Below are 98406 nucleotides of genomic sequence, written 5' to 3' on the forward strand. Positions count from 1 at the left end.
TTCAGGCGGCCCGCCGCCCGGTAGGCGTCGGCGAGGTTGTTGCAGGAGGTCAGCGTGTCGGGGTGGTTGGGGCCCAGGACCAGCGTCCACTCGGCCAGCGCCCGTTGGGACAGCGGGATCGCGAGTGCGAACTGCCCCTCCTGCCGGAGGTAGACCGCGGCGCGGTCACACAACCATGCCGAGTCGTCTCCCGCGCTGTCGCCGCCGCGGTCGAGAACGGTGCGAACATGCGGCAGCAGGGCACGCCACCTGGGCCAGACCTGCGGGTTGCGGGCGACATCGCCGGGCAGGCTGGCCCGGAACAGCCGAAGCAGGGTGGCCGTGTGCACCTTCTGCCGATCCGACGGCAGCCGGTGACGGGTGGTGGCCTGCACCAGCCGGTGTACGTCCACCGTGTCCTGATCCCGGCGGGCCAGGCTGTACCCGACCAGCGCCCCGACCGTGTGCGCCCACACCGCCCGACTGGCGGCCGCGTTCTTCAGCGGCCCGTCGTCGAACCCTGCCGGATCCCCGAACAGATCGAGGGGGATCGTCTCCGGGGCGCACAGCGCCCACAGTTCCAGCAGTTCCACCGCGGCCGGGCACTCATCGCGCAGCCGGCGCACGGACAGCTCCCACAGCACCGCGACGGTGACCCCCGGCCGATCGGCCACCTCCCCTTCCGCGAGCATGTCGCCGAGATGCTTGGCGAGGAGTTCGGCGTACTCCTCTGGTGGAGTGCCGGTCTGGTCGAGATAGCCGGCGGCCTGCTCGACCGCCAACGGCAGGTCCCCCAGCAGGTCGCAGATCTGATCCGCGACCGTCGGATCCAGCGCCGGGAACCGGTCGGTGAGGATGCACATCGCCTCGGCCCGTGGCAGCAGCGGCACGGTGACCGTTGCGCCGAGAGCGGTGAAGCCCCGCCGCCGAGAGGTCACCAGCAGCCGGCCCGCCCCTGGTGACGGGCGAAGCCCCTTGATCGTCTTGACCGTTTCGGGGTCGTCGGCGTTGTCGAACACCAGCAGCGACCGCGGCCGGCGTGCCCACGCCGCCACCACCGCGGCCGGTTCCGCATCCTGGGACAGGCCCACCATCGAGGCCAACCCCGCCAGATACCCGCCGACCAGCTCCGGCTGCTCGGCCGGTACCCAGCCCACCCGGTCGAAAGCGTCGGCATACCGGTGGATGTACTCGACCGCGAGCGCGGTCTTCCCGACCCCACCCATTCCCTCCAGCACGGTCACCGCCACCGACCCCGTCGCCGCCAGTCGGTCATGTATCTGAGTGAGCAGCGATTCACGGCCGACGAAGTTCGCCAGCCGGGCCGGTACGTTCCACATCGCCGGCAGATCCGGCGGGAACACCGGAGCGCCCACCGCCACCTCCGTACCGGCCGGGCCACCGGGGAAGTCCGGTTCTGTAGCCGGCTTTCCCCGCCTGCCCGCGGCAGCGGCGAGCACCGCGCGGCGTGCCACGTCCTTTCGGATACCGAACAGGTCAACCATGACCACCTGGGCGAGCAGACCCGGCCGCGGGCACTGCTCGATCCGGAACACCAACAGCTTCCGCGCCTGACCCGACGGGTCCGCCCGCCACGCCTCCTGCCACTCCGGCGCCGTGAACGCCGACTCCAGATAGGCCGCCGACAGCACCGCCACCGTCCGGGTGGCCCGCGCGGTCGCCTGCTGCACCTCTTCCACGAAGTGCGCTCCCGCGCGGAAATCCCAGGCCTGGATCACCACCCGGTAATCGGCGTCTTCCAACACCCAGGCGATCCACTCGGCCCACGCCCGGTCTCCCCCTGTATACGACACGAAGAAGTCCGGCTCGGTAGCCTCGTCGCCTCCCCTGGTCACCTCTCCAGCATGCCACTACCACCCACCGCACAAGCCGCGGGCTGTCGCCTGGCCGACCAGTCATCGACGCGGGCGGACGGACCACGGAAGATTTTCACAATCTGTCGGCCGTGGGTTCGGGTCCACCCGTCCCACCACTCTGCGTCGTTAACCGTATGGCCGTCGCGAATACGTTTGCTCTATTGGCTGGGGCGATCCGCGCGGTGAAGAACGGACAGGTTCCTGGCAGGAGTTTGTGAACCGGGCCCGTACGCCCGACAGCAGGCGATCATGTCAACCGTAAAAGTCCAGTTCACAGGCTGAAACCCGGATTTCGGAGTCCCGCACGTATCCCTGTCATGCCTGGCGTCCCCGCCATGCGGACTGACCTGGACCGCATCGACTTCGAGGTGTAGCGTCAACACGATCTTTGCCCGCCCGGAATGAGCGGCGGATGATGAGCGGCGGGTCAGTGTACGGGCGCTCGTGGTCGATCCGGGAGTAGCCGTGACCACAGGGGATTCGAGCCTGCGGCACCAGCGCAGCACGCTCGAGCGGGAGTGGGCGAGGTGGATCACCACGCGCCAGGACGGCGCCGTGCTGCGACCGCTCGTCGCGCAGTCCTGGGCTCGCTCGGTGCGCGTCGTGGACCCGGCGCGGGACAGCGCGCCCTCGGCTGAGGACCTGGATCCCGCGGCCATCTGGCGGGACTCCCCGCTGCGTGAACCGATACGTGAGCTCGGCGACGAACTGCGCGCCATCGCCGACGACGCCGGGTTCATCGTCGGGGTCACCGACGAGTCCGGCGGGATGTTGTGGACCTGCGGTGGGCGGGTGATGCGGCGGCGAGCCGAGCGGGTCAACTTCGCGCCGGGCAGCCGGTGGGACGAGCGGGCGATGGGCACCAACGCGATGTCACTCGTGCTTCACTACGGGCGGCCGGCCAGCGTGTTCTCCGCCGAGCATCTGGTTGAGGCGCTCCACGAATGGTCGTGCTGGTCGGCGCCGATCCGCGACCCCAACGGGCAGACGCTCGGCGTGCTGGATCTCTCCACCACCTGGAACCGTTCGCACCCACTTGCCATGTCCACCGTACGGACGCTGGTAACCGCGATCGAGTCGCGGCTGYGTCCCTCCGGGTCGGTCACGGCCGCCACGCCCGGGGTGCGGCTGAGTTGCCTCGGCAGCGGCACGGCGCTGTGCGACGGTGTGCCCCTGCGGTTGCCACCGCGCCAGCTGGAGATCCTCACGCTGCTCGCGCTGGAGGCGGACGGCTTCTCTCCGGAGGGGCTGCGCGCGGCCCTGTACGGTGATCGGCAGATCACCGCCACCACTCTCAAGGCCGAGGTGTCCCACCTGCGTCGGACCCTCGGCGGAGCGCTGACGAACCGCCGGTACGCGCTGACCGCGCCGATCTCCTGCGACGCTGCCGATGTACTCGACGCCCTTGCCGACAGGGACGCTCCTGCCGCTGTGCGCCGCTATACGGCGCCGCTGCTACCGCACTCGGAAGCACCGGGTATCACGATGTGGCGCGAGCACCTCGCGGTGGCCGTGCGGGATGCGGTGCTGGCTTCCGAGCAGGCGGAGCTCGCTCTGCTCTATGGCCAGCGTCATCCCTTCGACGCGCAGGTCCATGAGTACGCACACCGACTGCTGCCGCCGCACGACGCGCGCCGGGGCATCGTCGCTGCCCGGCTTCAGGCCGCGTTGCGCGAGTGAGCGACCGCTCCCACTGACACCGGTTCATCCCATCTGGCACCGGTCGGTTCATCCCAGCTGGGCGCGGTTTCCTGATCGGACGACGACTTCCGAAACATGCCAGGGCAGCCGGCCGTCGCCACCAACCTTTCGCCAACCTCACGTGTGCAGGGTGCTCTACATCACACATTGACCACCCGATGACGGTGGACGACATCGGCCAGGAGCGCACTCATGGCATACACCCCGCCAGGCGCCGAGGGCAGCATCGTTCAGTTCGCCCAGCGCTACGAGAACTTCATCGGTGGCACGTGGGTGCCCCCGACCGAGGGCCRCTACTTCGCCAATCCCTCGCYGGTCAACGGTCAGGTGTTCTGTGAGGTCGCCCGCTCCAGCGCCGCGGACATCGACCTCGCCCTGGACGCCGCGCACGCCGCCGCGGCGAAGTGGGGCCGGACATCGGTGACCGAACGCGCCAACATCCTCAACCGGATCGCGGATCGGATCGAGCAGAACCTGGAGAAGCTCGCGGTCGCCGAGACCTGGGACAACGGCAAGCCGGTCCGCGAGACGCTGGCCGCCGACCTGCCGCTCGCGGTGGACCACTTCCGGTACTTCGCGGGGGCGGTGCGAGCCCAGGAGGGCAGCATCGGAGAGATCGACGCGGACACGGTCGCCTATCACTTCCAGGAACCGCTTGGCGTGGTCGGTCAGATCATCCCGTGGAACTTCCCCATCCTGATGGCCGCGTGGAAGCTCGCGCCCGCGCTGGCGGCCGGCAACTGTGTGGTGATCAAGCCTGCCGAACAGACTCCGGCCAGCCTGCTGCTCGTGGTCGGGCTGATCGCCGACCTCCTGCCGCCGGGGGTRCTGAACGTGGTCAACGGCTTCGGCGTCGAGGCGGGCAAGCCGCTGGCCTCGAGCGGCCGGGTCGCCAAGATCGCTTTCACTGGTGAAACCACCACCGGGCGACTGATCATGCAGTACGCCAGCGAGAACATCATCCCGGTGACCCTTGAGCTGGGCGGCAAGAGCCCGAACATCTTCCTGCCGGACGTGCTGGCCGTCGACGACGACTTCCTGGACAAGGCCGTCGAGGGTTTCGTCCTGTTCGCGTTGAACCAGGGTGAAGTATGCACCTGCCCGTCCCGCGCGCTGATCGCCTCCTCGATCTACGACGAGTTCATCGGCCGCTGCATCGAGCGGACCAGGGCGATCGTGGGCGGCGACCCGCTCGATCCCGCCACCATGATCGGCGCTCAGGCCAGCAACGATCAGTACGAGAAGATCCTTTCCTATATCGACATCGGCATCAGGGAGGGCGCCGAGATCCTCACCGGCGGCAGCCCCCGCAAGGTCGACGGCCTCGAGGGCGGCTACTACGTCGAGCCGACAGTCTTCCGTGGCACCAACGACATGCGGATCTTCCAGGAGGAGATCTTCGGTCCGGTCGTGTCGGTGACCACGTACGACTCGCCGGACGAGGCGCTCAAGCTGGCCAACGACACGCTCTACGGTCTCGGTGCCGGGGTGTGGAGCCGGGACATCAACACCGCGTACCGGTTCGGCCGGGAAATCAGGGCCGGTCGGGTATGGGTGAACAACTATCACTCCTATCCCGCGCACGCGGCGTTCGGTGGGTACAAGAAGTCCGGGATCGGCCGGGAAACCCACCGGATGATGCTGGACCACTACCAGCAGACCAAGAACCTGCTGGTCAGTTATTCGCCGAAGAAGCTCGGCTTCTTCTGATGGACCTCGTCGACCAGGGAGTCGACCAGGGAGACGGCCAGGGAGACGGCCGGGGGAGGCGCACCGAGCGCGTGCGGCTCACCCCGGCCGCGGAGGAAGTCCTGCGCGTACTGGTCGACACACACGGCCCGGTGATGTTCCATCAGTCCGGGGGCTGCTGCGATGGCAGTGCCCCGATGTGCTACCCGCGCGGCGAGTTCCGCGTCGGCGGCGCCGACGTGCTGCTTGGCCGGGTTGCCTGTGACACGCCGTTCTGGATGAGCGCCGACCAGTACCGCTACTGGCAGCACACCCACCTCACGGTGGACGTGGTGCCTGGCAGGGGCAGCGGGTTCTCCCTCGAAGCGCCGCTGGGCGTGCGCTTCCTGCTGCGCTCGAGGCTGTTCACCGACGCCGAGTCCGAACAGGTCCGCGCCGAAGCGTCGCTGCCCACCGGCGCGGACGTGCCGGTGGGCGGGCAGTGAAACCGCCCGTGGTCCACTGACAGGGTGGACGGTCCGAATGGCGGCTTCCTGACCGCGGAAGATGTCTGTCAGGCACTGTGCGCAGCGCCCGTACCGGCGGGCAGCATTGCCGGCTCCGACCCGGGAACCGTCCCGGGAAAGCCCGGCCTGTACGCATGGTGGGCTGTTCCAGGGGCGCTTCCGGGAATACCGAGACCGGCTCATCCTTCCCTGCCCCTCGGATTGCTGTACGTCGGCATCGCGAAGGTCAGCCTCCGGCAACGCGTCGTGGGGCAGCATCTCGGCGCGAACACCGGTTCCTCCACCTTCCGTTTCACGCTCGCGGCACACCTTGTGACCRATGGTCAACTGACTCCGTACAGGATGGCGAAGAAGGTCCTGCTGCCGCCGRCACAGCTTGCCTGGCTTCTCCGCTGGCAGGTTTCGCACCTGTCCGTCTCCTGGATAACCAGGGACGAACCAGCCGCGGTCGAGACTGCTGTGATCGGCGCTATGAGACCGCCGCTCAACGGCGACGACAACGGAGACCACCCCTACCGGCAGCCGCTGCGCGACATCCGCGCCGCCTTCCGGCTCAGGGCGACGGATGGCCGCACCGTCGGCGAGTAGCTGTCGCTGGACATCCACATCTCGGGCGGCCGACGGTTACCGCTCACAGCAACGTGAACGGACGCCGGCGGACGACTACGAACAGACGGCAGGTCCGTCGGCTCGAGCTGACGAAAAACGGTGAATCTTCACGAACACCACAAATGTGACTGTTCGCTGAAGTCACCCCGGTTTCGTTCACGGGCAGGGTTGTGAACGGCTGCGGATCCCTAACGTAAGGAACCATGCCGATCATGGTCTCTTCTTGGCCGGGCCGGTTTCGACATGGATTCCCGTAAACCCTATCGAGATAGTAGACTTTGTCTACATCACACGCAGAGGGGGCCACGATGACCGCCACCCGTACCGCGCCTTACGAGGTCCGCCAGGCCAGCCCCGTTCTCGGCGCCGAGATCGTCGGTGTCGACCTGGCCAGCGGCGTCGACGACGCCACCGCCGAAGCCCTGCGCGACGACTTCTGGAAGTACAAGGTGCTGGTCCTTCGCGACCAGCACCTGTCGCCAGACGCGCATGTAGAGGCTGTACGGATCTTCGACGAGCCGTTCGACCACCCCAAGTGGCTGTACCGCCATGAGGACAACCGGCTGGTGTACGTCTTCAACCTCGAGAAGGCCGGCGGGGCCGCGAGGTGGCACGTCGGCGGTATCTGGCGGAATCCGCCGTTCACCATCGAGTCGCTGACCTATCAGGTGGTGCCGGAGATCGGCGGTCGCACACTGTGGGCCGATCTGCAGGCCGCGTACGACGGCCTGTCCGAGCCGTTCAGGCGACTGCTGGAATCGGTCAGCGCCGTGTACAGCGACTACCCCGGGGACGGGACCTACGACCGACCGCCGACGACCGGGGTCATCGAGCACCCGGTGGTGCGCACACACCGCCACACCGGCCGCAAGGGGCTCTTCCTCAGCTCGTCGGCCCTCCGTCTGACCGGCATCGGCCCGGCCGAGAGCGAAGCCCTCCTGCCGTTCCTCTTGGCGCATGCCTCCTCGCCCAACTACACCGTGGGCTTCGGCTGGAAGCCGGGGGACTTCGTGATCTGGGACAACCAGGCCACGTGGCACTACGCGGTGAACGACTACGACGGCCCGCGCGTGTATCGCAAGGTCATCGGAGGCTGACTCCCGGACGAGCGGCGCGCGGGACCCGGAACCCGGGTGCCGCGGCCATTCAGGCCCCGCTGGGAGGCGTATATCCGTTGAGGAACAGTTCCGCGAAGGTGCGCGCGATTTCTTCCGGGCCGCTGTGAAAGGTGGGCCGGTACCACCGGTACATCCAGTTGATCATTCCAAGCAGCGCCATTGCGGAGACGTCCAGAGGAAGGTCRTCGCGCCCCCTGGTGAGGATCGACAGGACCAGCGCCTCGTAGTCTCCCGGGTCTGCTGGATCACCTGCTTCGCCCACTCGCTGTCCTGGCGGGCGATGCGCCCGAGGTCCTCGATGTAGACGTGCATGTGGGGGTAGTTCTCGGCGTAGCCCGTGACCATCGACGTGATAAGCGCCCGGATCTTGTCCTCGGTGCCTGAGTCGCTGTTCCTGACCGCTTCCGCAACCTCGATGTCCCGCGCCAGCGCCTCGCGGACGATCTCCTGGAGCAGTTCGTCCTTGCTGCCGACGTAGTAGTAGAGGGAGGCGCGGTCAGCGCCCAGAGCCTCCGCGACGTCGCGGAGGGTGGCTGCGAACCCGCGCTCCTTGAAGACGTGGGCGGCCGTCTGGATGATCTCCTTGCGTCGCGCGACGTAGCTGGCGCTGCCGTCCTGGATGGCGGCCTTGCGCCGTGCTTCGATGCCGCTGTTGGCCATGCCTCCAGTAACCTCCGGCGGAACACTCCCTGGTAAGGACCGGCGGCGGTGTCGGCGCAACAGGGGTTGGCTCTGAACGAAGGTAGCACCGGCTGGTCATCGACGCCGCCGCGGCCTTTGGTACCCGGGCGATCGCCGTCCTGGCCGGGTACGGATGAATGCGGATGAACAAGGCCCGAGCGTCGGTCGCGACATCACGTCTCGAAGCATTTCTGGTCGCGGAACGGCAACGTGGTGGCTTTACTCCTCGTCCCAGCGACTCCTCGTCCCAGCGCTGCTGGTGGGGAATGACCTCGCGGGCGACGAACTCCCGGGCGACGGCTCGGAAGTCCTCGTGGTCCTGCTCGTAGAGTGTGCGCTCCACCGTGGAACTCCTCGATCGGGGTGTTCGATCGGAACGGAAAAATCTTGTTTACCGATCGCTAAGAAGACGGAAGTGGACGGTAGGACCGGCGGAGTGGAGGGTCAATCCCCTGCGGCCAGAAAACTTCCGCATGTTCATTTCGATCATGCCTTCTGGCTGTTCAATAGGCATATCGTGGCTACTGGTGCCGGGATCGCCGCAGCTTGACGAACGCGGTCGTCGGAGCCTAGCGTGCCTGTTTATCGATCGATAAATAAATGATCGTGGTTTGCGCGAGGGATCATGAAGGTCCAGGGGAGGGGCGACAGCGAACGGGTCGCCCCGACCGGTGAAAGGAGCGCAGGATGAGCGACGCTGTGATCGTCGATGTGGTACGGACCGCGTCCGGTAAGGGCAAGCCGGGCGGGGCGCTGTCCGCCGTTCACCCGGTGGACCTGCTCGCGGGCGTGCTCCAGGCGCTCATCGAACGCACCGGCCTCGACCCCGCCCTGGTCGACGACGTCATCGGCGGCTGCGTCTCGCAGGCCGGCGAGCAGGCGGCCAACATCACCCGTAGCGCGCTGCTCGCCGCCGGGCTGCCCGAGTCGGTACCCGGCACCACCGTCGACCGCCAGTGCGGCTCCAGTCAGCAGGCGGTGCACTTCGCCGCCCAGGGCGTGCTCGCGGGCGCCTACGACGTGGTCATCGCCTGCGGTGTGGAGTCGATGAGCCGGGTACCGATGGGCTACCCGGCGCAGGGGCAGGACACCACCGGGACGCTGCTGGGCCAGCGCTACCCCGAGGGCCTGGTCCCGCAGGGGGTGTCCGCCGAACTGATCGCCGCCCGCTGGAAGCTGGAACGCCAGGACCTGGACGCGTTCTCGGCCCGCTCCCACCAGTTGGCCGCGGCCACCGCCGCCGCCGGCGGCTTCGACCGGGAGATCGTGCCCGTGGGCGACCACCGGGTGGACGAGACCGTACGTCCCGGCACCACCGTGGAGGGGCTGGCCGGGCTGAAGCCGGCCTTCCTCGGCGTCCCCTCGGCGGCGCGCTTCCCGGAGATCGGCTGGCACGTCACCCCGGGCAACTCCTCCCCGCTCACCGACGCGGCCTCGGCCACCCTGATCGTCAGCGCCCGGGCCGCCGACCGGCTGGGCCTGCGTCCCCGGGCCCGGTTCCACGCCTTCGCCGTCACCGGTTCGGACCCGGTGCTGATGCTCACCGGCGTCATCCCGGCCACGCAGAAGATCCTCGCCCGCGCCGGGCTGTCCATCGACGACATCGACGCCTACGAGGTCAACGAGGCGTTCGCGCCCGTCCCGCTGGTGTGGCAGCGCGAACTGGCCGCCGACCCGGAGCGGCTGAACCCCCGCGGCGGCGCGATCGCGCTCGGCCACGCCCTGGGCGCCTCCGGCGTCCGGCTGCTCGCCACCCTGGTCAACCACCTCGAGGCGACCGGCGGCCGGTACGGTCTGCAGACCATGTGCGAAGGCGGTGGGATGGCCAACGCCACCATCATCGAACGCTTGTAAACGCCTGACGCCTGTAAACGCCTGTAAACGCCTGTAAGGCGAATGGAACGCCGCCGGGAGAAAGAAGGGCTACCGGGGGCGCGAGCGTCGCCATCATATTTCTTCCGTGTCGGTGGGTAGAAGGCCCACCGACACGCCAGGGAAAGACCGGACTCTGTGAGAGGAAAGCTTCCGTGAACATCGAAGGCAGTGTCGCGTTCATCACCGGCGGGGCCTCCGGTCTGGGCCTGGCCACCGCGCACCGGCTGCTGGACGCCGGCGCGTCCGTGGCCCTGGTGGACCTGCCGTCCTCCGACGGCGTGGCCGTGGCCGCCAAGCTCGGGGACCGCGCCGTCTTCACCCCCGCCGACGTCACCAGCGAACAGGACGTCACCGCCGCCCTCGACGCCGCCGGGCAGCTCGGCCCGATACGCGTCGCGGTCAACTGCGCCGGCATCGGTACCCCGGGCCGGGTGCTGGGCAAGGACGGCCCGCTCCCGCTGGAGCTGTTCGCCCGCGTCGTCCAGATCAACCTGATCGGCACCTTCAACGTCATCCGGCTGGCCGCCGCCCGCATCGCCGCCCACGACCCCGTCGACGGCGAACGCGGTGTCATCGTCAACACCGCGTCGGTGGCCGCCTACGACGGCCAGATCGGCCAGGCCGCCTACTCCGCGTCCAAGGGCGGCGTCGTCGGCCTCACCCTGCCCGTCGCCCGCGACCTCGCCAACCGGCAGATCCGGGTGGTCACCATCGCCCCCGGCCTGTTCGAGACCCCGATGCTGGCCACGCTGCCGGAGGAGGCCCGTAACTCCCTGGGTGCGCAGGTACCGCACCCCAGCCGGCTTGGCCGTCCCGAGGAGTACGCTGCCCTCGTCCAGCACATCGTGGACAATCCCATGCTCAACGGTGAGGTCATCCGCCTGGACGGCGCCATCCGCATGGCCCCCCGATGAATTCCCTGGTGATTCCTTGAGGAGTCCCGCGTGAACACGGCACCGGATGCGGCCGCCGGTGCCGCGAAGCGGTGGCGCGAATACCCGCCGCTGAACCTGCACCCGGTGCTCAGGCACGCCATGGAGGCGTTCAACGAGCACGGCTACCACGGCACGTCGGTACGCGACATCGCCCGCCGGGTCGGGGTGACCGTCCCGGCGCTGTACTACCACTACGAGAACAAGCAGGTCCTGCTGGTCACCCTGATCGAAACCTCCATCCGCGACGTTCTCGACCGCTGCCGGGCCGCGGTGGCCGAGGCCGGCGACGAACCGGTGGCCCGCTTCTCGGCCATGGTCGAGTGCGTCGTGCTCTACATGACCAACCGCCGTGGGCTGGCCTTCCTCGACACCGAGATCCGTAGCCTCGAGCCGGAGAACCGGGCCCGGTATGTCGCGCTGCGTGACTATCTGGAGCACATGTTGCTCGACACGGTCGAGGCGGGTGTCGCCCAGGGGGCCTTCGCCACCCCCATCCCGGCCGACGCCAGCCGGGCGGTCCTGACCATGTGCCAGAGCGTGGCCACCTGGTACTCCCCGGACGGGCCGCTGCCGCCGGAGGCGATCGCCGAACGCTACGTCCTGCTCTGCCTGAGCACGGTCGGCCACACCGGCGACCGCACCCTCGGGCCGGGCCCGCCGGCCGGCGCCCAGCGCGGCCGCCCGCGGGCGGTCACCGGCACCCGCAACACTTTCCGGTGACCGGGGAAACCCCAGCCACGGAGATCGACGTAAAATGCAACCCGCGTCGCCTGGTGGGGTCCTGGATGTTCGTCGGGGCTGCCTGCCGCCCCTTTGTTTTTCCCTCGCCTGGTGGAGGGAGTGCATCCTTCCAGGGGAGGCTTCGCTCCCGTGACGCCTCTTAACGTCCGGAGTGACGGTCGTCATATTTGTGATGGCCGTAACGGCTCCGACTAAGGAGGTCCTCGTTGGGACGCATGCCGCAGGACGTGGTGTCACACGAACTCGATCTGCTCTGGCAGTCGATCTTCACCTGGGTGAGCTGGGCCCTCGTACTCGGTATGATCGCGGTCGCGATCTATCTGTGGCGCAGGGAGCGGACGCCGTTCTATCTCTGCGCGCTGCTCGCGGCGGGCGTCGGGGYGTTCGCCGAGCCGCTGTACGACGTCGCCTTCGACCTGTGGTTCTTCGACGCGGACAGCGCCGGCAACCCCGGCGCGATGTGGTCGCACTTCAGCGCCTTCGGGGTCGTGCAGCCCAACTGGTCACACAGCGGCTACATCATCCTGTACGCCGCCGTCGCGCTGTACGCGGGGCGGCGGATGTACGAGGGCCGTCTGAGCCACAAGGGGCTGTTCGCGATCTGGGGGGCGGAGATCCTCACCTCGTGCGTCTTCGAGACGATCGGTACCGGCGTCGACGTCTACACCTACTACGGCCCCTACGAGCTGCGGATCTGGAACTACCCGGCCGTGATCGGCGTGCTCGAGGGCACCCAGACGGTCCTGTTCACGGTCCTGGCCGTGCAGATCTGGCGGCGCGTCTCCAGCCCGTGGGGCCTGACCTCGCTGTTCGCCGCCTTCCCGGTCACGATGTTCGGGGCGAACTTCGGCATCGGCAGCCCCGTCATCATCGCGCTGCACCTGGACGGCGAGGACTTCTCCCGCGGGCTCGTGTGGGCCGCGACCTTCCTCACTATCGGCCTCTGCGTGCTGGCCATCCACGGCGCGTCGAAGTTCCTTCCCCGGCCCCGCGGGATCGCCGAGCCCGACGGCCTGCCCGTCCCGCCACGCGAGCGCGCACTGCTGGTGTGACCTGACCGTGGTGTGACCGCGTCCACCGCCCGGAGGGGCCCGGCCCGGGCCAGCGCCCCTCCGGGCCTGACGAGACCGGGCACCGTCAGAGTTACAACTGATCTGCCCCGGCGGAGTCGCCTGTGTGACGAGTTTGCCACCTGCCGGAATTTCGGCCCCGCTCAAGGCGTACGCGTCCGGCGGGGCGTCGGCAGCCGTCCGTCCCGGAGCCCGGCCCCGATACCGACGGAGCGTTCCCCGTCCTGTCTGAATGGTTGATCCATCTCGCTGCTCGGACCGCTGTTGTCGTACTGGAATGACCTGCCGTGCTCGCGGCCTTTCTCCTCGGTATCGCGAATTCCCGGACGTTCCTGTAGCCGTCCCGGTTTCGTTCAACGGATGAACGGAAGACCGGTGGCGGGCGCTGGGACGGGCGAAGCCGGCAGCAGCTGACGAAAGCTGCTGGTGGCCTTCAGCGAAATGCTGGGAAAATCATGCGTCGCCATGACCGGCTGATTTCGCCGGCCGTATCAGCTTCGGCCTCGTGGAAAAGTGGCGCTGCCATCGAGTCCGGGTGATTCACCCCTTGTTGACGCCTACCTTCGGATTTGGGGTCTTCTGCTCGCCTGTGGCGGTCGCGTTGACGACAGGAACAGCTACGGGGTCACTGGCCGTGGTGTTATGCGCTCCGCTCCCACATGGCGTTCCGCTGCGGAGGGTTCCCATGACATCGGCTTACCCTGTGACTTGGTGGAACGTCGAGATCCCGCGCGACGGGGGGAACTCCCCGCGGCGCGGCGAGAAGCCCGTCCGGGCGCCCGGCGAATCGGTCGTGAGCCAGGCTCCCGCGCTACGTGACCGGGAGATCGGCCAGTTGGTGTCGGTGCCCGCACGGACGAACGGCGGCTCTGGCTCTGGCCCGCTGGTTATTTGTCCCGAATTACCGGATGCCCGTGCGGCGGAGAACGAGTTCGTCGGGCGGGGACTCCCCTCGGGGCCGATGCCGGTATGAGGTTCACCGACCGGACGCTGCTGCGTTTCCTCGACGCCGCCGAACTCGGCGCGCTCCTGCCGCCGAGGACAGGCCGGGCGCTCCTCGACGCGGCATACGACTTCGACGACCTCGCCGTCGGCGACGTTTCGGGGGTGAGCGCACGCCTCGTCGCGCTCGCCCCGGCACTCGCGCCGGAGCTGCCGGTCACCGTGACGGCCCGGCCCCTCGGCGGCGGACAGGAATGGCAGGTGACCGGCTCGTGGCAGTCCGCGGCCGCGCCGACGGTGCACGCCGTCCTCGACGTCACGGTGGCCGCGGCGACGCGCGGCGTCCGGACCGACGTCACGGCGGTCGAGGTCGAGCCGCTCACCGGGCTGCGGGCACAGATCGAGGCCGCGGTCGACCTCGACGCGGCGGTCGACGCGATCGCCGCGCACGTCACCGACGCTCCCCGGGACGCGGTGGCGCAGGTGCTCCGGCGCCGCGGCCTGACCACCCTCGACGCCGTCCGGGACGCCTTCGGCCCGGCCCGGCAGGCGAGCCGGCTCGTCCTCACGCTCGTCAGCGACGCGACCGGCGCCGACGTCGAGCGGCCCTACCGGCTCACCGTCCTCGCCCACGCCGTCGAGGACCTCGGCACCGGCCTGCTCGACGCGGTGGCGACGCTCGCGGCGGCCCGCCTCGGGCTCGACGCCGTCGCGGACCCGCCGGCCCGCCCGCCCGGTGTCACCGTCCGCGAGGGTCGCCCCGGCCTTGTGATCTTCCCCGCGGCCGCGCTCGACGACGCGGACCTGCCGGTCGTCGCGGGCGAGCAGCCCGCCGGCGACGCGGCCCGCCGCGCAAGCCGGCTGTCCGAGCTCACCTCCCGGCTGCGCAGCAGCGGGATCGTCCCGGTCGCGATCTGACCGCCGGCCTCGAAGGAGAACCATGAGCGTCCCCACCGCCGAGTACCCGTACGTCAAGGTCACGATCGACACCAGCGGCCTGCAGGCGACGGCGACCCGCGCCTTCGGCAACGTCGCCGTCGTCGGATCGGCCGGCGGCTTCGGCACCGCCGTGCCGAACACACCGGTCCTGGTCGGCAGCGAGGCCGAGGCCCGCACCCTCTTCGCGGACGTCGACCAGACCACCGGGGCGATCGCGAACAAGGGGCAGGCCGCCGGCCCGCTCTACCGGTCGATACGGGAGGTGCTCCTACAGCGCCCGGGCGCGTCCCGGGTGTACGCGGTCGCGACCGACGACTCGGGCGCTGGCCCGAACTGGGCGGCGGCACTTGCGACGATCGCGACCGCGCCGGTCCAGCTGGTCAGCCTCGCCCGGGTCACCGACCCGGCAACGCTCGCACTGCTGAAGACCCATGTCGAGAACGCCAGCGGCGCCGGCGCCAGGCGGATCGGCGTCGCGATGGTCGACCCCGACCTGGCGGTGGGCAACGGCCAGACGTTCGCGGACGCCGCGGACGCCGCGTACGGCGGGCTGAAGAACGGCGAGGGCCGGCTGGTGCTCGTCGCCGCGCGGGTGGCGACGGCCGGTGGCGTCCCGGCCAGCGACGTCGCGGCGTGCGCGATGGCGACGATCGCGGGGTACCAGCCGCACATCAGCGTGCTGCTCAAGCAGGTCGCCGGTGTCGAGATCCCGCTGCCGCGGCAGTTCACCGGCACCGAGGTCGCCCAGCTCGCCGAGAAGGCGATACTTCCGCTCCTCGACCCGGAGTACATCGCAGGCGAGGGGGTCTTCCTCGGCTCCGGGCGGTCGTACAACCCGATCGATCCGTCGCGCCTGTACGTCGACGTCGTCCGCGTCCTCGACGACCTCGAGTTCCGGCTCAGGGGCGGCCTCATCGGCGCGATCGGGAACGTCCGCATCGACCGGCTCGGCATGGAGGGCCTGCGCGGCAGGTTCGACGCGATCCTCGAGCCGCTGCGGTCGGCCCGGGTCATCGACGGCTACACCGTCGACATCCCGGTGCTGCCGATCCTCGAGACCGAGGAGGCGGACCGCTCACCCGGAGCGAAGACGGTGCTGACGTCGACCAGGACCAGCCGGGCGGTCGACGTCATCGTCACGGTGGCGTACGCCGGCTCCGTCCACTTCCTCGACATCAAGCTCGCGCTGACCGCCTGACCGCGTCCCTCCCGACGCATCGACCGAGCCCTCCCCGAGCCGGCGAGCCCGCCGGTGGGCTCACGACCGAAAGGCAGCACCGATGGCCACGTGGACCAAGACCCGGTTGGCGGTGGTCGTCGACGGCGACACCGCGCACCCGCTGACGCCGATCGACTCCTTCTCACCGACGTTCGCGCTCAACACCGAGGTCGTGCACTCGATCGAGGCGACCCACGTCGGCTGGATCGCCAACCCCGACAGCTTCACGTTCTCGTTGTCCGTCAAGGCGATCGGCGGGGCCTCGGCGAGGCTCACCCAGCTGGCCCTCGAGGGCAGGGAGTTCTCCATCGGTCTGTACAAGCAGACCGGCAGCGCCGACGAGTGGGACTTCTCGACGCTCGTGCTGACGAAGTGCCTCATCACGTCGGCGTCCCCGTCGAACGCGACCGTCAGCGGCGCCCCGGTGGCGACGTTCTCCGGTATCAGCCGGCACGTCGACGTCACCCCGAAGAACGGTCCGGCCATCGCCCGGCCGACGTTCACCGCCTGATGGAAGGGCACCCCCTGATGGAGAAGGGCACCGCCTGATGGAAGGGCACGTGGAGGGCTGGGGGCGGGTCGACCCGGACGCGCTCGCGCGGGACGACGCCGACGCCGACCCGCTCGGCGGCCGCGTGGAACGGACTGGCATCGCCCTCGTCCGCCGCGGCGAGACGGTGACCGCGGAGGGCGACGGCGCGGCCGTCGTGCGGCCCGGCCAGGGTGCCGCGCCGCCCGGCGTCGTGCTCGAGATCCCGGTGACGGTCGAGATCGGCCCGAGCGTCGAGGAGATCACCGAAGCGGCCGCGGAGCTCGCGCTCCGCCGGCTGCGGGAAGCGCTCGCCGCCAGGGCGCTGGGCTGACCGGGCAGCCGGCACCGTCCGGCCCAGCCGCACGGACGGCACGGACGGCACGGATGCGGGGACGCGGGGACTACGGGGACGCGGAAAGGAGGGGACGACGATGACGGCACCGACCGAACGGTCGAGGCGGCCTGCCACGGACGGGACGGCGAGCGCGTACGGCCCCCGGCTGCGCCTGCCGGTCAGCGTCCGGGTCACCCCGGACGCCGCGGGCGGGGTGTCCGCGGAGGCGGTCCGGGCCGGGGTCGCGGACGCCGTCGCCGCCGCCTGCGCGCGCTTCCCGCTGTCGGCGCTCGGGATCCGGCCGGGTGACGTGACGACCGTCGCCGTCGGCGCGGCCCCGTCCGAAGCCGGCCCGCGCGTCCCCGAAGCGCTGCTCACGGCGGCCGAGCGGGGCGCGACCGACGGCGCGGCCCGCGCCGGTTTCCGCTCCCGAGCCACGGCCCGCGGCCCGGCGCGGGTGGACGACCCGCCCGCCGAGCCGTTCGACCCGTCCCGGATCCGGTACACGCCGACCGGCACGACCTACGAGATCCCGTTCTTCGACGGCGGGACGGCCCGGGTGCCGCTGCGGGACGACGCGGACCGGCGGGAGCCGTGGCTGCCGGCGGCCGGGGTTGCCGTAAGCGTCGAGGAGGCCGTTCGGATCGCCTGGCGGTGGCACCTCTACCGGCACGGCGGGCCGGCGCTCGACCGGGAGCTTCCCGGATACCACGGCTTCATCCGGACGACGAGCGGGGCGTTCCTCCGCTTCCTGTTCCTCACCCGGGTCGACGCCGTCGGCGCCGACGGCATGCCGCTGCCCGGCCGCTACCGGCATGTCATGACGGTCGACAGCGGCGGCGGGTACGGCGGGATCATCTTCTTCGCGAACAGCCCCAGGACCGCGTTGCTGCCCTCCGGACTCGGCACCGGGCAGGGCGAGCTGTCCTTCGGTGAGGGGGCGGACACGATTCCCATCGTCTTCGCGCGCCAGCCGCTCCCCGAGGCCCTGCTGAAGGCCGGCGGCGGCGCGGGAGTCGGCTACATCGCCGCGCCGGACGAGCAGGGCAGCCCCACCGCGCGGGACGACGTCGTCCCGCCCGACGACGAGCCGTCGGCCCTCGACGTCGCCGACATCCCGCGGTCCGACACGGGGACCCAGCGTGCCTGGCCCGGGGCGCCGGAAGCGCTCAGGGCGCCGCTCGTCTGCCGTTCCTACCTCGTCGAGCCGAAGCTGTCCGACCTTGTCGACACCCGCAACCTCGTCGGCCGGATGCGCGCGCTCGCCGCCGCGCTCGCCATTCCCGAGTGCGGGTACGCCGGCATGTTCGCGCTGCACTGCGCCACCGCGATCAGCGGCCGGGCCAGGGGCGTCGCCGCCGCGAGCATCGCGTCCGGCGCGACGACCGAGGTGACCGTGCGCCCGGACGCCACCGGCAACAACGGCTTCGTCCACCTCACGCCGTCGCCGACGCCGGAGCTGCACTGGCTGCGCCGGCTCGCCGGCCTGGCCCGCGAGGTCGACATCTTCGCGGGGGATGTCGTCTCGACCTATCTCGACGCCGCCAACGCCCGGCTCGTCGGGATCGCCGACGGCGACCCGCCGAACGCCGCCGGCTGGGCGATCCGGTTCATCAGCGATCTCGCGGACGCGCTCCGCTTCGGCTACGAGAACGTCTTCGCCGAGACCTGCCGGTCGATCATGCTCCAGCAGCTGCGCAGCTCGCGCGCGGGCATCACCGCCCGGCAGCGGAAGCAGAACTTCGACGCCCTCGTCGAGGACATCGGCGGCAAGATCGAAAAACTCGGTGACCTCGTCCTGTGGCCGACGGTGCTGCTCCGGGCGATCGAGTACGCCGGGTCCGTCGGCCGGTCCRCCGGGACGGTCCGCGAGATCCTCTCGATCCACCGGGCCCGGYGCACCCGGGACGACTACTACGAGCTGCCCGCGCCGATCGAGACCACCCCGCGCCGCATCCTCGACCTCGTCGGCGACGACCGCGTCGAGGAACGCGGCGGCGAGCGGGTCGCCGTCCACGACGGCCGCGCCTGGACCGCCGACCAGCTACGGGAGACGATCAACCAGCGCCGGCGGCTGCTCAACATGAGCGACCCGCTCTTCTACCAGGTGCCGGACCTGCAGACGATCGTCTTCCGCCGCGAACTCGACCGCGGCTACCTCGAGCGGTACCTGCGCACGCTGCTCGCGGACATGCTCGCCGCGAACGAGCGGATGACCGGCGAGGCGACCGATCTCGATGACGGGGCCCACTTCGCGCTGGCGGCGTCGAAGTACGCCGAACGCGAGGGGGGCCGGGACTGGCGGGGGCTGCGGTACACGCTCCAGGGCATCCACCAGCTCGCGGACGACGTCCTCGCGCCCGAGGTCCACGGGCTGCGGCTCTACGCGGCCGGGGTCAACCAGGCCATCGACCACAAGGCGGCCAGGGACAAGCTCCTGGAGTTCRCGTCCACCTTCGGGATCATCCTCCTCGGCCTGTTGTGCGCACCGCTGGGAGCCGTCGCCGCCGCCGCGATCACGGGTGCGGTCAGCATCGGTTTCGCCGTCCACGACGTCCTCGACGCCGAACGGCAGACCGACCTCTACCACGCGCTGGAGGACCCCGAGCTCTTCCAGCACTGGCAGGACGTCCAGCTCGCCCAGCTGATGGCAGCGATCTMCGTCGCGTTCTCCGTCTTCGACGTCGTCGCGGTCGGCAAGGGCGCGCGGGCGCTGACCTCCGCCGCCCTCGAAGGGCTCAGGGTCGCGGAGAAGCAGGGCGCGCGGACCGTCGTCCGGCTCGCCGCGGCGGAGGTCCGCGAGCGCGTCCTCAGGGGCCTCACCGAGGAGATGATCCAGCGCGCCGTGCGCCAGGCCGTGCACGAGGCGGCCGTCGTCGCGGTGATGAACGAACTGCTGCCGCACGTCATCACACCCGTCCTCGTGCCGTGGATCCGCCGCCAGGCGCAGGAGCACGGCACCGCCGCCGAGGTCGACGCCGCACTCGGCCCGCTCGCCACCGGAGGCACACCATGACGATCAGCGCCGAGTCCCTGCGGCCCGGGCTCGCGCGGCTCGCCCGCGAGCAGGCGCCGACGATGACACGGCTGCGCGAGGCGCTCGAGATCCTCTACCGCGACCGCGGGGGCGGCCGTACCGCCGACGAGATTCTTGAGACCGTCCTGCTCTCCGTCGCCCGCGCCCACGAGCGTCGCACCCAGGGGGCGCTCGACAGCCTCAACCACGCCATCGGACGGATCCTGGGGGACGTCGAGGCCACCAGACGGGCCGGCGGGGCGCCGGTGACGCTGCGCGAACGCCCGCTGCGCGAGGCCGACCTGGCGGTCATCGCGGACGCCACGGAGGACCTGATGCGCTTCGAGGACGCGGTGAAGCGCCAGATCGCCGAGCACGACGAAGCGCTCAGCCACGCGGTCGCGGACGCGCTGCCGAGGACCGGGCCCGCTCCCGTGCTCCCGTTGCGCGGCGCGCTGTCGCTCGGCGAGGAGGTGCGGTCGCAGGCCCGCCAGACGCTCGCGGCCTGGGCGGCGGGGCGGACGGTTCCGGAACGCGGCGTCTCATACGTCGTCAGCGATCCGAAGGCGCTGGCCCCGGTGATGGAACGGCTGCTGCAAGCGCTCGAGACGTACCGCCGCAACCCCGGCCGGGACGCCGCCGCGGCCGCCGAGGCGGCCGCCCGGCTCCAGCGCGAGTGGGCGAGCGCGAACGAGGCGCTGCGGCGGGCGGCCGGCGACTTCGACGTCGTCGTCCACGGCGACGTCCTGCCCGGGCAGCCGCTGCCCCCGGGAGCGGCGCCGCGGGTCGGCGCCAACGCCGAGGCTGTGGCGCGGGCGGACAGCATCCGGACCCGGCTCACCGCCACCCCGTCCATCGCCGACCTGCCCCGCGCGCAGCTGCTCGACGAGCTGCGGCTCGGCGGCCTCGACGTCGTCGCCGAGGGCTCGCTGCGGGAGCCGATCGCCCGCGCCGGCCTGGAAAAGGCGCAGCTGCGCCCCGCGCAGATCGCCGGCCTGAAGACCGTGCCACCGCGGCTCGCCACCCGGCTCGCGAAGCTCCTCGAGCGGTGGCAGCGCGCGCACCTCGTCGGCCCGGGCTTCGGCACCGAACTCGTCGAGGGGATCATGCTCGCCCCCGATGGCGTCAACCAGCTCGTCCAGAACAGGGGATTCGAGGACGCGCTGCGCCGCGCGCACGGGCTCGGCGCGGACGTCCCGCTGACCGCGCGGGCGAAGGGCCGCCGCCTGGCCATCCCGTTGCGGGACGGGACCACCGAGGTGGTCGACGTCCTGGAGTCGGTGCACTACGAGATCCCGCGCGAGGGCCGGGAGCCGGTCCGCTTCGACATCACCGTCAGCCCCGACGGCAGATGGTCGGCCACCCACCACGGCAGCCTCGACGGGTACTGGCCCGCCGACGTCCCGCTGGCAGGYACCCGATGAGCGACCGGTCCTTCGTCGAGGAGTTCCTGCACCTGCCGTCGGCGACGCTGCTCGCGCTGCCGCTCGCCGTCCCGCTCTTCGCGGTGAGCCGGATGTCGCTCAGCGAGTCGTACGCGCTGCCCCCCGTGGGGGCCGCGGCGTTCCGGGCTGCGACGACGGCATCGACCGACACCGTCTCGCTGTCCGCGCTGCTCGTCGGGCCACAGCGGCTGCTCTGGAAGAAGAACCTCGAGACCATCGCCGCGGCGAGCCGGACAGGGGCGTCGCTCGGGTTCCTCCCGGACGGCATCACCCTGGTCAGCACCCTTGTCACCCGCACCCACATGCAGGTCACCGAGCTGTCCTTCACCGCCGCCGCGCAGCGGATCGACTGCGTCGAGGTGAACGTGACGCTGCGGCACGTCCCGAAGCCCGGCCCCCTCGACGCGCTCGTCGACCTCGGCGCGACCGCCGTGCTCTCCGCTGTGGAGTTCCTGACATGACTCTCCCCACGGGCTTCCTCGCCCTGCCGCTCGACGCTGCCGGCGGCCTGCCGGTCGCGGCGCCGCTACCGGTGCCGGACGGCGACCTGCGCGCCGTCGTCGTCGCCGTGGCCGGCGACCTCGCGGCCGTCCTCGGCGCCGCCCCGGGCCGCACCGTGTGGACGTCGGCCGCCTGCCTCGAACGCCGTCCGGGCCCCGGGCCCGTCGCGGCGCGGGACCTCCCGGAGCTCGCGCGGTCCGTCGCGGTCGCGGCGCTCACCGCGCCGCCCGGGCCGACCCTGTCCGGCGCCGAGGTGCGGGTCGTCGTCCTCGTCGTCGCCGGGCGCCGCGTGCTCGCCGCCATCCCGCCGCGCCCGGGGCGGCCGGTCGCCGTCCTCGACGACGGCCGGCTGCGCGGCCACCTGCTCGTCGACGAGGTGACCGTCACCGCCGGGGCACTCGTCGCCGCCGGGCCCACCGGCGCCCGGCTGTCCGTCGGCTGGCGCACCCTCGCCGCGGCGCCCGCCGCCGAGCGGTCCGTCGCAGGACAGCCCGGCGGCGGGCCGTCCGTCCGGGAGGAGGACCCCTATGCCGGGCTCGTCTGACGTCGGCTTCGACGCCGGCTGGCGGCTGGACTTCCGGGCCGCGCCGGCCGCGGCCGGCAGCAGGCCTCCGGTCAGCGTCGACCGCTCCGGGTACGACGCGGAGATCCAGGTCGCCTTCGAGAGCACGTGGAGCGCGCCCACGTTCACCGTGACAGTCGACGGGATGAGCCAGCAGGACGTCGACGCGATCCTCGGCGGCCCGTACCCCGAGGTCGAGATCGCGCTCGGCTGGCGGGACACCCCGGGCTCGTTCCTGTCCGCCGGCGCCAGCGTGCTCGCCGCCGTGGGCCTCGGCCCGGCCCGGACGTCGACCCTGACAACCGTCCTGGCGGGCCGGATCACCGCGCTCGAGCGGACCGCGGGCGACGTCCGCTACCGCACCCGGTTCAGCGGCGTCGACTCCACCTGGGCGCGGCTGCGGCGCTCCTTCGTCTCCGGCACCCCGCTGCCCGCCCAGGGGACCGTCGTGGACTGGCTGCGTGCCCTGCTCGGCTCGCTCACACCCGCGGTCACCGTCGTCGCGGAGGGGAACCACCCGACGATCGACGGCAGGACCGAGCTGCGCGCCGGAGACCGGATCGCGGACGCCGTCCAGGCGCTCGCCCGCGGCGCCTTCCCGGACGCCCCACACGGCCGGATCCCCGTCCTGCTGCGCGACGGGACGGTGCACGTCGGCACCTGGACCACCAGGCTCACCGGCGCGAACAGCCACCCCCTGGACACCGCGACCGGTCTCGTCGATGCGACCCCGGCACCCTACGAGCACGACGACCCGGCCAGGGACGACCCGTTCGCCACCTCCACCGCCGACGCCTGGGACGTCATGCTCCTCGGCCGCCCGGACATCAAGGTGGGGGACGCCGTCACGATCCGCCTCCCGGAGGTGGTGAAGAAGAAGGCGGCGGCGGGTCTCGCCGACTCCGTCGTCGGCGCCATCGGCGGCGCCGCCGCGCTCGCGGCCCCGATCGTCGGCCTGCTTGCCCCGCCCACCCAGGCGAAACCCCGCGACTTCCGGGTCGTCTCGGTGACGCACACCCTCGGCCGCACCACCGGCTTCACGACGAAACTGCGCGTCGAGGGCGTCGGCGCGGCCGCGAAGCAGCCCGGGCCCACCGCCGAGGCGCACCGGGTCGCCGAGACGATCGACGCCCGGATCGGCACGATGGCCCGGTCACGCCGCGCGGTGGACGCCGGCATCGTCACCGCGCAGTCCGTCGCGGCCTCGGAGCGGCGGCACGCCCAGCGGCTCGACCTCGACGACGGCCTCGCCCAGGCCGCCCCGCCGAACGTCGCCGTCCGCGGCAGGCTCGACTCGCCCGCGACCCGCCTCACGGACAAGCCCTACGTCACACCCTTCGCCTACGGCGGCACCGGGCTCGTCGTCCCGCACTACCCGGGCACCCGGGTCGTCCAGCTCAACCACGACGGCGACCCGCGCAACGCGGTCGTCGCGGGCTGCGTGTGGGACGAGGGCACCGAGCCGAGCAGCCAGGCCGGCGACTGGTGGCTCACCCTGCCGACGAACGTCGCCCCGGCAACGGACGGGGATGACGTCACACCGGCGCCGGACGGCAGGGTGGCGAGCGACCTCGTCGACGCCAGAGGCGCCCGCGTCGTCAATGTCCTCGGCTTCGAGCTCACCGTCGGCGAGGACTCGATGCCGAATGTCGGCAAACGCCCCGACACCCCCGCCGCCGGCGTCCTCACCGTGAAGACGAAGAAGGGCAACGCGTCGATCTCCATCGACGCCGATGGCAACATCACGATCTCCACCGACAAGGAGATCCGGCTCAACGGAGAGAAGGTCGTCATGACGGTGAAGAGCGGCGTCGAGGTGAACAAGGGGACGGCGTGAGCGCCGACCCGGGCGTGACCGCGCCGCCCGACAGCGCCCATGGTCAGGCCGTCCTCGGCCGGGCTGTTCTCGGCCGGGGCCTCGCGCTCGTCCCCGTCCCGGGTGGGCAGCCCGCGGTGGACCTCGCCTGGGGGGCCGGCGGGCCGCGGCTCGTCGAAGGCCCGGACAACCTCGCCCAGGACCTCGCGGTCGCCCTGCTCACCCCGGTCGGCAGCGACCTGTTCGACACCGGCTTCGGGTTCGACGGCCTGCGGGTGCTCGCACTCGCCCTCGGGCCGCTGCTGCGCGACGAGCTGCTCCGCGTCGCCGTCGTGCGGACCCTGCTCGCCGACGCGCGGGTCGTGGACGTCGTGGACGTCACCCTCGAACCGCTCGACGCCAGCCGGCGCCAGGTCGTGCGCGCCACGGTGCGGACCGTCCTCGGCACCGATGTACCCATGACCCTCGGAGAGGTGGACCTCGGATGACCGACCCGACGACCGGCGCGGACCTCGACGCGCTCGCCCGCAGCACCGCGAGCGGCCTCGACCACGGCGTGACCGCGGCCGGCTTCGTGCCCAAGCCGGTCGGGCGCATCCTCGACGAGAAGATCGCCCTCGCCCGGGCGCTCTTCGGCGCCGACGTCGACCTGACGTCCGGCAGCGTGCTGCGCACCCTGCTGGAGCTCGTCAGCGTCGAGGACGCCCGGATGTGGAGCCACCTCGGCCTCGTCTTCGACGACTCCTTCGTCTCGACGGCCACCGGGGAGGCGCTGTCCCGGCTCGGCGCCGAACTCGGCCTGACCCGCCCGTTCCACCGCGCGACCGGCACCGTCAGGCTCGCGCTGGCCGGTGACCTGCCGCCGGAGGTCCCACAGCTCACGCTGCCGCGCGGCAGCCGGCTGCGGTCCCGCGGCGGCACGTCGGTGTTCCTCGCCGACCCGGTCCGGCTCGACGGCGTGACCCGGAGCGTGACCGCAGCGGTCACCGCGTTCGAGCCCGGCCCGGGCGGCGACCTCGACCCGGCGGCACAGGTCGACGGYGACACCCCGGGCCGCATCGACGCCTTCGACCCGGCGGACGCCCGGACGTCGGGCGCGGCCGCGCTCGTCACCGCCGGGACGCTGACGATCACCCACGGTGAAAAGCTTGAGGGCGGCAGCCTCACCTGGTCCGACGAGACCTACCGGGACCTGCTGCTCGCCTACCCGCGCACGCTGTGGACGCCGGACGCCCTGCGGGTCGCGGTGTCGCTCGTCCCCGGGGTCCGGCAGGTCCTCGTCAGGGACCTCTACGGCGGCCTCGACGTCAACCAGTCGATCTACGGCAACTTCTCCTTCGCGGAGCGGCTCTTCAGCGAGCAGCGCAGCCTCGGGAACCCCTACTACGTCACGGTTCTCGTCGCCCCCGACGAGTCCGCCGTCTGGGACGGGCCCGGCCAGCTCGCCGACCGGGTGCGCCAGGCCGTCGACACGGTCCGGCCGATCGGCATCGCGCCGTCCATCGAGCAGGCACTCCAGGTCGGGGTCGGCCTGCGGGTCCGGCTCTCGCTGGACGGCCTCGCGGCGTCCGACACCGGGACGTCGGCCGGCACCACCGCGCTCGTCGGCCGGATCGTCGACCGGATCCGGCGCTACGTCGGCCGGCTGCGGATCGGCGAGCCGGTCCGGTACAGCGAGGCGATGTGGGCGGTGATGAACGAGCCGGGCGTCGCCGACGCCCGCGACCTGCGCCTGCTGCGCTACCCGCCCCGGCTCACCGACGCCGTCCTCGGCGCCGGCCAGCCGTACGGCGTCCAGGAGTTCGGCGTCGGCGAGGACGTGACGATCGGGCCCGCCGAGGTGCCGGTGCTGGTCACCGACCCGTCCGACGTCGTGGTGGCGTGATGCGCCGGGGCAGCGACCGGCCGGTCGAGGCCGCGGGCCTGCGCGCAGCCCTCGACCTGCTCACCCCGCCGTACGCCGCGGCCGCCGGTGCGCACGTCGTCCCGCTCGTCGACGGCGTCGTCGACGTCCCGGCGACGCGGGCGCCCGCGGTCCTCGTCCGGCTCCGGGTGCCACTCGAGCGGCGGGCGGTTGTCGTCCGCCGCGACGGTGCGCCGGCCACGCCGCCGGCCGTGTTCACCGCGTGGTCGGCGGCCGGATCGCTGCTGCCGCTCCTCGTCCCCGACCTGCCCGGAGGTCCGGACGGGCAGGACGGGCAGGACGGGCAGGACGCGGCGGGGCCGCTGCGCCTCACGGTCACCGTCCGTGTCGTCGACGGGCCTGCGGCGCACGACCCGTCGACCGCGCTCGCCGCGGCGGCCACCGGCACGGACCTCGCCGCCGCGGCCGCCGCCGGCCTCGTCGAGACGGTCGTCGTCGAGGGCCGGCTGGCCCGGACCGTGCACCTGCTCACCGCGGAGAAGCAGCGGATCGCCGCCGTCGCCCGCGAGATCGCGGCATCCCGGCACGTCTCGCTTGCGCGCTCCGGCGCGCTCGACCGGACCGGCGCCGACCACGGCGTCCCCCGGCTCGCCGGCGAGGACGACGACGCCTACCGCGCCCGGCTGCGGATGGTGACGTCCTGGCGGCTGGCCACCCCGGCCGGCTTCGAACAGGCCCTCAACGGCGTCCCGGACGGCTCCGCGGACGGCGGCCCGAACACCGGCCTGCCGTCGGCGGTCGGGGTCGACGCCCGGTTCCGGATCGTCGACGAGGTCGACCGGCTCGCCGTCGCGGTGCGGATGGTCGAGGTCGTCCCACCCGGCGGGGCCGGCGGCGCATGGCGGCAACGGTTCGGCGAACTCGCCCGCACCGGGCTGCTCCTCGACCTTGAGACGCCGCCGGCGGCCCGGCTGCCGGACGCCACCCGGACCCGGCTGCTCGAGGTCCGGCAGGTGCTGCGCGCCAATCTCGACCGGGCCCAGCCGGTCACCGAGCGGCGTTACCTCGCCGCCGTCGTCGCGACGTCCCTCGCGCGGGCGGTGCGCGTCCTGGGGACGCTCACCGGATCCGGTGCGCTCACCCTGCGCTCGGCGATGACCCAGGACGTCGACCCGCGGCTCGACCTCGGGCTCGGGGTCACCATCGACCCGCTCGACCCGGCCCGGGTGGACGCCGCGGTGGCCGCGGCCCGCGCCGCCCGGCAGTCCGCCGCGGCCGGCGCCGATCCGGGGCTGGCCGGGCCGCCGGACGTCGTCGGCGCCGTCCTCGGCGCGCGGGTCCGCGACCGCGCCGACGACCCGGCCGCGCGCTGGCTGTTCGCCGCGGCGGGCCTCGACGCCACCCCGCTCGAGGACGGCTCGCTGCACCTGACGTCACTGCCGTCGCAGGGGCTCGTCATCGAAGGTCCCGGCGTGCTCGAGGCCGGGGCGTCGGCCAGCTACACCGCGCGGATCCACGGCGGTGGGTCTGGCCGCAACGTCCTCGTCGACGAGGCGTGGGCCAGGGCCGCGCCGAACCTCGCACACGGCGGGCCGCCCCCGGACGCCCTCACCCCAGCGGCCCTCGACGCCCTCCTCGAACAGATCGCGACCGGCGTCCCGGGCATACCTGAGGCGCTGCGGCCGCTCGTCGGCGACGGGCTCGTCCCCGCGGCCGCCGACCAGTTCGCCGCGCGGGTCCGGGAGGCGTACGACGCGGACCTGCTCCTCGGCGTCGTCGTCGATCCGCACCTGACGGGCCTCGCGCCGGACGGCCCGGCGGTGGCCGCGGCCCGGCAGGCGCTCGTCGCCGACCTCGCGGCGCTCACCGCGGCCGGTTTCCACGCCGTGCGGGCGCTGCCGCATCCGGACGGCACCGACGTGCTCGTGCTCGCGTCCGTCTCGACGCTGCCCGGCGGGTCGAACCGGCCGGGCGAGCCCGCGCCCGCCGCGTACCGCTGGTACGTCACCCCGTTCCCCCCGCCGGACTCGTCAGCGCCCAGGCCACCGCTCCTCGCGCGGCCGGTCGACGCCCTCGGTGGCGGGATCCTCGGGCCGTCGCGGCTCGACCCGGAGGCGTTCGACTGGTCGTTCCGCCAGGGCGGGCCGCGGCTGCGCCGGCCGTTGCGCTGGGCCCCCGCGCCGCTGGAGATCCGCCGCGGGCTCGGCGGCCGGGCGGAGCTCGTCGGCACCCGGCCGGGCGTCGCGCTCGTCGTGTGTGTCGCGTACGTCCGGCGCGGCGCGGCCGACCCGTACGAGGTCCGGGTCGAGCTGCCCGACGGCGCGGTCCTCGACCTCGACCAGTACGGCTACGTGATGAACCTCCTCGAGGAGCTGTGCCCGCTCGGAGTGGAGATCAACACCTTCCAGCTCCGGCGCGGCCACGTCTCGCCGGACGGCGGGCCGCCGCAGTTCCTCTCCGGCCGGGTCTCCCGCGGGTACACCCGGTTCCGCCGCCGCCGCGCCGTCGGCACCGAGCGGTACGGGCCGCCCGGCTGAGCCGGGCTGGACGATCACGCACCGACCGCCGTCCGCACCCGAGAAGAACGTCGTCCGCCGCCCGGAGCCGTCCGCCCTCCGGGCCCGTCCGACGCAGAGCCAGGAGGCCCGCCGTGCCGCAACCGATCTCGTTCCTCGACAGGGACATTCTCGTCAACGGCGTCTCGACCCAGCAGGTCGCCGGGACGCTCAAGTCCGCCGGGCTCGCCGAGTCGAAGATCGGCGAGATCCTCGGCTGGTGGATCGTCGGGGCGACCGGCAACTCCCGGCCCACGCCGTTCGACTTCGCGACCGACGTGCAGACCGTCGACCCGGACACCGTCGTCACGTACGCGCGCACCTTCGCGCACACCGACTGGGTCGACGGCGAGGACCGGGTGCAGGCCTCCGCGACCCCCGAGGAGCTCGGTTTCAACGCGCGCTTCCACGCGATCGAGAACGAGTTCGACGCCGTCCACGACCAGTTCGTCCGGCTCGCGGCGGCGGTGACGGAACTGCGCTCCGACCTCGTCGGCGTCGTCCACGAGCTGGAGAGCAAGCTCACGGCGCTGCAGAACGACCTGTTCGACCTGCGCTCCCAGACGGCCCCGCGCCCGCAGGTACCGGGCAACCTCGGCGTCCTCGGCACGGTCAAGATCGCCGACAGGACGGCCTTCATCGCCCAGACCGGCAACGACTTCCAGCTTGTCGAGTTCGCCGGCACCACCCTCGGGGAAGCAGTCAAGATCAAGCCGCAGATCGGCAACACCGGCATCGTGTTCCGGCCCCAGGACGCGAGGCCCGACGAGGTGGTCCGGACCGTGGCCGGCCTGGAGGACCTGATGACCGTGCCGACGGTCAGGGAGATCGTCGAGCGCCCGGGCGCCACCGTCGCCGACCTGCGCGCCGTCGTCGGCGGCGCGGTGCTGTCGAACGGGGTCACCGCGGCGTCCGTGCTCGCCGCGCTCCCGGCGGACCAGCAGCTCGGCGGCGTCGCCTCGACCGTCCAGCTCGTGACCGGTGACGTCGTCTCGCGGCTACCGCGGGAGACGGCGACGGCGGTGCTCGGTCAGGTCGTCGTCGACCCGACGGTCGCGAACACCCCGGCCGGTGACCTCGGGACGGCGTCCGGCGCGGTCGTCGGGCTCGGGTCCGGGATCGTCGGCGCGCTCGCGGGCGCCGGGGTCGACACGACGGTCGCAGGCCTCGCCCGCCTCGGCACGACGGACATCGCCCGGCAGCTCGCCACGACCGGGGTGGCGGTGAACAACGACGCGCTGCGGGACGCCGTGGCGCGTAGCCGGATCGTCGCCGCCTTCGGCGCGCCGCGCTGACCATGGCCGGCGCAGCGGCCGCCCGGCCAGCCGATGTCTCGGCAACGGCCGGCTCGTCGCCGTACACCGGGGCGACGAGCGGGACCTGGACCGCGGGCACCCCACAGCTCACAACGTCCGACGTGCTGTCGAGCGACGGCCAGGCGATCGTTGTCGGGGCCAGCTGCTCGTTCACGTTCTCCGGGACGAACGGGCAGACGAACGTGAACGGCAGCTCGACAGTGACCCTCGAGCCCGGCGGCCGAGCGCTCACGGCCGCCGGGGTGTGTCCGCTCGTGGACGGTGACTCTGCCAGGGATTCCTTCGGCAACACGGTCTCCGTGGCATCGAGCGCCTCGCTGGTGACGGACTGACCCGCCACTCACCCCGATGCCGGGACGCCCGGTTCGGGTCGCGTCGTCGCGCGGGTGGCCACCGGTGCGCTCCGCTGGAACCGAGCACCGCCCGCCCGCGATGTCGATCTTGTTGGGGGTCGTCGGGACCGCTGTGTCCAGCAACGGCCGTGCCTGCCGTTGGAACACGGGCCCTACCCAATATGGATCAAGATAACGTGCCTTCTGGATTCTTGACTGATTCCAGAAAACGGGCCAGGGTCGGGGACGTGACTACGGCCTTGGACTTCCGGCAGGCACTGCGCGGGGCCGTCCCGCGTGCGACCCGTCCTCGGATGGCGGTGCTGAGCGCGGTGCACGCGCATCCGTATGCCGGCACGGACTCGCTCGTCGGCGCCGCGCGCGGGCATCTGCCCGGGGTGTCCCACCAGGCCGCGTACGACTCGCTGCGTGCGCTGACGGCCACGAGCCCGGTTCGGCGCGTCCAACCGTCCGGCTCCGTGGCCCGCTACGAGTCGCGGGCAGGAGACAACCACCACCACGTCGGATGCCGGTCGTGCGGTGCCGTCGCTGGCGTCGACTGTGCCGTCGACCGCGCCGTCGGTGAGGCACCCTGCCTGGCCGCGTCCGGCGACCGCGGCTTCTCGATCGACGAGGCCGAGGTCATCTGCTGGGGCCTGTGTACCGGCTGTTCCCCGCACGCAGTTGCTGACCGCCCCTGATCCGCCTAGGCCCGGGAGGAATCTCAATGTCCGAGAACCACGATGCGGTCATACCCGACACGAATACGGAGAGTGGTGGCCAGCGTCCGGTCGCGAACGGGCGTGCCCCGCACCCCACCCAGGGCGGCGGGAACCGCGGCTGGTGGCCGAACCGGCTCAACCTCAGGATCCTTGCCAAGAACCCCGACGTGGCCAACCCCCTCGGCAAGGAGTTCAACTACGCCGAGGCGTTCAGGACCCTCGACCTCGCCGCCGTGAAGCGGGACATCGAGCAGGTCCTGACGACCTCGCAGGACTGGTGGCCGGCTGACTACGGCCACTACGGCCCGCTCATAATCCGGCTGGCGTGGCACAGCGCGGGCACGTACCGCATCAGCGACGGTCGCGGTGGTGCCGGTGCCGGCCAGCAGCGCTTCGCGCCCCTCAACAGCTGGCCGGACAACGCGAACCTCGACAAGGGCCGCCGTCTGCTGTGGCCGGTCAAGAAGAAGTACGGCCAGCAGCTCTCCTGGGCCGACCTGTTCGTCCTCGCCGGCAACGTCGCCCTGGAGTCGCTGGGCTTCACGACCTTCGGCTTCGCCGGTGGCCGTGAGGACGTCTGGGAGCCTGACGAGGACGTCTACTGGGGCCCCGAGGGCGTCTGGCTCGGCGACGAGCGCTACACCGGCGAACGGGAGCTCGAGAACCCCCTCGCCGCGGTCCAGATGGGCCTCATCTACGTCAACCCGGAGGGCCCGAACGGTGCCCCGGACCCGATCGCCGCTGCACGGGACATCCGCGAGACGTTCCGCCGGATGGCGATGAACGACGAGGAGACGGTCGCCCTGATCGCCGGCGGCCACACCTTCGGCAAGACCCACGGCGCGGCCGACGCGGACCGGTACGTCGGCCCGGAGCCCGAGGCCGCCCCCATCGAGGAGCAGGGCCTCGGCTGGAAGAACACCTTCGGCACCGGCAAGGGCGGCGACACGATCACCAGCGGGCTCGAGGGCGCGTGGACGCCCACCCCGGTGACCTGGGACAACAGCTTCCTCGAGACCCTGTTCGGCTACGAGTGGGAGCTGACCAGGAGCCCCGCCGGCGCGTACCAGTGGAAGCCGAAGGACGGCGCCGGCGCCGGCACCGTCCCCGACGCCCACGACCCGTCGAAGCGCCACGCCCCGACGGCGCTGACGACGGACCTCTCCCTCCGGTTCGACCCGATCTACGAGCCCATCGCGCGGCGCTTCCTGGAACACCCGGACCAGTTCGCGGACGCGTTCGCCCGGGCCTGGTTCAAGCTGACGCACCGCGACCTGGGGCCGATCTCGCGTTACCTTGGTCCGGAGGTCCCGACCGAGCCGCTGCTGTGGCAGGACCCGGTCCCGCCGGTGACCCACGAGCTCGTCGACGCTGGGGACATCGCCACCCTCAAGAGCCAGATCCTCGCCTCGGACCTGTCGGTCTCACAGCTGGTCAGGACCACGTGGGCGGCGGCCGCGTCGTTCCGCGGCAGCGACAAGCGCGGCGGCGCCAACGGCGCGCGCATCCGCCTCGAGCCGCAGCGCAACTGGGAGGTCAACGAGCCCGACCAGCTGGCGACGGTCCTGCGCACCCTGACAGGGATCCAGGAGGCCTTCAAYGCGGCCCAGACCGGTGGCAAGCGGGTCTCACTTGCCGACCTGATCGTGCTTGCCGGTGACGCGGCGGTCGAGCGGGCCGCCAAGAACGCCGGCTTCGATGTCGAGGTCCCCTTCACGCCAGGACGGACCGACGCGTCGCAGGAGCAGACCGACGTGGAGTCGTTCGCCGTGCTCGAGCCGACCGCGGACGGATTCCGCAACTACCTCGGGAAGGGGCACCGGCTGCCGGCCGAGTTCCTTCTGATCGATCGGGCGAACCTGCTGACCCTGAGCGCCCCCGAGCTGACGGTCCTCATCGGTGGTCTGCGTGTCCTGGGTGCGAACTACAGGCAGTCGCCGCTCGGCGTCCTCACCACGACCCCCGAGACGCTGTCCAACGACTTCTTCGTCAACCTGCTCGACCTGGGCACGACGTGGCAGCCGACGTCCGAGGACGCGAACACCTTCGAGGGCCGCGACAGTGCCACGGGCGAGGTCAGGTGGACTGCCAGCCGTGTCGACCTCATCTTCGGCTCGAACTCCGAACTGCGCGCGCTCGCGGAGGTCTACGCGAGCGACGACGCGCGGGAGAAGTTCGTGCACGACTTCGTCGCGGCATGGACCAAGGTGACGAACCTCGACCGGTTCGACCTCGTCTGATCCTGTTCTGCTCCTGACCTGACCCTGGCATCCCGGTCGGTCGGCCGGTCGGCTCGCGCCGGCCCCGTCCGACCGGGATGTTTCCGTTCATGTTCGGCTCGGTCGGCCGCGGCCGCGGCCGTCACCGTGCCGCGGCCTGGCCGTGTCCGGCCGGCGTTCGGGCGGGGCGGTCCTCTGATTCGGGTCCAGGGAGGCGAATTCTGTCGTCGTTGCGGGCCCGGTTTCTGGATACAGTATGTGCGGCTACACATGGCTATGTGTGCCACAGTCGCGACCTGGAGGGCGAGCTCGGGCCCGGCTGCCTCAGGCGCGGTTCGTCCATGGAGGGCTCGGGTCGTCATGCGTCTTCACGTGGGATGCGCGATGTGGACGCACAAGTCGTGGCAGGGACGTTTTCTGGCGCATCCGCTCCCGTCTCACGAACGCCTGCGGCACTATGCCGGCTGGTGCAACGCGGTCGAAGGAAACACGACGTTCTATGCGACCCCGGCCAGGGACACCGTGGCCTCGTGGGCGCGGCAGACCAGCGCCGACTTCCGGTTCGTGATCAAACTGCCAAAGGTCATCACACACGAACGCCGTCTCAYGGACGCCGACGAGGCGCTGCACGCCTTCCTGACGGCGATCGAGCCGCTCGGCCCGCGGGCCCACGCCCTCTGGATACAGCTGCCAGGATCGTTCACCCCCGCCGACGTCCCCGCGCTCGCCCGTTTTCTCCACCGGCTCACCAGGTCCCACCGGTACGCCGTGGAGGTCCGTCACCCCGCCTTCTTCAACGACCCCCGCGCGGCACGGCTTCTCGAAGGAGCGCTTGCCACCGTGGCCGCCGAATGGATTCCATTCGACACCACCGCGTTCTTTCGGAGCCCGCCAAGCAGCGACGCCGAACGGGAGGCGTGGACGAAGAAACCACGCCTGCCACTGCGATCGCTCGCGTTGACCGACCGGCCGATCGTCCGCTACCTCGGCCGCGACGCCGCGGAGCGGACGATCGAAGGCTGGCAGCACTGGACTGACACTGTCGTCGAGTGGCTGCGCGAGGGCCGGTCACCCACCGTTTTTGTGCACACCCCGGACAACGCCGACGCGCCGCTGCTCGCCCGCCGTTTCCACGACGAGGTTCGGGTACGCGTACCCGAACTCGACGCGCTGCCCCAGCCGATACCAACCGAGCCCCTGACCCTCTTCTGACGCGACACAAGGAGGGGTTCGGGTCGTTTCCCGTGGCTCCCTCGCGAGCTGGGGATCGTCCAGATGAAAGCTGTCCCTTTCGGGAACGAGGCAGGTACTGTCCTCGTCCCCGAAAGGGTTGGCCATGGGTTTTCAGCTTTCCGGGACGGGACTGCGACGGATGCTTTCTTCGAGCGCTGCGGCCAGAATCGGTCCGAGCTGGGCCAGCGCTTCGGGCTGCATCATGTGATGGTGCGTGCTGGCGACAGCGTGGATGGTGATCGTGCCGTCGACATACGGCTGCCATGCCTGTGGTGTCGGGCGGRCGTCAGGCGGGCTGTCGGGGCTGGGCTGAGCCGCGGTGAACAGAGCAGCAGGTCCCCGTCGAACCGGCCGGGGGTGAATCCCCGTAGCAGCCGGACGTTGTTGCTGGAAACATCGATGACGGCTGCCAGCGCGCGCTCTTCCAGGAGTTCCGCCGGAATGGTGCCCTTGCGGCGCAGAAGGTCCATCACGCGGTCGCGGTCCAGCTCTTCGTCGAGTGGCTCCTCTTCACCGAGGCCGGCGGCGTCGAGGAGAAGGGTGAGAACGTCCTGTTCGCTGAGCGCCGCTTCCTGCAGGGATTCCTCCCCGAGGGGGTAGGCGTCGAGCAGGGCCAGGAGCGCGACCCGCTCACCGTCGCGTTGGAGTTCGGTGGCCAGGGCATGGGCCACCACGCCGCCGAAGGACCAGCCGAGCAGGTGGTAGGGCCCGGCCGGTTGGACTGTGCGGATCTGTCTGAGATAGTCGGCGACCATCTCCTCCAGGGTGGCCGGAAGTTCTTCTGGTTCGGCCAGGCCCCGTGCCTGCAGGCCGTAGAGCGGATAGTCCGGGCCGAGATAGCGCGTCAGCCCGATATAGGGCCAGCTGATCCCGCCAGCCGGGTGGACGCAGAACAGCGGGGGGCGGCTGCCGTCGGAACGCAGGGGCAGCAGGACCYCCCGTCGGGAGGGGCGCCTTCCCGATGATCGAATGAGGTCTCGAGCAGGCCGACGGTAGCGCGTCGGTTGAGACAGTACAACCCGTGTTCAGGGTAATCGAAGATGGGCGAAGCCGCCGATGATGTCATCGCTGGTCCCGGAGCCGCTGTGGTCCGTACGCTGCGCTGGCCGGGTTCGTTCGTGACGGTGTGGTCGGCGGGCTATCGTCGGGGTGCGTGGGCGAACTGCCGGTACTTGTGGGGTCTGCCGACATCGCAGCCGTTCTGGGGGTGACGCGGCAGGCCGTCGATCATCGGCTGCGGACCGATCCCCGCGCGCCGGCTCCGGCCGCGGTGGTCAACCGCACCTCGCGCTGGGGCGGCACCCGGGTGTGGTGGCGAGCGGACATCGACCGCTGGCTCGGCGGTGGCGACCCCGACCGCTGGGCCTCCCTGCCCTGAAGCCCCGTTGCCTGCTCTGGAAGCCCCGTTGCCTGCCCTGAAGCGTGCCCGTTGCCTGCCCTGAGCCCGTTGCACCCGGCAGGGCGACCAGGGCCGCCGGGCCACAAGATGGGCGGATCGCGCGCGTCCGAACAGCCGAGCATGGAAAGCCGCCCGAAGTGGGGCCGGACTGGGATGTGTGGTTGCGTGGCCGGCCTGTCGCCGTGTCGCTGTGCCGCCGTGTCCGTGTGGCGACAGTAGCCAGCCGGTTGCTTCTCGTTGGGGAATGCTCGTGACGGAGGAAACACGCTCAGGACGCGGTCGACAGCCTCCGGGAGGACGCATGAACCACTGCGAACCCGCGAGYCGGATCCGGGCATCCACCTGCGTCGCCGGGCCGGAAGCAGGCGGACGCATGCCCGGCATCCTGCCGTCCCGTGGACGGCGGCGTCGCAGGAATCCGATCCACGCCGGCTGACCGGGCGCCGCCAGGCGGTATGACTGGTGTTCGTGGCAACACGGCGCCCGTTGTGGGGCCGCTGTTCCGGCAGCGGCCGGTGAAATGACGGCCGTACGCGGTTTTTCAGCGGGGTTCGTGGTTTTTCGGAGAGACCGGCGAAGACCGCGAGCACGGTCGGATCAATATCCTCTCATGCTGGGAGACACACGTGAGAAAGAGTGAGCTGGCACCACTGGCCCAGCCGCGGTCGGTGCTCGAGAGTTTGCGGAGATATCGACGTCCGCGACCCGATGAGCACGATCACCACACGCTTGAGAGCATTCGTGAGACGACGTACAAAGGCCACCATATTGTGGTACGGACCACCTATTCGATCGAGGTCGACGGAAACGTGATCAAAGGGCACGTTGGCGTGACCAACGACGGGCAGGTGCACTACCACGCCATTCCCAACATTGCTTTCGCGTCCGCGGTCGAGATGGCCGAGAAACTGGTCGACGCCTTCCCGGACGATTTCGGGTCGCCGGGGGAGCCCGGCGGCAGCCAGCCCGACGGCAGCCACGGGCCCGCGCACCAGCACCATGACTGAGGAGGCTCGAACATGGCCGTCGTCCGTCGCAACATCCTGCACGACGCCGCATCGCGCGATCTGTACATACGGGGCGTCCGGCTGCTGAAGGCCGAGTTCCTCGGGCCGACCACCGCCGACCTGGGGATAGGAGGCCAACAACAGCAGGTCAGTACATACGATCTTTTCGTCGCCTGGCACCACATCGCGATGAACACCTTCACGCCCCCGTCACAGGGCGACCGCAACGCCGCTCACCGGGGGCCGGTGTTCCTCCCCTGGCATCGTTTCATGCTGGTGCTGTTGGAGCTCCAGCTGCAGCGGGTGCTCGACGACGAGAACTTCGGCCTGCCCTACTGGGACTGGTCGTCGGACGGCGATCTGCCCGTGGCACAGCAGCCCGACGCGCCGTTGTGGGCCGGCGACGTCCTGGGCGGGCAGGGGGATCCCGTCACCACCGGCCCGTTCGCGTTCGACCCGTCCGACCCCGACTCCTGGCGGGTGCTGATCGACACGGACGTGCAGGGGCGGCTGCGCGGCACGAACCGCGGCCTGCGGCGCCAGTTCGCGGCCAACGCCCCGGACCTGCCGACGAACGCGGACGTCGACGCYGCGCTGGATCTCGACGCCTACGACCGGTCGCCCTGGTCGACGACCTCGAACGGATTCCGTAACCGGCTTGAGGGCTGGCGTCCGTTGAACACGGCACCGGGGCTGCACAACCGCGTGCACGTGTGGGTCGGGGGCGACATGTTGCCTTCTTCGTCACCCAACGATCCGGTCTTCTATCTCAACCACTGCAATGTCGACCGCATCTGGGCGTCCTGGCAGGTTCGTTATCCCGAAAGTGCCTACGTACCGACCGGCACGGCTTCGGCGGCGCTGACCGGGCATCGTGTCGACGATGCCATGTTCTCGCTGCTCTCGACACCGGCGACGCCTCGGCAGATGTTGGACGTCGGCGACGTATACGAATACGACGCTCTGTTCGTCACGGCCGAGCCCGCCGGTGTCGGTGCTGGCGGGCTCGGCGCCGTCCGCACAGTCTGACTGATTCGCACGACCTGGTTTGGATGATCTGTCCGACGTCCGAAAAATCCGCCGCCGGCGCACGCGAGCGCGTGAACACCATGGACACGTGAACACGCGAGCGGCCGGCGGCGGCTGTCCTCACCGCAGCGTCTTGAGCGCGTCGTTGTGGAAGGGGGCCAACGCCTCGACGCGTCCGTTCAGGATTTTCGTGGCCCATTCGGGRTCGGCCAGCAGGGCGCGGCCGACCGCGACGAGGTCGAACTCGTCCCGCTCGAGCCGTTCCAGCAGGGCGTCGATGGTGTCGACACCGGACCGGCTGTCCGGAATGAAGGCCTGCCCGAACTCGGTGTCCAGGCCGACCGAGCCGACCGTCACCGTGGCCCTGCCGGTGAGTTTCCTGACCCAGCCGGCCAGGTTGAGCGGTGAGCCGGTGAACTCCGGCAGCCAGTACCGGCGCGTTGACGCGTGAAAGACGTCCACGCCGGCGTCGACCAGCGGGGTCAGCAGGCGGTCGAGGTCCTCGGGGTGCTGCGCGAGCCTGGCGTCGTAGTTGCCGGACTTCCACTGGGACAGACGGAAGAAGACGGGGAAGCCCGGTGACACCGCGTGGCGGCAGGCCGCCACGATCTCCGCGGCGAACCTGGTCCGGGAGACGATGTCCCCGCCGTAGGCGTCGTCGCGCCGGTTGGTGGTGTCCCAGAGGAACTGGTCGATGAGGTACCCGTGGGCGCCGTGCAGCTCGATGCCGTCGAAGCCGAGGCGTTCGGCGTCCGCTGCCGCGTCGGCGAAGGCCCGTACCACGTCGTCGAGATCCGCCTGGGTCATCGCGCGGCCGGTGGGCGTCCCGTCCAGTGCCAGGCCGGACGGGCCGACCGGCGGGGCGTCGGGGACGGGTGGGGCACCCGCGGCGCGGGTCGCGCCGACGTGCCACAGCTGCGGGATGATCCGGCCGCCGGCCCGGTGCACAGCCTCCGCCACTCGGGCCCAGCCGGCGAGCTGGTCCGCGCCGTGGAACCGGGGGACCCGTTCGCTGCTGCCGGCCGAGGCGTGGTTGACGTAGGTGCCCTCGGTGATGATCAGCCCTACGTCGCTGGCCGCCCGGCGGGCGTAGTAGGCCGCGACATCGTCACCGGGCACGCCGTCCGGGGAGAACTGGCGGGTCATGGGCGCCATGACGATCCGGTTCGCCACAGTCAGATCACCGACCGTGAACGGCCGTCCCAGGGCCTGCGCCACCCGGGTCGTATCCTGCGTCGACGTCACGCACAGTCTCCTCTCGCACTCCGATGGTCCCGCTCCACGCACCCGATCCCGACTCAGGTGATCCAGGTCACGGGTATGGGTACGCCTGTGGCGCGGGCAGGTCCGATGTTTGAACGGGTTTTCGCGGCGTCCACATTCCGCGGGCGCTCAGCGGGCCCCCGCGGGACCGCCGCGCCGATCGGCTCGGACGCGTGGCAGCGCGCGATGCCCGATGGGCTGATCTTCTCGGGGCGCTAGTCGAGGCGTCGTTCGAAGGTCACGAGGACCCCGTCGACGCCCCCGGGGCCGATGCGTCCCTTGACCTCCGTCGTGGTGATCGCCTTGAGCTGCCACCCCTGTTTTGCATGCTCGTTGAGGATCTTCTCCAGCCGGTCGCCGGACATCTTGCCGCCGATCAGGCCCTCCCGCAGTTCGATGACCTTGTACTCGAATCGCTCCGCCATGAGCTCATCGTCCCCCGCGGCCAGCCGGCCCCGGCATCCCGCCTCCCGGACATCCGACAGTAGAAGCTTCCTTGACAAATTTTTCTTTCGGTTGTCATGATGAGGCCATGCTCGATGTCGCAGTGATCGAGGACCCGGCCGCCGCCGAGGTCTCGCTCGACCCGGTGCGCGCCCGTCTGCTGGCCGCGCTGGCCGAGCCCGGCTCGGCCACCACACTGGCCGCCCGCACCGGGCTGACCAGGCAGAAGGTCAACTACCATCTGCGCGCGCTGGAGCAGCACGGCCTCGTCGAGCTGGTCGAGGAACGACGCAGGGGCAACTGCACCGAACGGGTACTGCGGGCCACCGCAAGCTCCTACGTCATCTCCCCTGCCGCGCTGGCGGACGTCGCCCCGGACCCCGACCGGGCCCGGGACGAGACCTCGGCGCGCTGGATGCTCGCCCTCGCCTCCCGCCTGATCAGGGAGGTGGGCGAACTGCTCGCCGGCGCCACCGCGGCCCGCCAGCGGCTGGCGACGTTCGCCGTCGACAGCGAGATCCGCTTCGCCACCGCGGCCGACCGGGCGGCCTTCGCGGCGGAGCTGTCCGACGCCGTCACCGCGCTGGTCGCCAGATACCACGACGAGAAGGCGCCGGGCGGGCGCAGGCACCGCCTGGTGATCGCCCTGCATCCCAGCCTGAAGATCCCGAATGCGAATCCGAACCCACGCCCGAGCCCGGCCGGGCCCGGTCACACCGAGGGGAACTGACCATGTCGAACGAGCAGCCGAACCAGTCCGGGCGCAAGTTCGCGATCGAGCGCGAGACGCTGCTGCCGACCACACCCGAGGAGTACTGGGACGCGGTCACCACCGGCAACGCCGGCTGGCTGTGGCCGACGCAGGCCCCGCAGCCACAGGTGGGCGGTTCCTGGGACGGCGGCACGCTGCTGGCCTGGGAGCCGCCGCACCACCTCATCGTCCGCTCCGAGGGGCCGGACGGCTGGTTCAACCAGCTCGAACACCTCGTCGAGGCCCGCGACGGCGGGACGACCTGGGTCCGCTACGTGCACAGCGGGGTGTTCGCCGACGACTGGGACAACCAGTATGACGGTGCCTCCAGGCACACCGACTTCTACCTGCACACGCTCGGCCAGTACCTGCGCTACTTCAGCCGCCGCCCGGCGAGCTACGTGTCGGTCGACGCGCCGGCCTCCTCGATCACCCCGGACGGGTTCGACGCGCTGCGCCGTGCCCTCGGGCTCGGCGCAGCCGGGCAGGGTGACCAGGTCCGTGTCACGCTGCCCGGTCTTCGGCCGCTGGACGCTGCCGTCGACTATCTGGCCCCGCACTTCCTCGGCCTGCGCACCGAGGATGCGCTGTACCGCGTCTTCGGCCGTAACGCCTTCGGGGCGCCGGTCTCCGTCGCCGCCCACCTGTTCGCGTCCGACGCGGATCAGCAGGGCACGGAGAAGGCGCTGCAGGCATGGCTTGAGGAGGTCTACGCCTGACGGGGTCCGTGCCGGTGCCGTTTCCCGCGGTCCGGCCAGTGCCCGTCAGCGCAGGCCGGACCGCACGAAGGCGTCGACGACCTGACGCTGCATGGCCATGTAGAGGGCGAAGACGGGCAGGCAGGCAAGGCCGGACGCGGCCATCAGCGCGCCCCAGTTGTCGCCCTCCTCAGTCAGGAAACCGCGGATGCCGAGCTGTACGACGGAGTTCGCCCGTTGCAGGACCAGCGCGGGCCAGAAGTAGTCGTTCCAGGCGGAGATGAACAGCAGGATCGACAGCGACGCCAGCACCGGCCGCAGGTTCGGCACGACCACCGTCCACAGGATCGTCCACGAGCCCCGCCCGTCGATCCGGGCCGCGTCGAGCAGTTCCCGGGGGAAKGCCTGCATGTGCTGGCGAAGCATGAGCACGGCAAGCGCCGAGCACAGGTTCGGGATGATGACGCCGGCCAGGGTGTTCAACAGCCCGAGATTCGACAGTACGAGATAGTTGGAGATCATCGTCACCTGGAACGGGATGAGCCAGGTGGCGACGAACATCAGGAACAGGATGTTCCTGCCGCGGAACTCCCAGGCGGCGAAGGCGTAGGCGGCCAGCAGGCACACCATGAGCTGACCGGCGGCGGTCACGACGGCGATCACGAGGGTGTTGGCGAGCAGCGCGCTCATGTCGAGGTTGTCGAAGACGAAGCGGTAGCTTTCGAGGCTCAACGGCCAGGGCAGCAGCGACTGCCGGAAGATGTGCCCCGGCTGGCGCAGCGAGCTCGCGAACATCCAGTACACCGGAAACAGGCTGATCAGGCTCAGCAGGGCCAGCAGCAGATGGCCGGCCGCGGTTCGCCGGCGGGGTACCCGTGCGCCGCCCGTCGTCCCGCCGGCTGTTGTCCTGCCTCTTGTCGTCCCGCCGCCTGTTGTCCTGCCGGTCATTGTCCGCGTCCTTCGGTCGAGGTCAGTTGTCGGCGAAGCTGTAGTGGTCGGCCAGTTTCACCAGCGCCGCCGCCACCACGGCGAAGGCGAGGAAGAAGACGACGCCCGCGGCGGAGGCGAGTCCCGAGTCCAGGCTGCGGAAGCCGAACTCCCAGAGCAGGTAGTACACGTTTGTCGTGCTGTCCACGGGACCGCCCTGGGTCAGCACGTCGATCAGCGGGAACGTCCACTGCGCGGACAGCAGCACCGTCATGAGCAGCATGAACAGCAGCGTCGAGCGCAGCATCGGCAGCGTCACCCAGCGGGTGGTCTGCCAGCGCGAGGCGCCGTCCATCTCGGCGGCCTCGGTGTAGTCGGCGCTGATCCCGGTGAGCCCGGCCGAGATGACGAGTACGGCGAAACCGAGGATCTGCCATGCGCAGATCATGAGAATGGAGAACAGCGCGGTCGACTCCTCCCGCAGCCAGTTGAACGCGCCGAGCCCGAGAGCGTGGTTCACCAGCCCCGAGGGATCCAGCAGCCACCGCCACACCGCGGCGGCCGCGACCGGCGCGACCAGCACCGGCAGGAAGAGCAGCGCCCGGTAGACGGTGCGCGACCGGCCGCTGAGATCACGGACGACCAGCGCGACGGCGGTGGGCAGGATGATGGCGAACGGCACCAGGCCAAGGACGTACCACAGCGTGTTCATCGCGGCGTCCCGTAGCTGCGGGATGGTGAACAGCCGCTGGTAGTTCTCCAGGCCGACGTAGATCCGTGGCGAGGTCGGCAGCAGGTTCCAGCGGTAGAAGGACAGCTGGACGGCTTCGATGATCGGTTTGTAGGTCCACAGCGCCAGACTGATCATCCCTGGCAGCAGGTACAGGTACGGCGGTACGGCGGCGAGCATCCGGCGGGCCAGCGGCGGCCGGACGGCGCTGACGCGCGGGCGGGAGACGGCACCGTCGACAAGGGCCGCGCCGGCGGTGCCGGCCGGGATGGCGGTGCCGGTGGCTGCCGTGGGGACGGCGACTTCGACGAACACGGCTGGGAACGTCCTCTCCGGGTGTCCGGGACGAAAAAGCCCGCGACCGGACGAAAAACCGCCGGCCGGCCGGCGTCCGCTCCGGGCGCACGGGAGGACGGGACGCCGGGTCGCCCGTCCCGGCGACGCGCCGGGACGGGCGTGAACGGGCGCCGGATACGGGCTGCGTACGTCTCGGGCGCAGTCAGAGATCAGGCGTGGACAGAGACGATCTTTGCCATCTCCTCGATGTTCCTGTCATAGATCACTTCGGTGTCGGCGATCGGGATCGCGGTGGCGACGGCTCCCGCCGGATACACGTCGACGCGGGTGTACTCGCCGCCGGCCAGGCCGGTGAACCGGTCGGTCGGGCCGATCGTGCCTGCCCGGTAGGCGCTGGAGCCCGCCACCCAGACCGGCACCGCGCCGATGGCGCCCGCGGACGAGTGGTGCGCGTGCCCGGCCAGGACGATCTTCACGTCGCTGCCGGCCAGAACGTCGGTCAGCTTCTCCGGCTCGGCGAGCAGCAGCGCGTTCACCAGCGGGATGGGCGAGGGCACGGGCGGATGGTGCAGAGCGAGGACGGTGCCGGCCGCCGCCGGGGTGGCCAGCTCGTCCGCGAGCCAGCGCAGCTGGGCGGCGCTCAGCGCACCGCTGTGCCTGCCCGGCCGGGTGGTGTCGAGCACGATGACCCGCAGGTCGTCGATCCAGTGCACGTGGTCGTACGGCTCCGCCGTCGGTTCCGCGCCGAGCAGCCCGGCCCGGAACGGCCCGCGGGAGTCGTGGTTGCCGACGGCGTAGAGCACCGGTGCGCCCAGGCGGGCCGCCACCGGCTCGACCAGGTCGCGCAGCCGCTGGTAGGCGACCAGGTCGCCGCTGTCGGCGAGGTCGCCGGTGAGCAGCAGGGCGTCGATCGTCGTCCCGGCGGCCTCGATCTGCTCGAGGACGGTACGCAGCGTGGCGTACGAGTCGACCTTGCCGTGCAGCAGCTCGTCCTCGCGGACGATGTGGGTGTCGCTGATCTGGATCAGGGTGTGGGTGGGGGTGTACGCGGCCAGGTCCGGGGATGCGGGCACGGAAGGCCTTTCGAGCCGTGAGGCGGGTGTGTCCGCCGGGACGAGCAGGGCTTCGACCAGGCGGTCCAGCGCGTGCCCGGTCGCCCCGTGCGCGAGCAGGTACGCGCGGGTGCCGCCGTGGCTGGCGTGGATGCGGGCCAACGAGCGCAGGATGAGCTCCGGCGGGCTGTCGAGCAGGGCGGGTGGCAGCGGCGTGCCTTCGGCCGAGAGCCAGCTGGACATCCGCTGGACGGTGGCGGCGGCCTCGTCACGCAGGAAGTACGACGTCAGCGCGAAATCCTGCGCGATCACCTCCGCCGGCACCCCGACCAGGTCGAGGACCAGGGCGATGACCAGGCCGGTGCGGTCCTTGCCGGCGCTGCAGTGCACGATCGCCGGCAGCGCGTCCGGGGCGGCCAATGCCAGCACGGCCGCGGTGAGGCGGGCACCCAGGTGGTCGACGATGTGATCGTAGATGCTCCCCAGGTCGCCGGAGGCACTCGCGGCGCGGATGGCCTCCGTCGCGGTGAAGGAGCCCACGGACGCGGATCCACCGGCCACGTCGTCGGCAGTCCGCTGCCGGGTCACCGGCAGCGTGTAGACGGGAATCCGCCGGTGCTCCACGGCGAGCCGGCCGAGCTGGTCCGGGGCGCGTGTCACCTCGGCGTCCTCGCGGAGGTCGACGACGGTGCGCAGGCCGATCTGGGCGAGGACGGCCCGGCCGCGACCGTCGAGCCCGTGCAGGGAGCCCGAGCGCAGCAGCGTCCGCCAGCGCACCGTACGACCGTCCGCGGTCGGATACCCGCCGACGTCCCGGAGGTTGATCGGGCCCGAAGGGAGCGGGACGCGCCGTGGTTCCACCGCCGCGGCAACAGTCGAGGCAATGGTCGCGGCGACGGGCCCGGCAGTGGGCCCGGCGGGCCGCCCTGTCGTGTCGGTCAGGTCGGCACCGTTGGTCGGCGGGGTCTGCCCGGTCACCGGGTCACCGCGCCGGCATGAGGGTGGCGGCCTGCTTCTGCGCGTCGGCCAGGGTGGACGCGGGGTCCTTGCCGCTGAAGACGGCGCCTTCCACCGCGGTCATCATCGCGTCCCCGATCTGGAGGTAGTTGTCACCCGGGAAGGACTCCCAGGGCTGGAGCCGGGTGAGCTGGTCGAGGTTCGGCCTGATGAGCGGGTTGGCCTTCGCCCATCCCTGCAGGCCGTTCGGGTCGTCCACGAGCCCGGTCCGCAGCGGCAGATAGCCGATCCTGGAGGAGATCTGGGTGTAGGCGTGGTCGCTGGTGAGGAATTTGATCAGCTCCCACGCGGCGCGCTGCTTGGCCGGGTCCCTGCTGAAGACGGCCAGCCCCGATCCCGAATTGGTGGGGACGACGGGCTTCGATCCGAACGAGGGCTCGCTGGTGGCGTCGAGTTCCCAGCCGTTCGCTTTGGCGCCGGTCATGAACTGTCCCTGCAGGGCGCTGGTCTCGAGAATCATCCCGAGCTGGCCGCTGCTGAACGCCTTGAACGCCTGCTGCTGGTCGAGGTTCGGCATCACGCCGCTGCGCACCAGGTCGGCGGCCATCGACACCGCTTCGACGGCGGGCGCGTCGGCGAAGGACAGCCTGCTGCCGTCGGCGGAGAGCACCCGGCCGCCGGCCGAGCGGACGAGGCTCTGGAAACACCAGTCGCCGGCCGCCTTCGTCAGGCAGTCCACGACGATCCCGTCCGTGCCGGTCCTCTCCCTGATCGCGAGAGCGGCCGTCCTCACCTCCGCCCAGGTCTTCGGCGGGTTGGCCGGGTCCAGGCCGGCCCTGGCGAACAGCGTCCTGTTGAACCAGAGGATCGGGGTGGAGAAGACGTAGGGGACGGCGTAGGTCCTACCGTCGACGTCGCCGAGCGTGCGCGCGGTCGGGGCGAACGGATGGTCGCCGCCGAAGTTCGCCTGGACGGCATCCCGTCCGACCAGGGTGTCGAACGRCTGGGCGCCCAGGCTGCCGGCGGCGAACCGCAGCGCGTTGAAGGTGATCTGGGCGACGTCCGGCGGGTTGCCGGCCAGGATCTGGTTCTTGACGCTGCTGACGTAGTCGGTGCTGGTGCCGGTCACCCCCTGCGGCGGCTGGCCCTTCACCGTGATGTTCGGGTGCGCGGTGTGGAAGTCGGCGAGCAGGCCCTCGATCACCGGCTTCCACGTCCCGGTGCTCGTGAGGTTGTAGCTCTCGAAGACGATCGAGACCTTCTGGTCCGGGGAGAGTTCGGGAATCGTGCCGGATGTGCCGGCGGCCGTACCCGCGGGTGCGGACGAGGACGTCGCGCACGCGGTGGCCAGCGCCGCGACCAGTGTGAGGCCGGCTGTGGCACGCAGTGTGGCACGCAGCGTGACGCGCAGCGGGCGTGATCGAGGTAGGCGTGATCGAGCCACGGGCATGCTCCTTGGAGATCGTGGCGGGAGGTGGCCCGGGTCGCGGCGACCCGGGTGACTCAGACCGTCGCTGAGGTGGCCGTGCGCGCGGTCGTGTCCGAGGCCGCTTTCGAGGCCGTTGTCGAGGCCGCTTCCGTCGGTGCCGTGCTGGCGGGGGAGGGCGTCGGGATCACGGGTGTGGGATCGGCGGGCGTGGGAGCGGCGGAGAGCACCTGGTCCCGGGCGGCTGATGGCCGCCACTCGAGGCGGCGTCCGCTGGCCCGGTCGAACAGGTGCACACGCGAGACGTTGACGGTGAGGTGGGCATGCTCACCGACGGTGAGACCGAGCGGACGCGGACCGCGTAGCGCGACGGCCTGTCCGCCCACGTCGCACCAGGCGACCTCCTCGCTGCCGAGGTTCTCGACCGTGGTGACCACGCCGTGGATGCCGGGGGCCGGTCCGGCGGCCGAGGTCCGCGCGCCCGCCCCGGCGGGGGAGGCGGTGCCGACCGGTGCGCCGGCCCCGGCCGCGGTGAGCTGGAACGCGTTCTCGGGCCGCAGCCCCACGATGACGTCGCGGGGCTCGCTGGCGCCCGGCCACAGGGGGATGCGCAGTCCCTCCGCGACGGCCGTCAGCGTGCCACCGTGGTTTTCGATCCGGGCCGGGAGCAGGTTCATCGGCGGGGCACCGAGGAAGCCGGCGACGAACACCGAGGCCGGCGAGTCGTACACCTCGGTCGGGGTGCCGGCCTGTTCGACACGCCCACCGTTGAGCAGGACCACGCGGGTCGCCATGGACATGGCTTCCACCTGGTCGTGGGTGACGTAGACGAAGGTGCGTCGCAGCGTGCGGTGCAGCGCGGTGAGCTCGGTACGGGTCGCCGTGCGCAGCTTCGCGTCGAGGTTCGACAGCGGTTCGTCCATGAGGAAGGCCGCCGGGTCACGCACCAGCGCGCGGCCGAGTGCCACCCGCTGGCGTTGCCCGCCGGAGAGCTCTCTGGGGCGCCGTCCGAGCAGCTCGCCGAGTTCGAGCTGGTCGGCGACATCTCGGACCTGCCGGGCGATCTCCGCTCTGGGTCGTCGCGCGGCTCGCAGCGGAAAGCCGATGTTGCGCTCGACCGTGAGGTGCGGGTACAGCGCGTAACTCTGGAAGACCATCGCCAGGTCACGCTGGCGGGCGGGGAGATGGGTGATGTCGCGGTCGCCGAGCATGATGCGCCCCCCGCTCGGCTCCAGCAGGCCGGCGATCATGCGGAGCAGCGTGGTCTTCCCGCAGCCGCTCGGTCCCAGCAGGACGAGGAAGTCGCCGTCCGCTATGTCGAGGGAGACGTCATCCACCGCGCGGACGCCCCCGAAGTACCTCGTGAGGCCCTCGATCCGGATCTCTGCCACCAGCCGCTCCATGTACGTTCGTTCCAGAAGATCAAGTTATCCCGGTTCGTCGTTACATGGCAGGGTCGGCGGCGCAGATGAATGGCCCTCGACGGGCTGGAAACGGATAGCGGTCACTTATCGTAATAAATCTTCGGGCTGTCTCATGCCGCCGCGGCCTTGTCCCTGGTGGGACGGTGGTACGAGGAGGCCGATTGATCACTCTGAGTCAGGATGGCTCTGGGCTCTCCGGCTCCGCGCGTACCCCGAAGATGTTGGCGGTGATCGTCCCAGTGCGCTGTGGGTTGTTCTCCCGGCGCAGGCTTACCGCGAGCTGCAGGGCGTTGAGCAGCAGCAGCGAGGCCAGCCGGCTTGCGATCATGTCGCTGCCGATGGGCCAGTCGGGGGTCCCCACGACGAGGATGATGTCGGCGATGTCGGCCAGCGGGCCGGCCGTGTAGCTGGTGATCCCGATGACGGGGGCTCCCGCGGTGTGCGCCGCCTCGGCGGCCCGCAGCGTGGGCTCGTTCGCCCCGCTGCTCGTGACGACCAGACAGACGTCCGAGGCGGCCAGCAGCCGGGCGGAGATCTCCTGGACGAGCGAGTCGCTCGGCGCCTCCGCCGGGCGGCCGATGCTGAGGAACCGCAGGGCCGCGTCCTGGGCGATCGGTGCCGACCCGCCGTTACCGACGACGAGCAGCCGACCGGYCTGGTCCAGCAGGTCCACGGCGGGTGCGAGGCTGGCGCGGTCCAGCGGGCCCAGCGCGTCGCCGAGCACCTTGGCCGCCGCGCCGAAGACGGTGTCCACCAGGCGCTCGACGGGATTGGCACCGCCCGCCCAGCCGACCTCGCCGCGCAGCGCCACGGCGCCGCTCTCCCGGGCGAGCTCGACGCGAAAATGCTGGAAACCGCGGAAACCGAGATGCTGGCAGGCGCGCACCACGGTGGCGGTGGACGTCCCCGCGGCGTCAGCGAGCTGGGCGACCGACCACTCGACCACCTTCCCCGGCTGGGCCAGGCACACCTCGACCACCCGTTGCTCGCTCGGGACAAGGCTCGGCAGCGCCGCTCGGATGGCGGCGAAGAGCCCGCCTGGGCGAGAGCCGGACCGTCCGGGGGAGGGGATCACCATGAGATGGTTCATACACGCCGAAGCTGACGGCGGGGTGTGGCCGTACCGCGGCCCCGTGTGGTGAGGCGGCGATCCGGGATGCGCTCTCGGCGAGGACGTCGCCCCGGTGAGAACGCGGGACCGGGCCGAGCGCTCATCTGGTCCTGATCACGACGGATTTCATGATTTTGTCAGCGAAGGTCTGCCTTTTGGCGTCCCAGAGCGGCCACAGGAAGCCCACGTAGAACGGCAGGGCGTCCAGGAAGTGGCACAGCCGGCGGACGAACGCCCGGCCGAAGCCGAGCGGCCGGCTGTCGAGTTCGCGGACCAGCCTGATACGCGCGATGCGTTTGCCTGGCGTCTGACCGGTGACGCCCTCGAGACAGCACATGATGATCATAGACGCGAAAAAGATGAGACCGCTGATTCCGTCGGCCGAGGAGGAAGGCGCAGCGGCGGCCGGGACCGCGGAGACACCCCAGACGATCAGCAGATCGATGAGAGTGCCCCCGACCCGGGCGCCCCAACCGGCGTAGTACGACCGTACGGGGGCGCCGTACGGGGCTGGTGGCTGAGGGCCGTAGCCGTAGGGGTTCCCGTAACCAGGTGGCTGTGGATATCCGCCGCCGGGCTGTTGCCCCCGTGGCCCGCTGCCGCCCGGGCCACCGGGGGCCACCGGCGGGTACGAGCCAGGCGGAGCCGCGTACGGGGCCGGCGGGGAGTACGGGGTCGGCGGGGGCCCGTACGCGGCCGGTGGAGGCGGCGGGACACGCTGCGCGCCGCCGCCGAGCGGAGGCGGATATCCCGGAAACGACATCTCGGCTCCGCGGCCGGGAGGGCCGGGCGGGAGGAAGGGCGGGGCGGGCGGCTGGCCGATGTTGGCGGTCGGCGCGACGCCCGGGCGGGCCTGGCCGCTCGGGAACGGCGGCCGCGCGGAGGCCGGCTGCTGGACGACAGCCTGCAGGTCGTCGTCGAGGCGGAGGGCGATGCCGGCGCGGGCGGTCCAGCCCGGGCCGTACACGGCGGCCGCGCGGGCCAGCTCCAGGGCGAAGGCGTGGGCGGACGGCTGGCGGTCGGCCGGATCCTTGGCCAGCGCCCGCATGATCACCGCGGCCACCGGCGCGGGCACACCGGCCGGCGGTGCGGGAACGGTGTAGATGTGCTGCTGGGCGAGCACGGTCGGCGGCAGGGTGGGGTCGAACGGCGGCGCGCCGCTGAGCAGCTCGTAGAGCATCACCCCCAGGGCGTACAGGTCGGTGGCCGGGCCCAGCCGTCTGGCGAGGAGCTGCTCGGGGGCCATGTACCGGGGGGTGCCGACGATCGCGCTGGCGGTGGTCGCGGACCCTTCCACCAGCTTCGCGATACCGAAGTCGGTGACCTTGAGCAGCCCGGCCGCGTCGAACAGGATGTTGTCGGGTTTGATGTCGCGGTGCAGGACGCCCCGCTGGTGCGCGCTGCCCAGCGCCGCGGCCACCGCCAGCCCGACCGCGCAGGCGGCCTCGGGCGGTATGCCGGCCCGGCGGCGGGTCAGGGTGCCGCCGCTGAGCAGCTCCATGACGATCAGATGGAGGTCGCCGGCGGGGATGGAGTCGTAGACCCGCACCACGTGCGGATGGTCGAGGGCGGCGAGCAGCCGCGCCTCGGCCCGGCTGCTCGCCGCGGTCTCGTCGGTGCCCGCGGGCAGAATCTTGATGGCCACCGGACGGTCCAGCTCGCGGTGCCGGCCCTTCACCACCAGCCCGAAAGCTCCCCGGYCGAGGACCTCGCCGAGTTCGTAGGCGGGCAGCRCCGCAGCGATCTGCGCCTCGTTGATAATCACGATGTGGGAGCTGTCATGTGTCGACCACGGCGTCCACCGTTCATCATGCCGAATCCCCCGATATCCCTGTACGACGCGTGATCCTAGCGCCGTCCGCCACATCCGCCCGGCCCACCCGACGCAGCGCATGCCCGTCGGGTGTTTCGGGTGCGCGGGCTGCGGCGTGGCTGGCGGTCTCCGACACGCGGCGGGTGGGGCTAGYCTTCGATCACATGGACGTCCCGCCGCTCTCTACCGGGCCGGCCCCGCGACCGTCCTGCTACCCCCGATGATGCAGGCCCGCTCCACCGCATCCTGAGCGAGATCCTGACCAGGAGCCGGTCTCTCTCCGTGCCACCCGACTGGGTGTGGACGTGGCCTCGCGCTATCCGTGATGGAGCAACCGGCGTACGACGACGGCAACCTGATCGATGTCGGTAGGTGCCAGCGTGCCGAGACGCCGGCTGACGCGACGGGACGAGATGGTCCTGGGCTGTTCGCACATCACCCAGGACGGACGGAGCCGGTGGGTCGGAGCACGGGTCACGGGCACGTGGTGGGCAAGCGCGCGGTACGAGAGCTCGGCGAGGAGACGGAGGTGATGATCGACAAGCCGATTTTTTCGATCATGGATTGGGCTGTGCGGTGAGGGTGCCGAGCGTTCCGCTGGTCTCGGGTACGTCGGCTGCGGCGTACGTTGCCGGCCATGCCCACAGGGAGCCGGTCCGGGTCTGGGAAGCAGCGGCGGCGCCGGAGACCCTCACCGCCGCCGGTGCCGGGCGGCGGGCACGACGAGGCCACTGGTTCCCGCCGGCCCCGCATGCCGCACGTCATCGCTGCCGTGGCGGGCCTTCTGCTGACGGCGCTCGTGGCCGCGGTCGCAGGCCGGCACGGCACCCCGTTCCCGCTGGATGCCGACGTCCACCGCTGGGCGCTCGACCACCGCAGCCCCGCGGTGACGGACGCCGCGATCGTGATCACTGCTACCGGGAGCGGCGTCTGTGCCTACGCCCTGGCCGCGGTTGCGGGTGCCCTCGCGGTACCCGGGCGAAGGTGGTGGCGCGGTGCGGTGGTCGGGATCGCGGCCCTGGCCGTGGGGCAGCTGCTCCGGGCCTCGCTGGCCATCGCCGTGGACCGCGCACGCCCACCCGCGTCGGACTGGGCCTGGCACGCGTCCGGCCCCGCGCTGCCGTCGGGGCACACCAGCACCTCTGCCCTCGTCGCCGTCGGCCTCGCCGTAGCCCTCACCTACCGTAGTCGACGGCGTTTCACCCGGGTCGTGGCCGCCGCGGTACCCGCGACGTGGGCGCTTGCCGTCGCGACCAGCCGGGTCTACCTCGGGATGCACTGGCTCACCGACGTCGTCGCCGGATGGCTCCTGGTCACCGTCCTTGCCTGCACGGCCCTGCCCCCGCTCGGCGCGCTCCGCACCGAGACGGGCCCCGATGGCCGCGGCGGTCAGGAGAAGACCACCGTGGAGTTACCCTGACGCAGGACCCTGTCCTCGCAGTGCCAGAGCACCGCCCGGCTCAGTACCAACCGCTCGACATCGGCGCCGCGCCGCTTGAGAGCCGCGATGTTGTCACTGTGCCGGACCCGCACGACGTCCTGCTCGATGATCGGGCCTTCGTCGAGATCCTCGGTCGCGTAGTGCGCGGTCGCGCCGATGAGCTTCACGCCACGTTCCTTGGCCCGTTCGTAGGGGCCCGCGCCGGCGAACGGGGGAAGGAAGGAATGGTGGATGTTGATGACGGGACAGCCGACGCTGGCGAGGAAGTCGGCCGAGAGGATCTGCATGTAGCGGGCGAGCACGACGAGGTCGAAGTTGCCCTGCAGCAGTTGCAGCTGCCTGGCCTCGGCTTCCGGCTTCGTGTCGCGGGTCACCGGCATGTGGACGAACGGCACGCCGAACGTCCGGACCTCGCTCGCGAGGTCGGCGTGGTTGGAGATGACCAGACCGATGTCGACCGGCAGCTCACCTCGCCGGGCACGCCAGAGCAGGTCCAGCAGGCAGTGGTCGTACTTCGACACCATGATCGCTACGCGCTTCGGGGTGGACGCGTCGCGGAGGGACCACTCGGTCACCTCGAACTTCTCGACCAGCGCTTTCGTGAAGTTCTTGGTCATGTCGTCGAGGTGGGCCTGCAGGCCGGGCCGGTGGAAGGTCATCCGCAGAAAGAACTGGCCGTCCACCGGGTCGGTCGTCGCCTGGTCCGACTCGACGATGTTCGCCCCGTGATCGGTGAGGAACTGGGACACCGCGGCGACGATGCCGGGGCGGTCCGCGCACTGGACCGTGAGCCGACCGAGATCCGATCGGACCGGATCAGCGCCCTGGCGCGGCCGTACCGGTGACGGCTGTCGGCGCTTTTCCGCGTCGATCAGGGTCCTGTCCGACACAAGGTCCTCCCGAAAAGATCGCTGGGTGAGGCGGCCGGCGGTCTTCCCGGATGAAGCTGTCGCGGGCCATGGGCTCATGCTAGGGACACGACCTCGTCGGCACGGCGGCGCGGACGACCTCGTCGACGCGCGCGACGCTCCACTCAACCTGGGAAAAAGCCGGCTGTCGGGCGGAGGATCGGCATGTCGCATGCGGTGGTGACCGGTCGGAGAACGTCACACGGTTTCGCGTGGGAGAACGGCATACGGACAAAGGCATCCTGATGGATGATCGCTGTCGGTATCTTCCTCGTCCGCCTGGGAAATACGGGTGATCACGGGGTGGGCGTTCTCACGGGAGCCGAGATGAGCGATGGGCGTACGTGCCGCGTGCTTCCGGACGGTGGCCCTCCCTCTGAYGAGACCGTGGAGTGGACCGCACGCGTTGAGCGGATCGCTCCGCTGCTTGTCCGGCACCGGGACCAGGCTGAGCGGGAGCGGGCGACACCGGTCGCGGTCATTGACGCGCTGCGCGAGGAGAACATCCATCGAATGTGGGTCGCACGCGACTTCGGTGGTGGGCAGGTCAGCGTACGGACCGGTTCGGCCGTCCTGCAGGCGCTCGCCCGCGTCGACGCGTCCGTCGCCTGGCAGATGGGGGTTCAGGGCGCCATCGGCAGAATGTCGGACTATCTGCCGGAGCCGGTGGCGCACCGGCTCTTCAGGGAAAGCACGGGGCTGGTGGTCGGCGGGATCAATCCGACCGGCCGGGCCGAACCCGTGTCCGGTGGATATCGGCTGAACGGTACGTGGGCGTTCGCGAGCGGCGCGGTGCACGCCGACTGGCTGGTGTGCGCCGCGACTCTCCCGCGGGACGATGTTCTCCCGCGCGACGATGTTCTCCCGCGCGACGATGTTCTCCCGCGCGACGACGTTCTCCCGCGGGACGACGTTCTCCCGCGGGACGGTGCGCCGCTTCCCGGGGGGCCGCGGACGCTCATGGCCTTCGTGCCGAAGGGCGCCGCCCGGTTTGTCGATGACTGGTTCGTCGGAGGGCTGCGCGGTACAGGAAGCGCGACGTTCCGCGTCGACGGTCTGGTCGTCCCCGACGGGCACACGGTCGACGGTTCGCTGCTGCGCGGTGCCCCCGCCGACCGTCCCTCGCGGGCCTATGGCATCGCCTACTACGACTTCGCTCCGTTCACGACGGCGTCGACGGCGCTGGGAATCGCCCAGGACGCCCTTACCGCCTTCCGGTCGCTGGCCCGGGAGAAGACTCCCGCCAGGGCGACGAGCCCGCTGGCCGCGAGCCACACCGTGCAGGCGGGGCTGGCCCGCGCGGAGGCCCTGGTGCGGGCGAGCGCTCTGTTGCTTGCCGATGCCGCCGATCGTGTGACGGCATGCGGTGGGTACGGCGGGGAGGATCTCAGCGCCCTGATCCGCCTGGCGGCCGCGGCCGTGGGCGAGAACACCGTGTCCGCCGTGGACGTGCTCTACGACCTGGCCGGAACGAGTTCCCTGTACACCGCCAGCCGGCTGGACCGCTGCTTCCGCGATATCAACGCGGCGGTCAAACACATCACTCTCGCGCGGACGAATTTCGAGATGGTCGGGCAGTACCTTCTGGGCGGATCGCTTCTGATGCGACGGTGACCCGGCAGCGGGAAACCGATATCGGCGCCGGGCGGCAACCCACCCTTCCCGCGATCGGTTGGGCTGCCGCTCCGGATGGCGGGGCGGCTCCTGGTCGCCGGAGGGCTCCGCCGACGCCGCCTTCCCGGCGGAAAAAGTGTCGGTGCCGGCCCGTACGATGCCCCGCACCGACACCGACGGAAGGAACAGAGAGAACTGTCATGACCCGGACTGGTACGACCGTGACCGGTGAGCGCGCCGACCTGCTGGAGACGCTGGCCAAGCACCGGTATTTCCTGCGCCACACCGCCCGCGACCTCACCGACGGGCAGGCCGCGCAGCGCACCACCGTCAGTGAGCTGACCCTGGGCGGTCTGATCAAGCACGTCACGTTCACCGAGCGGGACTGGGCCACCTTCATCACCGAGGGCCCGGCCGTGATGGAGCAGTCACCCGAGAGGTGGCGTGCCTGGTCCGACGCGTTCCGCGTGCTGCCCGGGGAGACGCTGGCCGGGCTGCTCGACGAGTACGAGCAGGTCGCGCGCCGGACGGACGAGCTCGTGGCGGCGCTGCCCGATCTCGACGTCTCCCAGCCGCTGCCCGAGGCTCCCTGGTTCGAGCCGGGCGTGCGCTGGTCGGCCCGCCGGGTGCTGCTGCACCTGATCGCGGAGACCGCTCAGCACGCCGGTCACGCCGACATCATCCGCGAGTCCCTGGACGGCGCCAAGTCGATGGGATGATGCCATGTCGACAGCGGGTGGTCGGTGAGGCGGTGCTCCGGCTCCCACGGATCGGCGGCCGGTCCGGGCGGAGCATGCCGAACGAGTCCTGTCTCGTCGCCGTAGGTGAGTATTCGTTGCCGGGAGCGGCCGGGCGGGTGCCGTCCGCCCGCCGCTCGCTCGCGACACGCATCCGGGTTGTACGTATCTGTACATATAGTATTTTTCTGCATATATAAATATATTTATGTGTACAAATTAACGTTTTGTCGTATGAAGACGCTTCACCGTCGGACGTTCCTCGTCGGGGGCATCGCAGCGGCCGGGGGACTCGCCCTGCCCGTACGGGCGCTCTCCTCGGTCCCGGCCGCGCAGGCGGCGGCCAGCACCACCCCGTACCCGTTCACCCTCGGCGTGGCCTCCGGTGAGCCGGCGCCGGACAGCGTCGTGCTCTGGACCCGGCTGGCCCCGTCCCCGCTGAACGCGGACGGGCACGGCGGCATGGCGAACACGGACGTCGTGGTCGACTGGCAGGTGTCCACGAGCCCCGCGTTCGCTCCGCTCGTCGCGTCCGGCTCGGTCACCGCGGGCTACGCGCAGGCGCACTCGGTGYACGTCGTCGCCGGCGGGCTCGCGCCCGACGCCGAGTACTACTACCGGTTCCGCGCGCAGAGGCACATCTCGGCGGTGGGCCGCACCCGGACCGCCCCGGTGTTCACCGCCGTGGGGCGGGACCTGACGATGGCGTTCGCGTCGTGCGCGCACTACGAGTCCGGCTACTACACGGCGTACCGGCGGATGGCGGACGACCGCCCGGACCTGATCCTGCACCTCGGCGACTACATCTACGAGGACGCCACCACGACCGGGTCGATCCGGGAGCACCTGGGCAGCGAGATCGTCTCGCTGGCCGACTACCGCCGCCGCTACGCGCAGTACAAGTCCGACCCCGACCTGCAGGCAGCGCACGCGGTCGCGCCGTGGCTGGTGGTGCCGGACGACCACGAGGTGGAGAACAACTACGCCAACATGGTCCGGGCCGACAACAGCCCGGCGCTGACGGCCGCCGAGTGGACGGCCCGGCGGACAGCGGCCTACCAGGCCTACTACGAGAACATGCCGCTGCGCCCGTCGGCGGCGCCGGCCGGGAACAGCATCCCGCTGTACCGGCGGGTGCGCTGGGGCACGCTGGCCACGTTCCACATGCTCGACACCCGGCAGTTCCGCGACGACCAGGCGTGCGGCGACGGCTGGAAGGTGTGCGCGGACGCCGACCTGGCCAGCCGTTCACTGCCCGGCACCGCCCAGGAGGCCTGGCTGCTCGACGGCTTCGCCCAACACCTCGGCACCTGGGACATCATCGGCCAGCAGGTCTTCTTCGCGCGGCGGTTCGACGCGTCGGGCGCGGGGAGCATGGACGCCTGGGACGGCTACCGCGCGTCCCGGGCCCGTATCCAGCAGGRCTGGGTCGACCGGGCGGTACGCAACCCGGTGGTGCTCACCGGAGACGTGCACGCGTCGTGGGCCAGCAACCTCAAGGCCGACTACGCCAACACCTCGTCACCGACGATCGGTACCGAACTGGTCGGCACCTCGATCTCCTCCGGCGGCAACGGGTCCGCCACGACGACCATCCCCAACGGCGCGACCAACCCGCACATCAGGTTCTACTCCGACCGCCGCGGATACGTCCGCACCACCATCACCCCCGCCCACATCGCCGCCGACTTCCGCGGGGTGGCGACGGTGACCGAGCACGGGGCGGCCGCGACCACCGTGCGTTCGTTCGTCATCCAGGACGGCCAGCCCGGGCTCGTCGACGCGTGAGGGGATCCGAAATGCGTGGTGTGCATGGTTTCGTCCTGTCGAGATTCATCCTGCCGGAGTCCTTTTTGTGGAGCATGCCGAGGATTCTCCTGTCGAGGATCGCGGTCGTCTCGTCGCTGTCGGCACTGGTCGTCATCGCGACCTTCGTCGCGCCGGGCGGGTTCGCCGTGGCTGCGGGGCCGTCGACCTGGCTGACCGCGAACAGCGTGGCCACCGGGGACCAGGACGCCCCGGCCGTGGCCACGAACCGCATCGGCGACGTGGCCGTCGTCTGGGAGGACGACCGGGACACCACCAGCCCCGGCGACAACACACACAGCGAGATCTACCTGCGCCTGTTCCGCAACGGGGTGTCGAGCTATGAGATCAGGCTGTCCGCGGGCGGCACGTCCGGCGTGAGCTGGAAGCACGTCACCCCGGACGTGGGGCTGGACGACCGCGGCAACGCGGTCGTGGTGTGGGCCGACGACCCCGACGGCAACGGCTTCTACAACATCCCCTACCGGGTCGTCTCCCCGGCCGGCACGGTCATCGGCTCCGGCTACGCCAACGGTAGTTCGACCGGCCAGCAGGTGGTCCCGAAGGTGTCCGTCGATCCCGACGGCGCGCCGGGCAGCACCACGGCGGTGGCCTTCACCGTGGTGTGGGAGGACATCCAGGGCACGGCCGCGGCGACGGTGAAGGCCGCCGGATTCACCGGTACGACCACCAAGGCGTACGAGGTGACGGTGAACGCCACCGGCGGATCGCACCACAGCCCGGACGTCGCGGTGTCCGCCGCCGGGGAGGCGACCGTGGTGTGGGACGAGGACACCGACGCCAACGGCTACTTCAACATCGGGCTGACCCGGCTGGCCAGGGCGAACGGGGCGGTGGTCCTTTCSCGGCGCTCGGCCAACACCCTCGGCGGTGGGCAGCAGCGGCACGCCGCCGTCGCCGCGAACGCCAACGGTGACCTCGTCGTCGTGTGGGAGTCCGACCACACCGGCACACCCGGGGTCTGGGCCCGCTCGTTCGGCGCGGACGGGACCGGCCGGGACGCCGAGGTGCAGGTGTCGACCGGGACGGGCGCGGGCTCTCCCGCCGCCGGCATCGACGACCAGGGCAACGCCGTGGTCGGCTGGTCGGTGGGCGGCGGCGACCCGGCGGTCTGGGCCGGTGGCCTCAACCCGGACGGCACCACCGCCGGTCGGCTGCCGGCACAGTCGCTCAGCCAGGCGACCGCCGGCCGCCAGGAGCAGATGGCGGTGGCCGTGTCGCCGTGGGGCCAGCTGGCCCTCGCGTACACCGACGACAACGACGGCAACTCGTTCGACCAGGTGATCCTCGGCCTCGGCGCCAGCAACTCCGACTGGTAGCGGGCCCGACTGGTAGCGGGCGGCCCCGGCCGGCTCCCACCCCCCGGTCTGTCGCGGGCAGGCCGGAGCGGGCCGGGCAGCGTCCGCGGAGACGGGACAACGGGACAGGCGAAGAGCGGATCAGGTGTGGGGTCTGCCGCTCGTCGGCCCGTGCGAGAGTGGACGGATGTGGGTGGGAGTGCTCGGTGCCCTCGAGGTGCGAGGTGACGACGATCGGGAGATCGACATCCCGGGCTCCCGGCGGCGCGCCCTGCTGGTCCGCCTGGCGCTGGACGCAGGCCGTCCGGTCAGCGTCGCCGCACTCGTGGCCGCCGTGTGGGCGGACGAGCAGCCGGTCGGGGAGGCCAACGCCTTACAGACCCTCGTGTCACGGCTGCGTCGCTCGCTCGGTGACGGGGCGCTGGTCGCCAGGTCGGCGGGCGGTTACCGCCTTGCCGTCGACGCGGACGACGTCGACGCGTCCCGCTTCGAGCGGCTGGCCGCCGCCGGGGCGGCCGCGCTGCGGGCCGGTGACCCGCAGGGTGCGTCCACCCAGCTGAGCGCCGCTCTCGCGCTGTGGCGCGGGCCCACGCTCGCCGAGGCCGACGTCTCGCCGGCGGTCGCGGCCCACGCGGCCCGGCTGCGCGAGGTGTACCTGAAAGCCGTGCTCGACCGGGCGGAGGCCAACCTTGCCGCGGGCCGGGAGCTGGAGGTCGTCGCCGCGCTCGAGGCGCTGGCAGCCGAACATCCGCTGCACGAACGGCTGGCGGGCCAGCTGATGACCGCGCTGACGGCCACCGGCCGGCAGGCCGACGCGTTACGCACCTACGAGCAGCTGCGGGCCCGGCTGGCCGATGAGCTCGGCGTCGACCCGTCCGCCGAGCTGCAGGCGGTTCGGCTGGCCGTCCTGCGTGGTGGGCCGGCGGACTCCCCGGGGCACTGGCCGGCGCGGCGCGCGGCCCCGCAGGCTCGCACCAACCTGCGGGCCCCGTTGACGACCTTCGTCGGCCGTGACACCGAGATGGCGGGTATCGCCAAGTCGCTTGCGGGCAACCGGCTGGTCACGCTGGTCGGCCCCGGTGGCGCCGGCAAGACACGGCTGGCGGGCGAGGCGATGGCCCGCGTCGTCGACAGCGTGCCGGACGGTGTGTGGTTCGTTGAGCTGGCGTCGGTTACCGACCCGGCGGACCTGCCCCAGACCGTCCTGGGCGTCCTCGGCCTGCGGGAGGCCCAGATACTGGACCGGCCCACGAAGCGCACCACCCGCGACGCCGTCAGCCGGCTGCTCGAGGGGCTCGCGAACAGGCAGGCCGTCGTCGTCCTGGACAACTGTGAGCATCTGCTCGACGCCGTGGCGCGGCTGGCCGACCTGCTGCTCGCGCGGTGCCCCCGGCTGCGCGTTCTCACCACCAGCCGCGAACCGCTGGGCATCTTCGGCGAGGTGCTGCTCGTCGTGCCTCCGCTGGCCCAGCCCGCCCCGGACGCGCCCGCCGCCGATGTGCTCGGATTCCCCGCGGCACGCCTGTTCGCCGACCGGGCGGCCGCGGTCCGGCCCGGCTTCGTCGTCGACGAGGTCTCCGCCCCCGCGGTCATCGAGATCGTGCGCCGGCTGGACGGGCTGCCACTGGCGATCGAACTGGCTGCGGCACGGCTGCGCACGCTCCCGCTCGCCGAGATCGCCGGACGGCTGTCCGACCGGTTCCGGCTGCTCACCGGCGGCAGTCGCACCGCCCTGCCCCGGCACCGCACCCTGCGGGCGGTGGTCGAATGGAGCTGGGACCTGCTGACCGAGCCCGAACGGCTGCTCGCGGAACGCCTCGCGGTGTTCCCGTCGGGTACCACGACGCGCAGCGCGGCCGCCGTCTGCTCCGGCGGGGCTGTCCGCGCGGACGACGTCGGCGACCTGGTGGCCGCACTGATCGACAAGTCGCTGCTCCAGCCGGCCGTGGGCGGCACCCGGCAGCGGATGCTGGAGACGATCCGCGAGTACGGCCTGGAGCGGCTGGCCGAACGCGGCGAGCTGGCGTGGCTGCGCGAACGGCATGCCACGTACTTCGAGGAGCTGGTGCGTACGGCGCAGCCGCACCTGACCCGGGCCGACCAGCTCGAGTGGTTGGAGGCGCTCAAGGCCGAGCGTGACAACATCCTCGGCGCGCTGCGGCTGCGCTGCGACCGTGGCAACGCGGACGCGGCGCTGCGCATCGCGCTCGGAATCGGCAGCCTGGCGATGCTGCTGGGAAACCACACCGACGTCCCGGGATGGGTGGCCGAGGCGCTCGCCGTGCCCGGGGGAGACGACACGGACCTTCGCGTGATCGGCGAGGCGTTCCACGCCGTGAGCTCGGCCGCCATGGCGGCGACGTCGTCCCCCGCCGAGGTGGAGACCAACCTGGCGCGTTTCGGCGAGCTTGCCGGGCGTCTCGGCTCCGTCGACATCAGCGGATGGCCGCTGATCGGCCTGCTGCGGCCGGGAATGGCGATGCTCAGCGGCGACATGGCGATGATGGAGCGTTACATCGAGGAGGCACGCGCAGGCGACGACCCCTGGCTGTCGGCCGCCGTGCTGATGCTGCGCGCCGGCCTTGCCGAGAACGACGGCGATGTCGAACGGATGCGGGCCGATGCCATCACCGCCCTGGCGGAGTTCCGCGCGCTCGGTGAACGCTGGGGCACCGCCGGCGCGCTGCGGGCCGTGGCGATGCTGCACACCCTCGACGGTGAGCTCGACGCCGCCGCGGCGGCGTACGAGGAGGCGCTGGCCCTGATGGGGGAGATGGGGTCGCGCGACGACGAGTCGATGCTGCGGATACGTCTGGCCGACCTGGCCATGCGCCGCGGCGACCTGCGGGCCGCCCGCGGCCAGCTCGCGGCGGCGCGCGCCGGCTGCGAGGCCAGTGGAACGCCGCTGGAGACTGTGATCACTCTGAGTATTCAGGCCCGTCTGGAAAGGCAGGCGGGTGACCTGGCCGCGGCCAGGGCGCTGCACACCGAGGCGCTCCGGCGTTTCGACGCGATCTCCCCCACCCATCCGATTCACGGTCACGGTGATTCCTTCGTGCTGGCGTCCGCCGCCCGCATGCACGCCCTGGATGGTGACCTCGCCGGGGCCCGGGCCAGGCTGCGACGCGCGTACCCGACGGCTGTCGGCACGAAGGACCTGCCGGTCCTGGCCGCGGTCGGGGTGGTGGTGGCCGACGTCGCCGCCCGGGTGGGCGAGCCTGTCGTCGCGGCCGAGATCCTCGGCGCGTGCGAGGCGCTGCGCGGCAGTGACGACTCCACCGCGCTGGACGTCGCCGAGCTGTCCGCGCGGCTACGCGGTGAGCTCGGCGATGGCTTCGCCGCCGCGTACGGCCGGGGCCGGGCGCTGGACCGCGCCGCGGCCACCGCCCGCCTCGACCCGGACCGGCTGCCCCACACCACCGGATTCGAGGTGACGCGGGGCAGCCGGTGACCGGCCCGAGGGGCGGCCCGTGAGCCCCACGGCAGTGCGCGTTCGTCAGGTCCGGCGGCCATACGCCCGCAGGGCCAGCGGTACGAAGACCGCCAGCAGCGCCACCATCCACCCCGCCGTCCACGCCAGATTCGACGCGACCGGGCCGCCCAGCATCAGCGCGCGCACGGCGCCGACCAGGTGCGAGATCGGGTTCACCCGGACGAACGCCTGCRGCCAGCCCGGCATCGTCGCGACGTCGACGAACGTGTTGCTGCCGAACGACAGCGGCAGGACGAGCAGGAACATGATGCCCTGCACGGAGCCGGAGGTACGCGCCTTCATGCCGATCCACACCGAGATCCAGCAGAAGCACAGTGCGAACGCGACCGACAGCGCCAGCGCGGCGGCCAGCGACAGCGGGCCGGCGGCGACGCGGAACCCGATGAGATACCCGAACCCGACGAGGATGACGCACAGCAGCAGGTAGCGCACCACGTCCGCGAGGACCGCCCCGACCAGGGGCGCCGACCGGGAGATCGGCAGTGACCGGAACCGGTCGAACACGCCCTTCTCGATGTCCGCGTTGAGGTTCTGCCCCAGCGCGATGCTGCCCATCGCGACGGACTGGCCGAGCAGGCCCGGCAGCAGGAACTCAAGGTAGTCATGCTGGGAGCCACCGCCGATCGCGCCACCGAAGATGTAGACGAACAGCAGCAGGAAGATGACCGGCTGCAGCGTCACGTCGATGAGCTGTTCCGGCGTCCGGAGGGTCTTGACCAGGTTTCGGCGTGCGATCACCAGCGCGTGGCGCAGGGCCCGCAGGCGCGCCGGCGGGACGGCCGGTCGCGACGCGGGCATGCCGGGTGGCCGGCGGCGCGGCGCGGGGGMTGTGGTCGTGACCGTCATGCGGCCGGTTCCTCCTCGATCTCGGCGCGGCTGCCGGTGTGGCYGCCGGTGAGGGTGAAGAACACCTCGTCCAGGCTTGGCAGGTGCAGGGACAGCTCGGTGACGCGGACACCCGCCGACCGCAGCCGGGCGATCACCTCCGCCAGCACCTCGTCGCCGTCGACGGCGACGGTCAGGTGGTCGCGGCCCGCGGGCTCCGGCCGCGACGCGGTGATCTCGGCGAGCAGCTGGCGCACCGTGTCGAGCTGCCCCGGGTCGGCCGGCCGGACGCTCAGGCGCTGGCCGCCGACCACGCTCTTGAGGCCGTCAGGGGTGTCGTGGGCGATCACCCGGCCACGGTCGATGACGGTGATCTCGTCGGCGAGCGCGTCGGCCTCCTCGAGGTACTGGGTGGTCAGCAGCACCGTCGAGCCGTCGTGGACGAGGCTGCGCACGACGTCCCACATCTGTTCTCTGCGTACCGGGTCCAGGCCGGTGGTCGGCTCGTCCAGGAAGATCACGGATGGCCGGCCGACGAGCGACGCGGCCAGGTCGAGACGGCGGCGCATGCCACCGGAGTAGGTTCTGGCCACCCGGCCGGCGGCCTCGACGAGGTCGAACCACTCGATCAGCTCGACCGCCCGCCGCCGGGCCTCGGCGGCGCGCATGTCGAGCAGCTGACCGATCATGACCAGGTTCTCCAGGCCGGTCAGGTCCTCGTCCACGGAGGCGTACTGGCCGGTCAGGCCGATGTGCTGGCGGACCTGCTGCGGACTGCGCGCCACGTCGAAGCCGGCCACCGTGGCATGCCCGGAGTCGGCACGCAGCAGGGTGGCGAGGATGCGCACGGCCGTGGTCTTGCCGGCACCGTTGGGGCCCAGCACGCCGAGCACGCTGCCCTCCCGCGCCGCCAGATCGATGCCGGTGAGCGCCTGGGTGTCGCCGAACCGCTTGGTGAGCGCCTCGGCGTGGATGGCGAAGGTCATGCGGCACAGGCTGCCGGGCCGCGCTGGCACGGCACGTACATTCCGCTGGCACGGCACGTGCGTCCCGCTGGCACCCAGGCGAAGCCCGCTGGCACCCAGGCGGAGGCAGAGCGGAATCAGGGGAGACGAGTCAGGGGAAACGGGTCGGGGGAACGCGGCAGAGCCCGGCGGAACTTCGGAGAACGGAAGCGGTGTCCCGGGCGGGCCGCGACGGTATGCGGCGGCTCCGGGGGAAGATCCCCGCGCGGGCAGTGCCCCGGGTGGGATGCTGCGCGGTGTGTCGAGCTGGTCAGCGGCCGCTGGCCGCGGCGCGGCGGGCGAACTCCTCGCGGGTGACGTGCTCGGGGCAGTCGACCCTGATGTCGGACGGTCCAAGGCGGTAGTCGAAGAAGGTACATCGGTGGACGGCGGTTCTCGCCCGGCGGACCGCGGGTCTGAAGTGGTGACAGGTGGTACATGCCCGGGTCACGCTGATCAGATGCTCGGAGTGCATGCGTTCCAGCACGTCCAGCAGGGTCGCGAGCAACTGCTCGCCGTCCACGCGGTCGATCCGCGACGTGGCGACCTCGACGGGGGCGGTCCAGCGCGACACCGCACGCGCGGTCCACTGGCCGTCGGYGGTCAGGTGGAGCCGGTAGTGGCGCCGGTCGTCGGGGTCCCGCTCGCGTTCGACGAGCCCCTTGCGGCGCAGGGCCTGCAGGGCGTCACTGACGGTCGGGTCGGCGACGTCGAGCTCACGCGCCAACGCGCTGGTCCGGGCCGGTGGGGGCGGCCCGGCGTGCAGGTGGACGAGGACCCGCAGCTGGGTGGGGGAGAGCTCGTGCGCCTCGGCCGCGCGGCGGGCCAGCACCTGGAGAGCCTCGCCGATCCGGTCGAGGGCGGCGACGATCTTCGCGTCGAGCCCTGGGTGACGCTCCTCGGGGGTGCCTGGCGGTCTCACGCGCGCGGCCCGGGTAACCGGGGCGGCGTGGCCCGGCCGGCGCCGACGGCGGGGAACGCCGCGCGTCCCGCCGCTGTGCGGGCTCCGCCTGTCGTTGGCACAGCCGTCTCCCGTCATCGTGATCTGTAGCTGTCGACGCACCGCGGGTCGCCCCCGGCGCCAGGGCCACGGCGGGGGACGCCGATGCCCACCAACGGACCTTAGCAAGCGAATTGTACACCTAATGATTAGGAGTCCTTTGCATGATGGACGGGGGTGCGGGATCGTCCGCATTGTCGATGAGAACAGGTGAAGCGCATCCGCGTCAGGGCTGGATTGGTCGCTTTTTGTGAATGTGTGAGTGGCGGCAGACCTCGATGCGTGTCAGTCGCAACGATCACAGCGCCGCCGGGAGAGGCCCGGTAACAGGCATGCGGCCACCGTGCTGGCTGTCCGGATGCCTCGACCGGAGCCCGGGGGGACGCTGTCCGGCGTCCGCATCCGGTGTCCGCGCTACGCGGTCGCCGGACAGCTCGCCGGGGGCCCTCGACCCAGGCGGGGTCACGCCCGGTAGCGTGCGGATGGTGGTGGTTGCGCGGTTCCCGGGTCTGGCGCGGGTGGTGTCACGCCTCGCCGCACGCATGTGTGGCGCCATGTCCGTATGTCCGGTGCGTTCGGAATTCACACGTCCGGGACATGTCACGTTCATGCGTCCGGGCGGTCGTTGACGTGGGCCTGGTATTCCACGTACGCCGTATCACGCCCGGTGACGCCGAGCGGTTACGCGATGTCCGCCTGGCCGCGCTGGCCGACGCGCCCGGATCCTTCTGGCAGACCCTGGCGGCCGAGAGCGCCCGTCCCGACGCGGACTGGCGGGCTCGCGCGTCGCGGAACTCGGCGGGTGACGCGCACGCCACGTTCCTGCTGGAACAGGACGACACCACGGCGGGCGGCAGCGTTCCCGCGAGTGACAGCACTCCCACGGGCGACAGTGCTTCGACGGGTGACAGCGCTTCGACGGGCATGGTGGACGTCTACCGGCCGTCGCGGGCACCGGAGTTCCGGGAGCTGGCCGCGATGTGGGTCGCGCCGGCCGCGCGCGGCACGGGAGCGGCCGACGCCCTCCTCGACGCCGCCGTGAACTGGGCGCGGGCAGTCGGCGCGATCGGCCTCCGGCTGTGGGTCGTGCCGACCAACACGGCCGCGGTGCGCCTCTACGCCCGTCACGGCTTCGAGCGGGCCGGCGACCCGGAGCTCGACACGGACGACGGCGCGGGCAAAAGCTACATGCCGATGCTGCTCGCCCTGGACGAGAAGGCGGCGGCCTCACCCACGTTCGTGACCCGCGCCCTGGCCCCCTGGACCGACGAGTCCACCTGAACAACCGTCGTGGCAGTACCGAAAGACCGGCCCAGCAACGGCCCCGTCCCGCGCCTCCGCCTCGCAGTCGATCAGAGATCGATGATCAAATATGGTCGAACCAGGAACGAGGGAACAAGCGGTCGCCATGGCAGCCGTTTTCGTTTCGTAATCCACCTGTGTCGCCGGCGCACCGGCCTGGACAGGCGCGCTCCGGCTTCGGATGTCGGCTACGGGAGCGCGATGGTCGTCGTAGTCACAGATCCAAGAAGATTAGTAATTGTCTCGCGTGGTTGGGCGTGCGGTCAGGTCGCCGGTTCGCGGGTCGACCGTGATCCCCGCCAGGTCGGCCGCGGGGGACCAGCGGACGTACGAAGCGATCATTCCGAGCGCGTGATACGAGTCCGACCGCGCTGCCGCCTGGAGCCACCGCGTCCAGACCAGGAGGGCCTCGTCCGGCGGGAGCAGCTCCGCCACCGCCTGGCACAACCGTTCGAACGGGGCGAGCTCGCCTCGCCGGGCCATGGTCATGCTGGACTTGACCGCCAGTCCCAGCATCTCCATCGCCGCGTCCGACTGCCCGGCGCGGTGCAGCCCGATCGCGATCCGGGCAAGATATTCGGCCCGTTCGGCGAAAGCGAGCGACGACAGGCCCCGCAACGCGTCCAGGTCGAGCGTGCCGGCGGGCTGTCCCACCAGCTCCCGGCCGCCGCCGCCGTCGCCGTCGCCGGCCGCCGCCATCGCCAGCAGCGCGGTCAGGCAGGCGCGGGCGGCGTCGTCCGCCTGCGCGTCGTGCAGGAACTCCTCCGCGTCGAAGATGATCCGTCCGTCGTCGCGTCCACCGACCAGCATGTCGAGCGGGCCGGCGAGATGGTCGAGTACTTCGCGGGCATATCGGACGGCCGCCGGACGGTGGCCGCGGTCCCACAGGTACCAGGCGACCGAGGCGGCCAGGCCCGCGTCGTCGGGGTGCGTTTTCGGGTCGAGCGCGGCCCGCGCCGCCCACAGGTACCGCGCCACCGCCGCGGGCACGCCGGTGGCGCCCGGCGACAACCGCTCCGCTCCCGCCACGAATCCCTCGGCGACCCGTAACCATTTACGAGCGGCTCGCCCGCGCCCGGCGCGTACCGCGACCAGCACCATCGCCGCCGCGCCCACCGCCCGGACCGCCGCGGCGGCGGCGATCTCCTGGGTCGAGATCTCCAGCGGCCATTCCACCACCTTGCTGGACGGCAGTGTGTCGGCGATCTCCGCGACCGGCCCGGCCGGTGTGGACCTGGCGAGCCCGGCGGCGGCATCCAGGGAGTCATACCGGCCGTACAGGTCGATGACCTCGGCGACGACATCGAGCGTGCCCGCCGCCACCCGGACCTGGGCCAGCAGCCCGGCGGCGGCGGCGAGTTCCGGGGAAGGAGCACCCCGGCGGGCCGCGGCAGCGGTCAGGACCATCGCCCGCGCACCGGCGTCGGGCACCGTCAACGCACGATCCGTCAGGACCCGGCGGACCAGCGCCCGGATCTGCTCCCCCCATATGCCCCATCGTCGCAGCCTGACCGACGAGCCGTCCCAGACCCGACGGYGGCGAGGGTGTCGTCTACACGGCTGGAAAATTTGCAAGTTTACACTTATAAGCCTAGGCTGATTGAATGACCGGGGAGTTGGATATCGATCAGGTTGCGGCCACGCTTCGGCTGAGCATCGGGCTGCTGCTGCGGCGGCTGCGCCAGGCGCAGCCCACGGGCGAGCTGACAATGCCCGAGTCCTCGGCGCTGGTGCGCCTCGAGCGCGGTGGCCCGACCACGGCGGCCGCGCTCGCCAAGATCGAACAGATCAGCCCGCAGTCGATGGGGGCGACGCTGGGCGCGCTCGAGGCYCGCGGTCTTGTCGAGCGCAGTCCCGACCCACGGGACGGCAGGCGGGTGATCTTATCGGCGACCGAAGCCGGCCTACAGGCGCTGCGCGACAGGCGCAACGCGCGCACCGAACAGTTGGCGAAGGCGCTGTCGAGCGGCTTCACGCCCGCGGAACTCGAACAGCTGATGGCGGCGGCGCCGTTGCTGGAGCGACTGGCGCAGAGCATATGACGCCGGCGAGCGGGCCACGGCGCGGCGGCGGGCGGCCGTCTGTCGGGCAGGCGGTGGGGCCGGCCGGCCACGGCGGGGACGACCGTTACAGGTGGGTGGCCCTGGCGAACACGACCGCTGCCATGTTCATGGCGGGGCTCGACGGATCCATTGTCATCATCGCCATGCCGTCGATCTTCCGTGGCATCAACCTGGATCCGCTGGCGCTGGGCAACGTCGGCTACCTGCTGTGGATGATCATGGGGTACAGCCTCGTCCAGGCCGTGCTCGTCGTCACCCTCGGCCGCCTCGGTGACATGTTCGGCCGGATCAGGATCTACAACGCCGGTTTCGTGGTGTTCACCATCGCCTCCATCCTGCTGTCGTTCGATCCCTTCGACGGCGGCCACGGGGCGCTGTGGCTGATCGGCTGGCGGATGCTGCAGGCGGTCGGCGGGTCCATGCTGATGGCGAACTCGGCCGCGATCCTCACCGACGCGTTCCCCGTCGACCGGCGTGGTTTCGCGCTGGGCATCAACCAGGTCGCCTTCCTGGCCGGCCAGTTCGTCGGCCTGGTCGCGGGAGGTGTGCTGGCGGCCCTGGACTGGCGGGCGGTGTTCTGGGTCAACGTGCCGGTCGGCGTCTTCGGGACGCTGTGGGCGTACCGCAAGCTTCGGGAGACCGGCCATCGGGGGGAAGGTGGGCGTCTCGACTGGTGGGGCAACATCACGTTCGCGGTGGGCCTGGGTATGATCCTGGTCGCCATCACCAAGGGCATCCAGCCGTATCGGGACCACACCATGGGCTGGCTGAACCCCACGGTCATCGCCATGATCACCAGTGGTGTCCTGCTGCTCGTGGCGTTCGTCGTCATCGAGCGCCGGGCCGCCGAGCCGATGTTCGAGCTCGCCCTGTTCCGGGTCCGGGCCTTCATCGCGGGCAGCATGGCGGGTCTCGCCGTCTCCGTCGCCCGCGGCGGGCTGCAGTTCATGCTGATCATCTGGTTGCAGGGGATCTGGCTGCCGCTGCACGGCTTCGACTACCACGACACGCCCTTCTGGGCCGGGATCTACCTGCTTCCGCTGACCGTCGGCGTCATCGTCGCGGGCCCGGTGTCCGGGTTCCTCTCCGACCGGGTCGGCGCCCGCGGCCTCGCCAGCGCCGGGATGCTGGTGTTCGCCAGCAGCTTCGTCGGCCTGACGCTGCTGCCCGTGGACTTCCCCTACTGGGCCTTCGCGCTGCTGATCGCCGCGAACGGGGTCGGCGGCGGCATGTTCAGCGCTCCCAACTCGTCGTCCATCATGGGCAGCGTGCCCGCGAGCCAGCGCGGTGCCGCCTCGGGGATGCGCTCGACCTTCCAGAACGCCGGCACGACGTTGTCGATCGGGGTGTTCTTCTCACTCATGATCGTCGGATTGGCGAGCAGCCTTCCGGAGGCGCTGACCAGCGGCCTGCAACAGCAGGGCGTGCCGCCCGACACCGCACGTGGGATCGCCGACCTACCGCCCGTGTCGTCGTTGTTCGCGACCGTTCTCGGTGCCAACCCGATCGAGCACCTGCTGACGTCCACCGGCGGGCTGTCCACGCTCTCGCCCGAGCACCAGCAGACCCTCACCGGCAGGGAGTTCTTCCCGAACCTGATATCGGAGCCCTTCCACCGTGGTCTCGTGGTGGTGTTCGTGACGGCCGCGGTCCTGGCGCTGCTCGCCGCGTGCGCGTCGTTGCTGCGCGGGGGTCGTCCCCCTCAGCCGGTGCCTGCCGGGCAGATACCGCTGCCCTCCACCGAGCCGTCACCGAGCGGGGCGTCAGCGGCAGGCGGGGGGCTGCCGGTCGGCGTGCCGTCGGCGCCGTCGACGTCCTCGGCTTCGTCGAAATCGCAGGCTTCGTCGAAATCGTCGGCTCGGTCGGCTCCACCGACCCGGCCGGCTTCGCCGGTCCCCGGGGAGTGCGGGCCTGGCGCGGACGGCGGCTGACCTCAGCGGGTCACCGCCCGGGCAGCCCGCTGTGCCCGGACGCGTACCGCGACAATCACCGTCATGAACACAGCGGGGGTTGACAGCGTCATCGTGGCCCACTGGCAGTGGTCCGTGGCCGCGGAGAAGGCGAAACAGCGGATTCGCCGGGGCCGACGGGCCACCCTCGGGCTGGGCGTGGCCGGGACAGTCCTGGTGACCGCCGCCGCGCAGGCCGACGGGAGCGCGGGCCGGGTACTGGCCGCGCTGGCCGCCGCCGCCCTGGCCAGCGCGCCGATCGTGGCCGGTTTCTTCACCGGCCCCAACCACATCAGGACCTGGACGCAGTTACGTTCGGTGTCCGAAGCGGTGAAGGCCGAGATCTACACCTACCTGGCCGGTGTCGGCTCCTACCATGGCTCGCCGGCCGAACGGAGCCGCCAGCTGCTGGAGCGCTGCGAGGCGATCCAGCAGGCCGCCGACGTCCTCCCGCCCGCGGTGCCGGCCGGCGACCTGTCGTCACCCCAGCGGTGGCCGCGGGCGGGCGACATCGCCTCCTACGTGACCCACCGGGTCGACGACCAGATCGGCTACTACGAGTCGCAGGCCGCCGTCGCCGAACGGCGCACCACCCAGTTCCAGTGGGCCGGGCTGGTCGCGAGCCTCGCCGCGGCGGTGCTCGGCGCGCTGGAGGCGGCCACGGGCGGGGCGGCGGTCACCGCCTGGGCGCCGGCGATCACCATGGTGGGGGCGTCGGTGGGCTCGTACGCGGCCGCTTCGCGGTACGAGGACGACGCCCGCGCCTACAAACAGACCGCCCGCCGGCTGCGCTTTCTGCGCGACCGGTGGCGGCTGCCCGCCCCGGCCACCGTCTCCGCCGCCGAACGGACCCGGCTGGACACCGCCTTCGTCACCGAATGCGAAGATGCGATTGCCGTCGAGAACCAGACGTGGACGGCCCGCTGGAACGCCGACGTCCCCACCCCACCTGCCAGCCCGGCCGAACAGCCCGCCTGACCGGCTGGGACCGAGGGCGCTGATCTCCGGTGTCACCGCTGCATACCTGCTTCGGAGCCCGGAGAACGCCCGTCGACTACTGACGGCCATCGACCGGCTCGAAAGCGGTGGCGGCGTGGTACGAGACCTTGCCGAGTGAAGATCGTCTGGGATGAGAACGCCTGGGAGGACTACCTGTGGTGGCAGGCCCAGGATCGTAAGCTACTGCGGCGGATCAACGCCCTGATTCAGGACATCGCCCGCAACGGGAACGAGGGCATCGGCAAGCCGGAGCCCCTGAGACACGGGTTCCAGGGCTACTGGTCACGACGTGTCAACGACGAACACCGGCTCGTCTACAAGATCAGTGAAGGTGAGATTCGCATAGCCCAATGCTGTTATCACTATAAGTAATCATCGCTACGGGTGAAGCGCCGGAGCTGTCGGGCCGGCGGCATGGCCGCGGTGGGGGAGGCGCGCGTCCGGTTGTGGTCAGGCGCCGAAGGAAGCGCTGGCGGACGACCGTCGCGTGCCGGACGACCGTCGCGTGCCGGACGACCGTCGCGTGCCGGACGACCGGGTGAGCCGGGCCATCACCGACACGACGACGCGTCCGGCCGCCGCCGTGTCACGACAAGGCCGCGCCGCCCGGGCCACCGGCCGACATCCCGGTTCCCGTGCCGGCTGAGTCTGCTTGCCGACGCGGTTCTACAGTCAGCGGGTATGGCGGTGGTACAGAACGTGAACGCGCCGACGGACGGTTCGTCGGGAACGGGCGGGCCGACCGTTCGCCCGAGGGCGAGGGAGGCGACTGCCGACGTGCTCACCGTCCTGCGGCTGTGCGCGGCCGGCAGGCTGCGGTGCAGCGAGAAGACGCAGCGGCCGGCAGCCGCGACCGTCGCCACCGTCGCCGGCGTCCTCACCGGCGGTGACTTCTACCGGGAGGAGCCGATCGCCGCGTTCGCGTGGCCGCTGCTGCTGCAGGCCGGTGGCCTGGCCGAGGTCGTCGGCGGGCGGCTGCAGCTGACCGCTCGGGGTCGCGGCGCGCTGGCCAGGCCCGCGGCGGAAACGATCCGTCATCTCTGGCGGCGCTGGGCCGGCCATGCCGTGATCGACGAGATGAGCCGGATCGAAGCAATCAAGGGCCAGCGGTCGGCCCGGGCCCTGACCGCGGCCGGCCCGCGGCGCAGGGCCGTCACCGCGGCGCTCGCGATCTGTCCGCCCGGGGAGTGGATCGCGGTGGACGAGTTGTTCACCCGGATGCGGCGCGACGGCTCCTCGTTCACGGTGGCGCGTGACACCTGGAAGCTGTACCTCGAGGATCCGCAGTACGGCAGCCTGGGATACGACGGCTTCCACGACTGGCCGCTGCTGGAGGGCCGATACACCCTGTGCCTGCTGTTCGAGTACGCGGGGGCGCTCGGCCTGTTCGACCTCGAATACGGCGATCCGGTCGATGCCCGCGACGACTTCCACGCGAACTGGGGCGCCGACGGCCTGGGTTATCTCAGCCGCTATGACGGCCTGTACGCCGTCCGGCTGAACACGCTCGGCGCATACGTCCTCGGACTGGCCGAACAGTACGAGCCGGAGCCGGAAAGCGGCGGCGGAGCAGGCCCGGAGCTCAAGGTCCTGCCGAATCTGGATATCGTGGCAACCGGTGCGGTGAAGCCCGCCGACGAGCTTCTCCTGGACGCCTACGGGCAGCGTTCATCCGACCGTGTCTGGTCGCTGAACCTCACGTCGTTGCTGGCCGCGGTCGACGCCGGCCGCCCACTGGAGGAACTGCGGCGCTTTCTCGACGACCACGCCGACCATGCCGTACCGGCCACCGTGACCAGGCTTTTCGAGGATGCCACGGCCCGGGTCGGCCAGTTGCGTGACCTCGGGCTCGCGCGGGTGGTCGAATGCACCGACCCGGCGGTGGCCGCTCTCATCACCGCCGACCGCAGGCTCCGCCGATTCTGCCAGTCGGTGGGGGATCGCCATATCGCCGTACCGGTCCAGCACGAGGCCGATTTCCGCACCGCTCTCCGGAAACTGGGCTACGTCATCCCCACCGGCCCCACGGAGTAGCCGCCGACGCCTACCGTCCCACCCCGAGACGCATGGCCACCCGTGGCCATCGGCCCAGGCCGTGCTCGGTCTCCCGGTTGCGGATCTCCCGCAGCCCTGGTGTCAGCTCGGCCTCGGTGAGGCAGCGGAACCCGCATCGCGCATAGTAGGGGGCATTCCACGGTACGTGCACGAATGTGGTGAGGGTCAGCGCTGGTATGGCCTCGGCAGCTGCGTGATCAGCGATGTGTTCGATCAGTGCCCGCCCCACCCCGCGGCGGGCGCTGTCCGGCCGCACCGATACCTGCTCGATGTGCATGTTGCCGTCGACGAGGTCCGTGATCAGGTAGGCGACCAGACGGCCGGTCCCGTCTGCGGTACCCCAGGCATGGCCGGCCCGCTGATAGAGCGCGAGTTCGTCGACGGTGAGCGGCTCGTCATCGGCGATCTCGGGCATGCCGATGTCGCGGAACCACCGGCCAGCGGCACGCTCGATGTCCTGGAGCACTGACAGTTCCTCGAACCGGACCGGTCGGATGCGCACGGATTCATTGTCACCACCGTGGAAGATCCCTGCGCGGGCGGAGTCATGCCCTCCGGGTGCGGGAACCGGTGCCACGACCGGTGCCGCGACCGGTGCCGCGACCGGTGCGGGGATGGCGGTGGCGCTGGGATAAAGTCCGGCGCCGTATGCGTGCGCCGTGTAGTTGATGGGCCGGCTGCCGGCGCGGGTGGCATCTCCCCGCCGTGATCCGACCATGATCCGGAACGGCGCCCGGCGTGGCCGTGATTCGGTGCATGGTGCATGGTGCGGAAGGCGGGTCAGCGGTGTCCGAAGAAGCCAGCGGACGATCCAGGGGAGAAGGCTCCGGGAAGGGCAGGGATTCCCGGGAAATCGAGGAAGCCGGGGAAACCGGGGAAACCGGGGATGCCGGGGATGCCGGGGAGAAGGCGGGTCCCGGAGGCGGGAAGGCCGGGGACGGCGACCCGTTCGCGGCCTGATCCTTGACAACGACTTCGTCGCCGGGGCGACGGCCTACGAAGCGCCGGCGCGGACCCGGGCCGCCGTCGCCCGCTTCGGGGGCACGACCGATCCGGGGCGGCCACGTTCCCGACGTCGGAAAGTACCCTGCCGCGCGGCTCGAAGGGCACGACCGATCCGGGGCGGCCACGTTCATCGGGTGGGCCGCTCGGGTCCCGCCGGCCACGTCGGTTCCGCAGTCGTGGGCTGGTCGCGGCCCTGGCCGTGGCCGGCGTCGGAATCCTGCTCGTGGCCGGTTACGCGGTCGTCCGCATGGGCGACGGTGCCGCATCGACCGACACCACCGCCGCCGGCGGGCCGTCACCCTCCGCGAGCGCGAGCCCTGGCCAGCCCGAACTCAACAGGTGGTCGTTCGACCGTGGGCGCTGCTACATCTGGAATCAGGATGATCGCATATCGGACGCGGACGAAGTGCCCTGTGCGTCACCACACCTGTTCGAGGCCGTCAGGAAGCTGGATATCGCCTCCGACTACCCCACTGACAGCGCTTATCCGACCGAGACGCGGTGGCGTGAGATCAACGACCGTTACTGTGAACCGGTCGCGCGTGATTTCCTCGGCTATCCGTTCGACCCGCACGGTCGTTTCGCGAGCGGAATCATTCGTCCCAGCCGGTTCGGCTGGGAATCGGGTGACCGGGCGTTGGTGTGTGGGCTGATCGCCGCCGGCAACGCCGCCACCCCGAACCGACTCGTCCCCTTCACCGGTGTGGTCGAGGGCGCCGACCAGGCACGGGTCTATCCCCCTGGAACGTGCCTGGAGCTGACGACGACCGAAACCAAAGGTGAGATTCCCTGCGGTGCCCCCCACCAGGCGGAGGTCACCGGAACAGCCACCCTGCCCAACACCTCGGACGGCCAGCCCCCGTCCGAGGCGGCCTTCGAGGAACTGGCCCGCTCCCGCTRCCAGGCGGTGGCCACCCGCTTTCTGGGGCGGCCGTTCCGGGATACCGAGACCATGCAGGTCAGCGCGCTCCATCTTGCCGCCGAGAGCTGGCGCGCCGGCACCCGCACCATCACTTGTATGATCATCTTTGTGGACGGGCGCGGTGGATTCGCCGCGGTCACCGGCGCCCTGTCCCATACCGGCGAAGGCGTCATGGCCTGAACCTGAAGACGTCCGGACCCTCCTCTGACGCGAGGTCTGCCAGGCRCTGCCAGTCCTCCAGAGCGGCGATTACCACGTTGGGGCGGCCAGACCGGGTCAACGTGATCGGCCCGGTCCGTTCGGCCTCGTCCGCCAACTGGTCCAGACGGTCCCGCGCTGTCTCAAGCGGCTCACTACGCGTGCTCCCAGCATGCCCTCGCCTGCTCCGGTCGTGGATGGGGAAGCGTGAGCGTCCGCGCTGKCTACGTAGCGGCCAGTGCGGAGCTTTGTGATCATCGTTGGCTGCCTGCCCTGTACTCGAAGGACCCCGCCGGTTGGCATGCCATCGGCCCCAYCACCCTCGGCGCTCTCTCTCACTTCGGCCTCGGTCTCTTCCGCCCCGTCCGGTAGGCGGCCGACCGCTCGTCGTATCAGTGTCTTATGTGGGCTGTTCCGGTCTGAAGCTGTGTGCGTGCGTCATGCCACGGCGCTGATGCGGCATGATGCGGGCATGGGGATCACCGTCCTGGACCGCGAGGTCTACTCGATGGGCGAGGCGGCGCGTGTCCTCGGTGTGCGACCGGCGCGGCTGCGTGGATGGATCGACGGCTACTCCCGTGGCGGATCGGTTTACGAGCCGGTCATCCGGCCCGAACGGACCGGCGAAGAGGCCGTCACCTGGGGAGAGTTCGTCGAGGCCGGTTATCTTCGCGAGTACCGGATACGTCACAGGGTCTCTCTGCAACGTCTCCGTCCGGTCGTGCAGCTTCTGCGGGAGCGTCTCGGTGTCCCCTATCCGCTCGCGCACGCCAGACCATATGTCGCGAACCGTGAGCTCGTTCTCGAGGTTCAGGACGAGACCGGTATCGACCGGGATCTCGCGATGGTCGTCATTCGTAACGGCCAGCTCGTACTCGCACCCGGCGCGGCCGCGTTCGTGGAGAAAGTCGAGTTCGCTCCCGGTGACGGGGAGGTCCTCCGCATCCATCCGGATGACAGGTCCAGCCCGGTCGTCGTCGACCCGCTGCGTAGCTTCGGTGCGCCGGCCGTTCATGGGATACGCACCGAGAATCTCTATGACCTGTTCGCGGYGGGGGATTCGGTTGCCGAAATCGCGGACGGCTACAACATCGCGGTATCCGACGTCGAGGCGGCGATCCGCTATGAAAGCCGCATCAAAGGACAGGAGAACGCAGCCTGAGCGGCCGGAACACCTTGGTCACAGCACGGTTCTTCGTCGACGAGAACACCTTGCCGCTCGGGAAGGCGCTTGCCGCCGTGCGCGGCGATGTCGTGTTTCCCGGTCACCGTCATACCCGTGTCCAACAGGGTGATCTTGATGATATGTGGCTCCCGGTTGTCGGGGCGRCCGGCCTTCTCCTGATCACCCGCGACCGGCGCATCCGCTATCGGCTGATCGAGAAGCGTCTKTTGCATGCCCACTCGGTCAAGGGTCTGTTTCTGACCCAGGCGGGACACATGAACATGTGGGAGATCCTGAAGATGGTCATGCGGTACTGGGGCCAGATCGAAGCGTTGGCTGAGGTCCAGGGGCCGTGGGCGAAGTCCCTCACCCGTGTCGGCATCAACGATCTCAAGCTGTCCGACTGGCGGTCAGCGCCTCGGTGCGACGGACACTGTCTGCGCCGGTCTGGCGGAGGTGGGCGGTACCGCGGGAGCCGGTCAGCGATGGCCTGCGTCATCGATGGGCGTCGGTCATTGGGGGAGATCGGCGCAAGTTTGTCGTTGTGTACGCTTTTTGGCCGCATCAGCGTACACAATGACAAAATTTCGACGATTATGGTCTGCGTGTTGCCGCGGGGGTGTTTGCTGGCGGCTGTTGCCGGGTGGGGTCAGGGGATGGTGGTGGGGATGTTGAGGAGGGCGTGTTCGAAGTGGGAGCGGGTGGTGGCCACAGCGGCGGCCGCGGAGACGATCATTTGGGCGTCGGGGAGTTTGCGGACTTCGATGGCGCCGCTGGTGGGGGATTCGCGGTGGGCCATGAGCCAGTCGTAGAGAAGCCAGTCCAGGGCGCCGGCGGAGACGAACGGGTCGGCATCGGCGGCGTCCACCGCCTCGGTGAGTGCTCGTAGTGCGGCGCGGTGCTCGTCGAGGGCGGGGTCCCTGAGCACGCCGGAGCTGTCGAACAGCAACATGGACAGGGTGAGTGGGTAGTGCCACCCGTCCTCGGCCTCCAGTACCCAGCGACCGCCGCGCCAGGGCTCGGCCGGGTCGATCTGCTGGAAGCGGCTGTGGCCCCCGAGGACGCCGACGCCCGGATCGGAGAGCTCACCGGCGAACGGGGTCGGCCCGGCGACGCCGAGCGCCATCCGCGCCCGGATCGCGATGAGCGCCGAGGTACCGACGATCTGCCCGGCCCGCAGGTCGACGCGGGCGCCGGCCGCCGTGCCCGGCGTCGACCATCTTCGTGTCACCGGTGACGATCCGCACTCCGGCCGCCACCCTCGTGCGCTGCTGGTCGCTCGTCGCCGCCGACACCGCGCTCGACGGCTCACGCATCGCGGTCGAGAGCGTGCCGGCGAAGCTGGTCTGCCGGGTCTGCCGGGTCTGCCGGGTCTGCCGGGTCTGCCGGGTCTGCCGGGCCTGCCGGGCCTGCCCGGCCTGCGGCGACACGACCGAGCTGGGTGGCGTCCCCGAATTCGTCCGCGGCCACTACGCGGACACCGACCTCGAGATCGTCGCTGGCGAGGAGTTCCTGATCACTTCGCTCGAGCTTGCGGAGGCGGGATAGGCGCGGGACGTTTCCACCGCCACGACGACGGCACCGCGCACGACCGTGGACACGAAATTCATGATCACGATGGGCGCGCGCACGATGGGCGCGCACGGCGGGCACGAGCACGGCGGGCGCGACCACGAGGCCGGCGACCACTCCGGTTACCGCACCGGAGCCGAACGCGTCGACGTACTCGAGCGGATCTTCGACGAGAACGACCGTGCGGTCGCCGCCAACCGTGGCTTGTAGCCCGCGCGGGATCGGCGGTGAGCTGACCCCGCCGATCCCGCGGCACGGCATCCTCGTCAGACCCGCACGGCGGCGCCCGGCGAGGGCGACGCGGCGGTGGAGGCGGTGGAGGCGGTGGAGGCGGAAGCCGGTGACCTCCGTGACGGATATGCTCGGATGATGGATGCGCCCGCTCTGGCCGGTGGCACGGTGACCGGCCGCGGCCGGGTGGACAAGCGGGAGGCGATCCTCGCCGCCGCGTTCGAGGTGTTCGCCCGTAAGGGGTACGAGGGCGCGAGCGTCGATCTCATCGCGAGCGAGGCCGGGGTGGCCAAGCCGACCCTCTACAACCATCTCGGGAGCAAGGAGAAGCTGTTCCGGCTGGTGATGGTCGACGCGGCGGTCCGGGCGAACGCCCGCACCCTCGCCGTGCTCAGGAACTTCCCGACCGACCCAGCCGACCTTGTCGGTGAGCTGGGTGCCGTCGCCGACGGGCTGGCGGCGTGCGTCTGCGACGAGCAGTCGGTGGCCGCCCGCCGTCTGATGTACATGGAGTCCGGTCGTTTCCCCGATCTGTTCCGGACGATGTGGGCCTCCGGCGAAGAGGTGATCGAGACGCTGGCCGGCCGGATGGCCAGGCTCGCGCACGCCGGCTACCTGGAGATCGCCGACCCCGCGACGGCCGCCACCCAGTTCGTCGGCCTCGTCCTGGGGGACCTGCCGCTGCTGACGGTCTTCGCCCCGGACACCGTGACCTCCACCCACCGCGACCAGACCGCCGCCGCCGGCGTGGCCACCTTCCTGCGCGCCTTCGCCCCCCGTCCGTCGTGACCGGTACCTGTCCGGTCATCCGCGCGGACGCCGTCGCCCGGAACGCACCGGCGGCATGACGGCCCGCGCCGCGGTCGGGTTGGCTGCCCGCGGGCGTCCGGCGTGGGACGGGAACATGCTGTGGCCGTCGGATCGGTGACGGAAGGAGATTCCCGGATGACGTTCCAGGTGACGTTCGACTGCGCGGATCCCGCGGCGTTGTCGGCTTTCTGGGCTGACGCGCTCGGCTACGAGGCGCAGCCGCCACCGCCGGGTCTCGACAGTTGGCCGGCGTTCCTCGCGGCGCGGGGCGTGCCGGCGGAGCGGTGGAACTCGGCGGCGGCGATCGTCGATCCGTCCGGTGTGGGGCCGCGGGTGTTCTTCCAGCGCGTCCCGGAGCCGAAGACGGCAAAGAACCGCGTACATCTGGATCTTCAGTCCGGTGGTGCTCTCGATGTCTCCCTCGACGTCCGACGCGCCCGGACAGAACAGGCCGTGGCACGGTTGGAAAAGCTTGGCGCGACCAGGGTCCGGGCCGTGGAGGAGCTCGGTGTCTACTGGGTGGTGATGCGCGATCCGGAGGGAAACGAGTTCTGCGCCTGACCGGCCGGCCGGCCGCCGACGCGAACGCGTTTTCCGGTGAAGCCGTGGCTGAACCGAGGAGTGCGCGCGAACGTGGCCACGCCTCTCAGGCGAGCTCGGCGAACAGCGTGGCCATGTCGTCGTACACATGTAGATCGCCGGCGGCGATCTGGGCGCTGGCCTCCCGTTCGCTGGCCTGCCACTCCTGGGTCCRGAACCATCGTTGATCAGCTGGGATGGCCGTCATGCCACGCAGCGTGACAGATCTGTCCGGATGGATCGTGAACTGGACCTCGTCCCCTTCGGACAGGTGCAGCGCGTCGCGCACCTGTGGCGGCAGGGTGAGCTGGTTCTTCCTGCGCAACTGGGCGCATTCCACCACTGTGCCCGAGTGACGCGACTGTGCTTCGTCCACTTATGCCCCTTTCTTGGGTGCCGGCCGGGTGCACGTTGCCATGAAGATCATCATGTCATACCTCCGAAAATCCGACAGTGGGAAATTCGGACCACGGCGTCGGCTCTCACGGTGGCCGAAGGGGCGTCCGGGGCTTCGGCCCAGACGGTTGGCGGGGTGGTGGTTCGCCCGTTGGCAGGATCATGCCTGTCCGGTGTTGTCGCGGATCAGGGGTGCGCGACGGCGGCGGACGGGACGTCGGTCGCCGTCGCGCCATGGCCGACCAGTGGGTCGAGGAGCGCGAGCCAGGTCTCGTCGGTGTGAGCCCTTGTCACCTCCACCAGATGGTTCGACAGATACTCGTGAAGGACGTTGGGCTGTCGGTCGACGAGGCACTGGAGGTGATCCGCCATGGCTGGAACCATCGCTGTGATCGTCCGGCGTGACGGTGACTCGCGGGCGGCGTGGTCGCCGCAGTGCCCAGGGCTCGCCGTGGTCCAGCCGACAGCGGCAGATCTGCGGGATGCCCAGCCGGGTGTGCTTGCCGACTACTTCGACGACCGTGAGGCCATCGGGACCGAGGTCCATCTCGAGAACGAGCTGCATGGCGTCGTGGTGCGTGTCGCGCAGGACCAGCTTCGCTGGGAACGGCATCTGCTCGCCGAACGCATCGCGGCCGCGCTCGGCGTTGAGGAGCAGGGCCGGGCAATGCGGTCCGCGCCAGCCAACCCTCTCGGGGATGTTGTCTATGCCACGGTGCTCCCAGCGGACATCGTCGGCTGGCTGACCCGCCAGATGGATGCTGACGGGGACGTCATCACCGTTGCTCTCCCCGTCGCCGACGAGCTGATCTGGACAACCACTATCGCCAGCGAGGCAGGCAGCGACACCTACGGCGGCATCGAGTAGGGCGGCATCGAGTACGGCGGCATCGTGTTCCCCGTAACCGCGACCTTCGGTGAAGTCATGCGGGCTGACACCGCGCCGCAGCACATCCGGCTCTGAGGCCCGACAGCATCACGCCGACACCGACGCAAGTACTTTCCTGGCGATAGGTATATCGATCGGTAGATCGTTGGCATCACGCTGCCCGGTCGGTGACTGGCATGGGCACCTTGGCCGGTTGTCGGGAAACGAGTTGTCAGGGGATGAGTACGATCTTGCCTCGGACGTGGCCGCGTTCGAGTTCGCGGAAGGCGTCCTGGACGTCGGCCAGCGGGTAGGCGCCGGCGATCGGGACCTCCAGGCGGCCGTCGGCCACCAGCTGCGCCAGCTCGGCGAGGACGCCGGTGTTGGCCGCCGCCGCGCTGCCGTCCGCCTTCACCCCGTGCCGGCTGACCGCGTCGAAGTCGGCGATGGTGTCGATCCGGTCGGGGGCCACCCCGAGCTCGAGTGYCAGGTCCACGTAGCCTTGGCCGAACGTGTCGATGAAGGCGTCGACATGGTCCGCCACCTGCCGGACGCGGTCGGCGACGCCGTCCCCGTAGGCGACCGGGCTCACCCCGTGGTCGGCGAGCCAGGCATGGTTGGCCGGCCCGGCGATCCCGACCACGCGCCCGCCGGCGAGCCTGGCGAGCTGCACGGCGATCGACCCCACCCCGCCCGCGGCGCCGGAGACGACCACCGTGTCACCGTGACGCGGCGAGACCGCGCGCACCGCGGCGTACGCTGTCGTCCCGGCCACGAACAGTGATCCGGCGACCTCCCAGGAGACCTTCTCCGGCTTCGCCGTGAGGTTGTCCGCCTCCACCACCACGTACTCGGCGTGGCTGGCGCGGCGGTTGGTGAACCCGAGGACCTCGTCCCCGACAGAGAAGCCGGTCACCCGAGGGCCGGTCTCCTCAATGACTCCGGCCAGATCGCTGCCCTGCCCCGAGGGGAACGTCACCGGCCACCGGCCGTGCAGCAGCCCCTCGCGGATCTTCGCCTCGCCGGGATTGATCCCGGCGGCCTTCACCCGGACGAGTACCTCACCCGCCCCGGGCGCCGGCCGCGGCAMGTCCACCACCCGCAGTTTCTCTGTCCCGCCGTACCCGTCGAACCGGACAGCTCGCGGCATCGCCAGCTCCTTCGTCGTGTCCGTCATCGTTGTCTTCGTCGCGTTCTCGCACCGTTTTCTTCTTGGTTCTCTCCCCGTTCTGGCCGGTCCCAACAGGCCAGGACGGCTGCCTGTGCCCGCACCCAGGTCCGGGCCCACACCCGGGTCCGGGGACGGGCCGGCCGCGATGGTGGCCAGACAGCCACAGCCACCCGTCCCACCGCAGGGGTTCAGTCACGAAAGTGAGGGTGGAAACGGCTGCTGCCACGACCGTCCGTTCCCGCACCTGCGCGATTCAACGACTGTCGACGCGGAGATCGTCAGTGGATCACCGGTGTCGTCGGTGGATCAGGGGTGTTCGGCTGGGCGTCTGTGCCGACCGGGGCGGGGGGCGGGGGCAGTGCCGGGGGCGGCGGTCGCCGGCCGCCAACCCAGCGCCGGGGCGATCTCGGTGCTGATGATCTCCAGGCGGCGCAGTGTCGCGTCGAAGCTCGCCGCCCCGCCGGCCTCACCCTGGACGGCGGCGATGAAGTAGGACGTGAACCCCGGCCCCACCGGGTTCGTCGCGAGGCTCTCGACGATCACGTCGACCGGGCCGTGGTGGACGTTCATGGCGTCGAGCGCGGCGGCGTCGTCGGCGGTGTCGGGCAGCCCCAAATGGGACAGGTACGGACGGTAGCGGGCGATGTCGGCGGCCAGGTCCCGCTGGGCGGCCAGGCGATCGGGCCCGGGGAACACACCGTGCGCGACGGCGAGCCGGGCCTGCGGGTAGCCGTCCGGGCACAGCGACCGGGCTGCCGCCCTCAAGCGGCCAACCGCAGCCGAAGGGCCAACCCGCAGCCGAAGGGCCATCCGTGACCGAAGGGCCGTCCGTGGCAGAGCGGGCAGCCGCGCCCGAGCGGACCGTCCCGACGGATCGGCCGTCCCCGCCCGGTCCGTCGGCGGGGTGAGCCGTCCCGGCCGGGAAAGCCGTCCCGTTCGGCCTGGCGGTCGCGCCTGAACGGGCCGCGGTGTATGCGCGCAGGTACGTTTCGGCCAGCGGACGCTGTGCCGACCCCGCGGGCCCGACGCCGAGCAGCAGCCCGTCCCCCGCCCGCGCCGCGGCCGTCGCACCCTCGGCGCTGGAGGCGGAGTCCCACAGCCGCCCGGCCAGCGTCGGCGCCGGCGGCTGCAGCCGCAGCCCGTCGGTGCCCGGGACGTCGCCGCCGCGCAGCAGGTCCCGCAGCAGGCCGACGGCCTGCGTGAACAGCTCCCGGCGCGCGCCGGCGTCCCGGCCGAAGGCGGCGAACGCCGGCGAGTTGGCCGCGCCCGTGCCCAGCCCGAGCTGTAGCCGCCCGCCGCTGAGCGCGTCGACGACGGCCGCGTCCTCGACGACCCTGATCGGGTTCTCCAGCGGCAGCACCACCACCGCGGTGCCGAGCTCGATCCGCCGGGTCGCCTGCGCGGCCGCGGCGAGCAGCACCAGCGGCGAGGGCAGCCGGCCGTACTGAGGGGAGAAGTGGTGCTGGGCGATCCAGCCGCCGTCGAACCCGAGCTCCTCGGCGGCGACGAACAGCTCCACGAGCCGGCGCAGCAGCTCCGCCGGCTCCTCCCGGCCGAACACGTGGGTCAGGAAGCCCAGCTTGAACGGACGGCCGTCCCCGACCGGATGATCGCTTCCGGCCAGGCGATCCTCGCCGCTCAGAAGATCGTTCGAAAGTGGGCGATCATTCCGGAACTGGAGATCGTCTCGGGACGGACGGTTGCCGCCGGCCGGGTGACCGTTGTCCGGGGCTGTCGTCATCCGTGTCCTCATCCTCCCCGCCGGTTTCCCGGCATGTCCTGCCCGCCGGTTGTTCCGGCGCGCCCTGCCCGCCGGGTCCGCTGGTGTGCCAGGCCCCGCCGGGTACGGCCGGGATCCGTCCGCTCACCCGACACAGAGCCGCCTGTCGCATCTTCCGCGTCCCGCGGCATGCCGCGACCCGGTGTGCCAGGCCCGGTGCGCCGGGGCTCACGGCTCATCCCGCCCCCGGCAGCCGGGGCACCGCCGCCATCAGCGTCCGGGTGTAGGTATGGGTCGGTGCGGACAGCACCGTCTCGGTGACGCCGCGTTCCACCACCTCGCCGCGGTGCATGACGATCACCTGGTCGCACAGCCGGGCGACCACGCCGATGTCGTGGGAGACGACGACCAGGCTGAGCCGGTAGCTCGCGGCGAGCGCCGCCAGCAGGTCCAGGATCTGCGCGCGTACCGACACGTCCAGGGCGCTCACCGGTTCGTCACCGACGAGCACCCGCGGGCGGGGCGCGAGCGCCCGGGCGATGGCGATGCGCTGCCGCTGCCCACCGGAGAACTCGTGCGGGTAACGCGTGCGGACGTCCGGGTCGAGGCCGACCGCGCGCAGCACCTCGTCGACGCGGGCGTGCCGGCCGGCGCGCGCGTGCCTACCGTCGCCACCGCCGCTATGGCTGTCGTCGCCGTCGCCGTCGCCGTCGCCACCGCCACCGCCACCGCCACCGCGATCGCCACTGCCGCTGTTGTCGTTTCCGTCGTTTCCGTCGGTGCCGAGGCATTCCAGCGGTTCGGCGACGATCGCGCCGACGGGCATCCGGGGGTTCAGCGAGCTGAGCGGGTCCTGTAGGACGACCTGCACCTCGCGGCGCAGCCAGCGCAGGTCGCGGGGGCGCCCGGGCCGGACCTGCCGGCCCCGGTAGCGCACCGTCCCGGCGTCCGGGCGCTCCAGCCCGAGCAGCAGCCGGACCAGGGTCGACTTGCCCGACCCGGACTCGCCGACGATGCCGAGGCTGTGACCGTCCGGCAGCGAGAGATCGACGTTGTGGACGGCGTGCCGGACGCCGGCCGGGCCGAACAGCGAGGTGCGCGGCAGTCGGTAGCCGCGGGTCAGCCCACTGGCCTCGAACAGTGTCATGTGCCCGCCTTCGACGTCCGCTCCGGCCGGCCGTCCACAGGCCTGGCGGCCAGGTCGCCGGCGGGTTCGGCAACCGGCCTGCCCGCGAGCTCGGGAGCCGGGCCGCCGGCGGGGCCGGTCCAGCTCGTGCGGCGCGCCGCCGCCAGCAGCCGCTGGGTGTAGGGATGCCGCGCGGACCGCAGGACGGTCTCGGTCGGGCCGGTCTCCACCAGCCGCCCGCCGCGCATGACCGCGAGCTCCCGGGCGACCGAGGCCACCACCGCGAGGTCGTGGGTGATGTACAGCAGGGCGGTGCCGGCCTCGTCGACGAGGCGTGTGAGCAGGGCGAGGACGTCCGCCTGGACGCTGACGTCGAGGGCGGTGGTCGGCTCGTCCGCGATGAGCAGCGCGGGTCGGCAGGCGAGCGCGATGGCGATGCCGACCCGCTGGCGCTGCCCGCCGGAGAGCTGGTGCGGGTACGCGCGGACGAGCCGTTCCGGGTCGGGCAGCCCGACTTTCGCGGCGAGTTCGACCGCGGCCGCGGCCGCCGCCCGCCGGGACAGCCCACGGTGCAGGCGCAGCGGCTCGCCGATCTGGCGGCCCACCCGCCACAGCGGGTTCAGCGCGGTGAGCGGTTCCTGGAAGACCATGGCGATCCGGTCGCCGCGGATGCGGGAGAGCTCCCGGTCGGACCGGCCGAGCAGCTCCTGCCCGTCGAAGCGGATGCTTCCGGTCGCGGCAGCGCCGTCGGGCAGCAGCCCGAGGACGGCCAGCGCAGTGATCGATTTCCCGGATCCGGACTCGCCGATGAGCCCGAGCCGCCCACCGACGTCCAGGCCGAAGCCGATCCGGTCGACGACCACGGTGTCGCCGAAGTGGACGGTGAGATCGGTGACCTCGAGGAGCCCGGACGACGTCCCGCCCCGTTCCCGCCCCGCCAGCGCCGCCGACGGTCCGGGCGCTGCCGCTGCTGCCGCTGCCGCCGACGCTGCTGCCGCTGCCGCTGGTGCTGGTGCTGGTGCTGCCGGCGAGGATGTCGGTATCGGCGTCGGCGGTCTCTGTTCGCTCACCGTGACGCCTCTGTGGTATCGGAGCGTGACTGTCCTATGCGTGGCTCTCCGGTGGCGGACGGTGTGCTGTCCGGATCGCCGTTCGGTATCGCCGCCGGCTGGGCGTCCCGCAGCCGCGGGTCCGTGGCCTCGCGGATGCCGTCGCCGAGCAGGTTGAACCCGAGCACCGTCAGCACCACGGCAAGGCCCGGCCAGAGCAGCACCAGCGGCCGCAGGGTGATGTACGGCTGCAGCTCCTGGAGCATCCGGCCCCACGACGGGGTCGGCGGCGGGGTGCCCAGGCCCAGGTAGGACAGCGCGGCCTCGGCGAGCACGGCGATCCCGAGCGCGAGGGAGAGCTGGACGTACAGCGTCGGCGCGATGTTCGGCAGGACGTGCCGCCGGACGATCCGCCTGGTGCCGGCGCCGGCCGCGTGCGCGGCCAGGACGTAGTCGGACGCCAGCACCCGGACGATCTCCCCCCGCGTCACCCGGCCGACCTGGACGCCGCTGCCGACGCCTGTCGCGACGACGGCGGTCCAGGTCGAACCGCCGAACACGGCGGCGAGCACCATCGCGAGCAGCAGGGTCGGAAAGGCGATCAGGACGTCGACCAGATGGGCGGTGGACTCGCCGACCAGACGCGGGGTGACGGTGGCGAGCAGCGCCAGCCCCACTCCCAGTACCGCGGCGACGGCGGTGGCCGTCACCGCGGCGAACACCGTGATCCGGGCGCCGACCAGGATCTGGCTGAACAGGTCCCGGCCGAGCTTGTCGGTGCCGAACCAGTGCTGCCCGCTGATCGGCAGCCAGGGCGCGCCCGCGTCCACCCGGGTCGGGTCGTACGGCGTCCAGAGCAGGGATACCGCGGCGGCGGCCACGACGAGCGAGGACAGCAGCACACCCAGCCGGCCCGAACGGCTGCGCAGCAGGGCCGTCAGCAGCGGCGGGGCGGTCCTCGGCGGCCGGGCGGTCCTCGGCGGCCGGGCCGTCCCGCGCGGCGGAGCCGTCATCGCGGGCCCCGTGTCCCGGCGGCCGGCAGCCTCGGATCCAGCAGTCTCGGATCCAGCAGCCGATGGCCGACGTCGACGAGGAAGCCGACGACCAGCACGACCACGGTGATCAGCAGCACCGTGCCCTGGACCTTGACCAGATCGCGGTTGCCGATGTCGACGATCAGCATCTGCCCGACGCCCGGCAGCGCGAACACGTTCTCGATCACGACCGTGCCGGCGAGCAGGGTGGCGAACTCCAGGCCCAGCACGGACAGGACCGACCCGGCCGCGTTGCGGACCCCGTGCCGCAGCAGCGCCCGGCCGCGGGTCAGCCCCTTCGCCCGGGCGGTGCGGATGAAGTCCACGTGCAGCACCTCCAGCGTTGCCGAGCGGGTGAACCGCATCAGCACCGCGCCCTCCACCAGCGCCAGGGTGACCACGGGCAGCGTCAGGCTGCGCACGGCCGCCGCCGGGTCGTCCCAGCCGTCTGTCGGGAACCCGCCGGCGGGCAGCACCCCCCACTCGACCGCGAACAGGGTGATGAGCATCAGCCCCACCCAGAAGCTGGGCACCGCGATGCCGAGCTGGCTGAGTGTGGACAGGGCCAGCCCGTCGGCCCGCCGGTGCCGGGCCGCCGAGATGATCCCGAGCGGCAGCGCGACCGCGACGGCCAGGACGGTCGCGCCGGCCACCAGTGGGACGGTCACCGTCAGCTTCTCGCCGAGCTGCGCCGACACGGACACCCCGTTCACCGCCGAGGCGCCGAAGTCACCGGTGAGGACACCGCCGACCCAGCTGGCGTACTGGGTGATCAGCGGCCGGTCGACGCCGAGCTGATGGCGGATCCTGGCGACCTGCTCCGGGGTGGCCGTGGTCCCCGCGATCACGTCGGCCACGTCACCGGGCAGCAGCCGCAGCAGCAGGAAGACGAGCAGGCTCGCGGCGACCAGCGACAGGGCCAGCAGGACGAGGCGCCGCAGCAGGATCACCGCCATGGGCCCGCCCTTCGCACTCCCCACATCCTCCGTACCACGACCCTCCGAATCATGATCTCGTGAATCACGACTCTCTGTATCATGATTGTCGCCCTCCGGGGCAGGGGATGGCGTCGAACACGACGGCGGCCGGCCGGGTCAGGACCTCCTGATCTGGATCTTCGAGACGTCGTAGAGGGACGACAGGTTGTTGGTCGGGTAGCCGGTGACGCCGGCCCGGACAATCTGCCGAGCCGGGCCGAGCAGCAGCCAGTCGCTGGCCGCGTCCTCGGAGATCTGCCGGGCGAGCCTGCGCAGGTTCTGGTCACGCTCGGCGTCTGAGGCCGCCGTCACCGCGGCCTGATAGGCCTGCTGGACCGCCGGGCTGTCATAACGCCAGTAGTAGCCCGGCTTCGCGTAGTTGCCCAGGTCCCGTGGTTCGGCGTGGTCGACGATGCTCAGGTCGTAGTCGGCGTTCCGGTGCACCTGGGTGAGCCAGGTGGGGAACTCGACGCTGGCCGTCCGCACCGTGATCCCGATGTCCTGGAGCTGGGAGCGCACGTACTCGGCGATGGCCGGCGGGTAGATGTTCGGGACCGTGAGCCCGAGGGTCAGCCCACCCGCGTAGCCGGCGTCGGCGAGCAGCTTGCGGGCGTTCGCCGGGTCGTATCTGTCGATTCCGGTGAGGTCCTCGTACCAGGGGTCCAGCGGCGGGACGGAACTGCCGATCCTGGTGCCGCCGCCGAGTATCCGGATCAGGCCGTCCTTGTCGATGCCCTGCCGGATCGCGTGGCGGACCCGGGCGTCGGACAGCGCCGGCCGCGAGTGGTTGAACCCGAGGGTGATCTTGTCGCTGCTGGTGCCCGTGGAGACGGTGAAGTTCGGGTTGCCCTCGTAGGAGTTGACCAGCTCGATGTCGGTGATGCTGCCGATGTCGACCTGCCCGGTCCGCACCGCGTTGTTCTGCGCGTTCGGGTCGGTGATGTAGCGGAAGACCACCCTGGCGACGCCGGCCTTCGGCCCCCAGTACCGGTCGTTGCGGACGAGCGTGATGCTGTCGCCGTGCCGCCAGCTGTCGAACCGGAACGGGCCGGTGCCGACCGGCCTGCTGTCCAGGTCGGTGGCGCCATCCCGGATGATGACGCCGGCGGCTCCGGTGAGCCGGTAGGTCAGGTTGGTGTCGCGGTCCTTCAGGGTGAGCACGACGGTCTTCTCGTCGGGCGCGGTCACCGAGGCCACCGAGGCCAGATCGGCGGCGTTGGGATTGACCGATCCCGGCGCGCTGGCCCGGTTCAGGGAGGCCGCCACGTCGGCGGCACGCAGCGGTGAGCCGTCGTGGAAGGTCACGCCGTCCCGCAGGGTGAAGGTGTAGGTCTTCCCGTCCTCCGAGATCTTGTAGGACGTGGCCAGCGCCGGGGCGATGACACCGGAGTCGTCCCGCTGGAGCAGCCCCTGGTAGACGTTGTTGAKCAGGATCTGGCCGATGGCGGCCCCGGCGGCCTTGGTGATGTCGAGGCTGCCCGGCTCGAGCACGAGACCGATGGTCGCGGTGGCGTCCGAGTTGGTCGCGCCGGTCGCGCCAGCCGCCGGGTCCGCCGCCGCGCCGCCGGAAGCGTCCGAACCGCAGGCTGTGAGCACCGCCAGCGCCAGGGCTGCCGCGCCGGCGAACAATCTGATCTTCATCAACTGCCTTCTCCTGGAAAGCCGTCGGCCACGGTCACGGCCGCAACCAGCGACGCTGCCGGGTCTGTCCGGCGGCGCTCGCTGCCGCCTGGCAGGACGGACACGGATGTCAGCGGTTACGGAACATGATCGAAATGGGTGTTGGTGAACACGGCGCAGTCAGTGCGGGCTGGCTGCCGGAGCTCGTACCGCCTTCCCGTACATGACCTAAAGTAATTGATCTGCATACGAACTGTCGCAAAGGTCGTTGCGTCGTCAGGGCATGTGCAACGTGAAAGCAACAAAGAAGCAGCGAAAAACAACGAAGCGCGGTGCGGGAGGAGAGCCGGGAGGAGCGTCGCCGTGCCAGTCGGGCCCGAGTTCACAGGTTGTCACCGGTGAACGTCGTCACCCGTGGACGGTCCGGGCCCGGCGGCCGTCAGCGGAAAACCGTTCCGACGGATGGCCGGTGTGATACCCGCTGCGGTACCGGCGCGCTCAGCAGGCTTTCAGGACCAGTAACAGATCTGGTCGAAATGATGCGCGCGACGGGAGATCCAGAACGGATCAAGAATCATCGCTGGCAGCCGACGCCCTGTGCGCACCGCCTGAATGTAACCTCACGCGGGATCAGACTCAATCAGGACCTTGCGGACGAGACCCGACGGAGCCGGACATGGATCTACAGCTGGACGGGCGGCGCGCGATCGTGACCGGTGGCAGCCGTGGCATCGGGCGGGCCATCGCCAGATCGCTGGCCGCCGAAGGGGCCAAGGTCGTGATCGCCGCGCGGGACGCCGACGCCCTGGCGGTGGCCGCCAGGCAGCTTGCGGCCGAGACCGGCGGTACCGTGCTGCCGGTTGCCGCCGACACCCGCGACGGGGACGCCGTGGCGCGGCTGGCCGAGCGGACGGTCGCGGAGCTCGGCGGGGTCGACATCCTGGTCAACAACGCCGCCCAGCCGGGCGGCGCCGGCGGCCCCGGCGGGTTCTCCGCGCTGACCACCGCGGATCTCGCCGACGACATCGACGTGAAGGTCATCGGTTACCTGCGCACCGCCCAGGCGGTCGCCCCGCATCTGATCCGGGCCGGCTGGGGTCGCATCATCAACATCGGCGGTCTCGCGGCCCGTTCGACCGGGCGGACGGCCGCGTCCATCCGCAACGCCAGCGTCACCGCGCTTACCAAGAACCTCGCGGACGAGCTCGGCCCGCACGGAATCAACGTCGTCGCGGTCCATCCCGGGCCCACCGTCACCGAACGGTTCGCCGACCTGATCGGCGACGATCCCGCCCGGCTGGACGCCGTCACCGCGACGCTGACGATCGGCCGGGTGGTCACCGCCGAGGAGGTGGCCACGCTGGTGACCTTCCTCGCGTCCCCGCTGAGCGTGTCGGTCACCGGTGAGACGATCGCCTGCGGCGGCGGGAGCCGCGGGCCGATCTACTACTGATGATCCTGGCCAGTACTGATGATCCCGCCCGGCCGGGCTGGCTATGCGGCGAGCGGGGTGTAGTGGGAGGCGTCGTCCCCCTCGATGGCGTAGCTGCGCCGGCCGTCCACCCCGACCGGCACGTCGCCGGCGACGGTGATCCGGTGCAGCAGCCGCGGGAGGTCGCCGTAGTCGTCGACGCCGTAGTGCTGGGTGCTGCGGTTGTCGAAGAAGACGAGGTCGCCGGGGGTCCACCGCCACCGGACGGTGTTCTCCGGCCGGGTGACGTAGGTCTGCAGCAGACGGAGGAGGTCACGCGACTCGGTCACGGACAGGCCGACGATGCGCTGCGCGAACCCGCCGATGAACAGACCCCGCTCACCCGTCTCGGGATGGACGCGGACCACCGGGTGAGCGGTCCGGTACTTCCGGGAGACGAAGATCTCGCGGTACGCCTTCGTCTGCGCCGTCTCAGCCGGCGGGATCACGTAGTCRTAGTCGTTGGTGTGCTCCGCCCAGATCCGGTCKGCCAGTTYGCGCAGGTCGCCCGGGAGGTCCTGGTAGGCGGTCACGGAGTTGGCGATGAGGGTGTCCCCGCCGGCCGGGGGGATCACGACGGCGCGCAGGGTGCTCGCGGCCGGCGGGGACACGACGAACGTGACGTCGGTGTGCCAGTTGTTGGCCCGGCCCTCGGTCGAGTCCACCCGCAGCACGTTCGGGCTGCCGGCCAGGGACGGGACGGTGGGGTGCGCCGTGGTGAGCGCGCCGAAACGGGCGGCGAAACGCTGCTGCCCGGCGTCGTCGAGTTCCTGCCCGCGGAAGAACAGCGCCTTGTGCTCGACGAGCGCGGCCCGGATCGACGCGATGACGGTGTCGTCGTCGAGCGCGTCACGAAGGTCCACGCCGACGATTTCGGCGCCGATCCGTCCGGTTACCCTGCGGATGTCGAGATCCGTGCTGACGACGGCCATGTCGCTCCTTGGCGGTCCGGGAACGTGAGTGTCCGACGGCGCGGAAGAAGCCGCGGAAGTGGCATGGCCGCGCCGTCTTCGGTCCTTCGGTTTTCCTGCCGGTTCTCCTCCCGGCCGGCGGGGAGAAGCGTTCCGGCGACCGGCCCCGACGGTTTCCTCGTCGGCCCGTGCCGCCATGCTCGTGTCCGCCGCGGAGCGGGTCAATATTTAGTGGTCCAGCGAAAATAATTCGGCGGCCGTCTCATCGGCGGACGATATGGGCACGATGAGTAATGCTCTGACGGGGCGTGTAGCACACCCACGGACCACGCGGGTGACGGCCGGGCCTTTCGTCGTGCCTGATGGGGAACCCGCGGGTGGCGGTGCGGCGGGTCATGACGGTTGTACCGGTATCTCCCGTCCGGGCCGCCTCCGGGGTGGGCGGATGCCGCTCCGCCCAGGGCGGCGGCGGGGAGCCCCGGACACGGAAGAAGCATGATCGCTCAGCCTTCGCGCCGTGTCGACCGCCCCGTGGACGGGTTGACAGCCGGCCATTCCTGCCGACATAGTCGCCAACATGTCGGGGAACAGGCTGTCGGTCCGGCGAGTGGTGGATCATGTCCGTGTCGCCAGTGACCTGTGTCAATTCTGGTCGAATCCAGGTTGATCCGTCCTGGCATTTTCGTGGTATTGTCTGGAACTATTTAATAGTCACTCGAACACGACTCTGTCCGTCGCCGACGGTGGTGGCAGAAATCATTGTTCGGGCCGTAAAAGATATCGGCGGTGATATCGGTTCGCGGATGGCCGGCGAAGTCGTGAAAATTTTCGGCACGGCCTCACCGGGTTCCTCGGAAGCTCGGTCGCCACAGTTTCTCCGCCAATTTCCAGCATCCGCTCCGGTGCGCTCGGGATATCGAACGCCCGGGATGCCGAGAAGGGCGCCGAGGAGCAGGGACGCCGAGAAGTGTCGCTGCCGGCCAACGCCCCCGGCCCGGCCCGGCCCGGCCGGTGCCTGGAGGCCCACCCGTCCTGATCATGATTCGACCGGCTGCCGAGAACCGAGAACAGGGATCCTGATGAGTGACCAGCCCCGCCAGCCACACCGACACCGCGACGTGTCCTCGACATGTGCCGGCCAGGCCGGCGTCGGCGGCTCGCGGTGAGCGCCGTATCAAGACGCCGTCCGCGGCCGGTCGAGGTCCCCGCCGAGACCGACGTCCTCGTGCTCGGAGGAGGCCCGGCCGGGACGTGGGCGGCGCTGGCGGCGGCAGGCCGCGGCCAGCGGGTCACGCTCGCCGACAAGGGCTACTGCGGCACCAGCGGTTCGACGGCGGCCGCCGGTAACAACCTGTGGTATCTGCCACCGGGCGGGAGCTCCCGGTCGGAGGCCATCGCCGCCCGTGAGATCGCCGGCGGCCATCTCACCGACCGGCGCTGGATGGCACGCGTCCTCGACCAGACGTGGCGGGCGGTCGAGCAGCTGACGGACTGGGGTTATCCGTTCCCGGTGGCCGACGACGGCACCCCGCGGCGCGGCAGCCTGCAGGGCCCGGAGTACATGCGGCTGATGCGCCGCCAGGTCCGGCGCGCCGGCGTCGTCATCCTCGACCAGTCGCCCGCCCTTGAGCTGCTGGTCGACCCCGACGGTGTCGTCACCGGCGCCGCCGGCGTCCACCGCCAGCGGGCCGGCGAGCCCTGGCGGGTGCGTGCCGGGGCTGTGGTCCTGGCGACCGGAGGCTGCGCCTTCCGGTCCGGCGCGCTGGGACTCAACGTGGACACCGGTGACGGCGCGCTGATGGCCGCGGAGCTCGGCGCCGAACTGTCCGGGATGGAGTTCTCCTGCCAGTACGGCACCGCGCCCGCCTTCGGCGCGCAGACCAAGGGCCTGATGTACCAGTTCGCCGTGTTCACCGACGCCGACGGTGCCGAGCTGGCCGCCGCCGCGTTCCCCGGCGGGCTGCTCGACGTGCAGTGGGCGGCGCTGCGCACCCAGGTGCACGCCCGGCTCGAGCGGGCGGCGCCGCACCTTCGGGAGGCGATGCGCTGGTCGCAGCCGAACTTCTTCCTGCCGTTCGACAAACTGGGCATCGACCCGTTCACCCAGCGCTTCCCCGTCCGTTTCGTCATGGAGGGCACCGTGCGCGGGACGGGCGGGCTGCGCGTGGTCGACGACGGATGCGCGACCACCGTCCCCGGGCTGTTCGCGGCCGGCGACGCCGCATCCCGCGAACTCGTCACCGGCGCGATCAGCGGCGGCGGCAGCCACAACGGCTCCTGGGCGATCTCCTCCGGCGGCTGGGCCGGCGCGGCGGCGGCCCGATTCGCCGCACGGCGCCCGGCCGGCTGGCCGTCGGCGCCCCTCACCCCCGCTGGCGGCGCGGGGCTGCGCGCCCGGACGGGCCGTGGCGACCTGCGGCACGAGGAGGTGGTGGCCGCCGTCCAGGAGCGGGTGCTGCCGCTGCGGCACAACAGGTTCAGGACGGCGGCGGACCTGCGCGAGTCGCTGGCCGTTCTCGACTCGCTGTGGTCGGCCGTCGTCGACGGGCTCGCGCCGGACGACGACGCCCACAGCATCACCCCCACCCGGGAGGCCGCGGCGATGCTCGCGCACGCGCGGTGGATGTACCGCGGCGCGCTGTCCCGGCCGGAAAGCCGCGGGCTGCAGGTCCGCCTGGACCGGCCAGGGACCGACCCGGCCCTGGCTCACCGCATCCGCGTCGGCGGCCTCGACCAGGTGTGGACGGCCGCCGAGACCACCGCCGCCGGGAGCGCCGCCGCTACCACTGTTCCCGGCGCCGTTCCCGGCGTTCGCCGTCCCGAGGAGGTGCCGGTCCTGTGATCGAGGTGGTCAACGACAGCCGGTGCATCGACTGCAACATCTGTGTCGAGGTGTGCCCCACCAACGTCTTCGACGCGGTTGACGGCGGCCATCCGGTGATAGCCCGGCAGTCCGTATGCCAGACCTGCTTCATGTGCGAGGCCTACTGCCCGGCCGACGCGCTGTTCGTGGCGCCGCTGGCGGGCCCGGCGCCGGCCGGGTCACCGCTGCGGGACGAGGCGTTCCTCGAAGCCCACGACCGGTTCGGGGAGTACCGGCGCTGGCTCGGCTGGGGCCATGGCCGTCGGCCCGGCAGCCTGCTGGACCGCACCCACGTCTTCACCGCGCGCTTCCGTACGGCGCCGGAGGCATCCGGCCGGTGAGACAAGCGGGACCTCCGCGAAGACCGAACAAGGACACCTGATCCGAAAAGTGACAAGCCTGATCCGAAAAGTGACAAGCCTGATCCGAGCAGTGACAAGGTAGGGAACAAGCACATGTCGACGTCCCGCGAGCCCGGAACCGGGCCCCGGCCCGTCCCGCGTCCCGCTCCCGCCGGCACGCGGCGCGACCCGTACGCCGGCTTCGGCGGCCGGATCGGGCGCACCTTCGGCGAGTCAGAGCCGGCGTGGCCATCCCGCGTCCGCCCGGACGGGCACGCACCCAACATCGTCGTGGTGCTCGTCGACGACATGGGGTACAGCGACATCGGCCCGTTCGGCGCCGAGATCGCCACGCCGGCCCTGGACCGGCTCGCCGAACAGGGTGTGCGGCTGACCAACTACCACACCATGCCGCTGTGCTCGCCAGCCAGGGCAGCCCTGCTGACCGGCCTGAACCCGCACCGCGTCGGATACGCCATGGTGGCCAACGCCGACCCCGGATTCCCCGGCTACGGCATGGAGATCGCCGACGACATCCCCACCCTGGCCGAGCTGCTGCACGACGCCGGATACGCCACCTACGCGGTCGGCAAGTGGCACCTGGCGCGCGACTCGGCGTCCAGCGCGGCCGACGACCGGCGCAACTGGCCGTTGCAGAAGGGCTTCGACCAGTACTACGGCGTGCTGGAAGGGCTCACCAGCCTGTTTCACCCGCACCAGCTGGTACGGGACAACAGCCCGCTGGACATCGACGACCTGCCCGACGGCTACTACTACACCGACGACATCACCGACCAGGCGATCTCGATGGTGACGTCGCTGCGGGCGCACGACGCCGACAAGCCGTTCTTCCTCTACGTCGCGCACAACGCCGTGCACGGTCCGTTGCAGGCCAAGCCTGRGGACATCCAGCGTTACCGGGGCCGCTACGACGGCGGCTGGGACGCGCTGCGGGAGGCCCGCTTCGGCCGGCAGCGCGCGGCCGGCCTCTTTCCCGCCGACACCCGGCTGCCGCGGCGCAACTTCGAGGCCGGACACGAGGTGGGCCCCTGGGCGGAGCTCACGCCGGAACAGCAGCGGCTGTACGCCCGGTACATGGAGGTCTACGCCGCCATGGTCGACAACATCGACCAGAATCTCGGGCGGCTGCTGGACACCCTCGCCGCGCTCGGCGAGCTGGACAACACGATCGTCATCTTCACCTCCGACAACGGAGGCACGGGCGAGGGCGGCGCGGAGGGCACCCGCAGCTACTTCAAGCGCTTCGTCCAGCATACGAACCTGCCCGCCGACTGGGACCCCGACGTCGAGCGCGACCCCGAACTGATCGGCGGCCCGCGCAGCCTGGTGCACTATCCGCGCGGCTGGGGGATGGCCTCCAACACGCCGTTCCGGCTGTACAAGGGCCAGACCTACGCCGGCGGGGTGCGGGTGCCGTTCATCCTGTCCTGGCCGGCCGGCATTCGGACACCTGCCGGCGACGCCGGCATTCGGACACCTGCCGGCGACGCCGGCATTCGGACACCTGCCGGCGACGCCGGCATTCGGACGCAGTACCAGTACGTCACCGACATCACCCCGACGCTGCTCGACCTGGCCGGGGTGGCCCGGCCGGCGCGGCGCCACGGGCAGCCGGTCCAGGAGCTCGACGGAGTCAGCTTCGCCGCCGTCCTCGCGGACCCGGACGCACCCAGCACCCACCACGAGCAGTACTGCGAGATGATCGGCAACCGTAGCTACTACCGGGACGGCTGGAAGCTGGTCACGCTGCACCGCCCCGGTGCCCCGTACGACGACGGCGAATGGGCGCTCTACAACGTGACGCGGGACCCGACCGAGATCGTCGACCTGTCCGCCGCGCACCCCGACGTGGTCAAGGAACTGGCCGCGGCCTGGGAGAACGCGGCCTGGCGCAACGGTGTCTTCCCGCTCGCCGACGGCAGTGGCGCGCTGGTCATCCGCAACCCCGCGGAGGAGCGGCTGCGGCGGCCGGTGACCCTGCTGGCCGGCACCCCCGAGCTGGAGCGCTACCGCTCCGCCAAGCTCATCACCTTCCGCTCCTTCGACATCATCATCGAACTGGATGAGCATGCCGTCGGCGACGAAGGAGTCCTGGTCTCGCACGGCGACCAGGGCGGCGGTTACAGCGTGTACGTGGAGGACGGGCGGCTGCGCTTCGCGTACAACGAGTACGGCGTGCTGCACGAGGCCGACGCCGGGCCGCTGCCCGCCGGCCGGCACACCGTCCGCGTCCGCGCCCAGGCCATCCCCGGCCTGCGCTGGCAGTGGCGGATCCTCGTCGACGGCACCGAAACCGGCCTGCTGGCCGAGGTGCACCAGCTCATCGGCATGGCCCCGCTACAGGGGATCAGCGTCGGCGTGGACCGCAGGTCCCCGATCTCCTGGCCCGTCCACGAACGCCACCGCAGCTTCCGCTACACCGGCCGCCTGAAATCGGTGACCTACATTCCGGGACCGCCCGCCCCCGACGACCCCGAAACCCTGATCCGCACCCTCCGCGAAGCCGCCGCCACCTTCGAGTAGCCCCTCTTGTCTGCTCCCGGCCCAGGCAGCCGCAGCCCTCACCATCAGCCGTCCCGGAGCCTATGAAGCACTCCCCACCGCGACGGAGTTGCACCAACGAGCCGGCGGACTGCCGAATCCCTGGATTTAGAAATCAAGCCCGCGGCCTGGGGCCGCGCCGCGCGCCCCGAGCGGTTCGCCCGCCGGCCACGGCCACCCCGCCTGCCCAAGACCRTGTGGATCAACCAGCCAGTTCCAAGCCAACCGAGCAACGACCAACTGTCACATTTGACTTGACATGTACCGGTCGTCCACCGGCCCCACATTCCCGCCCGACCGTCACAGACAACGATCGATCACTGAGCACAACGGTTCGTTACCGGGAAAGGCTCACTGAAGTCTTCGGCTGCGCCGGTTTGAAGGCTGGCCCTGCCGGTGAGCTTTTCAGTCCGAGGGCTGTGGTCGGGCGGACCAGCCAAAGCTTTCGCGAGGCAGAACGATTTCCCACCTTTTCGGGCCGGTCGGTGGGCGCGGTGGGGCGCGGARCAGCGGCGCCCGGCAGGGTGGGGCGACGCGTGGTGTGGCTTCAGCAAGCCTTCTCGGCGCGGATCGAATCAATGCCGCTAAGATAAGAACGGGCGCCGACAAGATCAATATCTGCTTGATCGTTTCAGTGCGGTTTT

General features: G+C 71.2%; 87 protein-coding genes and 3 pseudogenes. 56 read left to right on the forward strand and 34 right to left on the reverse strand.

Annotated features, from left to right (window positions below; genetic code table 11):
* Positions 1-1835, reverse strand: a 1835-nt coding sequence (fxsT, locus tag BL254_RS15955; protein WP_076843835.1) for an FxSxx-COOH system tetratricopeptide repeat protein, incomplete at its 3' end; no start/stop codon positions are given.
* Between the two features lie 486 nt (positions 1836-2321).
* Between fxsT and BL254_RS15960 the strand changes: the two genes are divergently transcribed.
* Together BL254_RS15960 and BL254_RS15965 are read left to right on the forward strand one after the other, a co-directional pair.
* Complete coding sequence (locus tag BL254_RS15960; protein ID WP_076843896.1) at positions 2322-3536, forward strand: helix-turn-helix domain-containing protein; 1215 nt, start codon at positions 2322-2324, stop codon at positions 3534-3536.
* A 213-nt stretch (positions 3537-3749) separates the two neighbouring features.
* Positions 3750-5267 (forward strand): aldehyde dehydrogenase family protein, encoded by a 1518-nt coding sequence (locus tag BL254_RS15965; protein ID WP_076843837.1) that lies wholly within the window; start codon positions 3750-3752, stop codon positions 5265-5267.
* On the opposite strand, the gene BL254_RS28465 is transcribed toward BL254_RS15965, so the two are convergent.
* Positions 5237-5410, reverse strand: a complete 174-nt coding sequence (locus BL254_RS28465) for a hypothetical protein (protein WP_175648390.1) — start codon at positions 5408-5410, stop codon at positions 5237-5239. The two genes, BL254_RS15965 and BL254_RS28465, sit on opposite strands and share 31 nt — an antisense overlap.
* Here BL254_RS28465 and BL254_RS15970 point away from each other — a divergent pair.
* From BL254_RS15970 to BL254_RS15980, 3 genes are all read left to right on the forward strand, one after another.
* Entirely contained in the window at positions 5339-5731 is a 393-nt protein-coding gene (locus BL254_RS15970) for a DUF779 domain-containing protein (RefSeq protein WP_047225133.1), read from the forward strand. The genes BL254_RS28465 and BL254_RS15970 overlap by 72 nt on opposite strands.
* Positions 5732-5755: 24 nt before the next feature.
* Entirely contained in the window at positions 5756-6340 is a 585-nt protein-coding gene (locus BL254_RS29505) for a GIY-YIG nuclease family protein (protein ID WP_076843839.1), read from the forward strand.
* A gap of 329 nt (positions 6341-6669) precedes the next feature.
* Complete coding sequence (locus BL254_RS15980) at positions 6670-7458, forward strand: TauD/TfdA family dioxygenase (protein WP_047225130.1); 789 nt, start codon at positions 6670-6672, stop codon at positions 7456-7458.
* A gap of 49 nt (positions 7459-7507) precedes the next feature.
* On the opposite strand, the gene BL254_RS29510 is transcribed toward BL254_RS15980, so the two are convergent.
* Together BL254_RS29510 and BL254_RS15985 are read right to left on the reverse strand one after the other, a co-directional pair.
* Positions 7508-7696: a hypothetical protein gene (locus BL254_RS29510; protein WP_371390772.1), complete on the reverse strand. Its 189-nt coding sequence runs from the start codon at positions 7694-7696 to the stop codon at positions 7508-7510.
* On the reverse strand, positions 7621-8139 hold the full coding sequence (locus BL254_RS15985; protein WP_217699300.1) for a TetR/AcrR family transcriptional regulator: 519 nt from the start codon (positions 8137-8139) through the stop codon (positions 7621-7623). The genes BL254_RS29510 and BL254_RS15985 overlap by 76 nt, the downstream gene beginning before the upstream one ends.
* Before the next feature lie 708 nt (positions 8140-8847).
* On the opposite strand from BL254_RS15985, the gene BL254_RS15990 reads away from it, so the two are divergent.
* From BL254_RS15990 to BL254_RS16090, 21 genes are all read left to right on the forward strand, one after another.
* Entirely contained in the window at positions 8848-10014 is a 1167-nt protein-coding gene (locus tag BL254_RS15990; RefSeq protein WP_047225129.1) for a thiolase family protein, read from the forward strand.
* A 173-nt stretch (positions 10015-10187) separates the two neighbouring features.
* Positions 10188-10949: a 3-hydroxyacyl-CoA dehydrogenase gene (locus BL254_RS15995; RefSeq protein ID WP_047225128.1), complete on the forward strand. Its 762-nt coding sequence runs from the start codon at positions 10188-10190 to the stop codon at positions 10947-10949.
* Positions 10950-10979: 30 nt separating this feature from the next.
* A complete protein-coding gene (locus tag BL254_RS16000; protein WP_076843841.1) occupies positions 10980-11690 on the forward strand; it encodes a TetR/AcrR family transcriptional regulator in 711 nt (236 codons plus the stop codon).
* A gap of 227 nt (positions 11691-11917) precedes the next feature.
* Complete coding sequence (locus tag BL254_RS16005; protein WP_076843843.1) at positions 11918-12763, forward strand: hypothetical protein; 846 nt, start codon at positions 11918-11920, stop codon at positions 12761-12763.
* A gap of 987 nt (positions 12764-13750) precedes the next feature.
* Complete coding sequence (locus BL254_RS16010) at positions 13751-14641, forward strand: hypothetical protein (RefSeq protein ID WP_076843845.1); 891 nt, start codon at positions 13751-13753, stop codon at positions 14639-14641.
* A gap of 22 nt (positions 14642-14663) precedes the next feature.
* Positions 14664-15860 carry a hypothetical protein gene (locus BL254_RS16015; RefSeq protein ID WP_047225214.1) on the forward strand — a complete coding sequence of 399 codons (1197 nt, stop codon included), beginning with the start codon at positions 14664-14666 and terminating at the stop codon, positions 15858-15860.
* An 82-nt stretch (positions 15861-15942) separates the two neighbouring features.
* Positions 15943-16392 (forward strand): hypothetical protein, encoded by a 450-nt coding sequence (locus BL254_RS16020; RefSeq protein WP_013874652.1) that lies wholly within the window; start codon positions 15943-15945, stop codon positions 16390-16392.
* A gap of 37 nt (positions 16393-16429) precedes the next feature.
* Complete coding sequence (locus BL254_RS16025) at positions 16430-16744, forward strand: hypothetical protein (RefSeq protein ID WP_047225215.1); 315 nt, start codon at positions 16430-16432, stop codon at positions 16742-16744.
* Positions 16745-16844: 100 nt separating this feature from the next.
* Positions 16845-19763: a hypothetical protein gene (locus BL254_RS16030; RefSeq protein ID WP_076843847.1), complete on the forward strand. Its 2919-nt coding sequence runs from the start codon at positions 16845-16847 to the stop codon at positions 19761-19763.
* A complete protein-coding gene (locus tag BL254_RS16035) occupies positions 19760-21187 on the forward strand; it encodes a polymorphic toxin type 4 domain-containing protein (protein WP_076843849.1) in 1428 nt (475 codons plus the stop codon). Before BL254_RS16030 ends, BL254_RS16035 begins: the two co-directional genes overlap by 4 nt.
* Positions 21184-21669, forward strand: a complete 486-nt coding sequence (locus tag BL254_RS16040; protein ID WP_047225221.1) for a hypothetical protein — start codon at positions 21184-21186, stop codon at positions 21667-21669. Before BL254_RS16035 ends, BL254_RS16040 begins: the two co-directional genes overlap by 4 nt.
* Complete coding sequence (locus BL254_RS16045) at positions 21666-22253, forward strand: hypothetical protein (protein WP_076843851.1); 588 nt, start codon at positions 21666-21668, stop codon at positions 22251-22253. Before BL254_RS16040 ends, BL254_RS16045 begins: the two co-directional genes overlap by 4 nt.
* Positions 22237-24108 (forward strand): hypothetical protein, encoded by a 1872-nt coding sequence (locus BL254_RS16050; protein WP_076843852.1) that lies wholly within the window; start codon positions 22237-22239, stop codon positions 24106-24108. The genes BL254_RS16045 and BL254_RS16050 overlap by 17 nt, the downstream gene beginning before the upstream one ends.
* Positions 24105-24575, forward strand: coding sequence for a hypothetical protein (locus tag BL254_RS16055; protein ID WP_047225225.1), 471 nt, complete (start codon positions 24105-24107; stop codon positions 24573-24575). Before BL254_RS16050 ends, BL254_RS16055 begins: the two co-directional genes overlap by 4 nt.
* The gene (locus BL254_RS16060; protein WP_076843854.1) at positions 24572-25972 is read left to right on the forward strand and encodes a hypothetical protein; all 1401 of its coding nucleotides are present in this window, start codon (positions 24572-24574) and stop codon (positions 25970-25972) included. The genes BL254_RS16055 and BL254_RS16060 overlap by 4 nt, the downstream gene beginning before the upstream one ends.
* The gene (locus BL254_RS16065) at positions 25972-28488 is read left to right on the forward strand and encodes a hypothetical protein (RefSeq protein WP_076843856.1); all 2517 of its coding nucleotides are present in this window, start codon (positions 25972-25974) and stop codon (positions 28486-28488) included. The genes BL254_RS16060 and BL254_RS16065 overlap by 1 nt, the downstream gene beginning before the upstream one ends.
* Positions 28489-28601: 113 nt before the next feature.
* A complete protein-coding gene (locus tag BL254_RS16070; RefSeq protein ID WP_047224359.1) occupies positions 28602-29801 on the forward strand; it encodes a hypothetical protein in 1200 nt (399 codons plus the stop codon).
* A 2-nt stretch (positions 29802-29803) separates the two neighbouring features.
* Positions 29804-30154, forward strand: coding sequence for a hypothetical protein (locus BL254_RS16075; protein WP_047224360.1), 351 nt, complete (start codon positions 29804-29806; stop codon positions 30152-30154).
* A 248-nt stretch (positions 30155-30402) separates the two neighbouring features.
* Positions 30403-30855, forward strand: coding sequence for a Fur family transcriptional regulator (locus BL254_RS16080; protein ID WP_076843858.1), 453 nt, complete (start codon positions 30403-30405; stop codon positions 30853-30855).
* 26 nt (positions 30856-30881) lie between these two features.
* Complete coding sequence (gene katG / locus BL254_RS16085; RefSeq protein WP_076843860.1) at positions 30882-33116, forward strand: catalase/peroxidase HPI; 2235 nt, start codon at positions 30882-30884, stop codon at positions 33114-33116.
* Positions 33117-33455: 339 nt separating this feature from the next.
* Positions 33456-34307 (forward strand): DUF72 domain-containing protein, encoded by an 852-nt coding sequence (locus BL254_RS16090; protein ID WP_076843862.1) that lies wholly within the window; start codon positions 33456-33458, stop codon positions 34305-34307.
* Positions 34308-34528: 221 nt separating this feature from the next.
* On the opposite strand, the gene BL254_RS16095 is transcribed toward BL254_RS16090, so the two are convergent.
* Positions 34529-35341 carry an alpha/beta fold hydrolase gene (locus BL254_RS16095; protein WP_083731136.1) on the reverse strand — a complete coding sequence of 271 codons (813 nt, stop codon included), beginning with the start codon at positions 35339-35341 and terminating at the stop codon, positions 34529-34531.
* A 140-nt stretch (positions 35342-35481) separates the two neighbouring features.
* On the opposite strand from BL254_RS16095, the gene BL254_RS16100 reads away from it, so the two are divergent.
* From BL254_RS16100 to BL254_RS16110, 3 genes are all read left to right on the forward strand, one after another.
* The gene (locus tag BL254_RS16100) at positions 35482-35706 is read left to right on the forward strand and encodes a hypothetical protein (RefSeq protein WP_047224364.1); all 225 of its coding nucleotides are present in this window, start codon (positions 35482-35484) and stop codon (positions 35704-35706) included.
* Between the two features lie 791 nt (positions 35707-36497).
* A complete protein-coding gene (locus tag BL254_RS16105) occupies positions 36498-36734 on the forward strand; it encodes a hypothetical protein (protein WP_052914835.1) in 237 nt (78 codons plus the stop codon).
* A 12-nt stretch (positions 36735-36746) separates the two neighbouring features.
* Positions 36747-37763 carry a tyrosinase family protein gene (locus BL254_RS16110; RefSeq protein WP_047224365.1) on the forward strand — a complete coding sequence of 339 codons (1017 nt, stop codon included), beginning with the start codon at positions 36747-36749 and terminating at the stop codon, positions 37761-37763.
* Positions 37764-37883: 120 nt separating this feature from the next.
* Here BL254_RS16110 and BL254_RS16115 read toward each other — a convergent pair whose 3' ends face one another.
* A complete protein-coding gene (locus BL254_RS16115; protein ID WP_076843866.1) occupies positions 37884-39008 on the reverse strand; it encodes an NADH:flavin oxidoreductase in 1125 nt (374 codons plus the stop codon).
* 233 nt (positions 39009-39241) lie between these two features.
* The gene (locus BL254_RS16125; protein WP_047224367.1) at positions 39242-39451 is read right to left on the reverse strand and encodes a DUF4177 domain-containing protein; all 210 of its coding nucleotides are present in this window, start codon (positions 39449-39451) and stop codon (positions 39242-39244) included.
* 107 nt (positions 39452-39558) lie between these two features.
* Here BL254_RS16125 and BL254_RS16130 point away from each other — a divergent pair, with 107 nt between their 5' ends.
* Together BL254_RS16130 and BL254_RS16135 are read left to right on the forward strand one after the other, a co-directional pair.
* A complete protein-coding gene (locus BL254_RS16130) occupies positions 39559-40200 on the forward strand; it encodes a helix-turn-helix domain-containing protein (RefSeq protein ID WP_013874629.1) in 642 nt (213 codons plus the stop codon).
* 2 nt (positions 40201-40202) lie between these two features.
* A complete protein-coding gene (locus tag BL254_RS16135) occupies positions 40203-40940 on the forward strand; it encodes an ATPase (RefSeq protein WP_047224368.1) in 738 nt (245 codons plus the stop codon).
* Positions 40941-40985: 45 nt separating this feature from the next.
* Here BL254_RS16135 and BL254_RS16140 read toward each other — a convergent pair whose 3' ends face one another.
* The 8 genes from BL254_RS16140 to BL254_RS29515 all read right to left on the reverse strand — a co-directional run bounded on the left by BL254_RS16140 (position 40986) and on the right by BL254_RS29515 (position 51329).
* The gene (locus BL254_RS16140) at positions 40986-41867 is read right to left on the reverse strand and encodes a carbohydrate ABC transporter permease (RefSeq protein WP_076843869.1); all 882 of its coding nucleotides are present in this window, start codon (positions 41865-41867) and stop codon (positions 40986-40988) included.
* Between the two features lie 22 nt (positions 41868-41889).
* Positions 41890-42891, reverse strand: a complete 1002-nt coding sequence (locus tag BL254_RS16145) for a carbohydrate ABC transporter permease (RefSeq protein ID WP_047224369.1) — start codon at positions 42889-42891, stop codon at positions 41890-41892.
* A gap of 191 nt (positions 42892-43082) precedes the next feature.
* Positions 43083-44903 carry a tyrosine-protein phosphatase gene (locus tag BL254_RS28475; protein ID WP_254858210.1) on the reverse strand — a complete coding sequence of 607 codons (1821 nt, stop codon included), beginning with the start codon at positions 44901-44903 and terminating at the stop codon, positions 43083-43085.
* Between the two features lie 4 nt (positions 44904-44907).
* Positions 44908-46326 (reverse strand): ABC transporter substrate-binding protein, encoded by a 1419-nt coding sequence (locus BL254_RS16160; protein WP_076843898.1) that lies wholly within the window; start codon positions 46324-46326, stop codon positions 44908-44910.
* A 59-nt stretch (positions 46327-46385) separates the two neighbouring features.
* A complete protein-coding gene (locus BL254_RS16165; RefSeq protein ID WP_235433718.1) occupies positions 46386-47699 on the reverse strand; it encodes an ABC transporter ATP-binding protein in 1314 nt (437 codons plus the stop codon).
* A gap of 208 nt (positions 47700-47907) precedes the next feature.
* Positions 47908-48810 carry a MurR/RpiR family transcriptional regulator gene (locus tag BL254_RS16170; protein WP_076843871.1) on the reverse strand — a complete coding sequence of 301 codons (903 nt, stop codon included), beginning with the start codon at positions 48808-48810 and terminating at the stop codon, positions 47908-47910.
* Between the two features lie 133 nt (positions 48811-48943).
* On the reverse strand, positions 48944-50608 hold the full coding sequence (locus BL254_RS28985) for a protein kinase domain-containing protein (protein ID WP_256386254.1): 1665 nt from the start codon (positions 50606-50608) through the stop codon (positions 48944-48946).
* Positions 50609-50972: 364 nt separating this feature from the next.
* Positions 50973-51329, reverse strand: a complete 357-nt coding sequence (locus BL254_RS29515) for a type II toxin-antitoxin system PemK/MazF family toxin (RefSeq protein WP_083731138.1) — start codon at positions 51327-51329, stop codon at positions 50973-50975.
* Positions 51330-51407: 78 nt separating this feature from the next.
* Between BL254_RS29515 and BL254_RS16190 the strand changes: the two genes are divergently transcribed.
* A complete protein-coding gene (locus BL254_RS16190) occupies positions 51408-52076 on the forward strand; it encodes a phosphatase PAP2 family protein (RefSeq protein ID WP_047224375.1) in 669 nt (222 codons plus the stop codon).
* On the opposite strand, the gene purU is transcribed toward BL254_RS16190, so the two are convergent.
* Positions 52046-52987, reverse strand: a complete 942-nt coding sequence (gene purU / locus BL254_RS16195; protein WP_083731139.1) for a formyltetrahydrofolate deformylase — start codon at positions 52985-52987, stop codon at positions 52046-52048. The genes BL254_RS16190 and purU overlap by 31 nt on opposite strands.
* A gap of 345 nt (positions 52988-53332) precedes the next feature.
* On the opposite strand from purU, the gene BL254_RS16200 reads away from it, so the two are divergent.
* From BL254_RS16200 to BL254_RS16220, 5 genes are all read left to right on the forward strand, one after another.
* On the forward strand, positions 53333-54619 hold the full coding sequence (locus BL254_RS16200) for an acyl-CoA dehydrogenase family protein (RefSeq protein WP_076843900.1): 1287 nt from the start codon (positions 53333-53335) through the stop codon (positions 54617-54619).
* 200 nt (positions 54620-54819) lie between these two features.
* The gene (locus BL254_RS16205; RefSeq protein WP_047224376.1) at positions 54820-55338 is read left to right on the forward strand and encodes a DinB family protein; all 519 of its coding nucleotides are present in this window, start codon (positions 54820-54822) and stop codon (positions 55336-55338) included.
* Positions 55339-55590: 252 nt separating this feature from the next.
* The gene (locus tag BL254_RS16210) at positions 55591-57144 is read left to right on the forward strand and encodes an alkaline phosphatase (protein ID WP_076843873.1); all 1554 of its coding nucleotides are present in this window, start codon (positions 55591-55593) and stop codon (positions 57142-57144) included.
* Between the two features lie 74 nt (positions 57145-57218).
* A complete protein-coding gene (locus BL254_RS16215) occupies positions 57219-58502 on the forward strand; it encodes a hypothetical protein (protein ID WP_047224390.1) in 1284 nt (427 codons plus the stop codon).
* A gap of 172 nt (positions 58503-58674) precedes the next feature.
* The gene (locus BL254_RS16220; RefSeq protein WP_162233246.1) at positions 58675-61932 is read left to right on the forward strand and encodes a BTAD domain-containing putative transcriptional regulator; all 3258 of its coding nucleotides are present in this window, start codon (positions 58675-58677) and stop codon (positions 61930-61932) included.
* 45 nt (positions 61933-61977) lie between these two features.
* Here BL254_RS16220 and BL254_RS16225 read toward each other — a convergent pair whose 3' ends face one another.
* The 3 genes from BL254_RS16225 to BL254_RS16235 all read right to left on the reverse strand — a co-directional run bounded on the left by BL254_RS16225 (position 61978) and on the right by BL254_RS16235 (position 64725).
* Positions 61978-62820: an ABC transporter permease gene (locus tag BL254_RS16225; protein ID WP_083731140.1), complete on the reverse strand. Its 843-nt coding sequence runs from the start codon at positions 62818-62820 to the stop codon at positions 61978-61980.
* A complete protein-coding gene (locus tag BL254_RS16230) occupies positions 62817-63785 on the reverse strand; it encodes an ATP-binding cassette domain-containing protein (RefSeq protein ID WP_076843875.1) in 969 nt (322 codons plus the stop codon). The genes BL254_RS16225 and BL254_RS16230 overlap by 4 nt, the downstream gene beginning before the upstream one ends.
* 289 nt (positions 63786-64074) lie before the next feature.
* Complete coding sequence (locus BL254_RS16235) at positions 64075-64725, reverse strand: MarR family winged helix-turn-helix transcriptional regulator (RefSeq protein WP_254858216.1); 651 nt, start codon at positions 64723-64725, stop codon at positions 64075-64077.
* A gap of 675 nt (positions 64726-65400) precedes the next feature.
* Between BL254_RS16235 and BL254_RS16240 the strand changes: the two genes are divergently transcribed.
* Positions 65401-66084, forward strand: a complete 684-nt coding sequence (locus BL254_RS16240; protein WP_047224379.1) for a GNAT family N-acetyltransferase — start codon at positions 65401-65403, stop codon at positions 66082-66084.
* A gap of 252 nt (positions 66085-66336) precedes the next feature.
* Here the strand turns inward: BL254_RS16240 and BL254_RS16245 are convergent, their stop codons facing one another.
* Entirely contained in the window at positions 66337-67542 is a 1206-nt protein-coding gene (locus BL254_RS16245; RefSeq protein ID WP_139342351.1) for a hypothetical protein, read from the reverse strand.
* A gap of 167 nt (positions 67543-67709) precedes the next feature.
* Here BL254_RS16245 and BL254_RS16250 point away from each other — a divergent pair, with 167 nt between their 5' ends.
* The 6 genes and pseudogenes from BL254_RS16250 (at position 67710) to BL254_RS16275 (ending at position 73150) form a co-directional block, all read left to right on the forward strand.
* Positions 67710-68147: a MarR family winged helix-turn-helix transcriptional regulator gene (locus BL254_RS16250; protein ID WP_047224382.1), complete on the forward strand. Its 438-nt coding sequence runs from the start codon at positions 67710-67712 to the stop codon at positions 68145-68147.
* Positions 68144-70099: an MFS transporter gene (locus BL254_RS16255; protein WP_047224383.1), complete on the forward strand. Its 1956-nt coding sequence runs from the start codon at positions 68144-68146 to the stop codon at positions 70097-70099. The genes BL254_RS16250 and BL254_RS16255 overlap by 4 nt, the downstream gene beginning before the upstream one ends.
* Positions 70100-70162: 63 nt before the next feature.
* Positions 70163-71095, forward strand: a complete 933-nt coding sequence (locus BL254_RS16260) for a DUF4231 domain-containing protein (RefSeq protein WP_047224384.1) — start codon at positions 70163-70165, stop codon at positions 71093-71095.
* A gap of 40 nt (positions 71096-71135) precedes the next feature.
* Positions 71136-71234 (forward strand): annotated as a pseudogene (locus tag BL254_RS29520) (type II toxin-antitoxin system prevent-host-death family antitoxin); the annotation flags it as partial.
* Positions 71231-71488, forward strand: coding sequence for a Txe/YoeB family addiction module toxin (locus BL254_RS16270; protein ID WP_047224385.1), 258 nt, complete (start codon positions 71231-71233; stop codon positions 71486-71488). The pseudogene BL254_RS29520 and the gene BL254_RS16270, both read left to right, overlap by 4 nt.
* A gap of 309 nt (positions 71489-71797) precedes the next feature.
* A complete protein-coding gene (locus tag BL254_RS16275; protein ID WP_076843877.1) occupies positions 71798-73150 on the forward strand; it encodes a helicase-associated domain-containing protein in 1353 nt (450 codons plus the stop codon).
* 10 nt (positions 73151-73160) lie between these two features.
* Here the strand turns inward: BL254_RS16275 and BL254_RS16280 are convergent, their stop codons facing one another.
* Positions 73161-73673: a GNAT family N-acetyltransferase gene (locus tag BL254_RS16280; RefSeq protein ID WP_076843906.1), complete on the reverse strand. Its 513-nt coding sequence runs from the start codon at positions 73671-73673 to the stop codon at positions 73161-73163.
* Between the two features lie 702 nt (positions 73674-74375).
* On the opposite strand from BL254_RS16280, the gene BL254_RS16285 reads away from it, so the two are divergent.
* Positions 74376-75278 carry a septum formation family protein gene (locus tag BL254_RS16285; RefSeq protein ID WP_076843879.1) on the forward strand — a complete coding sequence of 301 codons (903 nt, stop codon included), beginning with the start codon at positions 74376-74378 and terminating at the stop codon, positions 75276-75278.
* Here BL254_RS16285 and BL254_RS29525 read toward each other — a convergent pair.
* Complete coding sequence (locus BL254_RS29525; protein WP_083731143.1) at positions 75268-75495, reverse strand: type II toxin-antitoxin system prevent-host-death family antitoxin; 228 nt, start codon at positions 75493-75495, stop codon at positions 75268-75270. The two genes, BL254_RS16285 and BL254_RS29525, sit on opposite strands and share 11 nt — an antisense overlap.
* Before the next feature lie 273 nt (positions 75496-75768).
* Between BL254_RS29525 and BL254_RS16295 the strand changes: the two genes are divergently transcribed.
* Together BL254_RS16295 and BL254_RS28490 are read left to right on the forward strand one after the other, a co-directional pair.
* Positions 75769-76458, forward strand: coding sequence for a DUF433 domain-containing protein (locus BL254_RS16295; protein ID WP_254858220.1), 690 nt, complete (start codon positions 75769-75771; stop codon positions 76456-76458).
* A gap of 77 nt (positions 76459-76535) precedes the next feature.
* Positions 76536-76664, forward strand: a pseudogene (locus tag BL254_RS28490) (hypothetical protein); the annotation flags it as partial.
* A 446-nt stretch (positions 76665-77110) separates the two neighbouring features.
* On the opposite strand, the gene BL254_RS28495 reads toward BL254_RS28490, so the two are convergent.
* Positions 77111-77692 (reverse strand): hypothetical protein, encoded by a 582-nt coding sequence (locus BL254_RS28495; protein ID WP_052914541.1) that lies wholly within the window; start codon positions 77690-77692, stop codon positions 77111-77113.
* A 2-nt stretch (positions 77693-77694) separates the two neighbouring features.
* Here BL254_RS28495 and BL254_RS27205 point away from each other — a divergent pair, with 2 nt between their 5' ends.
* The 4 genes from BL254_RS27205 (at position 77695) to BL254_RS16310 (ending at position 79635) form a co-directional block, all read left to right on the forward strand.
* On the forward strand, positions 77695-78009 hold the full coding sequence (locus tag BL254_RS27205; RefSeq protein ID WP_175648393.1) for a hydrogenase maturation nickel metallochaperone HypA: 315 nt from the start codon (positions 77695-77697) through the stop codon (positions 78007-78009).
* Between the two features lie 60 nt (positions 78010-78069).
* Positions 78070-78243, forward strand: a complete 174-nt coding sequence (locus BL254_RS26215; RefSeq protein WP_175648394.1) for a hypothetical protein — start codon at positions 78070-78072, stop codon at positions 78241-78243.
* Positions 78244-78402: 159 nt separating this feature from the next.
* Positions 78403-79053 carry a TetR/AcrR family transcriptional regulator gene (locus tag BL254_RS16305; RefSeq protein WP_047222996.1) on the forward strand — a complete coding sequence of 217 codons (651 nt, stop codon included), beginning with the start codon at positions 78403-78405 and terminating at the stop codon, positions 79051-79053.
* 156 nt (positions 79054-79209) lie between these two features.
* A complete protein-coding gene (locus BL254_RS16310) occupies positions 79210-79635 on the forward strand; it encodes a VOC family protein (protein WP_076843883.1) in 426 nt (141 codons plus the stop codon).
* 85 nt (positions 79636-79720) lie between these two features.
* Here BL254_RS16310 and BL254_RS16315 read toward each other — a convergent pair whose 3' ends face one another.
* Positions 79721-80029 (reverse strand): AbrB/MazE/SpoVT family DNA-binding domain-containing protein, encoded by a 309-nt coding sequence (locus tag BL254_RS16315; RefSeq protein WP_217699303.1) that lies wholly within the window; start codon positions 80027-80029, stop codon positions 79721-79723.
* A gap of 206 nt (positions 80030-80235) precedes the next feature.
* Entirely contained in the window at positions 80236-80421 is a 186-nt protein-coding gene (locus tag BL254_RS16320) for a hypothetical protein (RefSeq protein WP_047222871.1), read from the reverse strand.
* Here BL254_RS16320 and BL254_RS16325 point away from each other — a divergent pair.
* Positions 80420-80917, forward strand: coding sequence for a hypothetical protein (locus BL254_RS16325; RefSeq protein ID WP_086055371.1), 498 nt, complete (start codon positions 80420-80422; stop codon positions 80915-80917). The genes BL254_RS16320 and BL254_RS16325 overlap by 2 nt on opposite strands.
* 232 nt (positions 80918-81149) lie before the next feature.
* On the opposite strand, the gene BL254_RS16330 is transcribed toward BL254_RS16325, so the two are convergent.
* From BL254_RS16330 to BL254_RS16365, 8 genes and pseudogenes are all read right to left on the reverse strand, one after another.
* Complete coding sequence (locus tag BL254_RS16330) at positions 81150-82067, reverse strand: NADP-dependent oxidoreductase (RefSeq protein ID WP_076843910.1); 918 nt, start codon at positions 82065-82067, stop codon at positions 81150-81152.
* Positions 82068-82394: 327 nt separating this feature from the next.
* Positions 82395-82853, reverse strand: coding sequence for a hypothetical protein (locus BL254_RS28500; RefSeq protein WP_254858229.1), 459 nt, complete (start codon positions 82851-82853; stop codon positions 82395-82397).
* A gap of 244 nt (positions 82854-83097) precedes the next feature.
* Positions 83098-83841, reverse strand: a pseudogene (locus tag BL254_RS28505) (LLM class flavin-dependent oxidoreductase); the annotation flags it as partial.
* Between the two features lie 202 nt (positions 83842-84043).
* Positions 84044-84955, reverse strand: a complete 912-nt coding sequence (locus BL254_RS16345) for an ATP-binding cassette domain-containing protein (RefSeq protein WP_052914538.1) — start codon at positions 84953-84955, stop codon at positions 84044-84046.
* Positions 84952-85797, reverse strand: a complete 846-nt coding sequence (locus tag BL254_RS16350) for an ABC transporter ATP-binding protein (RefSeq protein ID WP_086055370.1) — start codon at positions 85795-85797, stop codon at positions 84952-84954. The genes BL254_RS16345 and BL254_RS16350 overlap by 4 nt, the downstream gene beginning before the upstream one ends.
* A gap of 203 nt (positions 85798-86000) precedes the next feature.
* Positions 86001-86996 carry an ABC transporter permease gene (locus BL254_RS16355; RefSeq protein WP_076843885.1) on the reverse strand — a complete coding sequence of 332 codons (996 nt, stop codon included), beginning with the start codon at positions 86994-86996 and terminating at the stop codon, positions 86001-86003.
* Positions 86993-87973: an ABC transporter permease gene (locus tag BL254_RS16360; protein WP_076843887.1), complete on the reverse strand. Its 981-nt coding sequence runs from the start codon at positions 87971-87973 to the stop codon at positions 86993-86995. Before BL254_RS16360 ends, BL254_RS16355 begins: the two co-directional genes overlap by 4 nt.
* Positions 87974-88111: 138 nt before the next feature.
* Positions 88112-89635, reverse strand: coding sequence for an ABC transporter substrate-binding protein (locus BL254_RS16365; RefSeq protein ID WP_076843888.1), 1524 nt, complete (start codon positions 89633-89635; stop codon positions 88112-88114).
* Between the two features lie 655 nt (positions 89636-90290).
* Between BL254_RS16365 and BL254_RS16370 the strand changes: the two genes are divergently transcribed.
* On the forward strand, positions 90291-91067 hold the full coding sequence (locus tag BL254_RS16370) for an SDR family NAD(P)-dependent oxidoreductase (RefSeq protein WP_076843890.1): 777 nt from the start codon (positions 90291-90293) through the stop codon (positions 91065-91067).
* A gap of 41 nt (positions 91068-91108) precedes the next feature.
* Here the strand turns inward: BL254_RS16370 and BL254_RS16375 are convergent, their stop codons facing one another.
* On the reverse strand, positions 91109-92017 hold the full coding sequence (locus tag BL254_RS16375) for a TauD/TfdA family dioxygenase (RefSeq protein WP_076843892.1): 909 nt from the start codon (positions 92015-92017) through the stop codon (positions 91109-91111).
* 1141 nt (positions 92018-93158) lie between these two features.
* Between BL254_RS16375 and BL254_RS16380 the strand changes: the two genes are divergently transcribed.
* The 3 genes from BL254_RS16380 (at position 93159) to BL254_RS16390 (ending at position 97744) form a co-directional block, all read left to right on the forward strand.
* Positions 93159-94838 (forward strand): FAD-dependent oxidoreductase, encoded by a 1680-nt coding sequence (locus tag BL254_RS16380; RefSeq protein ID WP_076843894.1) that lies wholly within the window; start codon positions 93159-93161, stop codon positions 94836-94838.
* Complete coding sequence (locus tag BL254_RS16385) at positions 94835-95200, forward strand: ferredoxin family protein (protein ID WP_047222867.1); 366 nt, start codon at positions 94835-94837, stop codon at positions 95198-95200. Before BL254_RS16380 ends, BL254_RS16385 begins: the two co-directional genes overlap by 4 nt.
* Before the next feature lie 114 nt (positions 95201-95314).
* Positions 95315-97744 carry an arylsulfatase gene (locus BL254_RS16390; RefSeq protein WP_217699304.1) on the forward strand — a complete coding sequence of 810 codons (2430 nt, stop codon included), beginning with the start codon at positions 95315-95317 and terminating at the stop codon, positions 97742-97744.
* The last annotated feature ends 662 nt before the right edge of the window (positions 97745-98406 follow it).

The organism is Protofrankia sp. BMG5.30 (assembly GCF_001983005.1).
Taxonomy (GTDB): domain Bacteria; phylum Actinomycetota; class Actinomycetes; order Frankiales; family Frankiaceae; genus Protofrankia; species Protofrankia coriariae.

Coding starts and splice junctions, on each gene's coding strand:
- BL254_RS16320 (WP_047222871.1), bottom strand. CDS start 80,421: ATGGCGGATCACCTCCAGTGCCTCGTCGACCGACAGCCCAACGTCCTT.
- BL254_RS16310 (WP_076843883.1), top strand. CDS start 79,210: ATGACGTTCCAGGTGACGTTCGACTGCGCGGATCCCGCGGCGTTGTCG.
- BL254_RS16325 (WP_086055371.1), top strand. CDS start 80,420: ATGGCTGGAACCATCGCTGTGATCGTCCGGCGTGACGGTGACTCGCGG.
- BL254_RS15980 (WP_047225130.1), top strand. CDS start 6,670: ATGACCGCCACCCGTACCGCGCCTTACGAGGTCCGCCAGGCCAGCCCC.
- BL254_RS16370 (WP_076843890.1), top strand. CDS start 90,291: ATGGATCTACAGCTGGACGGGCGGCGCGCGATCGTGACCGGTGGCAGC.
- BL254_RS16025 (WP_047225215.1), top strand. CDS start 16,430: ATGGAAGGGCACGTGGAGGGCTGGGGGCGGGTCGACCCGGACGCGCTC.
- BL254_RS16020 (WP_013874652.1), top strand. CDS start 15,943: ATGGCCACGTGGACCAAGACCCGGTTGGCGGTGGTCGTCGACGGCGAC.
- BL254_RS16190 (WP_047224375.1), top strand. CDS start 51,408: ATGCCGCACGTCATCGCTGCCGTGGCGGGCCTTCTGCTGACGGCGCTC.
- BL254_RS16135 (WP_047224368.1), top strand. CDS start 40,203: ATGTCGAACGAGCAGCCGAACCAGTCCGGGCGCAAGTTCGCGATCGAG.
- BL254_RS16255 (WP_047224383.1), top strand. CDS start 68,144: ATGACGCCGGCGAGCGGGCCACGGCGCGGCGGCGGGCGGCCGTCTGTC.
- BL254_RS16015 (WP_047225214.1), top strand. CDS start 14,664: ATGAGCGTCCCCACCGCCGAGTACCCGTACGTCAAGGTCACGATCGAC.
- BL254_RS16260 (WP_047224384.1), top strand. CDS start 70,163: ATGAACACAGCGGGGGTTGACAGCGTCATCGTGGCCCACTGGCAGTGG.
- BL254_RS16065 (WP_076843856.1), top strand. CDS start 25,972: ATGCGCCGGGGCAGCGACCGGCCGGTCGAGGCCGCGGGCCTGCGCGCA.
- BL254_RS28465 (WP_175648390.1), bottom strand. CDS start 5,410: ATGGAACATCACCGGGCCGTGTGTGTCGACCAGTACGCGCAGGACTTC.
- BL254_RS15990 (WP_047225129.1), top strand. CDS start 8,848: ATGAGCGACGCTGTGATCGTCGATGTGGTACGGACCGCGTCCGGTAAG.
- BL254_RS16130 (WP_013874629.1), top strand. CDS start 39,559: ATGCTCGATGTCGCAGTGATCGAGGACCCGGCCGCCGCCGAGGTCTCG.
- BL254_RS16040 (WP_047225221.1), top strand. CDS start 21,184: ATGAGCGACCGGTCCTTCGTCGAGGAGTTCCTGCACCTGCCGTCGGCG.
- BL254_RS16240 (WP_047224379.1), top strand. CDS start 65,401: ATGTCACGTTCATGCGTCCGGGCGGTCGTTGACGTGGGCCTGGTATTC.
- BL254_RS16050 (WP_076843852.1), top strand. CDS start 22,237: ATGCCGGGCTCGTCTGACGTCGGCTTCGACGCCGGCTGGCGGCTGGAC.
- BL254_RS26215 (WP_175648394.1), top strand. CDS start 78,070: ATGATCACGATGGGCGCGCGCACGATGGGCGCGCACGGCGGGCACGAG.
- BL254_RS16345 (WP_052914538.1), bottom strand. CDS start 84,955: ATGACACTGTTCGAGGCCAGTGGGCTGACCCGCGGCTACCGACTGCCG.
- BL254_RS16205 (WP_047224376.1), top strand. CDS start 54,820: ATGACCCGGACTGGTACGACCGTGACCGGTGAGCGCGCCGACCTGCTG.
- BL254_RS16360 (WP_076843887.1), bottom strand. CDS start 87,973: ATGGCGGTGATCCTGCTGCGGCGCCTCGTCCTGCTGGCCCTGTCGCTG.
- BL254_RS16275 (WP_076843877.1), top strand. CDS start 71,798: ATGGCGGTGGTACAGAACGTGAACGCGCCGACGGACGGTTCGTCGGGA.
- BL254_RS16010 (WP_076843845.1), top strand. CDS start 13,751: ATGAGGTTCACCGACCGGACGCTGCTGCGTTTCCTCGACGCCGCCGAA.
- BL254_RS16355 (WP_076843885.1), bottom strand. CDS start 86,996: ATGACGGCTCCGCCGCGCGGGACGGCCCGGCCGCCGAGGACCGCCCGG.
- BL254_RS16045 (WP_076843851.1), top strand. CDS start 21,666: ATGACTCTCCCCACGGGCTTCCTCGCCCTGCCGCTCGACGCTGCCGGC.
- BL254_RS16125 (WP_047224367.1), bottom strand. CDS start 39,451: ATGGCGGAGCGATTCGAGTACAAGGTCATCGAACTGCGGGAGGGCCTG.
- BL254_RS16075 (WP_047224360.1), top strand. CDS start 29,804: ATGGCCGGCGCAGCGGCCGCCCGGCCAGCCGATGTCTCGGCAACGGCC.
- BL254_RS16305 (WP_047222996.1), top strand. CDS start 78,403: ATGGATGCGCCCGCTCTGGCCGGTGGCACGGTGACCGGCCGCGGCCGG.